We start from the raw sequence: 115,343 nt of genomic DNA, 5'->3' as shown, positions 1-115,343 counted from the left end.
GTTGTTGGCCGCGAGGGCCTCGAGCACGTCGCGGAACGAGAGCCCGTAGCCGACGAGCTTCGCCGGATCGGGCGAGACCTGGTACAGCCGCTCGTGGCCGCCGATCGAGTTGACCTCCGTTACCCCCGGCACGGTCCGGACCTGGGGCCGCACGATCCAGTCCTGGATCGTGCGTAGATCGGTGAGGTCGTACGGCTTGCCGTCGGGCCGCCTGGCGTCCGGCGCGGCCTCGAGGGTCCACATGTAGATCTCGCCGAGGCCGGTCGCGATGGGGCCCAGCTGCGGCTCGCCGAGCCCTGGCGGCAGGCTCTCCTTCGCGGCGCCCAGGCGCTCGGCCACGAGCTGCCTCGCCCAGTAGATGTCGGTGCCGTCCTCGAAGATCACCGTCACCTGGGAGAGCCCGTAACGGGACAGCGAGCGCACCTGCTGGACGCCCGGGATCCCGCCCATGGCCCACTCGATGGGGAAGGTGATCTGGCGCTCGACCTCCACGGGAGAGAGCGCCTTCACCGACGTGTTGATCTGCACCTGGACGTTGGTGATGTCCGGGACCGCGTCGATCGGCAGGCGGGTGAAGTTGTAGGCCCCGAGCGCGCCGACCGCGAGGGTGACGGCGACGACGAGGAAGCGATGGCGGATCGAGACGGACAGGAGCCGCGAGAGCAAGGTGAGCATGGGGTCCTCGCGCTCCTCAGTGCTGGTGTCCGGCCTCGGATTTGCCGAGCTCCGCCTTGAGGATGAAGCTGTTCTTGCCGACGTAGCGCTCGCCTGCGGCGACGCCGGCCTCGATCTCGACGACCGGCGCGCCGCGCCGCGGTTCGGCGGCGGGCCCCCCGCCCGCGCCCTCTGCCGCGAGCGCCACCCCGCTCGTGCCACGGCGCCCGATCTTCACGGGGCGGGCCTCGAAGCCGTCGCCCTCCTCGACGAAGACGACGTCCTTGCCCTCGACCCGCTGGATGGCCTCGTCGGAGACGACAACGGGCGCGGCCGCCTCCTCGACGGCGATGTCGGCGGTCGCGAAGAGCCCGGGGCGCCACGCGGCGCCCGGGCTCTGGAGGACGACGCGGGCCACGGCGGAGCGGCTCTGCTCGTCGACGACCTGCCCCAGGTACGCCAGCGTGCCCCGCGCGCTCTGCTCGATCCCCTCGGCCTTGACCCAGGCCGTCTGGCCGATCCGCGCGCGGCTGAGGTCCTTGGCGTAGACGGTGACGTTGACCCAGATGGTCGACAGGTCGGCGATCACGAAGACCTGGGTGTCTTCCTTGAGCACCTCGCCGATGGCGATGTGCTTCTCGATGATGGTGCCGTCGATGGGGGCGACCAGCGCGTAACCGGTGCCCTTGCCCGCGCCCGAGCCTGCGGCGGCGCTGAGCTTCTGGGCAGCGCTGCGGTGCTCGATCCGCGCCTCGGCGACCGCCTGCCTGGCCGCGAGGTACTCCTTCTCGGCCGAGATGCGCTCCCTCCAGAGCGCCTCGTGGCGCGTGAAGCTCGCCTCGGCGAGGGAGAGGCGCTCCTTGGCCGCCAGGAGCTCGCGCTGGAGCTCGGCGAGCTCGCGGCTGTCGAGCACCGCGAGCACCTCTCCTCGCGTGACCGTGTCGCCCAGCTGCTTCTTCACCTCCCGCGCCGTCCCCGGCACGCGGGGCGTGACGTGCGCGATGGCCTCCGCGTTGAGCGCGACCTCGCCGGGGAGGGTGACCGTCACCGCGACGTTGCCCGGTCCGGCGGTGAGCATCTCCAGCCCGGCGTTCTGGATCATCGCGGGCGACAGCTTGAGCCTGTCGCCGTGGGCGTGCGCTTCCCCGGGCTCGTCCGGCGCGTGCTTCTCCGCGCGGTCGTGGTCGTGGTCGTGATCGCCGTCGTGGCCATCGCCGTGCGCTCCCTCCTTCTCGCCGTGCTGATGCCCGTCGTGCTCCTCGTGGCCGGCCTCGCGGTCGTGCCCGTGGCGTCGATGCTCGACGCGCACCGTGATGGCGACGGCCGCGACGACGAGCGCCAGGACGGCGGCGGCGATCGCGGCGATCACCTTCGGGGAAAGCTCTATCTTTCGCGGGGGAGCGCTCATCGGGGCGCCCTCCCCGCGGCGACCAGGAGCTCGATCTTGGCCGCCGCGTGCGCGTGCTCCGCCTCCAGCAGCGCCGCCTCGGCGTCGATGACCTCACGCCGCACCAGGAGGACGCTCGCGAGATCCTTCTCGCCGAGCTCGTACCCTCGCGCCGAGATCGCGGCCGCCTGTTCCATCAGGGTGGCCGTCGGTGTCAGCGCCTGGAGGGCCTCTTTCGTCGCCTTGTAACGCGCGTAGAGCTGGGCGATGTGGCCCGCGGCGCCGGTCCGCGCGGCCTCGGCGCGGGCCTGGGCGACGTCGATCTCCGCGGCGGCGGTCGCGGCGCCGGCGCGGTTGGCGTTGAGGATCGGCAGCGGGATCGCGAGGCCGAGCATGCCGATGTTCGCGCCGTCGTCGCGCTCGACCTGGGCGACGACGTTGACGGTGGGCCACCCGGCCGCCCGCTCGCGCTCCGCCCTGGCCCGCGCGGCGTCGACCGAAGCCTCGGCGGCCCCGACATCGGGGCGCCGCCCCAGGTCGCCGAGGATCGACGCGAGCGGCGGCGGATCGTCGGGCGGCACGAGGGGCCCCTCCACCGGGGGCAGCTGCTGCGCTGCTCGCAAGGGGAGGCCGAGCAGGCCGAGGAGCGCCGCCTCGTCGGCGTCGCGTGTGCCTTCCGCCGCCTTCGCGGCAGCCTGGTCGCGCCCTCTCTGGAGCGACGCCAGGGCGACATCGACCTCCGGCACCTCGCCTGCCTTGCGCTGGCGCTCCGCGGCGGCGTGGAGCCGCTCTGCGAGCGCGACGCGGGCGCGGGCGAGCTGCACCTGCCGCTCGCCCCGGAGCACGAGGGCGTGCTGGAGCAGGGCGGCGAGCAGGACGCGGCGCCGGCCGTCCTCGGCGTTGATCTCGGCGGCGCGCTGCTCGGCCTTCGCGGCTGCGATGCGCTCGCCTCGCTGGCCGCCGAGCTCGATCGGCCACGCGAGGGACGCCGAAGCGGCCACCGGCTTGCTCCCGTCGGGGTTGAGCCGAACGCCGCCCATGCCGGTCAGCACGGGGTTCTCCAGGGAGAGCGCGCCTGCGGCCGAGGTCGCGGCGCGGGCGACGCCGGCCTCCGCCGTGGCCAGGCGCGCGCTCGGGGCTGCGCGGGCGAGGTCGGCGACGCGGGCGCGGGTGAGGGGCGGCTCTGCGGCGAGGGCCGCCGGTGGCGCGATCGACAGGAGGTGCAGGGCGAGCGAGGAAGCGACGAACAGACGGCGCACAGGGGGACGGAACATGGACGGACAGCCCTCGAGCGCTTGGAGCGCTCGCGCGAAGAACCGCGGTTGTGCCCGGTCAGGATCGCGTGAGAGGGCCGAGCTCACGGCGGCGCGGCGCAGGGGCGCTCAAACGCCTGTGCGCTGCTGCCGTGCTCGCGGGTGCGACACCTGACGAGGGCGCCTCAGGCGCGCGGGCGTCGGGGTGGCCGTTCGAGGCGGTGAGGGAGGCTGCGCCCTGGCATTTCCGGCAGCGTCGACGCGGCGATCTCGTACGCCTCCAGGAGGATGTAGGGCAGCGCGGCGCCGACGGACAGCGTCATGGGGATACGGCCACAAGCGCAGTCGCTGCAGCTGGGCGGACAGTCCTCGTGGGAGCTGTCCGGCGCCGCGTCCTCCTCGTGATGGGCCGACGACGCCTCGAGCATCGGGTGCTCGCAAGCGATCGTCATGCCGAGCGCCTGGAGGGTGTGGCCCTGCGCCAGGAGACCGACGACGAGCAGCACCGGGAGCGCGGCGCGGATCCAGCGAAGGATCGCGCTGCGGTCACGATGGGGTCGCCGGACGCGGAACATCCGATGCGAGCGTGGGGGAGGACCAGACGGGCGTCAAGGAAGGCGTTCGGTCGAGCCCGACCAGGCCGCTCGGCGACCGATGCAAGCCTGTGCACGCCGTCGACGCGCGCCCGAACGGAGGATTGAGCAGGAATGCGCACGACACGGTCATCGCGGCACCCCGGACTCCACGCTGGAACATGCTGAGTGGACCCTCCACGAACAGCATGGGTCCGCCTTCAAAGCCCCCCTGCCGCGGACACCTCGCGCGCACACCCCGATGGATCGATTGGCGTGGACGCCAGTGCGATGGGCACATGAACCATCGTCCGTACCGCGCGAGTCTGCGAGGATCACCTGGACCTGACGGCCAGCGAGGGGCCTCGGGGGCAACCGCCGAAACGACACGTCGGCCAACCGCTCGGAGGAGCCCTGAGGGCTCCCGGGCGCGCTCTCCTGTTCCTCCCCGGCGCGAGCTCGTGTGACATCCGCCCCGAACAGGCGGTCTGTCGCACGCCCCTCCCCGGAGCGCCACTCCCCACGCGGTATGTGCTGCCCGCATGCATCGCCCTGCGTCCAGCTGGGCGCAGACGAGCGCTCAGCGGTGCCAGGGCAAGCCGTCGAGACCCAGACGCGCGCTCCGAAACCGGGCGGCCCCGTCAAGACACAAGGGCAGCGTCACCGGCACCGCACACGAGCCGAGGGAATGCGCTCAGGCGGGTGTGCACAAGGAGTGGAGAACGAGGCGTCGAGAGAGAGACAGGGAGTGCGAAGGGGGGGACTTGAACCCCCACGGTGTTACCCGCTAGCACCTCAAGCTAGTGCGTCTGCCAATTCCGCCACCTTCGCGAGTGCGGTTGCGGGACGGAACCTACCCAGCTGGCCGGGGAAGTCAAGCTAATCCTCACAACGTCGTCACACGGCGCAGCGCCCGCGCTGGTCAGCCGGGCGTGGCGGCCTCGCGGCCTCGGCCGATCGCCGGCTGCCACGGCGACGCGCGCACGATGCGGTGCGCGCGCCAGAGGAGCACGCCCGCACGCACGGAGCGCCGCGCGCACCTCGCCCGCGGGCTCTTCAGCGGACGAGCGCCTCGACGATCTCGCGGATCTCGAACGGCTTGCGCACCCAGGAGACGCCGGAATTCGCGGGGAGAGGATCGGCGCCGGCGCTGCCGGACATGACAACGAGCCGCACGTCCGGGTTGGCCCTGCGCACGGCGGAGACGGTGCCGAGGACGTCCTGCTGGATCGGCGAGATGTCGAGCAGCGCAGCCTGGAACGGCCCGGAGGCGAGGGCCCCCGGGAGCTCGACCGCGCTCTGCACGCTGACGATGCTCGCGCCGCGCGCGGTGAGCGCCGTGTCGAGCAGATCCACCACCGCGTCGTCGTCCTCGACCACCAGGATCCTGACGCCGTCGAGGATCGTCCCGTGCTGCGGCGGCGACGTCGTGGTCCGGGGCACAGGCGGCTTTTCCTTGGCTCCTGCTTCGCCGGGCGGGGCGTCGGCGGGCGGCGTGTCCTCGACGGGCCAGCGCAGCTCGAAGCGAGCGCCCTCCTCCGAAGGCACGAGCGCGAGCGCGCCGCCGGCAGCGCTCGCCAGCGCTGCGGAGTGGCGGAGACCGATGCCCGCTCCGCCAGGCCGCGTCGAGACGCCGGAGCTCAGCAGCGTCGCTCGGCGCGACGGCGGAACGCCGGGCCCCTGGTCCGCGACGCCGATGACGACCGCGGCGCCCTCCAGCCTGGCATCGACACGGACGGACGAGCCGCGGGGCGACAGCGCCACGGCGTTGAGCAGGAGGTTCGTCAAGATCTGCACGACCGCAGCGCCGTTGCTCACGCCGGTGCGCGCGACCGTGGGCTCGATCACCGCGCGGAGCGCGATCGCCGAGCGGCGCGCCTCGGGCTCGAGCCCCATCACGGCGTCGTCGATGACGTCGGCGATCAGGCGCGCCGGCTCCCCCAGCGGCCTCGACGCGACCTCGCCGTCGCCGGCCGGACGCCCCTCGGCGCCGATGGCCCGCCGGATCAGGCGGCGAGCGTCGCGCGCGCGGGACGCGGCGACGCCGAGCGCGCGGCCGAGCTCGGGGCCTTGCTCGCCCTGCGCGCGCTCGATGCAACCCACGATGACCGTGAGCGCGTTGGAGACCTCGTGCAGCGCGATCGCGAGCTCCTGCGCAGACGGAAGCGAGGTCCCGGTCGCGCGCTCCTCGTCGGCGCGCTGGCCCAGGTCGCCGCGCGGAGGAGGCGCGAGGGTCAGGCCATCCTCGGTTGAAGGCTCCGATGTCCCACCGCGCGTCGGCTGCGCCACGGGCGTTAGCCTATCTCGCTCCGCGCTGGGCTGGTACCGCCCTTTTTCGCTCCGACTTCACCGGGACATCGATGGGGGGAGCGGCAGTACATAGGAGCCATCGGCCGCCGACCGGGTCTCGCCGATCTGGATGCCCCTCGTCTCCTGCGCTGTCGCGCCCTGGACCGGCAGCCAGGCCACGACCGTGGCGTCGCCGAGCCGGGCGCCCGAGGCGTCGCGGGCGACGCCCTGGAGCACGGCCGGGAACGAGATGGCGAGCTCGAGGTCGGTGACCGCGGCGTCCATCGCAGAGACCGTTAGGCGCGGCCTGACGAGCCACGGGTAGGTGGAGCCGGGTGCCGGGCGGACCGAGAAGTCGAACTCCCCTGGGTCGATGCCGATCGAGAACGCGCCGTCACGGAGGACCCCGGACGCCTGCCGGGGCAGCAGCGGCCCGGGCGTCAGCACCTGGCCGATGTAGGGCGTGATCTGGCCGCGGGCAGGGACGGCGAACACGCTGGCGCCGTCCATCAACTCGCCCATGGGCCCCTGGACGCGGCCGCGCAGCGTCCCGGCCTCGGGGATGACGACCGACTGGCCGCAGTAGCAGTCGTCGCCGGCGGCGAACTTGAGCGCCTGCTTGACGGCCGCCTTGGTGGTGTCGTTGAGCGGCTGCGCGAAGAGGACGTACTCGCCTGGCGGGAGATCGGCACGGAAGAGGCCGTTCGCGTCCGTCTCGGTGTCCAGCTTGTAGGCGGCGGTGGGCGCCCTGTCGATGATGGCGCTCTGGATACGGACGGCGGAGAGCACCGGGTTGCCGTTCACGTCGAGCGTCTGACCTTCCACGCGGCGCGCCGCCGCGTCGAGCTGGAGGAGCGACAGGTCCAGGTTCCCCGTGGAGCCCTGGAGCGCGAGCGCAGCGAGCTCCCAGTAGACCGTGGGCCTCGGCACTCCGTCCTTCGGACGCAGCCGGATGAGCGGGCTCCTGTCCTTGTCGGTCCAGTAGAACTTCACGCTGAACCCGACCTGCGTCGCGGTCGCCTGCGGGTCGGGCTCGGCCTGTTCGAGGAGACCTACCTGGGAGAGGGCGCTGCCGGTCACCGGGTCGACGAGATCGAGCTTCCACCCGTCGACGCGCACGCCCTCGGGCACCTGCAAGCTGCCCTGGAGCACGGCGGGCGCCTCGGCGTTGATGCCGAGCGTCCACTGCTCGGGGACCACCTGGTTCGGCAGGAAGATCGGCGGGGGGATGTCGGCGAGGCAATCGGCGCGCGCCTGCGGCATCAACGAGATGTGGTAGTCGCCTGCGGGGATAGAGAGCTGGAATCTCTGGCCGTCGATGCCGTCCGGCTCCGAGAGCGTCGAGTAGCTCTGGGTGGGCAGGCCCAGCATCGGCGCGATGCGCCGGAACTCGACCTTCACGGGGAACTGCCCGCCGGTCAGGGGAGGCAGGCCGCCGGTGCGGTTCTCGCAGTAGGAGCCGCCGAGGCGCACCGTGGCCTTCACGCTCGCGGGCATGGGGATCGTGAGATCGACGGAATGCACCTGCCCGCCAGGGTCCTGAGGAGGGAAGCCGCTCGCTGCATCGACGGCGAGGAGATGGGAGACCTCCGCGCCCAGCTCGGGCGAGGCGCGCGGCCGGATCTCGAGGATGAGCCCGTCGAGCTTCGCGCTCGTCGAGACGCACGCGCGTTGCCCGCTGACATCGGCGCAGGTCGCCCCCGGGCCGCACTCGACCGACCCGTCGCAGGCGTTCATGGGGGCGGACTCCGCCATTTCGAGGGGAATGCCGCAGGCCACCGAGGTCGCCAGGCTGGCGAGCAGCGCGGCGCACACGACGTGTCGCGCGCTCACCGCGCCCTCCTCGCCAGGGACGCAGCGCGCGCAGCGCGGAGCAGAGACCGCCCCCGTGGCGGTGCGGCGGGAGAGCGCCGCGGCTCCGCGGAGACGCCGGCGACCGGTGGCCGCCGAGCTGATGAGAGCGACGCGCGGAGCCCGAACGGGTCCGCACCCGAGCAGGCGCAGGGGAAAATCACACCCGAACGAGAAGGCGATGTTCGTGCCAATCGACAGACGGCGTTCCGGGCAGCGTGCGGCGTGCATCCGCTCGACAGGGCGCCGCGCAACCCGCGGCGGCGCTGTGACAGCGCTGTCGCGTCGAGACGGATGCGCCGATGCGGCCACCCCGCACTCATCGCAACCAGACGAAGCACGGACATGCACACGGGAAAGCTCGGGTGAGACGGGACACGACCGGGCTCCGATCGGCGCTGCGGGGGCGCGAGGTCTGCGAGGAACATGACGCCACCGACGTCCGCGCAGCGGGTGCCGCGACGCCTACGTGCCTGCACGGAAGCGCGAGCTTCCCGTGTCGACCCGCCGGAGTGAGGGCACCGTACCGGGCTGCCATCGCGCTTCGGCGTACTCCATCCGCGTCGCGAGGCGTACGAGATCGGCGATCTCGGGGACCGCCGCGCAGGCCGCGGCGAGCCCTTCGGGGTCGGAGAGCGGGACCGCCAGCTCCAGGCCGCGCTCCTTGAGGGTCGCGCGCACGGCCGTGGCGACGTTGCCCGCGGCGAAGAGGCCAGCGCGGCGCATCGCGGTGCGGGTCGTCTTGACGGCCCCCTCGTAGGTGATCTTGTCGGCGCTGTCGCAGATCTCGCGGAGGCGACGCTCTGCGCGCGGGGGGATGAGCTGCCAGAGGTTCTGCTCGAGCCGCACCACGGCCGGGTTGCCGCGGGCGCTGTGCGCGGTGGCCTCCAGGGGCCCGAACGCGGCGACGATGGCGGAGAGCAGCGTGCGGAGCTCGTCCTCCGAGCTGGTGTTCACCAGGACATGCTCGGGCATGGCGCCAGCGAGCTGAGCGCCGAGCAGGTAACGCAGCTCGGGGGTGTCCTCGCGGACCTCGCCCCGCAGCAGCACGGCCGGCGGGTTGACCCGGATGATCTGCCCCTCCGGCGGCGACGGAGCAGGCAAGGGCGCGCGCTGGTGGAAGAGCGCGGTGCGCAGGAGGCCGAGGTGAGCGGCCATGACGCCGTAGATCTCCCCGAGGAGGGTAGGCGATGTCGGCTGGATCCGCTCGGAGGGGACGAGCCCGGACTGGCCTGCGTCGCGGCGGTAGAGGCCCGTCTCCCAGACGATCGCGAGCGCCTCGTTGACCGGCGACTCCAGATCGCGGAAGAGCAGCGCGCTCACGAGCTCCGGCGCGTCGCGCTGCGCGGCGAGGGGCGCCGGCGTGACGACGCCCTCGCCGGGCCGGTCGGACGGCTCGTCACCGTCGAAGGCGCGCAGCACGTGCTCGATGGCGCGGGCGTAGGTCATGTTCTTGTCGGCGATCGCGGCCGCCTGGAGGCGCTCCAGGGTGCCCCGATCGCCGAGGCGCAGGTGGGCCTGCATCCGCCGGACCGCCAGCGCCTCCCGGGAGCGATCGTCGCGCGGAGCGAAGCTCTTGATGAGCCGCTCGCCAGCGTCGTACGAGCCCGCGGCGAGCTCGCGGAAGAGCGCTGCCTCCTCGAAGCTCTCGGCCGCGGACGGCGACCACGCGGCCACGAGCCGCGTCGCGGAGGAGGGCGGCTGGATCGACGCCGGGGCGGAGACCGGGGGCCCGGGCTGCGGCGCGCCGGCGCCGGAGCGGCTCGACGCGGCGCCGCCGCGCGCGGCGGTGCTCTCCGCGGCACCTGACACGGCGCTCGGTGACGGCGCCGGCGAGGCGGCGGTGCTCGCCGCCCCGTCGAGCAGATCGTCGTCCGACACCGCGGGAGAGGTGGATTGCGACGGGTCGTCGGTGATCAACCCCTCGTCGAGCGGGTCATTGAGCTCGACGAGATCGATGTGCGGGTTGCTCGAGGCCGGCGCGCCGCCGCTCGACGGCGCGCGGCTGCTCGCGGGCCCGACCCCGCTCGACGGCGCGCGGCTGCTCGCGGGCCCGACCCCGCTCGACGGCGTACGGCTGCTCGCGGGCCCGACCCCGCTCGACGGCGCGCGGCTGCTCGCGGGCCCGACCCCGCTCGACGGCGCGCGGCTGCTCGCGGGCCCGACCCCGCTCGACGGCGTACGGCTGCTCGCGGGTCCGACCCCGCTCGACGGCGCGCGGCTGCTCGCGGGTCCGGCGCCGCTCGCCGTCGACGCAGCGCTGGGCGGCGCCTCTGGCGCCGCCTGGACCGGCTCCGCCGCGGCCGCCCGGAGCGTCGCAGCCTGGGACACTTCCTCGGGAGGCAGGGTCGCCCGCTCGCTGGCCAGCTCGGCGTTCAGCTCGGCGATCTTCAGCCCCAGCGAGCGATCCGAGCCCGCGAGCGCCGTGGCCTGCGAGAGGATCTTCGTTGCGCGATCCGGGTCGCTCGACACGTGCAGGCGCGCGAGCTGCATCAGCGCGCGCGCGCGATCGATCCCCGAGCTCTGCGCGGCGAGCTCTTCGAGCGCCTTCCGGGCGGCCTCGGGCTCACCTCGCGCAGCCGTGAGCTCCAGCTGGCGGCGCAGCGCCAGCGTGCGCGTCTCCGGCTCCGCCGCGGCCTCCTCGAGCAGGCGCGCGGCCGCCTCGAGATCGCCGGCGTTCTGAGCGGTCTCGGCGGCGGCGAGCGCGACCCGACCGCGCGCGCGCATCCCCTGGAGATCGCCGCCGAGCGCGCGATCGAACAGCGGGAGGGCGGCGGAGAAGTTCCGCTTCAGGGCCAGGCGCTCCGCCATGCCGAGCGCGACCAGCGTGCTCGGGCCGACCTCGGCGTGGCGCCGGGTCAGCTCGCGCATGCCGGCGCCGTGGCCCTGGATGACGTCGAGCGTCTCGGCGAGCAGGAACGCGTGCAGATCGACGTGCGCCGGGCGCAGGCGCGGCGCGATGCGGCCGAGCTCCTCCACCGCGGCCTGCGCGTCGCGCGGCGTCCCGGTCCCGCGCAGGCGATACTCGATGCGGCGCGCCTCGAGGACGGCGTCGGGCGAGTCCGGCGCGAGCTTCACGGCGCGGCGAGCGCGCTCGAGCGCCGTCGCGTCGTCCCCCAGCATCGACGTGGCGCGCGCCGCCTCGACCAGCAGCTGCGCGCGCCGCTCGGGGGCGTCGCGCGACGCGCTGGCGAGCTGATCGAGCGCCGCGGCGAGCGCGTGGCCGTCCCCCTCCCGGCGGGCGATCTCGACGCGGAGCTCGATCACGGCCTCGCGCGGCGCGATGCGAGCGACGCTCTCCAGCGTGTCCTTCGCGGACTCGACGTCCCCGCCGCCGAGGTAGCTGCTGCACGCGCGGAGGCTGTACTCGGCCCGCTCGTCGGTGGTCGTCGCGAGATCGCCCAGCCTGCACCAGAGCGGGGCGGCGCGGAGCGGCGTCCCGAGCCGCTCGTGGATGTCCGCGAGGAACCTCAGCGCGCTCACGTCGTCCGGCGACGCCGCGAGAAGGGCCTCCAGCTCGGCGCACGCCTCGTCGAGGAGGCCGAGGCGCTGCTCGAGCAGGGCGGCGCGCCGGAGCCGCAGCGCGCGCCGCGTGTCCGGCAGCGGGGCCGCCTCGATGCGGCGCGCGAGGAGGGCGGCGACCGCGGCGTGATCGCCGCGGTCGCTCGCGTCCTGCTCGACGACCTCGACGGCGTGCATGTCGGTGAGATCCAGCCGGGCGATCGCCTCGTAGAGCGCCACCGCGGCGCCGCGATCGCCGAGCTCCTGGGCCAGCGGCGCGAGCTCGCGGAGCACGACCAGCCGCTCCTCGTCGCCGCTCAGGATGCCCTGGAGGCGCGTGAGCACGTCGAAGAGCCGCTGGCGATCGTCGGTGCTCCGCGCGAGCCGGATGAGCTCGTCGATGTGCGCCGTGTCGAACGGCGTCCTCTGGGCCGCCTCCAGGAGGAGCTCCACCGCGCCATGGAGATCGCCGCCGGCGGCGAGGATGCCGGCGTGCTCGCGCGTCAACGCGAGGCGGACGGCATCCGGCAGGTCGATGCGCGCGAGCTCGGACTGGACGAGCGTCTCGAGATCGGCGCTGCGACGCTCGGCCGCGTACAGCCGGCGCAGCCGGGTGACGACCTCGTCGCGCGTGTCGCCCACGAGCTGCCCGCCGGCGAGCGCCCGCTCCAGGGCGACGGTGGCCTCGGCGCGCTGGCCCTCGCGCTCGTGTTTGTCGGCGAGGTGCAGCAGCGCCTCGAGGCGCCGCGCGACCGGCAAGGCGTCGTCCAGCGAGCGCTTCAGCGCCTCGTCCCCGCTGACCTCGACGGCCCCCTCCGCCTCGTACGCGAGCGCGTCGTCCTCCGGCGCGCGCCGGGCGGCCTCCACGAGCAGCGCCGCGGCGACCGGCGGCACGTTCAGGGCGCCAGCGAGCTTGCTCGCCCACCTGAGCAGGCCGGGACCGACGCTCGAGTGCGGCCTCATCGCCGCGGCGTACACCGCCGCGACGAGGTGCGACGCCGGCTCGGTCTGCCGCGCGAGCTCGCCGACGATGTCGAGGAGCGTCTGGAACTCGTCGACGTCGCCGTCGGCGAGCATCGCGCGCTCGATCGCGGCGAGCGCGAGCGCGGGCGCGTCGAGGACGGCGACGGCGATGCGCGCCATCGCGAGCCCCGCGCGGGCCCCGTCGGGGCCGTCGAGCTTCGCGATGCTCGCCTTGACCGCGCGGTCGAAGCGGATGGCCTCGACCTCCGGCTGCCCCGTGCACGCGATGAGATCGCGGATGGCGGCGCCGACGTCCTCGACGAGCGCCGCGTCCGGGCGCACGACCATCGCGCGGAGCAGGATGTCGAGGCGCAGCCGGAGGCCCTCCTCCGTGCGGCCGGTGAGGGCCGCGGCGCGCTTCAACCACGCGTTGCGCGACGCCGGATCGGCCGTCGTCGCGACCCGCTCGAGCGCGCGCACGGCGTCCGACGGCTCGCCGACGTGCTCGGCGAGCCGAGCGAGCAGCACGTACGAGGTGCCCTCGGTCGGGACCGCCTCGAAGCTGGCCACGGCGTGCGCGAGCGCGAGCTCGAACGCGCCGCGCCTCTCCAGCTGCCGCGCCGCGCGGTAATGGGCGGCGCGGCGGCCGTAGCAGCCCAGGGCCGCGTCGGCGAGCAGCCGGTAGGTCTTGTCGAGGACGACGATGCCGCCATCGGCGTCCGCCGATTTCTCGACCAGCGCCACGGCGTCCGCGCGGAGGGGATCGAGCTCGATCGCGCTCGCCGCCGCGGAGAGCGCGCGCTCGGGCAGGCCGTGCTCGTGCGCCAGGTTGGCGGCCTCGATCAGCAGGGTGGCGCGCCTGCGCCGCTCGGGCCCGACGTCGCCCGACCACCTGTTCTCGTCCGCGCCGGGCTGCGCCCCCGTCTCGCTCCGCGCCTCCGCGGCGCGCGCGACGATCGCCTCGATCGCCGCCTCGACGCCCGCGAACTCGCACATGTCCCGCGCGTAACGCTCGGTGCCGCCGCTCGGCGCGAGCTCGCTCGCGCGGAAGAACGCCTCCTCGGCGCCCCGGTGATCCTCCGCCAGGTCCCAGCGCAGGCTGCCGAGCTCACGCCACGCGGCCGCGGCCTCCGCCGCCGCGCCGGCGCCCTGCGCGGTGAACGCCCGGGCCTTCGCCTCGGCCAGCGCGATGGCGCCGTCGGAGCTGAGCCCCTTCACGTCGAGCAGCGACGACTCGAGGCGCTGGACCCGCGCGAGGATCTCGTGAGGATCGGCCTGCACCGCGGCTGCGCGCGCGAGCTCCTGCGCTGCCCCGTCCGGATCGCCGCCGTCGAGCCGGCAATCGGTGAGCATGAACATCAGCTCGGGGGCGTGCGCCGCCGTGATCTCGACGGCCAGCCACCGCTCGAGCACGGTCACCGCGAGGTGAGGGTCGCCCGCCCGGCGCGCGAGCTCCAGCAGCCGCTCGCGCAAGAGCGGGTTCTGCGGGCCGAAGACGTCGAGCGAGCGCCTCGCGAGCGCCGTGCCGCGCTCGGGATCGAGGTCGTAGAGGGCGTGCAGCGCGCTCGCCAGCGCCGCCGCCATCTCGCCGAGCGGCTTGGGCTGCGCCAGGATCCACGCGAGCGCGTCCGAGAGCCGGGCCGCGTCGCCGGCGGCCGCGGCGCGGCGGATGAGCTCCGCGGTCGCCTGGGGGCACCCTGGCCGCAGCGCGAGCCAGCGCTGGGTCCACGCGAGCGCGAGCGGCAGCTCGCCCAGCGCCTCCAGCGCCCTCGCGAGGCCGTCGCAGAGCGCGCCGCGCGGGAACACCGTGGTGATGGAGCGCTCGATCGCGGCCGCCACAGCCCGGTCGACCTCGAACGGAGGCGCCTCGCCGGCCTCCGCGGCGGCGGCGAGATCTGCCGTGAGGATGGAGGCGAGCGTGGCCACGGCGCGCGCGGACGACGGATCGGCCTCGCAGGCGAGCAGCGCGACCTCGCGCGAGAGCGCCGCCTCGCGCGCCCGCTGCGTCCGGTGGTAGAGCGCCGCGGCGATCGAGAGCAGCACCGCGCGCAGCGCCGGCCAGACCGGCGCGGCGAGCTGCACGAGCGCGTCGGCGCGCTCCCGCAGGCGCCCGGTCCGCGTGGCCAGCACGAGCGCGGCGCTCGCCGCGCCGCGGTGCCCCGGGGCCTCGCCGAGCAGCGGCAACACCTCGTCGAGGGCGCGGGCGTCCTGGCCTTGCCGCCGGGCGATCGCCGACAGGAGGAGCCTTGCGCGCACCAGCTCGACCCGCGTCAGCGAGGCCGCGCGGATCGCCTCGGACCTCGCGGAGCGCGCGCCCTCGGCCTCCGAGGGCGCCCGCGTCGCCTCGGCCAGCCGCGCGCGGAGCAGGGCGTCGAGCGCGGCGCCTCCCCCGGTCCGCCGGCTCAGCCGATCGAGCGCCAGCAGGCAGCCGCGGTCGGCCGGCAGCGCCCGCGAGAGCCCCACGAGCGCCTCCTCGTAGGCCGCGCGCTCCTTCGGGCGGCCGCGGTAGATCACGACGAGCCGGCGGAGCGCGTCGATCCGCCCCTCGGCGGTGTCCGCGCCGCGGAGCGCGCGCTGCGCCGCGGCGAGCGCCTCGTCCTGCCCCTTGAGCCGATCGGCGATCCGCTGGAGCCCTGCCTCGGCGTGCGTCGGGTCGCCGCCGACGTCTCTCAGCGCCTCGAGCGCCCAGCGCGCGAGGCCGGGGTCGCCGATCTTCTCTTCCGCGAGGCGCGCGAGCTCCGAGAGCGCGTCGATCCGCCCCGCCGCGTCCTCCGTCGCCCTCGCGTCCGAGCCCTCGCCGATGCGGATGAGCGCCTCGACGAGGGGCGCCATGTCGTGCAGCGTGGCCGCGTGGTCGCGCAGCGCTGAGCGCGCGGCGGCGCTGCCGGAGTCGCTCGCCGCGGCCTCGATCCAGGCCTCCACGGCGCGGTCGGGGCTCGCGAGCGGGCCAGCGTGGAGCCGCGCGAGCGCCACGTACGCCTCCGCCCTCGGCGCCCCGACCCGCTGCTCCGCCCTGAGCTCGATCCGCGCGGCGACGAGCTCGTAGAGCCCCGCCTGCTCGAGCACCTCGTCGATCGCGCGGGCGGCGTCGCCGTCGATCGCCCCGTCGAGGCCCGCGTCGAGCACGCACCCGACGGCGCGCGCCCAGTCGCCCTCGTTCGTCGCGCCCTGGAGCCGGTGGCCGTGCACCTCCATCGCGCGCCGCAGGGCGGAGGGGCCAGGGGCCTCGCCCTCGCCGCGAGGCGCCCGCGCCGCGAGCGCGTCGGCGTGCGTCCGGAGCACCTCGTCGGCCGCGCCCTGCCGGCTGCGCAGGAACAGCGCGGCCGCCATGGCCTTGGCGGCCATGTCGTCGTGAGGCGCGATCTCGAAGGCGCGCAGGCGATCCTCGAACGCCGCCTCCCGCTCCCGCGCGGCTTCGCGCCGCTTGGCCGCCTCCAGGTATGCCTTCGCCGCGGCCGCGGGGAACACCTCGTCCGACGCCCAGGCCGCGATCGTGCCGAGCAGCTCGCTCGCCATCGCGTCGTCCGGGGCGAGCTCGCTCGCCTCTTCGAGCGCGTCGACCGCGCCCGCGACGTCGCTGGCGCGCGCGAGGAGCACGGCGATCTTCACCAGCATCCGCGCCGTCGCGCCGGGCGGCTGCGCGTCGTCGCGGAGGCCGCGCAGCGCCGCGGCGGCCAGGGCTGGCTCGCCCAGCCCGGCCAGCCAGCCGGCGAGCTCGCTCCTCATCGCCGGATCGTCGCCCAGCGAGAGCGCCCGGCGCGCCAACGTCGTCGCCTGGTCCAGCTCGACGCCGCGCGCGGCGAGGATCCTCGCGAGGGCGAGCGCCGCCTCGCGCTCCCCTTGCGCGTCGCCGGCGGCGCGGCGCTCGTCCACCCGCGCGCGCCAGTAGGCCTCTTCAGCCCGCGGGCCGCGGTGGCGCGACACCGGCGCGATCGCCCGGGCCCCTGCGAGGACCAGCTGCCCCGCAGAGGCGGGTCCTGCAGGATCCATCAGCTCCGGCGAATGCAGCGACCTCCTCGCGCCCGACGCTGATGCTGCCCGATCCGGAGGTGAAGAGCTCATTTCGGCGACCCGCTTCGGGTATGCTGAACCCGCTCAGCCTACCAGAACGACCGAGGTACAAGGCCAATCTTCCGGTGCAATCTCGCGCTTTACCGGAGCGTCACCGCGAACGGTAACACCGTGAGCGCCCTCTCTCCGGCCAGGAGAGGCGCCATGGAGGCGGCGAAGGTCCCGACCTCCGGCGCGACGCCGAGCCACTCCGGCAGGAGGACGGAAGCCATCGCCTCCCGCGCGCGCTCCTTGAGCGCTGCGCGGTCGGGAGCCCGAGCGCTGCCCTCGTTGGCTTCGTCGCCGGTCGCGAGGAGCTCCAGCAGCCCGCCGTCGTCCTGCTCGATCTCGACCGGCGCGTCCGCCGGCAGCTCCGCCAGCTCGCGCGCGATCGCGATCGCTCGCTCCAGGCCGCCGAGCTCATCGACGAGCGAGCGCCCTGCGGCCTCGACCCCGCCGAAGATCCGTCCCTCCGCCGACGGCGCGATCGTCTCCAACGGGAGGTTCCGTCCCGCCGTGATGCGCTTCAGGAACAGATCGTAAACCGCCTCCATGGAGGCGAGCACACGGGCGCGTGTGGGGTCGTCCCAGGGTGTGAGCGCCGACATGTACGCGGCGCGCGCTGCCCGCTGAGGATCCGGGTTGGCCGCGACCGTCTCCGCGTTGATCCCGACGTCTGCAAGCGCCTTCCCGACGGCGAACTTGCCGCCCACGACGCCGATCGAGCCGATGATGCTCGTCCGCTCGGCGACGATCTTGGTGCCAGCGCAGGCGAGGTAGTAGCCGCCGCTCGCGGCCATCCCGCCGATCGAGACGACCAGCGGCTTCTGCTGCCGCAGCCGCATCAGCTTCTGCCAGAGCAGATCCGAGGCCAGCGCCGAGCCGCCGGGCGAGTCGATCCGGAGCACGACCGCCTTCGCGCTCTTGTCCTCGATGAGGCGGGTGATCGTTTGCCCGAGCTCGCGCTCGCCGATCCCGTCCGACGAGCCGATGGGCATCCCCTTGGCGCTCATGGTGATGCCGCCGATCGCCGGGACGACCGCCACGTGCGGCGTCCCCAGCGAGCTCGCCCCGGAGACCGAGCGGAACACGTCCACGAGGCTCCGGGAGAAGCTCGCATCGCGCGGAGCGCCGCCGAACCGCGGCACGGAGCGCTCGGTGCCAGCGAGCTTCTTCGCGTCCTCGGTCGCGGACTCGAGATCGCCGATCTCGTCCACGAGCGCCCTCGCCTTCGCCTCCTCAGGCGCGAACGGGCCGTCCTCGAGGGCCTCCCGGAGCCCCTCCTTGCCGCGCCCGTCCACGATGGCCGACAGCCACGCCTCGCGGACCCCGCCGAGCGCGGACTCGAGCGATCGACGCGCCTCGGGGCTCGCCCCTTCCCGCGTGAACGGCTCGCTCGCGCCCTTGAACTTCCCCACCTGGAGGAAGTCGACGTCCACGTTGAGCTTGTCGAGGAGCCCCTTCGCGAACACGAGCTGCGCCGCGATCCCCACCGTATCGACCTGCCCGGCAGGGCTGAGCCAGAGCTTGCTGCAGGCGATGGACGCCAGCAGCATGGTCGCGTTGTTGTACTCGTCCGCGTGACACACGACCGGTCGCCCCGCCGCGCGGACATCGCCGAGGATCCGGCCGATCTCGTGGGCCCGCGCGAACGCGAGGCGCGCGCTCCCGAGCCGCACGAGGAACCCCTTCGCGCTCGCGGACTCGGACAGCGCTCGCAGCGACTGCACGAGCTGCGCGTGGGTCCTGCCGCTCGGCGGGCCGAAGAGCGACGCGGACGCGCTCTCGGGGAGCCCGCGCGAGAGATCGATCTCGACGACCGCCGGCTCGTCGAGGCCCGCCGCGGCGGGCGCCGGCAGCGCCGCCGCCCGCTCTCTCCCGGTGCAGCCAGCCATCGATGCCGCCACGGCGAGGGCGCCGACGCCCGTCCACCGCGCCCCGCGAGCTCGGCGCTTACTCATGCTTCATTCCAGGCAGATCCGAGGTGTCGATCGGCGGCGCCGTCGCCCCAGGCGCGGCGGTCGGCGGCGGGTGCACGCCGGGCAGATCGCTCGTATCGATGGTGCCGCCCGGGGCGACGTAGTCGTCGGGCACGCGGCCGTCGTCCGGCTCCGACTCCGGCGCGCGGCGAACGCGCCCCGGCGCGGCCGGCGGGCTCGCGGGAGGAGCGCTCGCCGAGGTCGACGGGCTCGGCGGAGGAGCGCCCGCCTGCGGGCTCCCCGCGCGCCCGCTCGACGCCGGCTCGGCGATGCTTCCTGGCTCGCCCTGCGCCTTCTCGAGCCGGTCGATGAAGGCCCGGAGCGGGCGCGCGAGCGGGTGCGGCCGGCTCGTCGCCAGCAGGCGCTCGTTCTCGGCGCGCGCGGCCGCGAGATCACCGGACCTCGCGAGCGCATAGACGAGGAGCGCCCGCGCTCGCGCGGGGCTCTGCTCGATGCTCGCCGCCGTCCGGAGCCGCTCGACGACGGCGGCCCAGCTCGGATGAGCCTCCGCGAGATCGAGCGCGGCCAGCGTCAGCGCGCTCTCCGGCTGCGCGCTCTCGGCCGAGATCGCGCCGACGAGCTTCCGCGCGGAGGCGAGGTCGCCCTGCATGCGGAGCAGATCGATCGCCGCGCGGGTCACCTCGGCGTTCGCCGGCGCGACGCGCCGCGCGTGCTCGACCGCCTTGCGGGCGCGCTCGATCGCGATGTCGAGCTCGTGCCGCGCCGTGTCCAGATCCGCGTCCCCTGCGACGAGCAGCTGCAGCCGCAGCCACCGCACGTCCGCGTTCACCGTCTCGACCCGGGCCAGCGCCGCCGCGACGCGCGGGTCGTCCTCGGCGAGCGCGCTCGCCTTGACGAGCTTGTCCCTCGCCGTCTCCGGATCCCCTTCGGCCAGGCTCTTCTCGCCCTCGGCGAGCAGCGCCGAGACGCGATCGTCGCTCACCGCAGGCCGGGCCTGTACGGCCGGCTTGAGGTACTTCGGCCCGAGGGTCGCCGCGCTCACCACCATGAGGCCGACGACGATGAGGCCGACGACCCACCGCGCGATCCCCGTCCTCCTCGAGGGCAGCGACGTGATCCCCGCGTCGCCGTCCCCCTCGTCGACATAGGAGGGACGCCCCTCGGGCTCCGCGGGTGCGGTCGGCGACCCCGACGTCGCTGCCCGCCGCGACGCGTGGTCCTCGCTCGCCGCGCGCGGCGCCCCGCGCCTCGCCACGGGGGCGTCTTCTCCTCCCGGGCTGTCGGCGCGCTCGATGCGCGGCGGTGGGACGCTGTTCGGCATCCGCAGCGGAACGACGCCTGCGGCGCGCCCCTCGGCGTCCGCGGGCCTGACGCTGCCCTGGCGCGCCTCGGCGACCCCCGCGCCGCGGAGGGTCCGCGGCTCCTGCCGGCGCGCGGGGTGCCCGTCCGGCAGCGGCGGCGCCTCTTCCGGCGGCACCACGACCCCGGGCAGCGCGCCCGGCTTCGTCATCGCCCGCGCGGGGGCGCTGGCCTCGGAATCGTAGGTCGCGGTCTGCGCCCCGCGGCGCGGCGACGGGCGCTCCCTGCCCGACTGGACCTCCCGCACGTCCCGAACGATCGTCTCTGCGTCGTGGATGGACTCGGGGGCGACGTCCGCGTCGCTCTCCGCCCGCGGGAGCGGGATCGCGACCGAGTGCTCGGTCTGCGCCGGCGCCGGGCCGCCGAGCCCTGGAGGCGTCAGCGACCTCGAGCGGCCAGGGAACGGCGAGGGCCCGCCGATGCCCAGCGCGGTCCCGGCCATCACGATGCTGCCCGGCCCCTTGAAGAACGGCTCCAGCTCCGCGATCGACCCGAGCCGCCGCGGCCTCGCGTTGCCGCGCGAGATCACGTCGTCGCGGGTGATCTGGCCCTGGGTGATCGCCGCCTGGAGCTCCCGGAGCATCTTGAACTCGAGCTCCCGGCCGCCGAGCGTGCGCACCACCCACTTCTCGGGGAGCGCGCCGTCGGTGCGGCGGACCTTGAACTGGAAGCCGCAGTTCGTGCACTTGACCGTCGTGCCGCGCTCCGACACGAGCGCGTCGTCGAACTCGTACTCGGTGCTGCAACGCTCGCAGGTGACATCCATCTGCTCGACCGGTCCCCGTGTCCTCGCGAACGGCTGGCCCCCCAGGCGCGAGCCTGCCGGGGTTCCTCGTTCGGAGGCAGCCGCCCGGAACTCGGCGGAACGGTAGCACGGGTTCCCCTGCGCGCCCCAAAGCGTCGCGCCGCACCGCGCCGTCCTCCGCTTTCCTCCGCGGTTCAGGGTTCACGGTCCCCTGCGGTCCCCCCTCCCCTGCGGTCCCCCCTCCCCTGCGGTCCCCCTCCCCTGCGGTCCCCCCTGCCCCCCGATGTCGCGTCCGCCGCCGCGTGACCTGCGCGAGGCACGGCACATCGGGGCGGCGCCTCGCCACGCGCGCGCCACATGCCGACGTGAACGCGGCTTCACGGCGAGCGCGCGATCGGCCGAAATACGCCGCGACTTGCCGGGCTTGTGTGGGGCATGTCGCTTGCTACGCTCGTCCGGTCGCGACCGTCACGCGCGAGGGCGCGGCTCCTCGACGCCGGGCGGCCGAATGCTTTCGGGAGACGGTGAATGAAGCGACTTACTCTGCTGGGTCTCGCGAGCGTGCTGGCGCCCCTCCTCGCGGGTTGCCCCATCTACGACGACGACGCCGACAGCCCCTTCTGTGATGCAGTCGTCGAGGACTGCACGCCCGGCATCCCGAGCGGCTGTGGCGGGCCAGCCGACTGCTGGATCAACGAGACCTGTGGCGAGGACAACCGATGCCACATCGGCGACTGCACGACCTGGGGGTGTAGCCGGGGCTTCGAGTGCGTCATCGCCGACGACCACACCGCCGCCTGCGTCCCGAGCGGCTCCTCCGGGGAAGGGGGCAGCGGCGGGGCCCCCGGCGACGTCGTGTACTGCGGCAACCCGGACGACTGCGCCGATGGCGAGACCTGCGCGCCGGATGGCACGTGTCAGCCCGGCAGCTGCGATCAGGTCCTCCCGAGCGGCGAGCCGATCGGGTGCGTCCACGGCTACGTCTGCGAGGGCGACGAGGCCGACGCGACCTGCGTGCCGGCGACCCCGGCCGCGTGCGGCGCCGACGCCGACTGCGCCCGCCTCGGCGCGGACTACCTCTGCGTCAGCGGCATCTGCACCGCGCCTCAGGACCAGTGCTTCGATCAGACGCAGTGTCCGGTCAACGACAAGTGCGTCGAGGGCAAATGCACGCCCGCCTGCGGCGAGGACGCGGACTGCCCCAGCAGCTACCGTTGCGACGCGACCCTCGGTATCTGCTCCCGCCCTGCGCAGCCCTGCGTCATCACCGACGACTGCGGCGGCCCCTCCGCCGTCTGCGTCGACGGCGCCTGTGTTCCGAGGAGCGACGGCGCCGCCTGCCCCGAGGGCGACGTCTGGGTCGAGAACGGCTGCATCCCGAATCAGTCGAGCAACTTCGTGTGCGGCGAGGATGGAGCGCAGGACGTCTGCGCGCCGGGGTCGATCTGTCTGCACCACAGCTGCTACATCTCGTGCGACCAGCCGAACCCGAACGCCTGCGACAACCAGTCGCCCTCGCTGAGCGAGTGCAGGACCGTGGCGACGTTCTCCGGCGAGCACCAGGTCTGCGGGTCGAGCGACAACCTCGGCGGTGACTGCGATCCCGAGACGCCCTGCAGCGAAGGCAAGATCTGCATCGACGGCTTCTGCCGGTAACGCCGCGGCGCTCCTCCACCGCGATCGCCCGCGATCGCTCCTCGGGGCAGGGCAGCCCCCTGCCCTGCCCCCTCCGTGCGCAATATGCCCTTGGCATGCGCGCTGCCTCACGTCCCGCCGGTCACTGTTCCATCCACGTGAATCCACGCTGAGGGATACGCGCTACGCGCCCCCACGCGATACGAACCGACGGAGCCACAATGAAGGCAGACGATCTCGTCAGTTACATGGCCGACATGTTCCCCTACAAGAGAAGGAGCTCACTCGATTGGATCGTTCCCTTGTCGGTCGGGCTCGGCCTCGGCGTCGCCATGGGCGTCGGGGTTGGCGTCCTGGTCGCGCCGACGTCAGGTGACGAGGCTCGCCGCCGGCTGCGCGACAGCACGAGCCGGCTGCGCGAGCGCGCGGAGAGGGCCAAGGAGCGCGCCCTGGGCGCTGCGCAGCGGACCCAGGACCAGATCCAGGAGAAGCTCCAGGAGAGCACCGGCTCGTACTCCAACGAGCTCGGCGCCCGCTGAGCGAGCTCCAGGGGGGCGCGAAGGCGCCGCACCGCCCACGCGCGGAGCGGCGCCTTCCATCATTTCCCGGGATGTGCTCCAGCAGCCGAGCGACATCTGCGCAGCCGGAGCGGCACAAGCGATGCTTTTCCGAGAGCAGATGGATTGAACGAGACACCTCGCGAACCGCGGCACAGGGGCACTCGTCGAATGATGTATTACCGGACGCTCACTGCATTCTTCCCAGGTCGCACGGAAGCCGCGGGCGCACTTGGCCGCCTCCTCGCCCTGGGCGTCGCGGCCGAGGACATCAGCATGGTGCCCAGGCAGCACTCCCGTCTGGACGAGATCGAGCTCACGATCCACAGCAAGGCGTCCGAAGGGGCCGCCCTGGGCGCTGTGATCGGAGGGCTCGTCGGGGGTACGCTCGCGGCGATCACGGCAGGAGGCGCGCTGATCATTCCGCGGCTCGACGCGTTCCTGGCGGGGCCCATCGTCGCGTGCCTCGCGGGAGCGGGCGCCGCCGGCGCGGCCGGCACCCTGCTCGGCGCCGTCCTCGGCGCGCGCCTGCCCGAGTACGAGGCGCGCCGGCTCGACGACGGCAGCGCCGGCGGCGGCGCGTTGCTCTCCGTGCGGTGCTTGCCCGACGTTTCCCACAGCGTTGAAGAGGTGCTGAGCGAGAGCGGCGGTCGCCGCATCCGCAAGACCTGCAGCCGCAGGGCCTGAAGGACGGCCTGCGCCCGGCGTGGCCCAGCGATCTTGCGAACGAGCGACGGCGAGCCGCGATCCACGTGTGGACCCGCCCGTGATGAAGCCTCCAATCCGCCAAGGGCGCGGAGAAAACCTCAAAGAGACTTGGCGTCCTTGAGGGCTTGGCGGTTCAAACGACCCCACCTTCAGCCAAGGTGACGCGCAGCAGGTGCCTGCTGGATCAGGGCGACGAGCCGAGATGGCTCTGGGACCGCGTCTGCTCATCGAGGACGAGCTCGACCGCCTGGGCCAACGCGCTCTTGACGTAGCTGCGCGTCGCGAGCGACCCGAGCCTGCTGAGCACGCGCGGCGTCAGGCCCCCGCCGAGCAGGAACCCCAGCCCAGCCGCCGCTGCGATCGCCACGTGCGGGTTGTCCCGCGCGAACGCCGAGACCGCCCGCTTGACCTCCGCCGCGTCGAGCCGGCTGAGCGCGTCGTTCACCACCTCTCGCGCGTCGCGCTCCCCTTCGGCCTCGACCTCACGTGCCGTCATGATGACCTCCTCAACTCAACCGTGTAACGACCCGCCCGATCAGGTAGCCCACGGCGGCCACCGCGAGGAGCGTGGCCACGGGGCGCTCTTGCACGAGCGAGACGAGCCGCTCGTCCGCGCGGCGGACCTCGCCGAAGAGGCGAGGGACGGCGGCGGGAACGTTCGCTCGCCGCTCCCGACGTCCGGACTCTTGTTCGATGTCTGCATCGTTGGCGATCATCGTGAACCGGTCTCCAGCAATGCCCGAACCACCGCGCGACGTGCATCGGCTGCACGATCCGGAGACCGACCCACCGGCGCGGGGCAGCAGGACGAGGAGCGCCAGCGGAGAAGCGCGCGCGACGAGCGCGGGGCGGAGCGCCTTCCGGGACGTTCGTGCTCACGGACGGAAGGGCGAGCGCGCGACGCGCGTGTGGAGCTCGCGACCTCGCGCGCGCGAGCGCCGCGTTTGCGGGCCGCGCTCGCCAGGTGACGGGCTCCTGGAGATCGCTGGCCGCACGACCGCGCGCAGCGCAGCGCGCGCTAGAAGCGAACGCCGAACGCCCGGAGCGCGCCGCGCAGCGCCTCCGCGCCGTCGCACACCGCCACCCGCTCGGCCTGGGACACCTCCGCGGCCCTCGTCGGGTCCCCCTTGAACCAGACGGCCCGCATCCCTGCCGCGAGGGCGCCGCCGACGTCGGCGGCGAAGGAATCGCCGACGTGGACCACCGCGGCGAGCGGCGCACCGAGGCGCTCGGCCGTCCACGCGAAGATCTCCCTGCCCGGCTTCTCGAACCCGAGCCGCCCCGAGTCCGCCACCGCCACGAAGTGCGCCGACCAGCCGAGCTCTTCGATCAGCTCCTCGAGCCGGCCCTCCGAGTTCGACAGCACCGCGACCGGCACGCCGGCCTGCCGGAGCTCGATCACGACGTCGATCATCCCCGCGATCGGCCGGCGCCAGAGGTTCTTCCGGGGCTGCTCCGTCCAGAGCCAGTCTACCGCCGCGTCGAGCGCGCTGGCCTCGACGCCGCCCGCCTCGAGCAGGCGGCGCATCATGATCTTCCACGGGTGGCCGCCGAGCCCGCGCTGGATCGCCTCGTTGTACGCGCGCCAGCCCTCGTCCACCGCCCCGTCCAGCCGCTCCCGAGGCGCGGCGATGCCCCGCTCGGCGAGGCGGGCGGAGAGCAGCCCCGTGTCGAGCTCCACCAGGGTCTGGCCGAAGTCGAAGGAGACGGCTGTAGCAGGCTCGTTGCGCATGAATTACTCGGCGTACATCGCCTCGATCTCGCGCGCAAAATTCTGGCTCACATTGCGCCGCTTGATCTTGAGCGTCGGCGTCAGCTCGCCGTCCTCGATGGTGAAGCCGCGCGGCAGGATCGAGAACTTCTTGATCGTCTCGACCTGCGCGAGCTCGCCGTTCACCTCGTCGACGGCCCGCTGCACGGCCTCCCTGATCTCGGGCGACGCGTGCGAGAGATCGCGGCCGAGCCCGCGCTCGGCCGAGAGGCGCTTCACCGCGTCGGGGGCCAGCACGAGCAGGGCCGTGAGGAACTTGCGCCCATCGCCGACGACCACCGCCTCGGCGATGAGGTCGTGGCGCTTGAGCGCCTCCTCGATGTTCTTGGGCGAGATGTTCTTTCCGCCGGCCGTGATGAGGATCTCCTTCTTCCGCCCGGTGATGTGGAGGAACCCTTCCTCGTCGAATCGGCCGAGATCCCCCGAGTGGAGCCAGCCGTCGACCAGGGCCTGCGCGGTCGCCTCTGGCTCCTTGTAGTAGCCGAGGAACACGGTCGGCCCCTTGACGAGGATCTCGCCGTCGTCCGCGATCTTCACGTCCATGCCTGGCACCGACGGCCCCACGGAGCCGAGCTTCGTCCGGCCCGGCATGTTGTAGCTCGTCGCGCCGGTCACCTCGGACTGGCCGTAGACCTCGGTGATCAGGATGTCGAGCGACGCGAAGAACTCGAGGACCTCCTTCGCGATGGGGGCCGCGCCGCTGCTGAACGCGTGCGCCCGGCCGAGCCCCACCGCCGCCTTCACCTTCGCGTAGACCAGCGTGTCGAAGGCGCGGTGCTGAAGCGCGAGCAGCGGCCCCGGCGGCTCGCCTCGGGCGCGGAGCTCGCTGTGCTGGAGCCCTACGCGCCTCGCCTGATCGAGCATGATCTTCTGCAACCCCTTCGCGCCGGAGAGCTTGGCGTCGATCCCGTCCCTCAGCTTCTCCCAGACGCGCGGGACCCCGAAGAAGGCGGTAGGCCGCACCTCCTTGAGGTTGTCGGCGAGCGCCGCCATCGACTCGGCGAAGTACACGGCCGCGCCGACCGAGGCCGGGATGTGGATCGTGAACATCTGCTCGGCGACGTGCGAAAGAGGCAGGTAAGAGAGCGTGATGTCCCGGGACGAGCACGGGATGAGGCGCGCCCCCATGTCCGCCGAGCGCGTGAGGTTCTCATGGCTCAGCATGACCCCCTTCGGCGGCCCCACCGTCCCGGAGGTGTAGAGCAGCGTGGCGAGGCCGTTCGGCTCGAGCGCGTCGAGCCGCTGATCGAGCAGCTCGTCCGAGACGCGGTCGCCCCGCGCGAGGAACTCATCCCAGGCCAGGATCCGCGGATCGCGCGGATCGCGCGCGAACTCCGCGCCCCGCATCAGCACCACCCACGAGAGCTGCGGCAGCCGATCCCACTGGCACAGCACCTTCTCCAGCTGCGCCCTGTCCTCGACCAGCACCACCTGCGACCCCGCATGGCGCACGACGTGGCGCACCTCCTCGGGCGAGCACGTCGTGTAGATGCCCGCGGGAGCGCCCCCGATCGCCATGCAGGCCACGTGGAGCACCACCCACTCGGGCCGGTTGAAGCCGAGGAGGCTGACCGTGGCGCCTGGATCGAGGCCGAGCGCGAGGAGCGCCTTGCCGGCGCGCCGCACCTCGCCCGCGTACTCCCGGAAGCTGGTCATCCTCCAGAAGCCCCCCTCCTTGACGTAGTGGGCAGGAGCCTCGGGACGCGCCTTCGCCTGGCCTAGCAGGCGCCGCGGTATCGAGTCACAGGGCATCGGGCTACCTCGTTCACGGGCAAGGGTCCGCAATCACAGGCGAATTTTCCTGCACCCTCCCGGGATCTGGGAGCGCCTGGGGGAGCGACGCCCCGCACAGTAGCAGCAGACGTCGCGGCGTTGCTGGCCCACGCTGTCGTCAGCTTGACGGCACGTCTTTGGATCAGGACCATTCGGCGGTGGGCGAGCGCAAAGGGACGATCGAAGAGGCTGACTGGGCGGCGGACTCCGCCCGCAGCAACGAGCTCGCCGCCTCGGGCCCGCCGGAGCGCGTGCGGGCAGCGCTCGACGGCGGGACCCTGGTCTCCAGGCAGGGGCTCGTCCCCGCGCCCGAGCCCCCGCCCACCGTCCAGGTGCGGCGCGCGGATCGCGACGCGCCGACCACGGTCGGCCGGGATGCGCCGCCGGACGCGCCGCCGTCGCCCTCGGATCGGCACGCGCGGAGCTTCGGGAAATACCGGTTCATCGCGACGCTCGGGCACGGGGGCATGGCGGACGTGCACCTGGCGGTCGCGGTGGGGCCGGCGGGCTTCAGCAAGCTGCAGGTCATCAAGCGCCTCCGGCCCAACATCGCCGACGAGCCCGAGTTCCGGGACATGCTGCTCGACGAGGCCCGCCTCGCCGCCCGCCTGAACCACCGCAACGTGGTGCAGACCAACGAGGTCGGCCTCGCGGACGGCGAGTACTTCATCGCCATGGAGTACCTCGACGGGCAGCCGCTGAGCCGTGTGATCTCCCGCGCGCGAGAGCAAGCGCGGGCGATCCCGTTCGCCGTCCAGTTCTGGATCCTCAGCGAGGTGCTGGCCGGCCTCCACTACGCCCACGAGCTCGTCGACTACGACGGGGCGCCGCTCAACGTCGTTCACCGCGACATCAGCCCCCACAACATCTTCGTCACCTACGACGGGCAGGTGAAGATCGTCGATTTCGGGATCGCGCTCGCCGCGCACCGCCTCGTCGAGACGCAGACCGGCACGATGAAGGGCAAGGTCGCGTACATGGCGCCGGAGCAGGCGTTCTCGCACTCTTCCCAGATCGATCGGCGCGCGGACGTCTTCTCGGCCGGCGTCATCCTCTGGGAGATGCTCGCCGGCCGCCGCCTCTGGCGTGGGCTGTCCGATCCGCAGATCATCTCGCGCCTGATGCGGGACATCCCGGACCTGCGGTCCGCGCGCCCCGAGGTGCCCGTCGAGCTCGCGCGCATCTGCGCCAAGGCGCTCGCGCACTCGCCCGACCAGCGCTATTCGACGGCCGCCGCCTTCCGCGCGGAGCTCGCTCGCTACACGGAACGCCTGGAAGAGCAGGTGACGGCCGAGCAGCTCGGCGCGCTGATGCGCGAGCTGTTCGCCGGCGAGCGGTCCGAGATCCGGGCGATCATCGATCGCCAGCTCAAGCAGCTGCAGGAGCACGGCGCGGAGGCGGGGGGCGCGGGGCTCGCCGGCCGCGCGCCGAGGCTGCCGTCGCTGCCAGGGCGCGAGCCCCTCGACTCGGATCCTCCCGCGCAGGAGGACGGCGCGACCACGGGCTCTTCGCCGTCGGCGCCCACGCGCCCCCTCCACCGCTCGAGCCCTCCGCAAGCGACGCTCCACGCCGTCGTGCGGACCGAGCCGGCCACGGCCGTTCAGCCCGCGCCGGCGCCGCGGCGCTCCCGGTTGCCGCTCGTCGCGTTCGCGGCGGTCATCGCGCTCGTCGGCGCCGCGACGCTGTACCTGAAGCTGCGCGATCCGGTCCAGCAGAGCTTCCGCGTGGCCCCGCCGCCGGCCCAGAGCGCGCTGCCCGCGCCGGAGTCCTCGCCGCCATCCGCCGCGAGCAGCGCTCCACGCGAGCAGACCGACGCGTCGCTCCTCCGCGCATCGATCAAGGCGAGCCCCGCCAGCGCGAAGATCTTCGTCGACGGGGTGGAGCTCCCCTCGAACCCGTTCGACGGCAAGCTCATCAAGGACGGCGCGGCGCACCGGATCGAGGTCTCCGCGCCAGGCCACGCCGCGCAACGACGGATGCTCGTGTTCGACCGGGACATCGAGCTCGAGGTGACGCTCTCCCACGCGCAGAGAGGGCCGGCCCCCGCGACCACGGCGACCCCGAAGGTCGTCAAGCCCCCCGTCGAGGCGGATCCCACCGTCCCGCCGCCGAAGCCCGATCCCTACTGACGCGCGGGGCCCGCGGGCGGCCGTTACAGATCCTGGTAACCGATCGGCGGCTCGACGAGCTTCGCCGCCTTGGCGACGCCGCGGAACACGTAGTCGGAGTAGCTGTAAGGCCCGTCCGACCACACGAGGAAGTCGTCCGCGAGCACCCCGTTGGGCGCTCCCTCGCAGAGCTCCGGCGCCGCCATGACGGGCCCTTCGTTGTAGATCGGCGCCGACGCGTTGACCGCCTCCTCGGCCTCTTCCATGGCGGCCAGCGCGCCGGCGTGCCGGTCGGCGTCGAGCTCGTCGACGGGGTAGAGCTCCCAGTCGAGCATCACGAGCTCCGGGTGCGGGGGCTCGTTCGGGGCCGACGCGAAGGGCGCGTGCGTGGCCTCGGGGAGGCCCGTCCGCGCGAGCGCCTCGATCAGGCGGCTCCGGTAGCGCAGCGCCGCGTCATCCGGGGTCCAGAACGCCGTGAGGGCCGCGATCACGTCCTCGGTCTTCGCCTCGCGCCACAGCGAGGGGTCGCGCGAGCCGAGATCGAGCGCGCGCTCCTTCCGGAGGCGCGCCTGGAAGGCCGACGCGTGCGGCGCGAACTCCGGCAGCTCGGCCAGGGCGTGATCGACGGACCAGTGGAGCCGATGATCGACCTCGCGCACGTACCGGTGCTTGCCGAGGGCGCGGAGGAGTCGGGCGATTTCGTCGGGTGTGCGCGCTGCGAACGACCAGGCAAGCATCATGGGGCAAGGCTCATCGATCCGTGCTGGGGATGGCACGCCGAGCTGGCTCGCCGATGCCGATCGGGCGGCGGGCACCTCGGCACGACGTGAATTCCCATCGCTCGGCCGCGGTGTCGATCACTTCTTGCCGGGGAGGTGCCACACGCCGGCGAACCACACAAGGGATCCGTCTGCGCGGCGCACGGTGGTGGCAGGCGCGAAGTACGCGCCCGGCGGGACGGGCTCCCATCGTCCCTGCTGCCACGCCCAGCGGCGGCTCCGCCACTGCCACTCGCCGTCGATCCACACATCGCCCGGCCGCTCGGACGGCGAGATGATCTCGACCCGCGCAGGCGGCGGAGGGTACGGCACGACCACCATCGTCTCGCTCGGCAGGTGAGGGCCGGTCGGCGGCAGCGGGAGCGAGCCGCCGCAGCCCGCGAGCACGAGGAGCGACGCGAGCGGGATCCCGAGCGCGCGGCGCAGAGCGGCGTTCATCCTGCGTCGATCCAGGAGAGGTACGCGTCCAGGACGTCGCGGCCGACGAGCAAGCACTCCAGCGTCGCGAGCGCGAGGAACGGGCCGAACGCCATGCGGGCCTGACCGAACCCTTCGCGAGGCTCCTCCGCGAGCGGATCTTGCGCCAGCTCTTCCTCGGCGGCGGCCCGCTCCTCGGGGGACATGGCCGCGAGCTCGGCGCGGATCTGCTCCCGCTCGAGGCGCACCGCCTCGGGCTCCTCGATGCTCCCGCGCAGGAGCAGCATGGCGATCGCGACGATCGATCCCTGGATGGCGCCGGCGCCGAGCACGAACAGGGCGCCCCCCCAGCCGAACCACGCGCCTGCCAGCATGAGGAGCTTGGCGTCGCCGAGGCCCATGCCGACGCGGCCGCCGCGGATCCGCGGGTAGAGCACGACGAACGGGAGCCAGACGATGCCGAAGCCGACCGCGGCGCCGACGAGGGCGTCGACGAAGCCCATCGACCGCAGCGACGCGGTCGCGACGCCGAGCACCGCGCCGCCGATGGTGATCGAGTCGGGGATGAACATGTGCTCGAGGTCGATGAACGTCGCCGCGAGCAGCCCGAGCGCGAGCGCCAGGCCGGCGGTGTACGTGGCGAGCGCGTGGAGGGCCGGCGTCGTCCCGGGGAGCCGGAGGATGATGACCTCGATGATCGCGAGCGAGAGCAAGCCGCCCGCCGCCTCCACCAGGGGATACCGCGGCGACACGGGCGCACCGCAGCAGCGAGCGCGGCCGCGCAGCAGCAGGTAGCTGAGGACGGGGATGTTGTCGTAGGCGCGGATCGGCGCGCCGCACGCCGGGCAGCACGAGCCCGGACGGACGACGCTGAGCTCGCGCGGGACGCGGTGGATGACGACGTTGAGGAAGCTCCCCCAGAGCAGGCCGAAGCAGAGCCCGAAGGCGCGCAGGAACCACGGGGGAAAATCGGCGAGCATCACCTGGGGCTCACGTCCTCGGGCTCGACGCGGCGAGCCGGAGCATCATCGTGAGCGCCTGCTCGAGCTCCGCGATCGTCGGTTGCACGGGGTTCTCGGCGAGCGCCGCCTTGAGATCGACGAGGCGGCCGCCGAGCTCCTGGTAGTGACGGCGCACACCCTCGGTCGGCGCCTCGGCGACCCACCGCTTCACGATCTCGCGCAGCTCGTCGAGATCGCTGCCAGCGAGGAGCTGCGCCATCTGCGAGGCCATCGGATCCGGTGCGCCGCTCACGCCCTGCCCCATCCCGGCCAGCATAGCGCGGGCACTTTGACGGGCGAGGGGTCCTGCGACATAAGGCGAGGCGCTCACGAGGAACCGTGCCGACGAGGACGCCTGCCGTTGCCCTGATCCTGCTGGCCGCCGGCATCGCCGGGGGGGCCGGCTGCAGCCGCGCCGAGCAGCGAGAGCCCGGGGAGAAGCGCGCGGACGGAGGCGCCCCGCAGGCGCCCGCGCCCCAGGGGAAGGTGCTCGAGGCGGCCGAGAACGAGTCGCCCGCCGCGAGCGCGACGCCGCGGGCCGGCGCCGCGGCGGCCGGGCCCGCGCGGATCGAGATCCCTGCTGGAAAGCTCGTCGCGGGCAGCACGCCCGGGGACAAGGGGCGCGATCCGACGCTCGAGCCGGCGTTGCTCGACGTCGAGCTGGGCGGCTTCACCGTCGATCGCCACCTGTACCCGAACGATCCTGCGCAGGCTCCGCTCACCGGGGTGACGCGGGCGCGCGCCTCGGAGCTCTGCCAGCAGGCCGGCGGGAGGCTGTGCACCGAGCTCGAGTGGGAGCGCGCGTGCAAGGGCCCCGAGGGGACGCCCTACGCGGGCGGCGCGGCGTGGGACCCGGCGTGCGCCAAGGCGCCCGCGTCGTGCGCGTCCGGGTTCGGCGTCGTCGGGATGGGCGCTGCGCTGCGCGAGTGGACCGCGAGCGACATCGCGCCGATCGAGAACCTCCAGCCCAGGGCCGCCGCCGTGCGCGGGGCCACGGCGAGCGCGAGCGCCGTGGATCACCGGTGCGCGCGCCGCGCCGCGGTCGATCCGGCGGTGTCGGGCGACGACATCGGCTTCCGGTGCTGCCACGGCGCGCCGAACGCGGCGTCGATCCCGTCGCCGCAGTGGCAGCAGACGTTCCGGCGCGCGGAGATCGGGCCGCAGCAGGTCGCAGAGCTGCTCGCGTCGGTGCCGCAGCTGCGCGACCTCGGCGGGCAGATCTCCTTCTTCAAGGAGCCCGACGACGCGAACGCCGTGCTCAGCCGGGGCCGGACGCGGCTCTCGCCGAGCGGCGCTCCGGCGAGCCAGCCCGCGCCGGGCCCGCCCCCGAACACCACGCTCACGACGTCTCCGCTGCTCTGGAACCCGGTCCCGGGCGAGGAGGTGCTCGTCGTGACGGGAAAGGCCGACGACGACGCGTTCATCGTCGCGTTCCTGAAGCTCCCTGGAGATCGCTATCGCATCGCGTCGTCGCTGCTGCTCAAGGACGACCCGGGGCCGCTCGCGCTCGGGTTCAACGGCTACGTGCGGCGACGGCTCGCGTGGGCGACCTGCTGGGACTGCCGCGGCGAGTCCGGCAACATCACCTACCGGGACGACAGCCGCGTGGTGATCACGCAGAAGTGACCCCGCGGCGGCGCGGACCGGACACCGGCGCGCCCCGGCGCCTCAGGTGTCGGCGCCGAGCAGGGTGTGCTGGTAGGTCGTGCCGTATTCGATGATCCGCTCGACCGCGTCGACGAACTCCGAGCGGTCGAGCGACTCGGTGGGCAGCTCGGCGCACAGCAGGATCTCGTTCCGATCGTCGAGGGCGAACTTGGCGACGCGCATGTCGCGGTTGGCCTCGAGCAGATGACGGAGCAAGCCGAGCACCTGGCCGGTGTCCTCGGCCAGGGGCGGCATCGCAGCGCCGCCCTCAGCGTCGCATTGCGCGTCGAGCAGATCGAGCACGCCGAACATCGAGAGCACGACCCAGTTCTCGGTGCACTGGACGTAGAACGGAGGGAGCTCGACGACCCCTTCCTCGCGCGGACGGATGCGCAGGGTCGACGGCTTCGTCAGCTCGGCGCTGTAGCCGATCTCCTCCGTCCAGCGCTGCAGGGTCGCCACGTCGATCACGGGTGACGTGATCGCCCTGCCGCCGCCGGAGATCAAGATGCGGCGCGCTGGAAGCCCCCTCGCAGGGGCAAGCGACGGAGGCGAGGGGCGCTAGAGGCTGAGGACGGCGTCCTCTCCCCGGTCGGCGAGCTTCGCCGCGATCAGGCTGAGCAGCGCTTGCCTCCGCTCCTCGAGCTCGACGAGCGCGCGCGGCGGCACCAGCTCCTCCTCGATGCCGCCGGGGCGCAGCGCCGCGGCGGCCTCCTCGGGGCCGAAGCGCGCGAGCGCATCGCGAAGGGCCCGGGGGAACCGCACCGCTTCCACGAGGCGCTCGAGCTGCCGATCGAGCTCGTGCGCCTTCACGTGCAGCGGGAAGGCGCTCGCGTTGGCCTCCAGGCTGAGCGCTCCCGCGTGCACGTCGATGACGATCTCCTTCCGGAGCCCGTTCCCCGCCAGGTAATCGAGCGCCAGCACCTCCAGGTAGTCGCGGAGGATGACCGTGCGCTCGCCGCGCACAGGCGACGGCGACCGAGCCCAGCGCGCCCACACGTCGAGCTCGGGCGCGTCGTCGAAGCGTACGGACCGCCGGCGAGGCGAGAGCCAGCGCGGGCCGGGCGGACCGGGAGCCGGCGCGAGGACCAGCGCGTCGACCGTCCCGTCGTTCATGACGGCGAGGCGACGCAGCAGCTTGCGCGCGTTCGGCTCCCGGCCGATGAGCGCCGCGAGCTCGCCGATGCCGATGCGTCGCGCCGCTGCGGCGGGCACGACATGCGCGCCGAGCGCCCTCGCCATGCGGTAGAACGCGAGCGGGCGCCGGAACGCGAGCGGGGCCTTCTTCTGGGCCGGCGCGAGCTTCACCTTCACCTCGCGCGGGGCCGCTCCTTCCGCGGGCCCGCCCAGCGAGAGCGTCGCCTCGAACCGGCCGTCCGCCACCTTGCCCGTGAGCCGCAGCGCGCGCAGGGGAGAGCGCTGGAGGGCGCGCGCGACGCGCGATTCCCCCGCGGCCCAGGCGCTCGACGCGGGAGGCGAGCGCTGCTCGGCCGGCGGGCGCGCATCGCCTGCCGGGCGCGCATCGCCTGCCGGGCGCGCATCGGCCGGCGAGCCCGCCGTGGGCGCGCCGATCGCGGGCGCGCTCTCCTCGTCGACGAGCGCAGCGATCGCGCCGACGGACCCGTCGCTGCGTTCGGACGATGGTCGCGCGCACGAGACCGCGAGCAGCGCCGCCGCGACGAGCATGCGCTGCGCCCCGACGCCGCCGAGGCGCCGCAGCGGTCCGCGCGCCGATCCGGGGGCGCGCAGGTCGCGCGCGCACCGGCTCATCCGTCCTTCGAGAGCCCGCGCGGATGGTCCGGCGAGGACCCGCCCTCGGCTAGACGTTGCGACGACGCCTCTTCGGCCAGCGACCGGGAGCGCCCGTCATCCGTCGCAGCCTGCGAGCCTGACGCCCGCGCGCTCGCCCCGAGCGACGCGCCGCCGATGACGCGCTCCAGGAGGAACTGCTCCACGCGCTCGATGACCATCTTCTTGCGCTCCAGCGGGACGACGTGCGTGCCGCCGCTCACCATCATCAGCTCTCCGCGCGGCAGCGCCGCCGCCATCTCCTCTGCGAGCCGAGGCGGGGTGAACGTGTCGCGATCGCCCGCGATCACGAGCGCGGGCACGTCGATCTGCGGGAGCAGCTCGAGCGTCGAGTGCTCGCCGGCGCTGCGCAGCATGTGGAGGAACATCGAGAAATCGATGTCGACCATGTGCCGCATGTACGGCAGCAGATCCGCCGGCGTGACCGCGCTCGCGTCGACCTCCCGCGTGAGCAGCGCGATCCGCAGCGCCATCGGCGCGGGCACGCGGCTCCAGAGCGCGCGCGCGATGTGCGGGTACGCGTCGACCTGCTCGATCAGCCGCGGCAGGAGCTGCGCGAGCACGTCCGTGCCCTTGAAATGGTGCGTGATCCTGCCGGACGAGCCGCAGATCAGCACGAGCCCGCGCACCCCCTCGCGGTGGGTCCGCAGGTGCTCCAGGACGACCTGGCAGCCCATCGAGTGCCCGAAGAGCACCACGGGGCCATCGCCGATCGACGCGCGCACAGCCGCCAGATCGCTGGCGTGATCGCGCAGCTCGACCGCCTGCGGATCACAAGGCAAGCTGCTACGACCGTGGCCGCGATAGTTCCAGTGGGCGACGTTGACCGTACGGGCCAGGTCGTCCCAGAGGTACTTCCAGATGAAGCCGTCGCACGCGATGCCGTCACAGAGCACCGCGGTGAGGCGTCCCGAGCCCGCCCCGACCCCGCTGGCAAAGCTTCCGCTGCCGCCGGGACCTTCCCGGTAGCGGACGTAAATCCGCGTACCGTCCTTCCCGGCGGCGAAAAGCTCTCGGCCCATCGATCCCCGAGCGACGCGGCTTTACGCGAGGCTCGCGGCGATGTTAGTCGCCGCTGTCCTCGTCGTCAGCCACGTCATTGACACTCGGAAGCTTTTTGATGTCTATCCGCGCCAGCTTCCACGCGCGCTGCACAACCCAAGAAAGCGAGCGATCGAGCCGCGCCGCTTCCTCCTTGATTTCCTGCAGCATCGACTCCGGAAAGTAGAGGCTCTGCTTCCGCTTGTCCGTCTTCGAGGCTTCGTTGTTTTTCGCCAGCGTGTCCTTGTCGGTCATACGCTCTAGGGGCTCCTCCCGATCCGCCACAGAAGAGCACCTTAGCGTACGGTGCACTTCCGTGGAAAGCATTCGTTTTTCCATGATGCCGATTGCGGCAACTATGTGTGTATTACCGCGATAGGCGCTCTGCGTCATGATTCCGGGAATGCGATCTTCCCCGCAATCGCGCTCGCCGCGACGATGAGGGGACTGGCCAGGTAGACCTGGCCGGGCCCGCTTCGCCCCGGGAAGTTCCGGTTGATGGCCGAGACCGTGACCTGTTCCTTGCGGTCGGATACACCGGGACCGGCCTTGATGCACGCGCCGCAGGAGGGGTCGACGAGCTCGGCGCCGGCTTTCTCGAAGATCTCGAGGTAGCCCTTGGCCTCGGCGTAGCGGCGGATGTCCTGCGAGCCGAACTGGATGTAGAGGTGCACGCCGTCAGCGACGCGCTTGCCCCGCTCGACCGCCTGGCGCAGCACGGACGCGTACATGTCCATGTCGGCCTTCTTGCCGCCCGTGCACGAGCCTCCGTACGCGATGTCGATCTTCACCGGACCGCCGGCGGCCTCATCGAGCGACCGCAGGGGCACGCCGTTCCTCGGATCGCCCGGCGTCGCGACCATCGGCTCGACCGACGCGAGATCGACGTCGAACGTCGCCATGTACTCCGCGCCGGGATCCGCGCGCACGATGCGCGCGCGCACGTCCTCCGCGGCGAGCCCGCGCTGCTCGACGAGGTAGCGCACGATCTCCTCGTCGGCCTCGATGATCCCCGTGAAGCCGCCCGCCTCGACCGCCATGTTGGTGAGCGTCGCCCGCTCGTCGAGCCCCATCGCGCGGACGCCATCCCCCGCGAACTCGAGCACCTTGCCGATGCCCTGGCCCGTCTTCCAGAACGGCTGCGAGAGCAGGAACAGCATCACGTCCTTCGCCGTGACCCCCGGCCCGAGACGCCCCGTCAGGTTGAAGCGCACCGACTGCGGCACCGCGACGCGGACGTCGCGCGTGAGCCACGCGTTCGCCATGTCCGTCGAGCCGACGCCGAACGCGAAGCACCCGAGCGCCCCCGCCATGCAGGTGTGCGAGTCGGTCCCCGCCACGATCTGCCCTGGCAGCGCGAGCTCCTCGATCACCTTGTTGTGGCAGATGGCCTCCGAGCCCACGGTCCTGCCGTCGCGCTCGACCTCGCCGTACAGCTTGATCCCGTGCCGCTCGGTGAAGGCCTGCTGCACCGTCGCGAGCGACGCCGCCTGCTCCCGCAAGCCGAGCCTGAGGTGCGCCTCCGGCATCACGCGATCGAGGAACGTCAGGTGATCCCGGAAGGCGAAGACGCTCTCCGGCTCGGTCACGACCGCGTCCGGCCCGACGCCCGCCCGGAAGAGCGACTCGGCCATCGGCGTGACGTACTCGTGCGAGAAGCGCACGTCGATGCGGGCGAAGAGCGCGTCTCCAGGCTTCACCGCGGGGACGCCGACCTTCCCTGCCCGCGCGTCCACGATCGCGTGCGCCGCGATGATCTTCTCGCACAGCGTCATCGGCCGAGGCGGCGTGGCCAGGGTGGGCGGCGAGACCTCGCCGGCCATTCGCGCCTTGTTGTAGGCGAAGAGGCCACCGTACTCGACAACGTCGGCGCTGATCGGGTCGAGCCCGCGGGTGAACTCGCCGATCGGGATCTCGTCGCCCCGCGCGATCCGGTCGAGGAGCGAGAAATCGGTCGTCGTGAGCAGCCCGATGTTCTGGCAGTTCTGGCCGTAGATCTTCTCGATGCTGCGCGCGACGACGATCTGGATCCCCGCCTCGCGCTCCGAGTACGGCGCCGTCTCGCGCGAGCTGCCGCACCCCTTCGAGCGCCCGCTGACGATGACGCCGAAGCCGCCGTTCTTGATGGCGTCGCGCTCGATGTGCCCGCCGCGCAGACCGACCAGGCAGTAACGGGCGAGCGTCTCGTCGTAGTAGTAACAGACCCAGCCCGGCGTGAGCTCGTCGGTCGAGATGTTGTCGATCAGCGCGTGCTGCTCGGGCTCGAAGCGAAGCTCGCCGCCCGCCAGCTGCTGCTTCAGGAGCGCCGGGTCCTCGGTCAGGTAGAGGGTCCTCCCGGTGACTTGAACGGACTTCCGGCGCGGGATCGGCATCTGCACCTCGGACGCCCCGGGACGCGCGGCGCGCGCTGGGACCTCTCCACACCTAGTCGCTCTGGGCGGAGGCGCCAACGGCGGTCTTTGCCGGCGCGCGCGGAGCTCCGCGCGGCTTACGTCGAATTACGTCGAAGGCAGGAAATCCAGCATGAGCCGAGGAGCGCCTGGACGGCAGCGTGCCTTGACGACGCACCGGGGAGATGGTGTCTTCGCGGCCGCGGCCGGGCCGCGAGCGATGACCCGACCCACGATCTCCAGCGTTCCCGTCGCGATCCTCGGCGCCGGCCTGACGGGCATGGCAGCGGCGTATCACCTGGGACGGGCCGGCGTGCCGCACCGGGTGTTCGAGCGCCTGCCGCGCCCGGGCGGCCACGCGATCACGCTCGAGGACGCCGGCTTCCGCTTCGATCGGACAGGGCACCTCCTCCACCTGCGCGACCCCGCGACCCGTGAGCTCGCGCTGGGCTGGCTGGGCCCCGACCCGCTCGAGATCGAGCGACGTTCGATGATCTGGTCGAACGGCACGTACACCCGCTATCCGTTCCAGGCGAACACCTTCGGCCTGCCGCCCGCGGTGGCCTACGACTGCCTCCGCGGCTTCATCGAGGCGCACTTCGCCAAGGACCGACCTCTGCCAAGGAACTTCGAGGAGTTCTGTCTGGCGCACTTCGGCGAGGGGATCAGCCGCCACTTCATGCTCCCCTACAACAGCCGCCTCTGGGGCGTGCACCCGAGCGAGATCACCGCCGACTGGTGCTCCCGCTTCGTCCCGATACCGAAGCTGGAGGACGTGCTCGCCGGGGCGGTCGGGCTGAACGACCGGGAGCTCGGCTACAACGCGAGGTTCCTCTACCCGCGGCTCGGCATCGGGCAGCTGACGCACGGGCTCGCGCGAGCGCTCGCCGAGCAGCGGCCGCGGGACGCTGGAACGCCGGCGATCGAGCTCAGCCGCTCTCCCAGGTCCATCGACTGGCGCGCGCGAGAGCTCGTGTTCGACGACGAGATCGTCCGGTACGACGTGCTCGTCTCGTCCGCGCCGCTGCCCGCGCTCGTCAGGCTCCTCTCGGACGCGCCTCGCGCCGTCGGCGAGGCGGCCTCGCGGCTGCGCTGCACGCACCTCTACTACCTCGATGTGGCGCTGGACACCCCGTGCGGGCAGCCGCTGCACTGGGTGTACGTCCCGGAGGCGAAGTACCCGTTCTACCGCGTGGGCTGCTACTCCCACTTCTCCGCCGCCATGGCCCCGCCGGGCAAGGCCGGCCTCTACGTCGAGCTCGCCGATCGCGCCGAGCCCGATCTCGCGGCGCTGCTCCCCCGCGTCGCCGAAGGCCTCGTCGAGATGGGCCTCATCCCCGCCCCCAGCGCCATCCGCTTCGCCCGCCTGCGCCGCATCGACCACGCGTACGTCGTGTTCGATCACAGCTACTTCGGCTCGCTGGAGGCGGTTCGGCCGTTCCTCGAGGGCCAGCGCATCCTCTCGTGCGGGCGCTACGGCGGCTGGAACTACTCCTCGATGGAGGACGCGCTCCACTTCGGGCGCGACGCGGCCCACCGCGCGCAGGCGCTCCTCGGAGGCGCGCCGTGAGCACAGCCGAGCCTGATCGCGAGGATGCGGCCGGATCGCCGGAGATCTCCATCGTCATCCCCGTTTACAACGAGGAGGCGATCCTCCACGCCGCCGTCGTGGATCTGCGCGAGCGGCTCTCGTCGTTCGGCTGGCGCTGGGAGCTCGTGCTCGCCGAGAACGGCTCGCGCGACGGGACCCTCGCCATCGCCGGCGAGCTCGCGCGCAAGTACCCGGAAGTGCGCCATTTCTCGATCGGCGAGCCCAACTACGGGGCCGCGCTCCGCGCGGGCATCGAGCGGGCGCGCGGGCGCTTCGTGCTCTGCGACGAGATCGACCTCTGCGACGTGGATTTCCACCGCCGCGCCATCGCGATGCTGCGGGCAGGCGGCGTCGACATGGTGATCGGGTCCAAGCTCATCCAGGGGGCGCGCGACGATCGCCCGTGGGCGCGGCACGCGGCGAGCCAGATGTACAACGGGCTCCTCCGCGCCACGCTCGGCTTCCGTGGGACGGACACGCACGGGCTCAAGGCGTTCCTGCGCGAGCCGCTCCTCGGGATCGCGCGCGACTGCGTCGTGGACAAGGACGTGTTCGCCAGCGAGCTCGTCATCCGCGCCTACCGCGCTGGCCTGCGGATCGAGGAGATCCCCGTCCGCGTGCTGGAGAAGCGGCGCCCCTCGATCAACCTTACCCGCCGCGTCCCGAACGTGCTGCGCAGCCTCGCGAAGCTGACCTGGGCCATCCGGGTCCGCGGCTGACGGCCGGCTCTTCCAACCTTCGCGCAGCATTCGCAGCGCCGCGCGCGAGGCCGGGCCCGCTCGTGGAAAAATTCTGGCATGCTATACGCCGCAGGTGACGATCCTCCTCTCGAGCGCCGCAAGACCGGCTCGCCGCGCGGACACCGACGTGGACGTCGTGGTCATCGGCGGCGGCGTGAACGGCGTGGGGGTCGCGCGGGATGCTTCGCAGCGGGGCCTGAGGGTCGCCCTCTTCGAGCGCAACGATCTCGCGTTCGGCGCGAGCGGCAACTCGAGCGGCATGATCCACGGCGGGCTCAGGTACCTGACCAGCGATCCGCAGGTGACCGAGAAATCGTGCCGCGACTCGGGCCACATCCAGGCGATCGCGCCGCACCTGCTCTTCCGGATCCCCTTCCTCGTGCCGTTCGAGAACGCGCGGCACGGGCGCCTCCTCTACCCGCTCGCGGACGCCTTCTTCGAGGCGTACGACAACTACCAGCCGCTCAAGCGCGGCAAGCCGCACGCGCGCCTCACGCCCGACGAGCTCCGCCGGCTCGAGCCGGGGCTGCACGGTAACCTGGTCGGCGGCTTCAGCTTCGACGAGTGGGGGATCGACGGCGCGCGGCTCTGCGTCGCCAACGCGGTCGACGCGATCGAGCGCGGGGCCAAGGTCTACGTGGGGCACACGGTCGAGCGGATCGAGCGCCGCGAGGACACCGGCGAGGTCGTCGCCGTCCGTTACCGGGACCGCACGACGGGGGAAGGCGGGCGGCTCCGCACGAGCACGGTCGTGAACGCGACGGGCGCGTGGTCGCCGGTCACGTCGTCCCTCGCCGGCCTCCCCGCCGCGAGCTCGCGCGTGCGGCCCGGCAAGGGCGTGCACGTCGTGTTCGACCGGCGCCTCACCAATTACGCCATCATGGCGAGGACGATCGACGGCCGTCAGATCTTCCTCGAGCCGTGGGAGAACATGAGCGTCATCGGCACGACCGACGACGATTTCTACGGCGATCTCGATCAGGTCCGCGCGACGAGCGAGGAGGTCAGGTACCTGGTCCAGGGCATCGCCCGCGTGTTCCCGCAGATCCACGAGGCGCGCGCGATCGGCACGTTCGCGGGCGTGCGGCCCACGCTCTACGCGTTCGGGCCCACCGAGGACGCGCTCTCGCGCGAGCACCAGATCGTCGATCACGCGGCGCACGGCGCGCCGGGCCTCTACTCGATGATCGGCGGCAAGCTGGCCAGCTTCCGGCTCTTCGCCGAGGAGATGACCGACGTGCTCTCGCGGCGCTTCGACCTCGGCGCCCGCTGCGTGACGCACACGACCGCGCTGCCCGGCGGCGATCGCACGGTGGACGCGCTGGCGCTCTCGCGGCGGATGGAGATCGACGCGGTGGCCGCCCGGCGGCTCGTGTACCGGCACGGCTCGCGCGCGCTCCGGATCGAGGAGCGCGTGCGGCAGCGGCCGCGCGAGGCCGCGACGGTGTGCCCCTGCGAGCCCGTGATCGAGGCCGAGGTGCGTTATGTCCTCCGGCACGAGCTCGCCCGGAGCGTGGCCGACGTCGCGCGCCGGACGCGCCTCGGCCTGGGCGCGTGCGGCGGCATGCGCTGCGCGGCGCGGTGCGGGCAGATCGTGGCGCAGGAGCTCTCGCTCCCGCCGCGCGACGGGATGCGGCAGGCGGCGGCGTTCCTCTCGCGGCAGGCGGTGACCCGCGCGGTCGCGCTCGGCCCGGAGCAGGCGCGGCAGGAGGCCCTCGCGATCGCCAGCGTCCGGTCGGAGCTCGGCGCGCCCGCGGACGACGAGGCGGCGGCGGCGTGCGAGGACGCCGATCGTCGCGGGCAGCGCGCCGCGAGGGAGCCGGAGGAGAGGGCGTGGCGCGATCGATCCTCGTGATCGGCGCCGGCGTCGCCGGGCTCGCCGCCGCGTGGAGCGCGCGGCGGCGCGGGGCCCGGGTCATGGTGATCTCCGCGGGCGTCGGCGAGACGGCGCTCGGGGGCGGCGCGGTGGACGACGTGCCGTGGGAGCAGATCGAGCGGGCGTCGCGGCTGCTCGGCGGCGACCTGCCCGCGAGCGATCTCGCGCCGGCGGTGAGGCAGTTCGCGGCGGAGCTCGGCCTGTGGGAGCTGCCGCAGGCGGCGGGCGTGCGCCTCGCGACCGTCGCGGGGCGGATCCGCCCCGCCCGCGGCAGGGATCGCGCGCTGCTCGACCTCGGCCCGCTCCGCCGCACGCGCGTCCTCGTCCCGCGCGCGGCGCGCGCCGCATGGGACGCGGACGCTCTCGCGGAGGCGCTCACGGACGAGCCGTTCGCCCGGGCGCGTGGGCTCCGCTTCCTGCCGGTCGACGCGCCGGTCCTGCGCTTCGACGACGAGCGGCACATCGCCGACGGCGATCTCGCGGCCCGGCACGACGACCCGGCGCGGCTCTCCTGGCTCCTCGATCGGCTCCGCCAGGCGCTCGAGGGCGCGGGCGGCGCGGGGGCGATCCTGCTCGGGCCGTGGCTCGGCGCGAGCGCTCCGCGGGCCGAGGCGCTCGCGGCCCGCCTCGGCGTCCCGGTGGGCGAGGCGCTGATGGGAGCCGGCTCGCCGGCGGGGCTGCGCTTCGAGGCGGCGCGCGACGCGCTGCTCGCGGCGATCGGGGCTACTCAGCGCCACGGTCGCGTGCGCGCGGTGGGCGGCGGGCACCCGGGACCAGGGGCGCCCGACGAAGGCGTCACGATCCACGTCGAGGGGGAGGACGTGCCGCTCGCGGCGGACGGGGTGATCCTGGCGATCGGCGGTCTCGCCGGCGGCGGGATCGCGTACACGCCGCCCGAGAGCGGCGCCGGCGCCGATTTTCCGGCGCGCGGCGCCGCGCCGTTCGCGCTCTCGATCGCCGCGCCCGTCACGATGGGCGACGATCGCGGCGCGTTCGGCGTGGTGAGCTCCATGCAAGGCCCGGAGCTCGACGTCGTCGCGTGGCCCCGCGGCGAGCGCCCGGGCGCGCTGGAGGCGGTGGGGGTGCGGTGCGAGGGCGTCCGCGCCGCACCCGGGCTCCTGGCGGCCGGGGCGACCATCGCGGGGAGGGCGCGCACCGTGCTCGACGCGGTGACGACCGGGCTCCGCGCCGGCGCCGAGGCCTGACGCGCGTCGAGCGGCGCCCGGCGCAGGTCGCTCGACGCGCGATCCTCAGCGCTGGCGGATCGCCGGGATGGCGCGGAGGAGCTGCTGGTACCCGACGGCGAGCGCGAAGTCGGTCCCGCGGGTGGGATCCGAGGGCATGTCGCCCTCGGGGCCGGCCGCCGCGGCCGTCTCGGCGCGCTTCTCCACGAGCACGGCCCTCGGCGAACGGTCGCCGATCGCCCCTTCGGCGGGGAGGTGGCCCTCGAGGTCCTGCTCGCGGAGGATGGCGGCGGGGACCTGCTGCGCCGCGCTCTCGATGACGACATCCGGCCGGATGCCCTGGGCCTGGATCGAGCGCCCGTTCGGCGTGTAGTAGCGCATCGTCGTGAGCCTGACCCCGGCGCCGCCGGGCAGCTCGTAGATGGTCTGCACCGATCCCTTGCCGAAGGTCCTCGCGCCGACGAGCACGGCGCGCCCGCTGTCCTGCAGGGCGCCCGCGACGAGCTCGGCGGCGCTCGCGGAGTACTCGTTCACGAGCGCGACGACGGGCAGCGAGGCGAACGCGCCGCCATCGTGCGCCTTCGCCTCGTCGACGACCTGGTTGCGCTGGCGCGTCGAGTAGATCGTCCCCGAGGAGAGGAGCTCGTCGGCCACGGCCTCCGCCTCGTTGACGAGGCCTCCGGGGTTGTTGCGCAGGTCCAGGATGACGCCGGCCAGCGGCGCCTTCGATGCGGCGCGCAGCTTCGCCGCGGCGCGGAGCATCTCTTCGTGGGTGCCGTCCTGGAACTGCTTCACGCGGACGTACGCGATGTCCCGATCGAGGCGCTTCGCCGCGATGCTCGTGACGTGGATCTGCTCCCGCGTGAGGTCGAACGAGAGGGGCTCCGGCACGCCCTGCCGGCGGATCGTGAGCTTCACCCGGGAGCCGGGCGCCCCGCGCATGATCTTCACGAGCTTGTCGAGGCGCTCTCCGCGGACGGGGCGGCCGTCGATCGCGAGGATCTGATCGCCGGAGCGGATGCCCGCCCGCGCCGCCGGCGAGCCCTCGATCGGCGCGATGACGGTGATGTTGTCGTCCTTGGCGTCGACCTCGATGCCGACGCCGCCGAACGTCCCCCCCGTCTCTTCCTGGAACTGGGCGAACTCCGAGGAGTTCATGTACGCCGAGTGCGGGTCGAGCTCCGCGACCATCCCCTTGATGGCGCCGTCGAGGATCTTGCTGCGCTGCGCCGGCTCGACGTAGTTGTTCTCCACGAGCACGAGCACCCGCGCGAGCTGCTCGAGCGGAGCGTAGGGGCTCTGCGCCTGTGTGCTCGCGCCCGCGAGGTGGGAAGTCGCCGCTCCTCCTGCGAAGGCCGCAGCGATGAGCCCCAGGGTGCGCATCCAGCTCGAGAAGCGTTGCATCCGCCGACCATAGCAGCGGCGCGGGCGGCGGCGCGGTGCGCCGGCGACGGCCGCGCTCGTTCACACGTCTGCGCGGCGCGCGGTGGCACACGCCTGCGCGGGGCGCGGTGGCACACGCCTGCGCGGCGCGCGGTGGGCCGGGCGGCGGGGCGCAGCGCAGGCTTTTCGATGTGCCAGCGCGGGCGTATCGCCCGCCAGTCGACGAGATCACCAGGGCGCCCAAGCTCCGGGCGCATGGTTTGTCCTAAGAGGAGTGTTCGGCTATCTTCGCGCGCCTGAACGTGGAACTTGCCTCTTCATCGCCCGGCTTCGCGCTCGCGAAGCGGGGCTCGCCGCGAGGGGCTTCTCTCGCCGAGACGGTCGGGGGCCGTCGCGAGGAGGTGTCCGCGGCTGCGCTGTCGTCCGTGCGCGGGAGACAACTCGCACCCCGAGGCGGCTAGGATGGCCAAACCCACCGATCGTGAGCTCGTCGATCAAGCCCGGAGCGGAGATGCCCAGGCGTTCGGGGTGCTGGTTCGTCGATATCAGAAGCGCATCTTCCGGCTGGCGTTCCACCTTGTCCGCTCGGGCGCGGAGGCAGAGGACGTGACGCAGGAGACCTTCGTCCGGGCCTACCAGGCGCTCGACCGGTTCGACGGCCGGAGCGAACCGTTCACCTGGCTCTACCGGATCGCCGTGAACCTCTCGCTCAACATGATCCGGGCCCGCAAGCCGAGCAAGAACTCGACCCCCGCGGACGATCCGAGGATCGAGGCGCTGCTGCTCGAGACGCGCCCGAGCCACGGCGTCGATCCGGCCGCGTCGACCCAGCGGCGCGAGCTCGCGGCCGCGCTCTGTGACGGCATCGACGCGCTCTCGGACACGCTGCGAACGACGCTCATCCTCGTGTGCATCGACGGCGTGCCCCACGAAGACGCCTCCAGGATCCTGGGTTGTCCGGAAGGAACAGTCGCCTGGCGCGTCCACGAGGCGCGCCGCAAGCTCCGTGCATACCTCGCGGAGCGCGGTTTCGGAGGGGACGCCGAATGAACGTCACCAGCAAGCTCGACCTCGACGGGATGCTCAACGATTGGCCTGCCCCCGCGCCCTCGACGAACGACGAGGAGGCGTGGGAGACGCGGGCCGCTCACATCGTCGAGGCCGCCATCTCCCGGCGCTCGGAGGACACCACGGCGGCAGCCGATCTCCTCGCCCCCCCCGACCTCACTGCAGCGCCAGGCGAGGAGCAGACGGAGGACCCTTCGCGCGAAGCACGCGCATCAGGAGAACGCAGCACCATGGGGGACGGATCACAAGCAGCCAGGGCCTCGAAGCCTGAGAGCCTGTCGGGTGGCACCTTGTCGCGGCCGCCGGAGAAGAGACGCCAGTCGCTGAAGGAGATCGCCGAGCGGGTCAGCCAGGCGCCGGGGCGCGCGAGCGGTATACCCGCGATGAGCGGCTCTGCCCTCTCGACGCCGCTGCCGGCTTCGGGACGCAGCTCGGCGCCGCCAGGGCGTGTGTCCCCGCTGCCGGGGCGCGGCTCGCTCTCCGGCGGCGCCCGCACGTCGTCGCCGTCGCTGCGGCCGGCGGAGGGGGTGCCCGAGGACTCCGGGGTCATCGATCTGAACCGGCTCAACGCGTCGGCGCCCTCGCAGGTGGAGGCCTCCGAAACGGCGCGGCCCGGCGCGGCGGATCGGTTCGGGGACGCGAAGGAGGCAGCGGTCATGCCGGTGGCGGCGCGCCGCGCCCCGTCCGCGCCCGTGGCCTCGGCTCCAGCGAAGAAGCGATCCGGCGGGATGATCGCCGGCGCGGTCGTCGCGGCCCTGGGGCTGGCCGCGGCGGTCACCGTCATGGTGAAGACGACGGCTCCGCCGCAGCCGGAGATCGCGGCGACCACGGCGCCCGCGCCGACCACCGTCGCGGCGCCCGCCGCGCCGCGCGGCGACACGCGGGTGGAGCCGGCTGCTCCGGTCGCCGCGGCGCCGGAGGAGCGCGCCGTGGTCGAGCAGCCCGTGCAAGCGGAGGAGAAGCTCGCCGCGGCGCCCAGGGCGCCAGCCGCCCCCGCCGGCACGCCTGCGCCGGCGGCCGTCGAGGCGCCGGCCACGCCTGTCGTGTCGCCGAAGCCCGAGCAGGGAAAGACGGCGGCTGCGCCGGCGGCGGCTGGCAAGCCTGGGGACCTCCCCACGGCCATGCAGGCGGCCGTGGGCGACAGCGGGGAGCGACAGCCGTCGGTCGTCTCGGAGGCGCCGGTGCCGGCGTCGGGCCCGCTCCGGCAGCAGAACATCCCCGAGCAGCCGTCGCAGGGCTCGGTGCAGGCCGCGCTCGGCTCGGTCATGGGCGGCGCCAAGGCGTGCGTCGCGGGCGCGAACGACGTGTCGCGCGCGCAGATCACGTTCTCGTCGACGGGCCAGGTGAGCAAGGTCAGCGTCAGCGGGTGGGCGGCGTCGAACGGCCAGTCGAGCTGCGTGCAGTCCGCGCTCAAGGGCGCGAACGTGGGTCCTTTCTCCAAGCCGTCCTTCTCGGTCAGCGCGACGATCCGGCCCTAGCCCTGACCACGCGCCCACACGGCAGCGCGCCCTCGCGGAGGGCAGAAAACCTCCCGGTTGACACAGCCCCCCCCGTGGGTAGAATGCGCGCCCCCATGGTTTCCGCGACTCAGCAAACCCAGCGCATCCGCCGGCGCAAGGCGCGCACGGCGGGTACCCGCCGCAAGCGCTTCGAGCGCGCACACGGCACCCCCGCGTTCCCGATCCACCCGGCGGGTTACGACCAGAACGCGCCGGACGCCCAGCGCGCTGCCACGCCCGCCGAGGCGCAGGCGAAGAAGTAGGAGAGCTTTTCTCATGGCCAATCACGCATCTGCCGACAAGCGCAACCGCCAGCGCATCACGAGGACCGCGCGCAATCGCGCCATCAAGTCGGAGCTCCGCACGACCGTCAAGAAGGCGCGCACCGCGCTGAAGGGCGTCGCGCAAGAGTCCGCTGCGCCGGTGACCGCCGCGGTGAGCGCGCTCGATCGTGCCGCGTCGAAGGGGACGATCCCCGCCAAGCGCGCGTCGCGCGTGAAGAGCCGCCTCGCCCTCGCCCTTCACAAGGCGAGCGTCGCTGCCAAGACCGCCGCGAGCTGAGAACAACCTTCCGCACGTACGCCCCGCTCACCGCAAGGTGGAGCGGGCGTCGTCGTTTTGTCTCCCCGCAACACCGCCCCCCCCGTTGCCGTAGACCTTCGCTGCCGCCGTCACAGCCCCGGAGCTCGCGTCTCTTCTTCGCCCCTCTTTCAACCCATGACGCCGGCGGCGGGCACCCGCACAGGAGACGGGTCCAGCTCGGCGTTTTCGGCGCGGAAGCGTACTCCGGTACGCTGAGCACCGAAAACGCCGAGATGGGCCCGTATCCGAAGCGGGCGCCCGCCCCTTCAATGGGCGTCGGCCCAGGTGGGTCCGTGACCTACGTCGACGACGAGCGGGACGTCGAGCGGGAAGACCGACTCCATGGCCTCCCGCACCTTCGCCTTGGCCTCGTCCACGGCCTCGGCCGGCACCTCGAACGCGAGCTCGTCGTGGACCGTGAGCACCATGCGCGCGCCGGGGACGACGGGGCGCGGGACGCGCACCATCGCGAGCTTCAGGAGATCCGCCGCCGTCCCCTGGATGGGGGTGTTCTGCGCGATGCGCTCCGCCTGAGCGCGGCGCATACGGTCGCTGCTGCGCAGATCCGGGAGCAAGCGGCGCCGGCCGAGCAGCGTCCGCACCGACTCGGAGCGCTTCGCCTCGGCCATCGTCCCCTCCATGAACTCGTGCACGCCCCGGTAGCGCGCGAAGTAGGCGTCGATGAAGCGCGCCGCCTCCGCCCGCGAGATGTCGAGCCGCTTGGCGAGCGCCGACTCGCCCATGCCGTAGATCACGCCGAAGTTGATCGTCTTGCTCCGGCGGCGCATCTCGGCGGTGACCCCTGCCTGGTCCACGCCGAAGATCTCCATGGCCGTGCGCACGTGCACGTCCTGCCCGGTGCGGAAGGCGTCGACGAGCACCGGGTCCTTCGAGAGGTGCGCGAGGACGCGCAGCTCGATCTGGGAGTAGTCGGCGCTCACGATCACGCTCCCGGGCGGCGCCACGAACGCGCGCCGGATCATCCGGCCGAGCTCCGTGCGGATCGGGATGTTCTGCAGGTTCGGGTCCTGCGACGAGAGCCGCCCGGTCGCGGCCACGGCCTGGCCCCAGCGCGTGTGGATCCGGCCCGTGCCCGGGTGCACGAGGCGCGGCAGCGCGTCGACGTACGTGCCCTTGAGCTTGGCGATGGCGCGGTGCTCGAGGACCACCCCGGGGAACGGGTGCTCCTCCGAGAGCGCCTCGAGCACGTCGGCGTCGGTCGAGCGGCCGGTCTTCGTCTTGCGCTGGGAGCGCAGCTTGAGCTCGTCGAACAGGACCGCCTCGAGCTGCTTCGGCGACGCCAGGTTGATGTCGTGCCCCACGAGCTCGCGCGCCTTCTCCTCCAGCGCGGCGAGCTCCGTCGTCATCTGCGCGCCGAGCTGCGCGAGCGCCTTCGGATCGACGAGGACACCCGTGAGCTCCATCTCGGCGAGCACGGCGGAGAGGGGCAGCTCGATCTGCACGAGCAGATCCTCGAGCTTCTCGGCGCGGAGCCGCGGGCGCAGCCGGTCGGTGAGCGAGAGCGCGACGTCGGCGAACGCGGCCCCGTAGCTCGACGCCTCGCCGAGCTCGATCTCGTCGAGGGCGCGCTGCGCCTGCCCGCGGCGCTTCGGGGCCACCTCGTCGAGGGTCTGCATCTTGGCGCCGAGCTCGCGCTCGGCGAGCTCGTGGAGCTGGTTCTTCCCCTCGGGATCGAGCAGGTAGCTCGCCAGCATCGTGTCGAAGGAGACGCCCACGAGCCCGATGCGGTGCCGCAGGAGGATCACCTCGCAGAACTTGACGTCGTGGCCGACCTTCGGGAGCTCGGGGTCGGCGAGCAGCGGGCCCATCACCGCGTCGATGTCGCTCATCGAGAGCTGGGCCGGCGCGCCGAGGTAGCGGTGGCCCAGCGGGACGTACACGGCTTGCCCCGGCTCGCAGGCGAGCGCGACGCCGCAGACGTGGGCGCTCATCGGCTCGCGGCTCGTCGCGAGCACGTCGAGGGCGAGGCGGCCGGCCGCGCGCGCCGATCTGGCGAAGGCCTCGAGCTCCTCGCGCGTTGTCAGGACCCGGTAGGTCGCCGTGCGCGCGGTCGGCTCGGGCGCGCGGACCGCCTTCAGGAAGCGCGAGAAGCCGAGCTCGGTGAAGAGCTCGCGGAGCCTGCCGGTGTCCGCGCCGCCGTAGCGCAGCGTCTCGAGGTCGAGCGACACAGGGGCGCCGCCGTCGAGCGTCACGAGCTTCTGCGAGAGGCGCGCGTCGGCCTCGTTCTGCTGGAGCGACTCCCGGATGCGAGGCTTCTTGACCTCGCCGATGCGCTCGTAGATCGCCGAGAGCGAGCCGAACTGCGCGAGCAGCTCGGCGGCCGTCTTGAGGCCCACGCCGGGGACGCCGGGGACGTTGTCCGAGGTGTCGCCGACGAGCGCGAGCAGGTCGCGCACCTGCTCCGGCGGCACCCCGAACTTCGCGACGACCTCGGGGTGCCCGTAGACCTTGTCGCGCATCGCGTCCCAGAGCATCACCTGCTCGCCGTCGACGAGCTGCATCAGATCCTTGTCGCTCGACGCGATGACGACGCGCAGCCCCCGCTCCTTGGCCCGCGCGACGGCGACGGCGACGAGATCGTCCGCCTCGAGCCCCTCCTGGATGAAGATCGGGATGCGGTACGCCTCGACGATCTCCCGGCACCGGTTCATCTGCACCCCGAGGTCGGGCGGCGGCGGCGGCCGGTGCGCCTTGTAGCGGGGGTCGAGCTCGTCGCGGAACGTCTTGCCCGGCGAGTCCATCGCGACGCCCAGGTACGCGGGCTTCCGCTCCTCCACGAGCTTCGTGAGCATCGCGACGGTGCCGTACGTCGCGTGGGTCGGCTCGCCGCTCGGGCTCGAGAGCGGGCTGATCGCGTGGTAGGCGCGGAAGACGTAGCCCGACAGGTCGATGAGGTAGAGGACGTCCGGAGCTCCGGCCGGGGGAAGCGCGGTAGGGCGCGTGGACATGGACCGACCCTTAGCACCTCGGCGCGCGGCCGTTCACCGAACCACGACGTCGCGCCGTATCGTCACGTCGAGGGTGCGCCCTTCCCGCTCCACGCCGACGGAGACGACCGTCCCCGCCGGGCCGCGGAGGAGCTGGATGCAGTCGGCGAGCGGGAGCTCCGTCGTGGGCCGGCCGTCGATGCGGGCGATGACGTCGCCCGCCAGGAGCCCGGCGGACGCCGCAGGCCCTCCCTCGACGACACCTGCGATGATCACGCGCCCCGAGGAGAGCGAGAGCATCGCGCCGATGCCCGTGAGCTCCTCGCGCGCGCCGCCGTCGTCCAGCTGGCGGAGCTCGACGTCGACGCGCGTCGACTGCGCGCCGCGCGCGTCGAGGCCGGACACGATCTTGGCCATGTACTGCTGGTGGCGCACGCGCACCGAGAACGGGCCGCTGGCCGGCACCCCTTCGAGCTCGTAGTCGCCGTTCGCGTCGGTGAGCGCGAGCGAGATCGCGTTCGCGCCCGACGAGGTCGCGGAGTCGAGCTCGACCTGGGCCTCGACGACCGGCGCGCGCGACGCGGCGTCGACGACCCTGCCCCTCAGCGTCGCGCCCTGCGCCAGCACGATGCGCACGCGTTCGGCGGCGCGGCCCGCCGCGACGTCGACGGGCCGGCTCCGGGCAGGCGGGCGTCCGGCCGAGCTCGCCGTCAGCACGTAGCGGCCGGGGGCGAGCGCGTCCCACCGGAAGGCGCCGCCCGGATCCGACACCTTGCGCGCGCGGCCGTTCACGCCCGCGTGCGCGCCGGACGAGGCCGGCGTGAACGACTCGATCGCCAGGAGGTACGCCTCGACGGGCCTGCCCGATGGATCCACGACCTCGCCCACGATCGCGCCCGCGGCGAGCAGGCGAAGGACGTTGTCGCGGCCCGCGGCGACGCGCGTGGGCTCGGCGTCGCCGTACGGCTGCAGCGCGGCGGTGGCGGTACAACCGTCGGCCTCGGGCGGCAGCTCGAAGCGCCCCTCGGCGTCGGCGCTCGCAGAGTTGCCGGGCGGTTCGCGGCAGCTGACCACGGCGCCGGCGCTGGGGTGGCCCTCCGGATCCAGCACGACGCCGCGGACCGGCCCCACGCTCGCGGCCGTGACCTCGCGTGGCGGCGGTGGGGGCGCTGGCGGCGCGGACGGTGCCGGCGGCGCCTCGACCTCGCGCGGCGCCGTGAGCTCCGGCTGCGGTGGAGGGATCAGCGCGGCGGCCGGCTCGCGCCGGACCGGCATCACGGGGCTGGGGCGCGGCAGGAGCAGCCAGACGAGGAGCGGCACGACCAGCAGCGCGACGGAGAGCAGCGCAGCGGAGAGCCAGGCCCTCCGCTGCTCGCCTGCCGTCCGGATGTCCGCCATGCCATCCTCCGCCGCCGGTTCACCGGCCGGCGTCGGCCTCGTCCGCCGAGCCTTCGCCCGCGCCTTGAGGGGCCGCGCTCGAGTTGGCCGGCCCGTCCGGCGACGCCTCGTCCGTGGGACCGAGCGCGGGGCCCCGCGGCTCGGCGGGCCACGGCGTCTCGCTGGAGGAGCCGCCGCACGCCCCGAGGAGCAGCATGAAAGGTAGGAGCAAGGTGCCGGACCGCATCGCCGGCATCCTAGCTCGTTTTTGCAGGGTGGTCATGACGGCCGGGCGCACCGCCTGGCCGTGGAGCGAGCGCGGCAGGCGCCGGCTCAGCGTGTGGACAGGTTCGTCCGGGCGATCCAGAGGCAGGCCGCGGCGTTGACCGCGCACCACACGACGAGGGCCATCCGGCCGAAGGGACCGGCGGCCTCGCCGAGCAGGACGACCGACGTGAGGTAGGCCGCCGTGCCGACGGCGAAGCCCGCGATCGCCGGCCGGAGCCGCTTCACGCCGAAGAAGAGCGCCGTGAGGCCGAGCGGGACGAGCGCGTTGGCGAGCGGCAGCCAGCGGTGGACCGACGCGCCGATCAGCAGGTCGAGGTCGGCGATCGGCCGGGCCAGCACGTCGACGGCGAGCTCCACGCGCGGCAGGAGCCACGGCGCGAAGAAGAACAGCCCCGGCCCCGCCGCGAGCGCCGGGAGGAGGAAGCTCGCCCGCCACGGGCTCGTGGCGGTCGCGTCCTTCTTGCGGGCGCGGCGCGCGACCCAGGTCGCGAGCACCAGCAGCGCGAGCAGCCGCACGACGATGTGGCTCTGCGTCACGCGCACGACCGAGCTCGCGGCGTCGAGGATGCCGGCCCCGTAGAGGAGCTTGCCGCCGTCGGAGTCGTCGACGACGCGCGCGCCTGCGCGGAGCGCGTCCTCGACCGCGCGCGGGTCGGTCACGCCGAGGCTCACGAGCAGCGCCGCCGCGCCGGCCACGTGGGGCGCGGCCATCGAGGTGCCGCTGTACGCGTAGAAATTCTGGCACTTGTCGCGCCCGCGGTTGCAGATGGTCTGCTGGGTGACGTTCACCCCGGGCGCGGCGACGTCGACGCCCTGGCCGCGCGAGGAGAACCGCGCGATCTTGTCGTTCACGTCGGTGGCGCTCACGCCGATGACGCCATCGGAGGCGCCGGGGAACTGCACGCGCCCGCCGGTGTTGCCGGCCGCCGCGACGACGACCGCGCCGCGCGCGACCGCATCGTCGATCGCGCTCTGGAGCACCTTGGAGTTGCGGGGGCCGCCGAGGCTCAGGTTGATGACCTGGGCGCCGTGCTCGGCCGCCCACCGGATGCCGTCGGCCACGTCGGCGGTCGTGCCCCAGCCGCTCTCGTTCAGCACCTTGACCGGCATGAGCCGCGCGTGGAACGCGAGCCCCACGGCGCCGAGGCCGTTGTTGGTCGATTGCGCGATCGTCCCGGCGACGTGCGTGCCGTGCCCCTGGTCGTCGTTGGCGTGGTTCGTCTTGGTGACGAAGTTCCATCCCTCCACGCACTCGGTCGAGGCCAGGTCGGTCCCCTTGGTGAAGGGCCCGTGGTCCTCGCACGCGATGCCCGTATCGACAACGGCGACGGTGACGCCGCGGCCGGAGGCGAAGTCCCACGCGCGCTCGGCGCCCACGCGCGCCATGTGCCACTGGTCCTTCATCAGCGGGTCGTTCGCGACGAACGAGGCGCGCACCCAGGCGAGCGGCTCCGCCGCCTCCACGCGCGGATCGCGCGCGAGCCGCTCCAGCGTCGCGCTGACCGGCCCGTCCACCGTGGCGATCTGGATCCTGGTCTGTGGCGTGAGCGCCGTCGGCAGCACGCGCAGCGAGAAGTCGCGCACGAGGTCCGCGAGCGAGGCGTCGTCGAGGTCGTCGCGCGCGTCGACGACGATCTGCCCTGGGATGTCGTAGCTGGTCTCGTCGAGCTCGGAGGCCATGCCGTGCAGCGGCTCCCCCGCGGTCGCGACCGGTTCGCTCAGGAGGTCCGGGCCGCGCAGCGACGGACCGACGTCGACGGGCAGCGCAGGGTTGACGTATCCAGGGAGGCGGGGCTCGAGCATCCCCGGCGAGCGCGCCGCGAGGGCGGCCCCGGCGCCTTGGCTGTCCGTCCCGTCGTCGGCCCTGACCGCGCCCGACACGGCGACCAGCGCGGTCGCAGCGAGCAGCGACGTCGCGAGCGCGCGTCCGGTTCGGAGATTTGCGGTCCCTGGCCAACGCAGAAGGCGAGACGTGTGCATGCGGGTCTCCTCCTCGCCAGGGTAGCGCCGCCGCCCGCGAGCAGCCATCGCTCCAGCATCCTCGCGCCGCGCTCATTGCGTCCGTGCGCCAGCCCCCCCTCGCCCCCCTCGCCGTGTCCCGATGGCATCCACCGCCAACCGCAACCACGGACTTCCTGGAACCCCCAGACACCGCCCCTCAAGCCCGAGCTCGGCTGCCCAAGCTCCCGGCCACCGCTCCCCACGGCAGAGCCGCCGGTGGAGGGTGGGGCCGCGCGGGAGGGCGGCGGGGGTGGGCCCCACAAACCCGAGCGCCGGCCCGCATCGAAGCGAGTCGCCCCCGACCCCACCCCACCCCCCCTGTGTGGCAGTAGCCCCCCAAAAGGCGCGAGTTTGTGGGGGGACCCCCGCCGCCCTCCCGCGCGGCCCCACCCTCCACCGGCGGCCCCCGCGTCTGGTCGCGCCCGCCTCCTCGTGGACCGTTCCCCCGCCCGCCGTTCAGTTCACTTCGGCGTGGCCCAGAGTCCCGCCATCCACGCTTCCACGTCGCTCACGGACCTAGGGATATCGCTCGACAGGTTCCGATACCCCGTCTCCGTGACGAGGATATCGTCCTCGATGCGCACCCCGATCCCGCGGTACCTGGCCGGGACGGTCTCGTCATCGAGCTGGAAATAGAGCCCCGGCTCGACCGTGAGCACCATGCCCGCCTTGAGCTTGCCGAACTTGTAGACCTGCTGCCGCGCCTGCGCGCAGTCGTGCACGTCGAGGCCCAGCATGTGGCTCACGTTGTGGAGCGAATACCGCCGGTAGAGCTGCCTGTCTTCCTTGAGCGCCTCCTCGGCGGAGACGTGGAGGATGCCGAGCCGCTCGAGCCCCCGGGCGAGCACCCGCATCGCCGCCCGGTTCGGCTCCATGAAGTCGTTGCCCGGCTTCACCTCGCGGATCGCCGCCTCCTGCGCCTCGAGCACGAGCTCGTAGATCTCGCGCTGCTCTTTGGAGAACTTCCCGTTGATCGGCAGCGTCCGGGTGATGTCGGCCGTGTAGAGCGCGTTGCCCTCGACGCCGGCGTCGACCAAGAGGAGCTTGCCCGGCTCCAGCGCGCCGTCGTTCCTCGTCCAGTGCAGGATGCACGCGTGGTGGCCCGACGCGGCGATGGTCCCGTAGCCGACGTCGTTGCCCTCGACCCGGGCGCGCAGGTTGAAGGTGCCCTCCACCTCTCGCTCGCTCCGAGCGCGGGGGAGCGCGCGGATGACGTCCTCGAAGCCCCGCTTCGTCGACGCGACGACCGCCTCGAGCTCCTGCACCTCGAGGGCGTCCTTGAGGAGCCGCATCTCCGAGAGCGCCTCGCCGAGCTGCTTGTCGCGATCGTGCCGGGCGAGGAGCTTGTCGACGCGCTCGGACATGCCGCGGAGCACGCGGTGGGGGCGCGTCACCGTACCGACGAGGCCGCTCAGGTACGCGTCCAGCTCGGGGAGCCCGCGGCACTCGTCGACGCCGAAGTGCGCGCGGCTCTGCTCGACGCCGAGGCGGGGGCCGACCCAGAGCTCGCCCTTGGCGCGATCGGTGAAGAACGTCTTGTCGCTGCGCCCGGGGTTCGGCTCGACGAAAAGGATGTCCCGGTGCCCGCCCCCCTCCTGCGGCTGCAGCACGAGCACGCAGTCAGGCTCGAGGTTGCCCGTCAGGTAGAAGAAGTCCGAGCCCGGGCGAAAGCGGTAGTGCGTGTCGTTGGCGCGCACCTTCTCGTGCCCGGTGGGGATGATGAGCGTCTCCGCCGGGAAGAGCTTCGACAGGGCGCGGCGGCGGGCAGCGAACACGTCCGCGTGCGCGATCGCCTGCGGGAGCTCGCCGGACGCCGGCGTCCAGCGCTCCAGCATGAACGCGACAAGCGCCTCCGGCAGCGTCGAGTCGTGGCTCGCCGGCTTGGCCTCCGCGCCGGGAGCCGCAGCCGCGGGCGCCTCGGCCGGGGCGCCGCCGGCGGGCGCGCTGTGGGCAGGATCTGCCTGGAGGGGGGCGGCGCTGGTCTCGGGCGTGTGGCTCATGAGGCTCGAACTATGGGTCGATCAGGTGAGGTCGTTCAAGCCAAAGCGCGCGCCCGTTCACGCTGGGGCGGATCGACCCGAGCGAGAAGGCGGCGCGTCACGCGACCGAGACGCCGCCGTCGACCGCGAGGATCTGGCCGGTGATGAAGTCGTTTTCAGCAAGGAACACCACGGCGCGGGCGACGTCTTCCGCCTCCCCGATGCGCTGGAGCGGGATGCGCTCGCGGAGGCGAGCGAGCGTGGCCTCGTCGTAGGAGGACGGCGGCAGCACCGTCCCGGGTGAGACGCCGTTCACGCGCACCTCCGGCGCCAGCCCCACGGCGAGGCCGCGGACCAGGTGCGCGAGCGCGGCCTTCGACACGGAATACGGGATGTAATTTTTCCAGGGGCGCTCGGCGCTCACGCACACCATCGCGACGACGCTGCCGCGGCAGGCGCGGAGCGCTGGGGCGAGCTCGAGCGTGAGCAGGTACGGCGCGGTCGCGTTGAGCGCCATGGCGTGATCCCACGCGTCGGCGGAGAGCTCGGCCGGCGGGACCCGATCGAAGTTCGCCGCGTTGTGGACCAGGAGGTCGAGCCGGCCAGACGACCAGTCGAGCACCGCGCGGGCGAGCGCGGCAAGCGCCCCCCGGTCGTGGAGGTCCGCCTGGAACGCGGCGGCGCGGCGGCCGAGGGAGCGCGCCTCGTCGACGACGACCTCCGCGCCGGCGGCGCTCGTGGCGTAGTGGACGGCCAGGTCGGCGCCTGCGGCCACGAGCGCGCGGGCCGTCGCGGCGCCGAGGCGGGTACCGGCGCCGGTCACGAGGGCGATACGGCCGGTCAGGGGAGCATGGGGCATGGGGAGCTGTGTAGTCGATGCGGGGCCCCGCGCGTCGAGTTGGTGGACATCGCGACGTCGCGACGTCGCGACGTCGCGCGCCGCCGTTTTTTTCGCCCGCGCCGCGCGCCATGGCACGCTGGACCGGCTTTGCCGACGCCTCCGACACGCCGAGCAGCCGCACAGGAACGCTCCCTGGAGCCGCCGCGCCGCCTGCGCGCCCTCGCCGCGGCGCTGCTTTGCGCGGCTGGATGCAGGGAGCGGATCGAGTCCATCGATCTGCCCAGCTTCGGCCTGCCTGGCCTCGATCCGCCTGGCACGAGCGCCCCCGCGGCGCCGGCGACCGCCGCGCCGCGGGCCCCGAGCGCGCCGCGCGCCGCAGGGACAGCGAGCGCCGCGCCGCGCGCCGCCGCGCCGGCGACCCGACCCGAGTGCGACGAGCTGCCGTCGGAGGAAGAGGAGCGGCGCGCGCAGCTGCCGCCCCTGACGGCGCTCGGGAAGGCCGTGCCCACGGAGCCGTGGGCCCCGCCGCCGTACGAGGTGCTCCCGGGCGTGACGCTCCCGGCGAAGATCGCCGCGAAGGTCGAGCAGATCGACCAGGGCTACGCGCGACGCACGCGCGAGCACCTCGTGATCACGAGCGGGACACGCGACGCGAACCGCCAGGCCAGGGCGATGTTCACGAAGCTCAGGCTCGGCGAGGACCTGCTCCAGCTCTACCGCAACAAGGCGGCCGTCCAGGAGATCAAGAAGGCTTATCAGGCGAACTCCCGCAAGCCGCCGGAGCAGGTGGTCGCCGCCATGGAAGCCGTGATCCAGGACCAGATCGACCGGGGGATCTACGTCTCCGCGCACCTGCGCAAAGGCGCCGTCGACGTGCGCAACAGGACCATGTCGCCCAAGGAAAAGCGCGCGTTCCTCGAGAGCACCGCGGAGGTCGGGGGCGTCCTGGTGCTCGAGGAGACGACGCCCGCGCACTACCACCTGCAGATCGATTGACGGGCGCGCTCCGCTCCATGGCGCCCCGCCGGGCGTCAGGGCATGCGCAGCGGCGCGACCAGGCTCGGCACGCGGCGCAGGCGCATCGAGAGCCCGATGAGCATCGCCCCCTCGGCGATCGCGAACGCTCCGATGAACCAGACGAGCGCCAGCACGCCGGCCGCCGGGAGCGCCACCATGAGGACGCCGAAGATCAAGAAGGCGGCGCCGCTCAGCCCGAGCCAGATCTCGTCGGCGATCACGTGCCGGAGCTTCACCGCGCTGACGATCTTGAAGATGCCCATCACGACGGCCCACGCGGCGACCACGCCGTAGAGCGTGAGCGCGGTGATCATGGGCCGCCAGAACGTCAGCACCGCGATCCCGACGCCGAAGATGCCCTCGACCACGGAATACACGCCGCCGCGGCCGCTGATCGCGGACGCGAACGCGGCGCAGCCGTCGAACAACGCCCACACGCCGAACAGCAGCACGAGCGTGGCGAGCGATGGGATCGGCCACACGAAGAACAAGATCCCGAACAGGATCCCGACCACGCCCCTCAGGGCCAGCAGCCACCAATACCGTCCCAGCGATTCCATGCCTCACCCCCTTCTCTGGCATCCACGTCGCTCACATCCGGCGGACGCGCGCGGCCTGAGCGCACGGCGCGTCCGCCGCTCGCGCGCGGAGAGCTGTGCCGCTCATGCCCGCACGGCGTCACACTGCCCGGGCTGGATGCACGTCCCCTGCCCGACCGCGGCGAGCGAGCTGCTCAGCAGCCGCGAGCAGGCGGGCCCATCGAAGGTCGAGCGCTGGTAGGTGTCACGCGCAGGCCGCGCGGCGCGCGAGGCTCACAGGCCGGCGATCGGCCCGCTCGCCGGGTCGCCGTACTCCGACAGCTCGACGCCGAAGTAGTTGATGATGGAGCAATGGAGCGCGCCGGTCGGGGGCTTGCTGGCCTTGATGGCGCGGCCTGTCTGGAACCCCCCGACGTGGCCGGCGAGCATGATGGGCATGTTGGTCCGACCGTGGGAGTCCCCGTCGCCGTTCTCTGATGTGTAGAGCACGAGCGACTCGTCGAGCAGGTTGCCTGTCGCCGTCTGGGCGGCCTTCATCGCGTTGAGCAGGTAGGCGAAGCGGCGCACCTTGAACCGCGAGGTCTGGACGACGCGGGCGTTCGCGATGCGCATCGCCTCCGCCTGCGGCAGCCCGTCGAGATCGGTCGCGCGGTCCCGATCGCCGAGCTTGTGCGAGATGAAGTGGTCGCTCCAGTCCCCCACGCCGTCGGGCAGATCGTACCCGGCGAAGTCGAGGCCCCAGCTGTTCGAGTACTGCAGGACGAGCACCCGCGTCAGGTCGCAGGTGAGGGCGAGGAGCCCGAGATCGATCATCTGCTTGAACTTGCCGTGCAGGTTCTGCCCCTTCGTGGGCGCGCCGGGGACGGTGCAGCCCGACGGCGTCGTCGACTGGATCTGCTTCTCCAGCTCGAACACCGACTCGAGGTGCTGCTCCACGCGCGCCCGATCCGCCGCGCCGAGGCGCAGGTTCAGGCGCCTCGCGTCCTCTCGCACCCAGTCGAGGACGCTGGCGCGGCGCCGCCGGATGTCGTCCATCTCCTCGCTGGGGTTGCCCAGGTTGCTGAAGAGCGTGTCGAACACCTTCGCCGGATCGCGGAAGGCATCCTCGACCTGACCGCCGTCCCTGAACGAGATGAAGCCCTGCGTGACCGCCGTGTCGCCCGTGGGAGACAGGTTGAGGCTGCGGAACGGGGTCTCGGCCGCGATGTGGTTGGCGAGGTACTGGTCGAGCGTGGCCTTGCGCGGGACGGCCGTCCCGCCGCCGTCGGTGTGGGCGCAAAGGGCCATGGCCGGGCTGTGGATGTCGGAGCAGATCGCCTGGTGGTCGACGCCGGACACCAGGGTGACGTCGCGCCAGATCGCGTCCCCCGCCGGCCACTCGCGCTCGGCGTCGAAGCCGTTCATGTCCACGAGGCACGGCGGCAGCCCCTCCGCCGAGAGCGGCCCCTCCGTCTTCGGGTGCCACGCCCCGGGATCCGTGCCGTTCGGGACGAAGAACGCCACGAAACGCTTCGGATCCGCCGGCGCAGCGCTGGCGCGCTGGGGCCGCATCACGTCGAGGAACGGCAGGGCGACCGCGACACCCGCCCCGCGGAGCAGAGCTCTTCTCGAGATCTTCACTGGCGACACTCCTCTTCCGTCGGTCGAACCGTCTGCGAGCACGTCACTCTGGCGCCCTCCTCAGCCGGAACTCGGGCGAGCGCACGATGGCGGTCAGGAAGGAGCGGAACCGGTTGCCGTCCTGCGTGAAGCTCCCCGCGGAGGCGTCGATCGCGCAGCGGTCCTCGGCCGCCGGCTCGCGCCCCTGGGTGTAGATGAACAGCTTCTCCGCGACGCAGGCGGCCAGATCGGGGCTCCGCCGCAGCTCCGCCGCCAGGGCAGCGAGCGAGTCGAACGACTCGTTGGCCGCGCCTTCCAGGCGCGGCTCCAGCCCGAACTCGTCGATACCGATGCTCCCATCGTACTTCCCCAGCTTGTCGTACTGGGCGAAGCCGACGCCGATGGGATCGATGAGCGCATGGCAGCCAGCGCACCCTTCCTGGGTGTTGCGCTTCTCGAGGACCTCGAGATAGGTCAGGCCCGAGAGCTCGCTCTCCAGCTGCTCGAGGAGCCCCGCGGGGATCGAGATCTTCTCGCAGAGGAAGGCCGCCCGGAGCCACTGGCCGCGCACGGCGATGAGATCGCCGTCGTTCTTGGCGCTGATGAGGCTCGCGTGCGTGAGCAGCCCCGTGTTCGCCCGGTGGTGGCCGGCCGGGAACTCCACGCGGCTCACGCCGTCCCCCGGCACCTCGAGGCCGTAGAACTTGCCGAGCGCCGGGGTGACATACGTGTGGTTCGCCGTGAGCGCGTCGAAGAAGTCGATGTCTGGAGTGAACGCGTGCTCGCCGAGGACGAGCTCGCTCTCGGCGATCATGTCCTCGAGCAGGGCGGGCGTGAACGAGGCGTCCGGGTTGACCGGCGCGCGGAGCTGCTCGAAGGTCAGCCACTGCTTGAAGAAGGCGTTGAAGAAGACCTGCGTCCGCTCGTCTTCGACCATCTCCTCCGCGACCGCGCGGAGGCCCTCGTCGCTGTCGAGCTCGCCGGACTCCGCCCGCTCGAGCAGCGCTGCGCTCGGGGACCGGCCCCACAGCGTGAACGACAGCCGCGACGCGAGCTCCAGCGGCGTCAAGGTCGACGTCTCCGAGCCGGCCGAGCCGACCTCGATCCTGAACAGGAAGCTGGGCGAGGTCAGCAGCGCCTCGATGACGAAGCGGAACGCGTCCTCCCTGTCCCGCGCGACCTCGCTCGCCCGCGCGACCAGATCGCTCGCCTCCTCGGCCGAGAGCGGCCTTCGATACGCCAGCTTGCCGAAGCGCTGCACGAAGCGATCGAGGCAATCGTCGGCCTCCGGCTCGCAGCCGAGCACCGCTGTCCGGCGCGCCTCGTCCGCCATGAGCTCCTGCCCGAGCGTCTCCGCGATCGCCAGGTAGGCGCGCAGGTGCTGATCCGACACGTTCTGGAGGGCGGCGATCGTCCGGAAGCCGCCCTGGCCGGTGTCCTCCGGGATGCTGTCCACGGCGGGCGGCTCGTCGAGCTGGAACAGGTCCTGAAGCGTCAGCTGGACCTCGACCCTGGACAGACGGCGCAGCACGCCGGGGCTCGTTCGGGCCTCTCTGCAGTCGTACGCGGCCGGCTTCCCGGTGGTCGGATCGATGGGCCTGTCGTCGTTGGAGCTGCCCGAGCTGCCCGGGCTCCCATCGCCGAGCTGCCCGGTGCAGGCAGCCGCCGTCAGGCCGGCGAGCCCCATCGCGAACATGCCCGCCGCGATGGAACGGCGGAGGAACGGTACCGATCGCTCGGTGTCGGGCGGCGCTGTCTTGATCATGGAGTGACCAGCCGTTCGGGTGGAATTCACCTGGCCCATGCCGAGGCGTGCCCCGGCGATAAGCCGCATCGTGGCTAAGGAGAATATTTGAAGCAGAGCGGTACGTGCGCCCGTCACCTCGGGGCTCGGTCTATATTCCCGGCGATCGCTCTTCTGATCAACGCTTACCCTACTTCCTCCCGCCGACCAACCCCTTCGTCGATCGCCGGGAGGCGCTCCTGCGGAGGGATTCAGGACGGCAGAAGCATCCCCTCGAATTTTCCAAATCGGGTGTGGTGATCGTCTTTGACGACCGCATCGCCGGCTGCCTGCGCGAACCGGAGTGACGATGCGGACTGCCGCGCTCGATCGGGCGATGATGCGAACCAGCTCTTGCGCGTCCTGGAAATCCCGTTCTTCGATCCTGTCCACCCTTGATCTCCACCGGAGCGGCGCTGTACCTCGGCGTTCTCGTGTAGGCTCCGGCGCGGGCAGACGCGGGAGCAGAGGAGCAGGGCGTTGAGGATCACATGCGTGGGCGGCGGGCCGGCAGGCCTCTATTTCGCCCTCCTGGCGAAGCAGGCAGACCCCCGGCGCGAGGTCGTCGTGGTGGAGCGGAATCGGCCCGATGACACCTTCGGCTTCGGGGTCGTGTTCTCGGACGCGACGCTCGACGGCCTCGCCGACGCGGATCGCCCGAGCTACGACGCGATCCGGAGCAGCCTCGCCCACTGGGACGAGCTCCACGCGCACTTCGGCGGGCGCGTCCTCGTGTCGAGGGGGCACGGCTTCAGCGGCCTCTCGCGCCGGAAGCTGCTCGCGATCCTGGGGGACCGGGCGCGGGAGCTCGGCGTCGTCCTGCGCTTCGAGGAGGAGGTGACGGACCCGGCGGAGGCCGCCGCCGAGAGCGATCTGGTCGTCGCGGCCGACGGGGTGAACAGCCAGATCCGCGAGCGGTTCGCCGACCGGTTCGGGCCGCGCATCGACGTCCGCCCGAACCGGTTCGTGTGGCTCGGCACGACGTTCCCGTTCGACGCCTTCACCTTCTACTTCGAGGAGAACCGCCACGGCCTCTTCCGGGTCCACGCGTACCGCTACGAGCCGGAGCGCTCGACCTTCATCGTCGAGTGCCGGGAAGAGACCTTCCGGCGCGCGGGCCTCGATCGCGCCGGCGAGGACGAGACGATCGCGTACTTCGAGGAGCTCTTCGCCGAAAAGCTCCAGGGACACCGGCTGCTGAAGAACCGGAGCGTCTGGCGGAGCTTCCCCACGGTGCACAACGAGCGCTGGAGCGCGGGCAACGTGGTGCTGCTCGGCGACGCCGCGCACACGGCGCACTTCTCGATCGGCTCGGGGACGAAGCTCGCGCTCGAGGACGCCATCGCGCTCGTCGACAGCCTCCAGCGGCACCGGGGCGTGCCCGAGGCGCTCGCCGCCTACGAGGCGGAGCGCAAGCCCAAGGTGCTCGCGCTCCAGCGGGCCGCGCAGGTGAGCCTGCTGTGGTTCGAGAACACCGAGCGCTACATGGCGCTCGACCCGGTGGAGTTCATGTTCAGCCTGCTGACGCGGAGCCTGCGGGTGACGCACGAGGGCCTGAAGGCGCGCGACCCGGCGTTCGTGCGCGAGATCGACGCGCACGTGGCGCGCAAGGCGGAAGCGCAGGCGGGGGCGCGCCTCCTCGCCGGGGATGCGACGCCGCCGCCGCCGATGTTCACGCCGTTCCGGCTCCGATCGCTCGTGCTGGAGAACCGGGTCGTCGTGTCGCCCATGTGCCAGTACTCGGCCGAGGACGGGCAGATCGACGACTGGCACCTCGTCCACCTCGGCAGCCGGGCGCTCGGAGGCGCAGGGCTCGTCATCACGGAGATGACCGACGTCAGCCCGGAAGCGCGCATCACGCCGGGCTGCGCGGGGCTCTATCGCCCCGGCCACGTCGAGGGGTGGCGCCGCGTCGTCGATTTCGTCCACGCGCGCTCCCGGGCCAAGATCGGCGTCCAGCTGGCCCACGCCGGGCGCAAGGGCGCGACGAAGCTGCTCTGGGAGGGCATGGATGTGCCGCTCGAGCGCGGCGCCTGGCCGCTGCTCAGCGCCTCCGCCATCCCGTACCTGGCGGAGAGCCAGGTCCCGAAGGCGATGGACCGCGGGGACATGGACCAGGTGACCTCGGACTTCGTGCAGGCCGCGAGGCGGGCGGACGAGGCCGGGTTCGACCTGATCGAGCTGCACTGCGCGCACGGCTACCTGCTCGCGAGCTTCATCTCGCCGCTCACGAACAGGCGCGACGACGCGTACGGCGGTCCTATCGAGAGCCGGATGCGCTACCCGCTGGAGGTGTTCGACGCGGTGCGGGCCGCGTGGCCGGCGGAGAAGCCCATGAGCGTGCGCATCTCCGCCACCGACTGGGCGCCTTCCGGGCTCACGACGGACGATCTGATCACGCTCTCGACGATGCTGCGAGAGCACGGCGCCGACATCATCCACGTCTCGGCAGGACAGACGGACCCGTCCAGCAAACCGGAGCACGGCAGGCTGTTCCAGACGCCGCTCTCGGAGCTCGTGCGGCTGGAAGCCAGCGTGCCGACGATCACGGTGGGCAACATCCAGAGCTACGCGGACGTGAACAGCATCGTCGCGGCCGGGAGAGCCGACCTGTGCGCGCTCGCGCGGGCGCACCTCTACGACCCGTACTGGACCCGGCACGCCGCCGCGGAGCAGGGCTTCGACATCGACTGGCCACCTCAGTACAGGTCGGTCGAGAGATACACGCTCCGCATGCGGTGACCCTGCGCGGGGCGAGGGAGAGGCCTGTCCCGCCCGAGCCGCTCCGCGCAGCGCCCCGGTCGAGCGAAAAAAGTGAAGGCGGGCCCTTGATCCTCACGCTACGTGAGGACCTAGCCTCCGGGGCATGGACGTGCTCACCCGCCCTGGAAACAGGGGTAACGCCATGCGTTCAGCACCGTTGAAAGTCGGCGATCTCGCCCGGCAGACCGGCCTCTCCGTCCGCACGCTCCACTATTACGAGGAGATCGGCCTGCTCGTCCCGTCGCATCGCACCGCGTCGGGGCACCGGATGTACTCGGCGGGCGACGTCGCCCGGCTCCAGCAGATCAAGTCGTTGCGCGAGCTCGGCTTCAGCCTGGAGCAGATCGCCGCGTGCCTGGACCAGCCGGGGTTCTCTCCGCTCCAGACCATCGAGCTCCACCTGTCGCGGCTGCGCGAGCAGATCGCGCTGGAGCAGCGGCTCTGCGCGCGGCTCGAGGGCCTGGCCCACGTCCTGCGGTCGGGAGAGGACGTCTCTGTGGAGCAGCTCCTTCAAACCATCGAGGTGATGACCATGAGCGAGAAATATTACACCCCAGAGCAGCTCGAGGAGCTCAAGCAGCGCGCAGAGGCGATGGGCCCCGAGAAGATGCGTGAGGCCGAGTCGGCGTGGAAGCAGATCTACGACGACATGCGGGCGCAGATGCAGAAGGGCTCCGACCCGAAGAGCGCGCCGGTGCAGCAGATCGTGAAGCGCATGCGGGAGCTCATCGACGCGTTCACGGGGAAGAACCCCGGCATCGAGAGGGCGCTCAACACGATGTACCGGGAGGAGCCCTCGGTGAGAACGCAACACGGGAATGATCCCGAGCTGCACGAGTTCATCGGCAAGGCGATGAGCTAGCTCGCGGCGCAGGCAGGCCGCCGGCGGAGCGCCCGGCCGCGCGGGGCGGAGCGCCCGCGCTGGCGGCGGGGCGCCCGCGCTGGCGGCCGGAGGCCACGGCGCGAGCGCCCGGCCAGGTGGCCTCGGGCGCTCGCGCCGTGGCCGTTCTGCCGTGTGGGGCAATTCGCGCCACGCGCGAGGATCGAGCCGCCTCTGCGCTCGGCCGGGGCCCAGCGCGCGAAAATCGCCGACCTGTCCGGGGAGCTGCAGCCGCGGGCCTGGCACCCGCGTTGCTTTTCATGACAGCGTACAGCGCCTCCGGCGCGAGCCGCCCCAGGAAGAACCCAGCAGCGCTCCATGCGCCCCACGGAAGGTCCATCATGCACCTGCCCGGAAGAGAGATCCCCTGGAAGGATTTCCTGAACGACATCAAGCAGGAATGTATCAAGGACAAGATCGACACCGTCGCTGCTTCGCTCGCGTTCTTCGGTGTCCTCGCGATCTTCCCGTTCCTGCTCTTCGCGGTCGCCCTCGCCGGCCTGGTCATCGATCCTGCCGAGTCCGCGCAGCTGATGGGCGAATTGTACCGGGTGGCCCCGCCCGCCGTGGCCACCATCCTGGGCGAGCGCCTTCAGGCGCTCACTGGAGGCCAGAGCCCGGCGCTCCTGACCGTCGGCGCCCTCGGCGCGGTCTGGGCCGCCTCGGGAGGCGTCACCGCGCTGATGGACTCGCTCAACTCCGCCTACGGCGTCGAGGACAGCCGGTCGTACCTCAAGCGCCGCGGCATCGCCCTGCTGGTCACGATCGGCGGCGCCGTCCTGCTGACGGTCGCCTCGGCGATCGCGGTCGCCACGCCGGCGCTCGCCGCGCACCTCGGCCCCTTCGCGACGCTTGTCCTCTGGCTGCGCATGCCGGTGTCGGCGCTCATCGTGATGGCGGTCCTGGCAACCCTCTATTACTTGCTCCCCGACGTAGAGCAGAAGTTCAAGTTCATCACCCCGGGGTCGGTCGTGGCGGTCGTGATCTGGGTCATCGCGTCGCTCGGCTTCTCCTTTTACGTCAGCCGCTTCGGCAGCTACGAGGTGAGCTACGGCGCTCTGGGCGGCGTCATCATCCTCCTCCTCTGGATGTGGATCTCCTCGCTGGCGGTGCTCCTCGGGGCCGAGATCAACGCCATCATCGAGCACCGCTCGCCCGAGGGGAAGCGCGCGGGCGCCAAGGACGCCAGCGATACGGGGGCCGATCTGCCCAAGACTGCAAAGGAGGAGGCCCAGGGCGCCGCGCTCCCGGCCGGCGCCGCGCGCGCCCCGCGCGACGAGAGCTCGGGCAATGACGCCGCGCTCCCCCACCCCGTCGGCTCGCGCCGGTCGGAGCTCCATCGAGGGAGGGCGTAAGCGACGCGCCTTCACCGCCGAGCCCCGCGGAGCGGGGCTGTCTCTGCCAACGGAGCCACCCTTCATGCCAACTCGACACCTCCTCTCCTCGCCATCGCTGCTCGTGCTGCTCGGCTCGCTCGCCATGGGTTGCCGCGGCGCCCCGAGCGGCGCGCCCGTGGCAGCTCCGCCGGCCGACAGCGCGAAGGGCGCGGAGACGGGGAGCGTGCGGGGCCCGGAGGGCGAGCCGACCGGCGCCGGCGGCGCGCCGGGCGCGAGCAGCCCGCCAGGCTGCGGGACCGACAGCCCGATGCTCAAGTACGTCGGGCAGAGCCATGACGAGTGCGCCCGGATCCGCTTCGTGTGCGAGCCCGGCTGGAGCTACTTCAGCGACGACTGCGGCTGCGGCTGCACGAAGCAGTGACCGCCGCCGAGCGCGCCGGGGCGTCGGCCCGCAGGGCTCTCGACAAAAACACCTCGCCCTGGGCGGCCTGCGGCATCTAGCATCGGTGCCCGCATGCGCCCCCTCCTCATCGTGAACCCCCGGTCCAGCGGCGGAAAGACGGGCAGGCTCTTCGACGAGATGCTGACGCCCATCCGCCGCATCCTCGGCGACGTCGACATCGTGCGCACGGAGCGCCCGCGCCACGCCGTCGATCTCGCGCGCGAAGCCGCGCTCGGCGGGCGCGAGACCGTCGTGGCGGTCGGCGGGGACGGCAGCATCAGCGAGGTGGTGAACGGCCTTATGCAGGCGAGGGACCGGGGCGCCACCGGCACGCGGCTCGGGATCATCGGCGCGGGCACCGGCAGCGATCTCTGCAAGACGCTGAAGCTCACCCGCCGGCTCGACAGCTTTTGCACCGCGATCGCGAGCGGCCACACGCGCCAGCTCGACGTGGGCCGCCTCTCGTACGAGACGCGCGACGGCCAGCGGGCCGACGCGTTCTTCGTCAACGTCCTCTCCGCGGGCATGAGCGGCGTCGTGGTCTCGCTGGTCAACGAGTCGTCGCGGGTGCTCGGCAACACGCTCGCCTACTCGCTCGCCTCGCTCCGGGGCCTCGTCCGCAGCCGCGTCGGCCGGGTGCGCTGCGTGACGACGCTGCGCGGGGAGCGCCGCGAAGAGGAGATCTCGACGCGCATGGTGGGGATCTGCAACGGCCGCTTCTTCGGCGCGGGCATGCAGCTCGCGCCGATGGCGAAGCTCGACGACGGCGTGTTCGACGTCATCGACCTGGGCGCCGCGCCCCACCTCCGCTTCGCGGCCGTGTCGACCGGCATGTACACGGGCTCGCACATCCGCCACCCGGACGTGCGCCACTTCCAGTGCGATAGCATCGAGCTCACGCTCCTGAACCGCGACGTCGAGCAGTCGTTCTTCCTCGACGTGGACGGCGAGCCGCTCGGGAAGCTGCCGATCACGGTCACGCTGGAGCCGAAGGCGATCGAGGTGCTGGCGCCGGTCGATTGAGGGGGACCCCAAGTTACGCGGATCGGGCGGGGCCGTAGGCTGCGCCAGCGGCGGTCGAGGGGGCATGGAGCCCGCTATGTCCTCAGGAAAGGCCCGCCTTTTTCCGCAGCACCTGCCGGAGCTCGACGAACACAGACTGACTACTGCCAGCCTCCCGCATCTTGCGGGCGATCGCCTTGGCCAGGTTCAGGTCTCGCTCGGATGAGTTCGGCTGCGGGGGTCGCGCCGGCGTGCGATCGAGCGCGGAGACATTCGACCGGAGGAAGCGGAAGAGCTCCTTGCCCGAGAACGAACGGATCCACTCGTCACCATCGAGGTGCTTCTGGAGCTCGTCGCAAGCGGCATCAATCCACGGAGAGCGCACGCTGCCCTGGCGCCAGTTCTGCCAGGCAACGCCGTGCTCGGACCAGTAGGCGCTCTTGTCGAGGTATCGCTTCACCTCATCGAGGCTCTGCAGCCCCGTGGGATTCGGCGGACGCTCGGGGAAGCCCTTGCCCAGATCTCGTTGCATGTCCCAGAGCACGCGACAGCAGATCATCCAGAACCGCATCTTCTGCGCGTGGTCGTGTGCGAGCTTCCGGATGCGGGCCGCCGGCTCGCTGCCGGACAGCGATGCCAGGACATCGAAGTCGAGCAGCAGATTCTCGATCTCGTGAGCTGGCAGCCGGAGCACACGGCAGCCCGGCGATGTCCACCTGGCCGCGTTGTCGTCGTCGAAGTCGCGATCCACCACGCCATAGACGTGCAGCCCGGGCGGGCTCGCGTTAACCATGTGCGTCACGCCCGCCTTGCCATCGCCAACGAGCACGTTGATCTGCGGATCGCCCCACACATCGGTGAGCACCGCGTGGGTGACGCGGTCCTCGACCCAGACCGTGAGCGGACCCCGATACAGTTCGCGCAGCGTGGTCTTCATGAGGCCGGGGTCGCCGCGAGCAGCTCTCCTTCCCCGCCATCGTCCAGATGGGCCCGCGGATCCTCGTCCTCGACGAGGATGAAGCGCTCGTAGCTCAAGGCCGAGTCCAGGATGGCCTCCGAGTGCGTCGCGACAAGGATCTGCGTCGTCGGGGAGAGCTCCCTCAACGCGGGTATGAGCAGGCTCTGCCACTGGACGTGCAGGTGCTGCTCGGGCTCGTCGATCAGCAGAACGTCGGTCGGCGCGTCCCGGAAGACAAGCGGACCAGCGAACGCGAGCAAGGATACCTGGCCGGAGCTCAGACGATCCAGCGGCACCATGCGCGGGATATCGGGGCGGGCCGGGGCGAGCCGGCGCGCCATCTCGAGACTGGTCACGTCCTCGGGGACGGGGAGGTCGTCCCGGAGGACCACCTCGTCGCCGGAGCCGGGATCATTGCTCACCGGGATCACGTCGAGCGTCTGCCCGGCGCCGTTGAAGCGCTCCCACAGGCGCTGCAGGCGGGCGAAGGGGCCGTCGTCCTGGGCAGCTCGCGCTCCCCCGTTGGCGGGCGCCTCCGTGACAGGCTTCCCGCGCCGCGCCTGGGCGCGAAGATCGCGATAGTAGGCGCTGATCAGGCGCCTCTTCAGCTCGCGCAGCCGGTGCGCCTCGACGTCGGAGCGCGCGCCGCCCGGATTGACCACTTCGCCGAGCGCCTCGGGCTCACGCCGGGCGGAGAAGTACTCCACGTTCGCGTCGAACCGAGCATCCCTGCTCCAGCCGTAACCCGGGAGGGTCTCCTGAGGCTCGAGGCCGTGAGCTCTGAGGAAATTTCCCGATCGTGCAGGAGTATCGTGCGCGACGCGCAGCTCGGTGTGGAAGTCCACGAGCTCGTCGCGCTCCTGGAAACGAAACTCCCCCCGGAGCTCCAGGGCCTCGGCTCCGAAGCGGATCTGCTCCCGGAGGGGCGCCGCATCGCCCGGCAGCTTGTCCGGCCTGTGCAGCAGCAGGAGGATCGCCTCCAGCAGCGCCGTCTTGCCAGAGCCGTTGGCCCCCGCGAGCACGACGAGATCGATCGCCGCCCCCTGTGCGTCGCGCAGATCGAGGCTGATCTCGTCGATGCCGCGGAAGTTGCGGACGTCCAGCCTCGTGAGCCGCAAGCCGGGCGCTGATCGCTCGGTCGACATGGCGTGTTTGTACGCCGCTCGGCGGGACATCACCAGCGCGAGCGCCGGCAGAGGCGGCACAATTCGACGCGTCCCGTCATCGCGCTCCTCCGGAGCCCCCCGACGGTCGCTCCCGCCGCTTCCGCGGCAGCGCTTCCGACCAGCCTCTCCCTCTGCGGCTACCCCTCGAGCCCGTCGAGCCCGCGCCGCAGCGGTGGTAATGGATCTTTCATGAGCTTCATCGATTCACCTGCCGAGCTTGCCCCGGGTGCCTCCGTGGCCCCCGCGTCTTCCGCCCCCCGGCTGCTCGTCGTCGGCTGCGGCGGGATCGGCGGCATCGTCGCCGCGTACCTGTTCGAGCAGGGCCACGACGTCACCGCCTTCACGACGAACCCGCTCATCGCGGACGCCATCAACGCCGTCGGTTTCCGGGTGCGCGGCGATGCGAGCCCCGGCACGGTCGGGGGCCGCGCGGTGCGGGAGCTCGGCCCGGACACCCGACCCTTCGACTACATCCTCCTGGCGACGCAGCCGCCGCAGGTCGAGGAGGCCGCGCGGAACGCGGTCGCGCACCTCGCCCCGACGGGCGCCATGATCTGCCTCCAGAATGGCCTCTGCGAGGAGCGCATCGCGCGCATCGCCGGCCCGGAGCGCACCTTCGGGGGGATCGTCGCGTGGGGCGCCTCGATGGTGGAGCCCGGCGTGTACGACCGCACCTCGAGCGGCGGCTTCGTCCTCGGGCGGCTCGACGGGGCGAGCGACCCGCGCCTCGACGAGCTCGCGCGCATCCTCGAGGCGATCGGACCGACGACCGTGACGGACAACCTCGCCGGCGCGCGCTGGTCGAAGCTCGCCATCAACTGCGCCATCTCGTCGCTCGGCACCGTCGGCGGCGATCGCCTCGGCGTGCTGCTCAGGCACCGCTTCGTCCGCCGCCTCGCGCTGGAGATCATGACCGAGACCGTGCAGGTCTCGCGCACGATCGGCGTGCGCCTCGAGAAGGTCGCAGGGACGCTCGACCTCGACTGGATCGCGCTCACGGACGCCGAGCGCACCGCCGTGGGCTCGCCGGGGCTCTTCGCGAAGCACGCGCTGCTCCTCGCGGTGGGCGCTCGCTTCCGCCGCATGCGCTCCTCGATGCTCGCCGCCATCGAGCGAGGCCGCCCGCCGGCCGTCGACTTCCTGAACGGCGAGGTCGTCGAGCGCGGCGCGGCGCTCGGCATCGCGACGCCGATCAACGCCGCGATCCGCGAGGAGGTGCTCGCGATCGCGGCGGGCAAGCGCAAGCCGAGCCTCACGCTGCTGCGCGCGTTCTTCGACCGGACGCGCGAGCTCGTGGGAGCGCCGTCGTCCATGCGGCCACCGCCGCCGGCGACGCCGGCCGAGCCGCCCGCGGCCCCGCCGGTTGAGCCGGCCGCGGCCGCGCCGCATGAGCCGCCCGCGACCGTAACGAACGCACAGGCGGACGCGTCGAGCGAGCCGTCCATGCCAGCAGCGAACGTCCAGAGCGATCTCAGGGACGCGTAGACAGGCGCCAAACAGCTCGGCGACAGAAGACCGACAAGCGGACGAGCAGCCGAAGGACACCGACACGTGTCCTGGCGCGCCTGGCGTCGTCGCGGATCGAGCTCACCGCGCCGTCGCGGCACGAACTCTTTGTCGCGCCGCCGCTTCGAAGTTCGGTAGCATCGGGCGTCTCTTCCTGCGGATCTCGAAACGATCCCTCGACGAGGAACCCTCGCATGACGCACTTCTCGCTCGCCCTCTCCTCCCGGCGCGGCGCCGCGCTCCGCGGCGTCTCCCTCGTGCTGCTCGCCGCGCTCGCCGCGTGCGGTGACGACGGAGGAGGCGGCGGCAGCGGGGCCGCGGGCGGCGGGGGGAGCGGCGGCGAGGGCGGCGGAGGCGGCGGCGTGGTCATCGAGGAGCCGAACCGGTTCCGCCTGCGCATCGACGACGCCGAGGTCCCATCGGTCGTGCTGGAGCTCGACAAGCAGAAGGCGCTCCAGGTCTTCGGCGAGGACGGCGCCAAGAAGATCACGATCCTCGACGTGGACACGACCGAACTGCTCCGGAACGCGCTGGAGCAGATCCAAAACGCGTGTGGGCAATCGTGGCGGAATGACAGCGCGAACCCCGGCCACGACTGCTCGCTCACCGAACTCGGCCGGAGCTTCGGGGCAGAGTGGCGAACCTCCCCGGAGTTCGCGCTCGTCCGGCTGCTCAGCATGACGCCCGCCAACGCCGATGTGACGGGGACGTCGCTCGAGGATTTGAACAAATTCTTCGAGGATAACCCCGGCACCTTCGCGTTCGACTTCGCCGATGTCCTCGCCGACGCCGTCAATGTCGATCTGAGCGTCGAGCCGGCTCCGGAGGCCGTGCGCGGCAACCGGACGGCGCCGCTCGTGCCGATGGACAAGCTCATCAGCGCTCTCCAGCAGCAGCTACTCGGCACGCACCCGGCCATCCCCGCGGCGGACGGCGTGAGGATGCCTGTCACGCTCTACGAAGCGCTGTTCGATCTTCAGCCGCTCTCCCAGAAGCTCGGCCCATCCGGAGACCATCCCGGCGTGCTCGTCCCCGATGACGAGGCATTCACCACCAAGAGCGACGTCCTGCTGCCGGATTTCCAGATGCGCGTCGTCGCCGAGTCGGGGCTGCGCAGGGTCGCCGGGGTCGACCTCTCGAAGGGGGGCGGCGACATGTTCTTGCGCGACGGCGACGCGCCGCTGCAGTTCGACTTCAACGATCCCGACAAGCTCCAGATCAGCGGCATCGCACCGGCGCCGATCGTGGACGTGAGGATCTCTCTGCGCGAACTCCCGTCCGCAGTGCCGCCTTGCGACGGCGACCATAACCCGGACTGCAAGACCAACTCCCCGGATGCCCCCGTCGGCACCGACTATATCTGGTCCGTTCCCCCCTACCTGCTTGAGTCGATCGTCGGGACGGCGGGTTACCTCACGTACCGCGACCGCGCACCTTACTCGGGATGTTACTTCCGGGCTGGCGGGAAGTGCGCGCTCGGCGTGAATATCGGCCAAGAAGGCAATCCTCGCGGGTGGTCTGTCTTCCTCGGCAACATCTCATTTCCGCCCGATCCTCCGCCCGACGTACCAGGTCCGCAATTCTTCTGGGAGCTGCTCGCCGATGTGGCTCAGACCGCCATCCACGACCCCACCGGCGACGGCAACCCCGAGATCCAGGAAGGCGCCGCCCAGCCGGTCTTCGCGCTCCACAACGTCGGCATCGGCCTGACCGCCGATGAGATCGTGGCCGACCTCCGCCCGACCCTGCAGAGCCAGGCCAACGAGATCGCCGAGATCATCCTGGGCCGTTACTGGGTCAACAACGACGGGCTCGACTTCTTCTACGGCCGCGGCGCGCCCGACGGCGCGCCCACCTTGTTCTTCGTCGCCGAGGACGACCTCCGGCCTTCGGATCAAAGCTCGGAGGCCCCCCGCGCCTACACCTACGAAAGTCCCGGCTTCTTCACGAGCCCGGACCTCAGCGAGGCGAGCAAGGTCTCCAGCAAGGATCTCGACGGCCTCGACGACACGACGCACGAGAAATACAGGCTGCCGCCGGGCGAGACCACGCTGTACATGCAGGACGACGAGGGCGCCGTCTACGAGGTCCGCTTCTACGTGCCCGAGAGCGACGATCCGGTGGAGATCACCGCCGACGTGGAGAAGCTCTGATCATGGAAGCGCGAGACCGCACCCGCCCCGCCGCCCGCCGGCTCTCCCGGCTCGGCCCCCTGCTCGCCACCGCGCTCTCCACTGCGCTGCCCGGCTGCGTCGATGCCGTCACGGTGGAGCAGGCGCCGCCCCCGCCGGTGCTCGGCGTGCGCCAGAGCCGCACGCTCACGCTCGAGTTCCTGCGGTTCGACGCGAGGGGCTTCGCCAAGACGCTCACGCTCGAGGAGCTCAAGGCCATTCCGCGGCCCACCCTCGAAGGGATATGGCTGCTCGATCTCGACATCTCGACGCTCATCGAGAACGCGCTGCTCAAGGTCATGTACATGCCCCCCGCGGAGATCGCGGCGCTCCCGCCGGCGTCGCGGAACCTCGTCGGGCTCCTGAACATGACGCCGGAGAACGCCGACCTCCGCGGCACGAGCCTCGAGGGCCTGCTCGGGGTCGGCAACGCCGTGGGGCTCCCGACCTCCAAAATCCTCGCGGACCTCACGGGCGCGGCCGCCAACGAGCGGCTCATCCCCGTCCAGATCACCTCGCAGGCCGTCCTGGAGAACCTCGTCAGCACCCACCCGAATACCCAGCACCGGAGAGGGCCGGCGAACGACGAGCACCCGGACGGCGTCTACCCTGTCGCGCCGCACTCCATCCCCGTCACGCTGTACGACGTCGTCACCGATTTCGCCGGTCTCGCCGCGCAGTTCGGCCCGACGCCGCTCGATCCGGACGACCCGGGCGGCGCGGAGCACCCCGGCTTCATCAAGGCCGCGTCGGGGGTGAAGGCGGCCCTCGACGACTTCACGATGACGGTCCGCGTCGACGTCAACGCCCTGCCGTACAAGGGGGTCGACGCCACGATGGCCGATGTCGCGAGCGTCAACAGCACGCCCGGCCAGATAGACACCCTGTTCGATTTCAGCCAGGAGGACTGGCTCGTCCTGGACAACCTCGCCAGGAACCTGAGCATCGGCGAGCTGACGCTGGCCATCCCCGAGAACGCGATGCTCCTGCCGGGCGGCACGAGCCGGGAGCCCGCGCCGCGCGGCAACTCGCCCGTGTGGGAACAGCCGCTCTGGGAGTTCGAGCACATCCTCGCCCGCGCGGGTGAGCTCAGGGCAGCCCAGATCGAGGATCACTGCTCGACCTACGCGCCCGCGGGCACCTCGACGAGCGACTTCGAGGCCGTGAAGGTCTGCATCGACGAGAGCGGGTGGACCGAGATCAGCGTCGACGAGAGCGTCATCCTGGAAGACCCGCCTCCGGCGCCGTCCTACTTCTGGGATATCCTCCTCGACGTGGCCCAGGCGCGGCTCCATGACGGCGGCCTCGCCGAGGGGGAAGCCGACCTCGAGGTGACCCTGCGCGACGTGCCGGTCGGCGTGAAGACCGAGGATCTCGTCGCGAGCATCAAGGAGAACCTCGCGAGCGATCCAGCGGTCCTCAAGGACATGGCGCTCGAGCTCAACAACAACGCCGCCGGCGACGCGGACTTCTACCTCTACCAGCCGAGCACCGAGAGCGGCGTCGCCGGCCAGCGGGATTACCTCTACTTCGTCGCGCCCGACGACATCCGCAAGGACGCGGACGGCGCGCGCGTGCGCGACTATGCCTACGAGAGCCCTGGCTTCTTCTCCGACGCCGGGCTCGAGAAGAAGGTGTCGACGACCGAGGAGATCGACGGCGACGCGCTCCACGAGAAGGTGGAGGTCAAGGCAGGAGATACGCTGTACTTCGCGGACGACGAGGGGCACCGCTACGAGATCAGGATCGGCGACAAGCCGAGCCCCCATCGCCTCTCGCTCACCCTCACCCGGATCCAGTGATCGGCCCCCCCACCGTGAGGACCCGTCTCATGCAAGGAGCTCCGCCGCCCCTGCGGCCCCGCGCCCGTGCCGGTGCCCGCGCCCGTGCGCGTCAACGAACAGGACGTGAACTCGCCGCGCTCTCGCTCGCGACAGGCCTCGCCTGCCTGACGGCGCGGGACGCGCACGCCTCGGGCATCGACGCGCCCTGGGTGACGAGCGGCCTTTCGGGCCCCACGACGGCCGACGCCGCGGCCGTCTACTGGAACCCGGCCGAGCTCGCCGGGGTCCAGCGGCCGGAGCTCGTCCTGGGCGCGGGCCTCATCGTCGGCCACGCGACCTACCAGCGCGAGCGGCTCGGCACGTACCAGACGCCGGACACGCTTCAGTTCAAGCTCCCGCTCGATCCGGCGAACGTCGACCCCAGCAAGCGCGGCCGCGCCGAGGAGGTGTCGACGACGCCGATCGCGCCGACGGGCAACGCCTTCCTGGCGATCCCGGTCCTGCCCAATCGCCTGACCGTGGGCGTCGGCCTGTACGTGCCCTATGCCGCGGCGCTCAGCTTCCAGGACGGCGCGCAGCGCTGGCAGCTCCGGCAGGCGTTCATCGTCTCGACGTCGCTCACGGCGGCCGCCGGGCTCAAGCTGACCGACCAGGTCTCGCTCGGCGCCGGCGTATCCTACGTCAGCGGCCTCGCGGAGCTCTCGAAGGTGCAGGACTTCGGGAGCCTCAAGGAGTTCCACGACGGCCTCGACTACCTCAAGCAGGACAACGACTTCGGCCCGAACACGCCGTCCGAGCTGCGCGAGCTGGACGTCCTCGCGCGCTCCATCTCGATCAAGGAGGCTCTGTCGCACGGCGCGTCCTTCCACATCGGGCTGGCCTTCAATCCCAACAAGGACCTTCGCTTCGGCCTCACGTACCAGCACAGCGCCGCGATGCGGTACAAGGGCAAGTTCGCCATCGACATGGACCACCCGTTCTTCACGCAGGACCTCGCCGAGCAGGGCCTGCAGTACAAGCCGCTGGTCGAGGGCGACGTGGAGCTCTCGTTCACGCTCCCCAAGCGACTCACCGCCGGCGTCGGCTACCGGGTGAACGACAAGCTCAGCCTCGATGGGCTCCTCTCGTACGTGCTCTATTCGGACATCGAGGCGTTCGTCGTCGAGGCCTCGTCTCCGGACCTCGCCCAGCCGAAGCTCGGGATCACCGATCGCGTCACCGTGACGCTGCCGCGCAGGTGGAACGACACGGTGTGGGCGGAGATCGGCGCCAAGTACAAGCTGAGCGAGGCGTTTCTGGCGACGGCGTCGGTCGGGTATCAGTCGGCGGCCTCGCCGGACAGCACGATCGACGTGGCCTCGCCCGACAACCACCGGCTGATCGGGGACGTCGGCGGCGTCTTGAAGCTCAGCGATCGCGTGTCGCTCTCGGGCGACGTCCGCGTGCAGGGCATCCTGCCGCGCACGGTGACCGGCTCGGATTACGACCTCGGCAACGGGAAGTACTCGCTGGTGCTCGCGACTGTCGGCGGACACCTCAAGTTCGTGTTCTGACGGCGATTCGTTGACCACCGGCGGCACGACATCGTTGGGCGACGGCTCTGCGGCGCCGAACCGCTGTCAGGTGCCCGGCGCGAGTACATAGGAAGCGCCATGCACGTGCTGGACCTCGTCGAGGATCGGTTCGAAGTCGAGCGTTTCGCCGCCTCCGGCGGGATGGGGGACGTGTACCGCGCGCGCGATCGGCAGTCGGGAGAGGCGATCGCGCTCAAGGTCCTGCAGGGCGCCAGCGAGCGCGATCTGCGCCGGTTCGCGCGAGAGGCGGAGGCGCTCGTCACGCTGCGATTGCCCGGCGTCGTGCAGTATGTCGCGCACGGCGTGACCGGCGCGGGGCAGCCGTACCTGGCCATGGAGTGGCTCGAAGGCGTCACCCTGGAGGAGCGGCTCACCGAAGGACCGCTGACGTTCGACGAGAGCGTGACGCTGGCCGCGCGCGTGGCGGAAACGCTTGGCGCCGTCCATGGCCTCGGCATCGTTCACCGCGACCTCAAGCCGAGCAACCTGATGCTCGTCGACGGCGACGTCGAGCGCGTCACGCTGCTCGACTTCGGTATCGCGCGCAATCTCCGGCTCGCGCCGAGCCTCACGTCGCCCGGAGCGATCCTCGGAACGCCCGGGTACATCTCCCCCGAGCAGGCGCGCGGCGACCTGGCCGTCGACGCCCGCGCCGACGTGTTCGCGCTCGGATGCGTGCTGTTTCAGTGCCTCGCCGGGCGCCCGCCGTTCCTGGGCGGCAGCGTGCTCGCGCTGCTCGTGAAGGTCGTCCTGGAAGATCCACCGCGGCTCGGGGAGCTCCGCGGCGGCATCCCCGAGCCGTTCGAGCGCCTGGTGACGCGGATGCTGTCGAAGGAGGCAGCGCAGCGGCCGCGCGACGGCGCCGCCGTCGCAGCGGAGCTCGCGGTGCTGGCCGACGGGCGCCACGGCGGAGCGGGCGCCGTCTCGGCGCCGTCCGCGTCGAGCGAGGCGATCACGACGGCCGAGCGCAGGGTCATGTGTGTCATTTTGACCGCCAACGGCACGGACGAGACAGACGCCACGCTCTCGGACGCCGAGGGCGCCGCGCGGACCCAGGCGCTGCGGGACATCGTGGCGCGCCACGGCGGGAGCCTCGATGTGCTCCAATCGCGCTGGCTGCTCGTCGCGCTGTCGGGCGCCGAGTCCCCGACCGACCTCGCGGTGCGAGCGGCCCACTGCGCGCTCGCGCTCCGGACGGTGCTTGGCGGCGCACCGATGGCCGCCGCGACGGGGCTGGCGGAGATCGAGGGGAGGTTGCCTGTCGGCGAGCTCGTCGATCGCGTGGCGCAGCTCATCGCCGGGCGTGACGGCCCGCTGCCCTCGGGCATCCGGCTCGACGAAGCGACGGCGAGCCTGCTCGCGAGCCGCTTCGATACGGCGCGCGAGCCCGAAGGATGCTGGCTTCGCGGCCCCAAGGCGGAGCCGGACACTGTCCCCAGGTTGCTCGGGAAGCCGACGCCCTGTGTGGGGCGCGAGCGCGAGCTCTCTCAGCTCGCGGCCGAGTGGCGCCACTGCGTGGACGAGGGCTCCGCGAGCGCCGTGGTCGTCGTGGGCGCCCCCGGTCTAGGCAAGTCGCGCCTCGCCTGGGAGTTCCTCCGCGCCCTCGAGGAGCAGCGCGAGGCCGCCGAGATCTGGATCGGCAGGGCCGATCCGATGGCGGCCGGCTCGGCGTTTGGCCTGCTGTCCCAGGCGCTCCGCCGCGCCATGCGCATCCTCGACGGCGAGCCGCTGGAGGTGCGGCGGAGCAAGGTGCGCGACCGGGTCGAGCAGCTCGAGAGGCTCGGGGCCAAGCGCCCGCACGTCGCGGCGTTCCTCGGCGAGCTCGTCGGGACGGCGTTCCCCGACGAAGGCGACGTGCAGCTCAGCGCGGCGCGGCAGAACCCGATGCTGATGGGCGATCGCCTCCGCGAGGCGTTCGTGGACTTCGTCAAGGCCGAGTGCCAGCGGCAGCCGGTGCTCGTGGTGCTGGAGGACCTCCACTGGGGCGATCTGCCCACGGTGACCTTGATCGACGCCGCGCTCCGGCACGCCAGGGACCTGCCCTTGTTCGTCCTGGCGCTCGCTCGTCCAGAGGTCGAAGAGCTCTTCCCGGCGCTCTGGAGCGAGCGCCACGGCCTCCGGCTCAGCCTCGCTCCGCTGCCCCGGCGCGCGGGTGAGCGGCTCGTGCGGGAGGTGCTCGGAGAAAGCGTCGGCGCCGAGCAGATCGAGAGGCTCGTCTCCTGCGCCGAGGGCAACGCGTTCATGCTGGAGGAGCAGATCCGCGCGGTCGCCGAGGGCAGGAGCGCGGGCACGCCCGAGACGGCGCTCGCCATGGTGCAGGCGCGGCTCGAGGCGCTGAGTGTCGAAGAGCGGCGCGTCCTGCGCGCGGCGAGCGTCTTCGGTGAGACGTTCTGGGAGGGTGGAATCGCCGCCCTCGTGGGCGGCGCGCCGGTGGCGCCGCGGCTGGGCGAGCTCGCGCGGCGGGAGCTCATCCTGCGGCGCCACGAGGCGCGTGTCGCAGGCGAGGTGGAGTACGGGTTCCACCATGCGCTGGTCCGGGAAGCCGCGTATGGCATGCTCACCGAGCGCGACCGCCGTGTCGGCCACGCGCTCGCGGGCGACTGGCTGGAACGGACCGGCGGCGCAGACGCGATGGCGCTCGCGGAGCACTTCGAGCTCGGCGACGCGCCGGCGCGGGCGGCGGAGGCGTACCTGCGCGCCGCGGAAGAGGCGCTTCGCGGCAACGATCTGCGCACGGCGGTGGAGCGGGCCGACCGCGGCATCGGCTGCGGCGCCGCTGGAGAGACCGCGGGCAGGCTCCGCCGAGTTCAAGCCGAAGCGCATGTATGGAGCGGCGATTCCACGCTCGCCGTGGAGCGAGGCCTGGAGGCGATCGAGCGGGTCGAGCGAGGCTCGACCACATGGTTCTCGGCCATCGAGCAGCTGTGCCTGGCCTCGTCCAAGCAGGGATCGTTCGACGCGCTGGAGCGATGGCTGGCCATGGCGGCGGATGCGCCAGCCGCAGGCAACGCTCAGTGCGTCAAGCTCACGTGTCTCAGCGCCGGTGCGATGATGCTGACCATGAGTGGGCGCTATGCCGAAGGGGACGCTCTGATGGAGACCGTCGAGCGCGTTCTCGCAAAATCAGGGATACAAGACCTGGAGGTGATTGGACGCCTCCACGACGCGCGCGCGTGCTACGCGATGTGCACTGGTGACCTCAGCGCCGGCGCGAACCGCCTGGAGACCGCGCTGTCCGCCTATGACCAGGCTGGCGATCGTCGCAATACCTGCAGCGCCCGAGCAAATCTCGGCTTTTTCTACGCGGAGCTCGGCGACTTCGAGAGGGCGGAGTCGTTGCTGCGCGCATCCAGGGACGAAACCGACCGGTTGCAGCTCTGGGATCTGAAGATCGTCGTGGAGTCGAACCTCGCGCAGATCCTCACGCATCGCGGGCAGCTGGCCGAGGCGCGGAGGCTCGCAGAAGCAGGCGCCACGCCGAGCCGGGAAGCGAGCGGCGCGCGTGTGGAGATGATGTCCCGCTGCTGCCTCGGGAGGATCGCCCTCGCCGCCGGCGATCTCGAGACCGCCGAGCGCGAAGCGCGCGCTGCCATCTCGCTCGCTCCCGGCATACCGACGCTCGGCGTGCAGGCCTTTGCGGTCCTCGCGCGCGTGCAGCTCGGACTCGGCCGCATCGACGACGCAGTCCGGACAGCAGCCGACGCCAACGCCACGCTGGAGTCGTTCGGAACCATCGAAGAGGGCGAGTCGTTCGTCCGCCTGACCTGCGCCGAGGTGCTCTCCGCGAGCGGTAGGCACGACGAGGCCGCCGCCGCGATCAGCGCGGCCAGGACGGCCCTGCTCGCGCGCGCCGAGAAGCTCGGCGACCCGGCCTGGCGCGAGCGCTTTCTCGAGCACGTCCCCGACAACGCCCGCACGCTCGAGCTCGCGCGGCGGTGGCTCGGCGGCTGATCCTCGCCGTGCAAGGCGTCTCTCTCTTGGTGGAGGGAGCGGAGCTCAGGACGCTCTCATCGGATGATGAGTTCACGTCGTGGCTGTTCGCCGCGAGCCGGCGCGCTGTTCGCCGCGAGGAACAGGTGTCTCCTCCAGAGAGACAGGGGGCTCGGCAGCCTCGTGCTCAGCTCCGGAGATCCGGGGAGCGATAGGCCTCGTTTTCGGCGTAAACGCGGGAGCTCGCCGACGGACGCCGGGCCCGTTGGCCGTGGCATGGCACCTGCAAAATCGTATCGCTGTCCACCTGTCAGGTCACCATCGAGGAGAGTCCAATGGTCACTCGCGTCACCCAACGATCCATGTTTGTCCTTTTCGCGTCGCTGCTGGCGAGCTTCACCCTGTTCGGCTGTCAGGTCGAGATCGCCGAGGAGCCGTCCCCCGAAGTCGAGGTGGGCGAGGCGAGCCAGGAGCTGATCAACTGCAAGGGCCAGTGCGCCAGGGTCTTCCTGGCCTGCACCCGGGCGGGCGAAGACTACGAGTTTTGCGCCGCCGACCGGGATGCCTGCATGGCGGACTGCGACGAGCAGACCTGCGAGCCCGGGGAGCCCGGGTGCTGCCAGGGTCAGCCGACCTGCTGGTAGCCGCCTCTCCCCCGCCCTGCCGGGATGATGGAACCGCCAAGGCGCCATAAGACGCCAAGATGATTGGGATTTTCTTGGCGCCCTTGGCGCCTTGGCGGTTCAAGAGACCCACCTTCAGTCAAAGTACCCCACCACCCGAGAGAGGGCGACGCGGGAACCGCAGGCCGCGACGCGGCATGCTACACAGGGTCCTGTGAGCCTGGGCGAGAGCGTGATCATCTGCCCGGGGTGCAGCGCGGAGAACTCACCCTTCAACCCGCGTTGCACCCGCTGCGAGGCGCTGCTCTCGGAGGAGCCGCGGTCGAACTCCGCGACCGCCGAGGAGCACCCGTCGAGGCGGTCGACCTCCCGCGACGAGCACGTGTCCTCGAGCCTCACGATCGATCCGCTCGCAAGCACCGTTGTCGCCCCGGACGGGGGAGCGTCCGGGCCTCCGGCGCCGCCCGGATCCGAGGCGTCGCTCGATCTGCGCCCGGGGACGAAGCTCGGCCGGTTCGAGGTGATCGATCGCCTCGGCGAGGGCGGCATGGGCGTGGTGGTGCGAGCGCGCGATCACGTGCTCGGCCGCGACGTGGCGATCAAGGTGCTGCGGCCCGAGGTGCTGGGGCGCTCGGGCGCGGCGACGGCGCTCGCGCGGCTCGTCCGCGAGGCGCAGGCCATGGCGAGGATCAAGCACCCCAACGTCGTCACCGTGCACGAGGTCGACGCCTCGGGCGGGCAGGTGCGCGTGGTGATGGAGCACGTCGAGGGCCGGACGCTGCGCGCGTTCTGCGCGGAGAAGCGGCGGCCCGCCTCGGAGGTCGTGGCGGCCTTCCTCCAGGCGGGCAAAGGGCTGTCGCAGGTGCACCACGCGGGCCTCGTGCACCGCGATTTCAAGCCCGACAACGTCCTTGTCGGCGCCGACGGCCGCGTGCGCGTCACGGACTTCGGGCTCGCGGGGCTCGCGGAGGGCGACGCCGGCGGCGGCACCGCGGAGGCGGGGCTAGAGGCCGCGCTCACGCGTTCGGGCTCGTTCCTGGGGACGCCGGTCTACATGGCGCCGGAGCAGCACCGGCGAGAGGCCGCGGATGCGCGGGCCGATCAGTACGCGTTCTGCGTGTCGCTGTGGGAGGCGCTCGCGGGCGAGCGTCCGTTCGCCGGCAAGACCTACGACGAGCTGCGCGAGAACGTGGCGCTCGGGCGGGTGCGAGAGCCGCCGCGAGGGGCCGAGATGCCGGCGCGGATCCGCCGCTGTCTCGAGCGCGGGCTCTCCGTCGATCGGGACGCTCGATACCCCGACATGGACGCGCTGCTCGCCGATCTCTCGAAGGATCCGGCGGCGGCGTGGAGGCGCGGGCTCGTCGCGGCGTCGGGGCTCGCGCTCGCGGGCCTGCTCGTGTTCGCGTTCGCGCGGCAGCCTGCGGACAGGCTCTGCAAGGGCGGCGAGGCGAGGCTCGCGGGCGTCTGGGACGAGGCGACGATGGCAAAGGTGCGGGCAGCGTTCGCCGGCACCGGGCGGCCGCACGCGGAGGACACGTACCGGCGCGTCGAGAAGGCGCTCGGCGATCGAGCGCGCGCGTGGGTCGCGATGTACGCCGACTCGTGCGAGGCCACGCATGTGAGGGGCGATCAGTCGGCCGGGCTGCTCGATCTCCGGACGCTGTGCCTGGAGCGCCGCCGCCAGGAGATGGGGGCGCTCACGGCGCTCTTCGCGCAACGAGCGGACGCCGAGGTGCTCGATCGATCGATCGAGGCGTCGCTCGCGCTCCCGGGCCTCGAGCGCTGCGCGGACGCGGGCGCGCTGACCGCGGCGATCCCGCCGCCCGCCGACGCCGCGGCGCGGGCCCGCATCGACGCGCTGCGGGGTCGCCTTGCCGAGGTCAGGGCCCTCGATGAGGCCGGCAAGTTCGGCGAGGCGCTCGCGCTCGCGCGGCCGCTCGCCGACGAGGCCCGTGCGGCGGATCATGCCCCGATCGAGGCGGAGGCGCTCTTGATGCTCGGGCGCGCGGCGCGGGACGCGCACGACGCCCCGGCCGCGGAGGCGGCGCTCCGCGAGGCGCTGCGCGCGGCGGCGCGGGCCAGGGACGACGCCCTCGCGGCGGAGGCATGGCCGCAGCTCATCTACGTTGTCGGCTACCTGGGAGGCCGGCACGCCGACGCGCTCGCGCTGCAGCTGGCCGCCGACGGCGCGGTCGAGCGGACGGGGGGCGACACGCTGGCGAGCGCGCGGCTGCTCGGCACGCTGGGCAGCGTCCTCGACGAGCAGGGGAAGTACGGCGAGGCAGCGCAGCACGTCGAGCGCGCCCTGGCCGGCCTCGAGAAGGCCCTCGGCCCGAAGCATCCCGAGGTCGGGGCGACGTGGAGCCGCCTTGGCACCGTCCTCCTCCACCTCGAGCGGTTCGACGACGCGGAGCGCGCAACCACGCGAGCGCTCGCCGTCCGGGAGGAGACGCTGGGCGCCTCTCATCCGAGCGTCGCGCTCACGCTCAACAGCCTGGGTCGCCTCTTCAACACCCAGGGCAAATACCGAGATGCCTTGCCCCGGATCGAGCGCGCCATCGCCATCCAGGAAAAGGCGCTCGGCCCCGATCACCCGTTCCTGGCGGCCTCCGTCAACAACCTCGGCATTGCGCTCGTCATGCTCGGAGAGACCGACGCGGCCAGGCGTGCTCACGAGCGGGTGCTCGCCATCCGGGAGAAGGCGCTCGGCCCCGATCACGCCGACGTCGCATCATCCCTCAACAACATCGGGGCCGTCCTGGAGATGCAGCAGAAGTTCGCCGAGGCGACGCCCTATTACGAGCGGTCGCTCGCGATCCGCGAGAAGGCGCTCGGCCCCGATCACGCGAGCGTTGCCGCCTCGCTCGCCAACCTGGGGAGCACGCTCGTCGCGCAGAAGAGGTACGCCGAGGGCCTTGTGCGCCTCGAGCGCGCCGCGGCGATCCAGGAGAAGGCCGTGGGCCCGAGCTCGCATGCGGTCGCGTCGATGCTCACCGGGATCGCCAGCGCCTACAACGAGAAGGGCGAGCCGGGAAAGGCGCGCCCGTTCGCCGAGCGGGCGCTCGCCATCTATGCGGCGAAGGGCGAGGGCGTCTCTCCGATCGAGCTCGCCGATACCCGCTTCCACGCGGCCAGGGCGCTCTGGGGCTCGGCGCGGGACCGGGCGCGGGCGGTCGAGCTCGCGACCCAGGCGCGCGACGCCTATGCGGCCGAAGAGGGGGAGTACGCGAAGCGTGCGCTCACGGCGGTGAACGGGTGGCTCGCGGAGCACGGCGGCGCTCGGTGAAAGGGGGGCCGCGCACGCCCTCACCTACCCGCGGCTCTCGAATCTCGAGCTCACGATCGTCATCGACTTTGGCGAGGTGAGGGTGAGGCAGGGTATCCATCGCGTGGTCGCAAGTCGTTATGCCCTTGTTCGAACCATGCACTCAGCGCTTCCACGGAGGAGCCCATTTTTTCTTGACAGCCAGAACATCGAGATTGCTATCGTCGAGCATGCGTTCAGCCTCGTTCTTGCGCCGCTTCGCCCCCGTCCTCCTCGTCGCGCCGCTCGCTGCGGCGCTCGGATGCGATGACGCCGATACCCCGCGAAGCCGCGTGAAGGAGCAAGGCATCGGGGCGGCTGTCGCCGCGCTCACGGCGCCACGCTGGGACATGGCGCCGCCGATGAACGTCGCCCGGAGCAGGCACACGGCGACACGTTTGCTCGACGGGAAGGTCCTCGTGGCCGGCGGAGCGAGCGAGACGGCCGAGGTGTACGACCCCGCCACGAATACATGGGTGCTCGTCGCGCCGATGAGCACGCGGCACACCGGCCACACCGCGACGCTCCTTCCGGACGGCAGGGTCGTCGTGGCCGGCGGCGTGACCGAGGTCGTGGAGATCTACGACCCCGCCGCGGATGCATGGACGCTCGCCGCGCCGCTCGTCACGCCGCGCGAACGCCACACCGCGACGCTCCTGCCCGATGGCCGGATCCTCGTGGCCGCCGGCGAGTTCGAAGAGTGGGTGATGGGCTCGAGCGAGATCTACGATCCCGTCACGAATACGTGGACCGACGCGGGCCCGTTGGCGCGGGTGCGCTCCTCCCACACGGCCACGCTCCTGCCGAACGGCAAGGTCCTCGTGGTGGCCGGGGTGGACGCATCCGGTGACCCCATCGGCAGCGCGGAGATCTACGATCCAATGACGGACACGTGGACCGCCGCGGGCTCGATCCAGAATCGGGAAGGGCACACCGCGACGCTCCTCGCGAATGGCAAGGTGCTCGTCGCCGGCGGCTACACCGATTACGGTGGTGAGGGGTTCTCCTCCACGAACCGCAGCGCGGCGCTCTACGATCCGGCGAGCAATACCTGGACGACGGCGACGCCGATGAACGTCGCCCACCACAACCACACGGCCACGCCGCTCGCCGATGGCCGGGTGCTGGTCGCCGGCGGCGGCGCGCTCACGGAGGTCTACGATCCGGCGAGCGGGAGGTGGTCGCTCGGCAAGTACCTGAACATGGACCGGAGCCGCCACACCGCCACGGAGCTCGCAGGCGGGCGGGTGCTCGTGGCCGGCGGCGGGAGCGCGACCGTCGAGAGGCTCACCCTCGCGGCCCCGGGCGATTCCTGCCTCTTCGCGGGCGAATGCGCGAGCGGCTTCTGCGTCGACGGTGTCTGCTGCGATGCCGCGTGTGACGCGGGCTCGTGTGACGCGTGCGCGGTGAGCGCAGGCGCGTCGGCGAATGGCACCTGCACTCCGCTGAGCGGAGCGGTTTGCGGCAGCGCCGACGGCTGCACGGCGAACGGCGTCTGCCAGGCGGGCGCTTGCGTCGGGGCGTTGCCGGTCGGCTGCCAGTCCGCGTGGACGCCGGCCGGGAACATGCCCGTGCCGCGGCAAGAAGGCACGTGGGCCGAGCTCGCCGATGGCCGCGTGCTCGTGGCCGGCGGGTACGACAACGACTGGAACGATACCTTGTCCGCGGACCTCTACGATCCGGCGACGAACGCCTGGAGCGGCGTCGCGTCGCTCTCGCAGGCGCGCCGCAAGCCCGCGTCGATCCGGGTCTCGACCGGCGAGATCCTCGTCGTGGGTGGTGATTCTCCGTCGACGGCCGAGGCCTACGATCCGGCGAGCAATACATGGACGCTCACCGGCGCCATGGTCGCGCACCACGATCCGAGCGTCGCTCTCTTGCGGCTCCCCGACGATCGTATCCTCGTCGTGGGCGGCGGGACGGCGGTCGCCGAGCTCTACGATCCGACGACGAGATCCTGGGACGCGACGGGCTCGCTCGGCGTCTCGCGCTCGGGGCACTCGGCGGTCCTCTTGCAGAACGGGAAGGTGCTGGTGAGCGGCGGCGCTGGCAATCCGGCGACGGCGGAGCTCTACGACCCGGCCACGGGGACGTTCTCCCCGGCGGGGACGCTGACCTTCGCGCATTCCGGGCACCGGGCGACGAGGCTGCTCGACGGCAGCGTGCTCGTGGTGAGCGGCAGCGGCGCCGATCGGTATGACCCGGCCACGAACACCTGGACGCCGACGCAGGCGTTGCTCATGCCGCCCGCCGATTTCACGGCGACGCTGCTCGGTGATGGTCGGGTGCTGGTCATGGGCGCGCCGCACGTCCCGCACGCGCAGGTCTACGAGCCGGCGACGAATGACTGGACGGTGACCGGGCCCCTGGACGTCGCGCGACGACGTCATACGGCCACGCTGCTCGGAAACGGAATGGTGCTCATCGCGGGCGGCACGGAATGGACGGGCGGCAGCCAGTGCGACCTCCGGAGCGCCGCGGTGTACGACCCCGTGACGAATAACTGGTCGATGGTGCCGAACCTGAGCAGGCTACGCAGCTCTCCGTCGTCCGTGCTGCTCGATGGCAATCGCGTCCTGGTCTTCGGGGGGTTGCTGGGAGGTTGCTCGTCCGGGGACGGCGACCCCGAGGCGCAACCAAGCACGGAGATTTACGAGGGCGGCGTCACCCCGGAGGGCAGCGGCGGAAGCGCAGGCGCGGGCGGGTCCGGCGGAATGGGCGGCTCCGGCAGCTCCGGCGGAAGCGCAGGCGCGGGCGGGTCCGGCGGAATGGGCGGCTCCGGCGGCTCCGGCGGAAGCGCAGGCGAGGGCGGAAGCGCAGGCGGTGCCGGTGGAATGGCCGGCTCCGGCGGCTCCGGCGGAAGCGCAGGCGAGGGCGGAAGCGCAGGCGGTGCCGGTGGAATGGCCGGCTCCGGCGGCTCCGGCGGAAGCGCAGGCGAGGGCGGAAGCGCAGGCGGTGCCGGTGGAATGGCCGGCTCCGGCGGCTCCGGCGGAAGCGCAGGCGAGGGCGGAAGCGCAGGCGGCGCCGGTGGAATGGCCGGCTCCGGCGGTCAGGGCGGTATGGGTGGCGTGAGCGGCACCGGCGGCTCCGGGGACGGCGAAGAGCCGGGCGACGGCTGCCGCGCCGCACGCGGATCCGCGGAGAATAGCGGGAGCGGCTTCGCGGCCCTCGTGGCCCTGGGCGCCCTCTTCACGCGCCGCCGCAGGCCCTGAAACGCGCGAAGGCTCTCGCAGGCTGCTTCGTTCAGGCGGCCCCTTCAATGCATGGGTAAGTGCCTCCTCAGAAGAGGCGGTTCAAAGGCCGGCGGCGTCCGTCACCCATCGAAGGCAGGGCGCCGGCCGCCTGCGCCGGCCACCCGGTGCTTCGCCAGGAGCTTCTGCAGGTAGGTCCGGTTGAACCCGGACTCCCGCGCCGCCTGCGACACGTTCCCTCCGTGCCGATCCATCAGCGCCACAAGGAAGGCACGCTCCAGCTCGGCGACGCCCGCCTCGCGCGCCGCATCGAGCTCGTCGGCGGAGAGCCGCGAGAAGCGCGGCGCCAGCGGCCCGGGGCCTGCTGGCTGAGCCACATCGGACGGGAGCAGATCCACGTCGAGCTCCGGCCCCGTCGCCAGGATGCACGCGCGCTCCACCACGTGGGCGAGCTCGCGCACGTTGCCCGGATAAGCATGCTCGCGGAGCGCCCGCGCGGCGCGCTCCGTGAAGCGGGGCCGCTCGCCGGGGCGCTTCCAGCAGGTACGGAGGAAATGCTCGACGAGGAGCGGGACATCGCTCGCGCGCTCGCGCAGCGGCGGAATCTCGATCTCGATCACCTTGAGCCGGAAGTACAGATCTCGCCGGAACTTCCCTGCCTCGACGAGCGCCGGCAGATCCTGGTGCGTCGCCGCGATCACGCGGACATCGACCTTGTCGGTCCGGTCGGAGCCCACGCGCTGGATCTCTCCGAACTGCAGGAAGCGCAGGAGCTTCGCCTGCACGTCGGGCGCGATCTCCGCGACCTCGTCGAGGAAGAGCGTGCCTCCCTGCGCCGACGCGACCCGCCCGACGCGGTCCCGGTCGGCCCCGGTGAACGCGCCTTTGACGTGCCCGAAGAGCTCCGACTCGAGGATGCTGCCCGGCAGCGCCGAGGTGTGCAGCGTGACGCAGGCCCTGCTGCGCCGCGGGCTGTTCACGTGGAGCGCGCGGGCGATGAGCTCCTTGCCGGTGCCCGTCTCCCCGCGGACGAGCACGGTCGCGTCCGAGTCGGCCACCTGCGCGACCGTCTTGAGGAGCGCGAGCATCCTGGCGTCCTGCGTGACGATGCCCTCGAAATCGTAGCGGGCGAAGAGATCGCGCTCGAGGCGCTGGCTCCGGCGGCGCAGCGCCTCGCGCTCGAGGGCCCGCTTGAGGAAGAGCCCTGCGAGCTCGGCGAACTCGGCGACGAAGCGGAGCGCCTCGTCGCTGGCGGCCCGGGACTTGTACTCCACGTAGACGGCGCCGTAGACATCGGCGCCGTGGACGAGGGGCGCCACGAGCGCGGCGGACGCGCCTGACTCCTCGAGGCTCTTGAGGAGCGAGGAGCGCGGCTCGCCAGCGTCCCTGGAGAGGTGGACGATCTGCCGCGTCTCGATGGCCTGCCGCACGAGGCCGCGGCTGAACTTGCGCTCCTTGTCGGAGATCTTCGCCTTGTCGAAGTGGACCGCGAACTTCTGCTCGTAGGAGCCGTCCTCACGGACGACGATGAAGCCGCGGTCGGCGCCCGTCGCCTCGAGCACGCGGCGGAGCACGAGTTCCGGAGCCTTCGCGTCGTCGTCCTCCGAGAGGAGGATCCTGACGATCTGAAGGAGCGAGGGGTAGAGATCCATGGCCGCAGAGCGCAGGGTACGACGAGGGGGGAAAGGAACACAAAGCGATTCCCCGTGGCGTCCGCGGGGCCGCTGTGATGTCGCCGGGTCGCGTCGCGGCGAATGGTTGGTCGCCCGCGGACGCCCTGGGCTGGCGCGGGTTGCTCGCCGGGGGCGTGGTCCGGGCTGCATCGGGTCGGGAGGGGTCACCTGCGCCGCCTCCGACGTGGGCGCTGCGTTCCGCCACCGTCACGATTCGACGAGGCAGTCCCTGCGCGATTGCTCGTGCTGCAACCAAGCCCCAGAGAACACGGCGGTCAAATGTGCATACCCGGCTCAGCCCATCAAGCCTTTGCGCGCCACGGCGCAGTCGGCATCGGCAGAGACGGACGCCGATTTATCGAACTACGGACCGGCAATATAACAAAACCCCGGTGGGGGCCTCCGAGGCCCGGGTGGGTGGACCCGGCGTCCAGCGCCGCTGCGCCTCGGCCTCGTGAGCCACCCAGGGTGCAGCAGCGCGATCACGAGCGACGATCCGCGCGACCACGACCGTGATCCGGCTGAACGCGATCATGATCCTGGCGATCATGATGTGCTGATCCGAGCGATCACGATGCGGAGATCTCGCCGTTCACGATGGCATGAAATCTGCAAACGTGCAAACGAGAGATCGGCGAGGAGGTGGGCCTCTTCGCCGCCGCCCGATGGGCCCGGGGAGACCGGCGGCGGCAGGCCATTTGAGCGGCGCTACACCGACCGCTCCGAGCCTACGCGCGCGCGGTCTGGCCTACGCGCGCGCGGTCTCCTACGCGCGCGCGGTCTGGGGGAGTGCTCTGGCGAAAATGACGCTGAGCATCGCAATTCGATCCGACTCCCTGTATAAGCGCAAGCAAGGGGGGGACTCATGCCGCAAGCGATCATCATCCGTCTTCATCCCGAGGATCCGGTCAGTGGATTGGGCTTCCGGGATTTCCTTACGGGCCTGGTGATCAGTGCTGTGGATTTGTCGCTCGGAGCGCCCTCGTCCACGAGTGCAGGCGTGCGGCAGCTGGGCCAAGCGTCCTTCACGAACAACGTGGCCACCACGCGCATCGTGCAGCACATCTACGCGCCGATCTTCGGACCGGAGCCGGCCGCGGTGGCCACAGCGGTGATCGAGCTGATCGCGCCCTGGCCGGAGCATGAGGCCCCGGATGTCTTGCTGCGTGTGGAGCGCAATGGCCGCCGGATCGCAAACGTCCGTGTCCACTACAACACAGCTCAAATCACGCTGACGGCGGCCGAGCTAGCGAACAAGGCGAATTATCAGCTGCTTGAGCCGACGAGCCTGTACCTCACGCTGCCGCCGCCCGGACGGGAGATCGACCCCACCGACGCCCACGTGGAGCTGCCCTCGGACGGCTCTCCGCCGAACTTCGCCGACCTGTTGACAGCGGTGCGGCTGGTGCTTCAGCACGAGAACAGTGCGGCCACGCCGAGTCCGGCGATCGAGGATCTCACGGCCGCGCAGTGTCGTCACGTGGCCTTCGAGCTGGCTTACGAGCGCACGCTCTTTCCGTTCTCGGGCCCGGCGACGAGCAATCTGGCGTTTCTGTACACGGAGCCTCAGGCTTCCATCGACGGCAATCGCAATGCCAGGCGTCAGTTCGAGGCCAATCTTCTGTCCTACGAGGCGACCCACGATGCCCGCGCCCAGCTACTGACTGGGTACGTGGTCGCGCTGGCCGCGGCCCTGCGCTGCGAGCAGCACAGCATCCAGGCGGACCCCGTGGGGCTCACGGTACCGGTGCGGCTCGACCCGAGCGTGTCGCCCACCGGCAAGGTGCGCGACGTCGAGGTGCTGCTGGTCAACGGGCCAGACTTCGTAGTTCCCGCGGCGTTTTTCTACGCGCTCACCGCGGAGCTTCCGGCGGCAGTCTCGTTCGAGACACGGTACCGTAGCGTCACCGCCAAGAGCGAGGTGCAGATCGTGAGCCAGCTGGAAGCGGCCTTCGATCGCGGGGTGATCGCCGAGCCCGCGACGCCCACCCTCGTTCCCGCCGTCGGCAGCATCTCCCGCTACCGTGCCGCCCGCCGGCTGCGCTCGCTCGGGATGCGTACGGGATCACGCTATCTGGTGGAGGCGCAGGTCAGCGCGCTGGTGACGGCGTGGCTGACCTTTCCGTCCGCGGGGGCGCCTTCGCGCGACATCCGCGAATTCTGGCAGAACGAGGTGACGGTCCAGCCGCTGTTGCGCGCGCACCTGCGTCTGCTCTCGGCGGTGATCACCGAACAACAGGACCCGTCGGCCCTGGTCGATGCGCTGCGGAACGAGCTCGGCGTCGATACGGTGGAGGAGCTGGTCGCGGTAACGCCCGATCAGTGGTCCGAGCTGTTCGAGAATGATCCGTCGCTGCTCCCAGGCAACACCCTTCCTGGCACTACCCAGGAGCGCGTCCGGGCGTTCGTGCGCCAGCTCGAACGCTTCTTCGACTTGAGCCTGGGCGGGACCAGCCTGGTGCAGGCCCAGCCGTCCGAGGTGCCCACGTTCGATCCGTCCCCGGCCGATCCGTTGGGCAAGCTCCTAGACGCGCTGGGCGGGCTGCCGATCACGCCCTCGGGTGCGGCCTTCGAGCAGGCGTTGCTGGACGTGTTTCCGGCCGACGAGGCGGCGCGCGCCTGGCTGCGCGCGGCGGCAGAGGCCTTGAGCGAGCTCTTCACGCTCACCCAGGGAGTGAACCCGCCGAGCTTACAGTTCTCGGTCATGGAAGCGCTCTACGCGCGTGGCTTCACCAGTCGCGCTCGGATCGCAGCGCTGACGCTGGCCGACTTTCGCGCGAGCCTGGTGGGCACTGTGGCCTATCCGATCGCGGACATGCTCCACGCGGAGGCCGGTGGAAGCGATCGAGACGAGCCGCCGAGCCCCACACCGTTCCGGCCGATCAATCCGGATGGCCAGCTGGTCAACTGCGTGCCGCCTGCACACCGCTCGAGCCTCGGCCCGGTGGCCTATCTGCAGGAGCTCCTGCAGATCTCGGATCGCTCGACCTGCCGGGGCGACGAGGCGTTCGAGACGGGCGAGGCGAGCGAGGTCACGCTGTCGGAGCTGGTCGCGGCGCGCCGGGGGCCCGTGGGCGAGCTCGGCGCCACCTGGGCCAACGCGAACGTGTGTCTCCCCGTCATCGATCTGGTCAACGAGAGTCTGGAGCGCCTGGTGACCGAGGTCGCCACGGGCACCGCCCAGCCCGCGGGCGCCGTCCACGACACGAATGAAACGAGCCTGCACGGTCACCTGCTGGCGACGGCGTCCCACCGGGCCGACCCCGCGGCGCACGATCCCGTGCTCCTCTTCGGCGTGCTGCCCGAGCACTCCTCGCCTGCCACTCCGGTCGCCTCGCCCGCGGCCTACGAGGTGTTGAAGACCGACTTCTCGGCCCCGAGTCTTCCTTACTCGGAGCCGCTGGCCATCGTGCGCGCGTATCTGCGCCGGCTGTGCACGAGTCGCTTCGAGATCATGCGCGCCTTCCGGCGCGACATCACCGAGTTCGTGCTGCGCCCTGGCACCCCGGAGCCCACCGGCTTCCCCGCGCACCAGTGGCGCTATCCGGTGCGCTTCGAGATCGCCTGCGAATACCTCGGCATCTCTCCCGAGGAGGGCACGCTGTTCACGGGCGGGGAGGACGCGCCGTCCACCGCGGAGCTGTACGGGTCGCCCGGGGGCGAGAGCTTTCCGGGCGAGGTGCTACCGCTGCCGAGCTTTCTCTCGCGCCTGGGGCTCGACTACTGCGAGCTGGTGGAGCTCGCCCAGCTCGACTTCGTGGACATCGGCATCGACGGGCCGCTCTCGCCTCCGAGTCCGGATCTGCCCGCTTGCGAGCCGTGCTGTCCCGACGACTACCGGCTGGTCATTCGGTCCGGGCAGGAAGGTCTGAGCGAAAGCCTTCGGCGCATTGCCATCTTCGTGCGTCTGTGGCGCAAGCTCCAGGCGCTCCCGTGCGCCCGCTATTCTCTGGCCGAGTTCGGGGAGATCGCGCGCGAGCTGGGCCTGAGCTCGGCCTCGGGGGAGCTGAACCCGGACTTTCTGCGCCAGCTCGTGGCCTTCCAGATGCTGTGCGACGACCTCGCCCTGCGCTTACGCGATTCGCGCGAGGGATCGGCCGCGGTCTCGGGTCTGCACCTGCATCTGCTCGCGCTGTGGCGGGGGCCAGATCATTCCAAGTGGGCCTGGGCCGTGAGCCATGTGATCGAGCGCATCGGCGAGTGCGCCCGCAAGAAGCACCGCTGCGCCGCCCGCTCGCCTCGGTTCCTCAAGCTGCTGAGCGAGAACCTCGATCCGCTCTCCGCGCTGGCCGGCTTCGATCCCGCCATGAGCGCCCACACCTGGTTCGCCAGGCCGAGCCACACCCTGCGATTCGTCGAGGTCCTGCAGAAGATCTACGCCTCGCGCTTCGGCATCGGCGAGCTGCTGTTCGTCTTGCGCAGCGAGCCGCACCTGGTCGGCGAGGACCCCTTGCCGCTTCAGCCCGACAACGAGGCGCGCGAAGATCCGCTGGCCACGCCGGACGACGCGTGCGAGGGCAGCCTGTGGCATCTGCGCCGCAAGCTGCTCGAGGTGGAGGTCGACGACGAACACGCGCAGAAGCTCGGGTGGACGTACATCGTGCGCTCGCTGCGCGACGATTTCGGGCTTTCGACCGACGCCTCGGGAGAGCCGCTCCTTTCGCTGGCGCGTCACTTCTTCCCGCACGTGCTGCACGGCACCGGCGGAGCGCCTGGGGCCACGGCCGCCAGCAGCTATCGGGTTCCGCTCGCGAACACATCGCCGGGCATGTGGAACAGCCCAGACGGTCCGTTCGACTACGACCCGGTCCGCGAAGAGCTGGGCGTGAGCATCCCGCTCACCGATCAGGCCGTCCTGGAGAAGCTGCAGCGCATCCGGCAGCTTCGCACGGCTGCCGAGGGCTCCGCCGAGCAGGAGGCGGTGCGTACGCTGTACTTCGCTCCGCGCCGCGAGCTCGCGCGCTTCGCCTTTCTGTTCCCCGACTTCGGCGAGGCCGAGCGATCCCTGATCGAAGGGCCGGACGAAGCGGCGCGCTTCGGGTTCTTCCAGTGCGCATTCGCCGTGTTTCAGCGGCGTGCCGTGCTGATCGCGCAGCACCTCTCCGAGCACGTCGCCAGCATCACGGGCGAGCCGCGGGAGGGCGGAGACAAACTCGCGAAGCTCGTGCTCCGGCACCTGTTCGCGGACGAGAACTTCGCGCTGAGCGCCTGGGAGGAGGACTCGGGCGCCCCTCCCGTGCTGACCTGGTCCGACCCTGCCCAGGCGGGCGCGCTTTCCGCGCTGGTCGGTCTGGTGGGCACGGGCCTGCTCGGCGAGTATCGAGCGTTCGGAGCGGGCGCGAGCGCCGACGTGCTGTACCGCGAACTGCGCTCCCCCAGCCGCGCGTTCGGCGAGGCGCGCGACCTCTGGAATGCGCCGGTGCCCACCGTGCTGCCGGCGCTGGACCTCGAGCTGAGCGCGGCGCAGGGCGAGTTCGTGGGCGTGCGCAACGGCTTTGCCCTGCGCAACGACGACGGCACCGCGCTCGGAGGCGCCCAGGGCTTCGCCGTGACCTGGAAGGGCGTGATGTTGATCGAGCAAGGCGGCGACTACACGTTCCACGCGGGCGTTCCGCGTCCCGACGGCGAGACTCCTTTGCCCGAGTGCCCCGGATATCTGCGCTGGCGCGTGAGCCTGAGGCGCGGACAGCGCAGCTGGGTGCTGCTCAGCCATCACTGGGACGGCGACCATGCGCCGAGCTCGTGCAGCGACTCCTTGGCGTTGCGCCGCGGCGCCTACGACCTGACGATCGAGCTCATCGCATGCCCTCCGGCCTTCGAGCGCGCCGAGTCGACGCTGGCGCGCCAGACCGGCTTCGAGCTGGCCTACGAGGGGCCCGACTCCGCAAACCAGGTCGTGGCCATTCCAAGCGACAAGCTGTACGTGGCCACCAAAAATGCCCGTCTGGGGGCCGGTATCGGGTCACCCCAGGACGGCTTCGTCGAGCCCGCAGCGTACTTGAACGAGCGCTACTACAGCACGCTGCGGGACGTCCGGCGCACCTATCAGCGCGCATTCCGGGCGCTCCTGTTCGCCTGGCGCCATGGTCTCCACGCCGAACCCAGCGCGGATGACGGCCAGAGCGAGCTCGGTTACCTGCTGTCCAAGGCCGAGGGCTTCGCCGGCATCACCTTCTATCCGAGTGGCGGAGCCTTCGCGCCGCACCGCGCCTGGTTCGACGTCGACTTGCTGCCGGCCGACGACAACTACCATCCGCCCATTGGCGACCAGCGCCAGCAGCTGTCGCTGCCGCGCACGCAGGCTCTGTTCGACTGGTGGGAGCGTATCTTCGACTACACGATGCTGCGCTCGCGGGCCAACACGGCGCCCGAACGCCCTGCCTGGCTGCTGTTCCACGAGGCGGCCGAGCGGCACCCGGACGACCCTGCCCATCTGTTGCGGCACGTCGGCGTGGACCTGTCCCATGCGCTGCTAGTGCGTCGCTACGACCCAGGCTTCTCCCTGAGCGGCACGGGCTCCGATCTCGAGAACGAGCGCTGGCCGGTGCGCATCTTCCACGCAGATCTGCTGCTGGAAAGGGTGCGCCGCAAGTTCACCGTGGAGGACATTCGCATCGCGCAGCCCGATCGCTGGGCCGCGGATAACCCGGCCGCCTCGGGCGGCGCTGAGAACCTCACGCTGTTCGTGCGCCGTGGTTACCTGGAAAACGGCCAGCCGCGTCGCTACCTCGAGCTGGGCTCCCTGAACGATCCGCTGCGCGAGAGCGCCCGGGCGGCGCTGCTCGCCCATCTGTGCCGGCTCGATCGTGTCGCTCTGCCGTGGGGCGGGTTTGCCCGGAGTCCGCGCGATCTGTCCGACCTGCTGCTGATCGACGTGGAGGCGGGACTGTGCCAACGTGCCAGCCGCATCGAGGAGGCCGTGAGCGCCGTGCAGGCCTTCGTGCAGCGCACCCTGCTCGGGCTCGAGCCCGACTGGCTGGCCCATCCGGAGCTGCCGCTCTTGTGGGAGCGCCGGTTCAAGACCCTGGTGATCTGGCAGGCGTGCAAGCGGCGCGTCTTCTACCGGGAGAACTGGATTGAGTGGGACGAGCTCGCCACGTCGCGCCGCTCGGAGGGCTTCCGGTTGTTCGAGGCTCAGCTGCGCTCGACCAACCTGAGCATTGCGACGCCGGCCAGCCTGACCCAGTTCGAGGCCCCCACCCCTCCGTCCGCGCCGGGGCACGCCCTCGTGCAGGCGCGCGAGCCCTCGGTGACGCGCTTCGTCCATCCGCCGCAGGTCGAGGCGCTCGGCCTCATGGGCACCCGCGATCGGCACGGTCGTCCGACCTGGCTGAGTGACGTCAACCGTCCCGGGTTGCCGTCGGCGGTGAGCCCGCCGAACGATGTCGTGACCGTGCTCCAGTTCGAGCATGGCGAGCGCCTGCCGCTCTGGATCGAGTCTGCCATCCGGCTCGGCGCACGCTTTCTACGCGTGGCGGCGGCTGGCGATCCGCCTGCATCCAACATCTATCGCGCCTACGAGCCGCTTCCGGGCTGCTGCGTGGAGTGCGGTACGATCCACCCGCCCACGCTCGACGAGTACTACTTCTGGCTGACGGACGCGAAGCACTTCGAGCCCGTCACCCAGGAGGCCAACGTCAGCTCCACCGAGGTCGCGCCCGAGGGTAGTGGACCGGCATCCGCGTGGCGCTCCCCTCAGGATTTGCCGACCCTGCTCGACTGGAAGGGACTCCCGATGCTGCACCTGTGCTGGGCGCGGGTGCACAACGGCGAGCTCAAGCAGCCGCGTCGCTCCAGCGAAGGCCTGCGCCTCGCCACGGACGTGACGACGCGCGACCTTACTCTCCAGCTGGTCGGGCGCTTCGCGGACTCGCTCAAGTTCGAGGTGGTGCGCGAGGGCACGCCGCTGAGCGTAGGCGCTCCCGCGGACCCCGGGGCCGAGGTGAATACCACGGGGCTGCACGGCGGGGATGCACCGGGCTTCCGCTACGACTTGGTCACGGACAGCGCCGAAGTCCTGCCCCTCCTGGAAGATCCGGAGGAGCCCGGGCCGTTCTTCAACGAGCTCGCGGCCTACCCGTACTTCTTGCACCACACGCCCGGGGCGCCCTTGTTTCCGACCCTGGCCTTCTCGCTCTCGGTGGTGGCGGCGGACAGCCTGCGCGCGCACTGCCGCTACCAGGCCGCGCTCGGCTGGTACGCTGCGGCGGCCTCTGTGCACGAGGATGCCGCCTGGTGCGCTGACGGCCAGGATGGCGACGAGCGAGGAACCTGCTGCGGTAGCGGTGAAGTCAGCGCGCCGCGTGCCCGGCGGCGGGCGCTGCACCTGAGCTGGCTCGAGACCTCGCTGGCCTGGGCCGACAGCTTGCTGCGTGTGAACACGCCGGAGTCGTTCCAGCAAGCGCGCGTGGTGCTCGACAGTGCGTCACGTCTGCTCGGCCCCGCCCCCAAGACGGTGGCGCGCAGCAGCCAAGGCGAGGACGAGAGCGCGCAGACGGTCACCACCTTCTTCGCCGAGGGCGTGCCGCTCAATCCGCGACTTCTGGCACTGTACGAGCGCGTCGCGGACCGACGTGCGCTGCTCCAGGCCTGCCTCGGTGGGCGTCGCCTGGCGCATGGCAAGCCGCCGCGCGACCTGCCGTACTTCGGGGAGCAGGCGCTGTCCGACGGCCGGCAAGCGAGCGGGACTCCCTGCGACGACGAGGGCCTGTGCTGCCTGCACGGCGGCCTCTACCGCCTGGCCAACCGCCTACCCAAGGCGCTCGAGCTGGCCAACGAGACGCGCAATCTGGGCGCGGCCCTGCTGTCGGCCTTCGAGAAGGGCGACGCGGAGTACCTGAGCTCGCTCCGGGCCACCCACGAGCGTCAGATCCTGAGCCTTGCGCTGGATATCCGCAAGAACCAGTGGCGCGAGACGGACTGGCAGGTGCAGGCCCTCGACTTCGCCAAGCAGATCGCGCAGACCCGCAGGCGCTACACCCAGGGCCTGATCGACGCGGGCCTGAACACCGGCGAGCGCGACTTCCAGGATCTGACAGAGGCTGCCAACGGCGTGCGCACGGCCGGCAACGTGTCGGAGATCGTGGCGGAGATCATGCACTTCATTCCTGACGTGCACGTCGGCACGGTGAACTTCGCCACGCTGCCGCTCGGCAGCAAGATCGCCTACGTGTTCCAGGCGGTGGCCCGCATCGCACGCAGCACGTCCGACATTCTGACCGCCACAGCGGGCCTGCGTCTGACCGAGGGCGGGTGGGTCCGGCGTGAGGACGACTGGCGTCACCAGGTCGAGGTGCTCGATCTCGAGATCGAGCAGATCGAACGGCAGCGCCTCGGCGCCGAGCGCAGGCGCGACATGACCCTGCGCGAGCTCAACAACCAGCAGCGTCAGCTGGAGCAGGTGGGCGAAGTGCAGGACTTCCTGCGCGACAAGTTCACGAGCCACGAGCTGTATCTGTGGCTGCAGAAGGAGACGGTGGCGCTCTACCACCAGCTGTACGAGGTCGCGTTGCACGAGGCTCGCATGGCGCAGCGCGCTTACAACCTGGAGCTCGGCCACGAGAGCGAGCGCTTCATTCCCACCGCGCCATGGGACGATCTGCACGAGGGGCTGCTCGCCGGGGAGAGGCTGGGCGTGGCCCTGCGCCAGATGGAGAGCGCCTACCTGTGCAAGAACCTGCGCGAGTACGAGCTGACCAAGCACATCTCGATGCGGTGCTTCTCACCGGTCTCCTTGCTGCAGCTCAAGACCACGGGCTACACGGAGATCGAGCTTCCGGAGTGGCTGTTCGATCTGGACTATCCCGGGCACTACATGCGGCGGATCCGCAGCGTGTCGTTGACGCTGCCCTGCGTCACCGGACCCTACCAGGGCATCCAGTGCCGCCTGACGCTGCTCTCGAGCCGCACCCGCGTGGATCCTCGCCTGCGTGGGCCTGACGGCAAGTGCTGCGACGAGCCTCCGGTCGTGTCCACGCCGGACCCGTGCGTCTGCCACGACGCTTCTGGCCAGCTCGCGTCCGCACCCATGCCGCTCGCCGACGCCTATGCGGCGCTGCCCGGCGACTCGCGCGTGGTGTGGCGGTACGGCGCGCACAGCGCCATTGCGACCTCCAGCGGGCAGAACGATGCGGGGTTGTTCGAGGTGAGTTTCGCCGATCCGCGCTACCTCCCCTTCGAGTACGAGGGAGCGGTGAGCCGCTGGCGCATCGAGCTGCCGCCCGAGAACAACTACTTCGACCTCGACACGCTCAGCGACTGCGTCATGCACCTGCGCTACACGGCCCGTGAGGGTGGCAGCGTGCTGGCGGCCTCCGCCCGCGCGAGTGCGAACCACGCGCTTCCCGACGGCGGAGTGCGGCTGTTCGAGGTCCGGCGCGAGTGGCCAGACCTGTGGGCGCGCCTCTCCACGCCGCAGAAGCCGAAGGCCGGCGGGCCGCGCACCCTGGAGCTGCGCTGGGGGCGCGACTCGTTCGCATTCCTGCCGGGGCAGCGGGAGCTCCACGTGGTGCGCCTCGAGCTGCTGTTCGAGCTCGAGCAGCCCAGGGCGGTCCGGGGCGAGTGCACGCGCCCGTGCGCCGAGGTCGTCAGCGACGCGCGCGCGAGCCACACGCTGGCGCTGTCCGTGAAGGATCCCCATGGCTGCGGCTGCGGCGAAGCTGACTGCCAGGACTGCGGCTGCCGTCTCCTGCACATCGACTGCGTGGAGAGCGAATCCTGGCCGGGTCTCTACCACGGTGCGCTCACGGTCGAGCTGCCGGTTCCGGCCGAGGAGCGCACGGTCGCGGAGCTCCGCTTCCCGGAGCGCGTACCTCGGATCGCGCGCGCCTACGTGCTGTGCGGCTACCGCGCCGAAACGTCTGCCGTCCTCCACTCGCTGGCGCGAGGCGCCCGATGACTGCGAGCGACGAGCGAAAGCCCAGCACTTCGGTCGCCGGCGCGAAGCCTGCGGCGGGGCCGGAGCGATCCGGCCCGGGCGATGCCGCCGCGCCGCGCGCCGAGAGCAAGGCGCCAGGCCAGGAAAGTCCGATCCAGGGGCTTTTGCCCGCGCTCTCCCTGCCCAAGGGGGGCGGTGCCATCCAGGGCATGGGCGAGAAGTTCAGCACCAATCCGGTCACGGGGACGGGCGGCTTCAGCGTGCCAATCGCCATCTCGCCGGGTCGGCCGGGCTTTCCCCTGGCGCTGGGCATCCGCTACGACTCGGGCGCCGCGAACGGCCCGTTCGGGCTGGGCTGGCAGCTCGGGGTGCTGGCGATCACGCGCAAGACGGACAAGGGCCTGCCTCGCTACGCCGAGAGCGAGGAACACTGCGACGTGTTCCTGCTGGCGGGCGCAGAGGACCTCGTGCCGCTGCGGCTCTCGCCGGAGCACGACGCGCCGGTCGACGAGTTCGAGCGTGGCGAGTTCACGGTGCGGCGCTACCGGCCGCGCACGGAGAGCGGCTTCGCGCGCATCGAGCGCTGGACGTCGCGCGCGAACGGCGACGTTCACTTCCAGGTGACGACTCGCCAAAACCTGCTGCAGGTGTTCGGGCGCACCGCGAAGACGCGCGTGACCGAGCCGGAGCATCCGGACCGGGTGTTCTCCTGGCTGCTCGAGGAAACACGCGACGACCGCGGCAACGTGGCGCACTACGAGTACAAGCAGGAAGACGGCGCGGGCGTGGACCCGTCCGTGGCCAGCGAAGCCCACCGCTTCGAGGCATGCGACGGCCGCGCGCCGCGCTTTCTGGTCACGGCCCAGCGCTACCTCAAGCGGCTGCGCTACGGCAATCGCACGCCCGTCTCCGGCTTCGATGGGCCGCTGCCTCCCGCGGACGATTTTCTGTTCGAGGTGGTGTTCGACTACGGGGAGCACGACCCGGAGCGGCCCACTCCGCACGAGGAGCGGCCGTGGCGGCTGCGGGCCGACCCGTTCTCCAGCTACCGGGCAGGCTTCGAGGTGCGCAGCTACCGGCTGTGCCAGCGCGTATTGATGTTCCACCGCTTCGCGGAGCTCGGCCCCGAGCCCTACCTGGTGCGCTCGACCGACTTCACGTACGACGAGGGGCCGGTTTTCAGCTACCTGCGCGCGGCCACCCAGGTCGCCTACGAGCGCGCGCCCGGCGCCGATGCCTACACGCGCGCGACGCTGCCAGCGCTCGAGTTTGCCTACTCCAGGCCTGAGCTGCACGACGAGCTGAAGACGCTGAGCAAGGCTGCTCTCGAGGGCATGCCGTTCGGTCCGGAGAGCGTGGGCGGCCAGTGGGTCGATCTCGACGGAGAGGGCTTGCCCGGGGTGTTGATTCCGGGCGAGCGCGCTTGGTTCTACAAGGCGAACCAGGGCGGCGGCATGCTGGCGCCCCCGGTGCTCGAGCGCACGCTGCCGGCTCCGGCCGAGCTGCGTCAGGGGGTGCAGCAGCTCACCGACCTCGACCATGACGGACGCCTCGACCTGGTCCAGTACGCGCGCCCGCTCGCCGGGTACTTCGAGCGCGAGGCCGAGCACCGCTGGGCGCCGTTTGCTGCGCTCCCCCAGGTCCCCAACATCGACTGGCACGATCCCAACCTGCGCTTTCTGGATCTCGATGGCGACGGTCTCCCGGACGTGCTGATCACCGAGCACGACGCCCTGGTCTGGTACCGCTCGCGTGCGAAGCAAGGGTTCGAGCCGGCGCAGCGCGTGAACAAGCCCCACGACGAGTCGCGCGGGCCGGCCCTGGTGTTCGCCGACGCGAGCGAGGCCATCCAGTTCGCCGACATGAGCGGCGACGGTCTCAGCGACTTGGTACGCGTGCGAGCCGGCGAGGTGTGTTACTGGCCCAACCTCGGTTACGGCCGCTTCGGGCGCAAGATCACGCTCGCACAGGGGGCGCGGCTCGATGCTCCCGAGCAGTTCGACCCGCGCCGGGTGCGCCTGTTCGACGTCGACGGCTCTGGCACCAGTGACATCGTCTATCTCGGTCGCGACGGTGTGCGCATCCACTTCAACCAGGCCGGCAACTCGCTCAGCGCGCCCCGGGTGCTCAGCGCGCTGCCCCCGGTGGACCATCCGGCGAGCTTTCATGTCGTCGACCTGCTGGGCCAAGGAACGGCTTGCCTGGTGTGGTCGAGTCCGCTGTCCACGAACGTCCATCCCGTGCGCTACGTGGACATCCTGGGTGGCAAGAAGCCGCACCTGCTGATCGCGGCCATCAATAACCTCGGCGCCGAGACGCGCATCGGCTACGCATCGTCGACACAGTTCTATCTGGCGGACAAGGCCGCTGGTCGCCCCTGGATCACGCGGCTCCCCTTTCCTGTGCACGTGGTGCAGCGCGTGGAGCACCTTGACCGGGTTTCCGGGACGGCGCTCGTCCGTCGCTTTGCCTATCGCCACGGGTTCTATGATGGGCACGAGCGCGAGTTCGCGGGCTTCGCGTGCACCGAGCAGTGGGACGCAGAGTCGTTCTCCGGGGACAAGGGCAAGGGTCTGTTCGCGGACCTGCCTTACGACCGGACGCCCGACGACGACCGACTGGACTTGCCCCCCGTGCGCACCGTCAGCTGGTTTCACACCGGCGCTTGGCTCGCGCGCGAGCGACTCGAGACCGCGCTCGCGCGCGAGTTCTACGCGGCCGACCCGCTGGCGCCGCCGCTCGACAGTCCGCTCCTTCCACGGGGGCTCAGCACGCGGGAGGAGCGCGAGGCGGCGCGCGCGCTGCGCGGTCTCCTGCTGCGTCAGGAGATCTACGCCGAGGATGGGACCGCGCGAGCGGCTCACCCCTACACGGTGTCTACGACCAGCTACGAAGTGCGCCTGGTCCAGCGCGCGGCGCAGCACGCCCACGCGGCGTTCTTCGTCCATCCGCAGAGCAGCCTCAGCCTGCACTACGAGCGCAACCCGCACGATCCCCGCATGCAACAGGAGCTCGTCCTGTCCGTGGACGCCTTCGGGAATGTCACGGAGTCCGTCACCATCAGCTATCCGCGCCGTGAGCCGGCCTTTCCCGAGCAGGCGCGGACGTGGTCCACGCTGCGCCGGAGTCGCGTCGCGAACGTCACGGAAGAGCGCAGCTACCGACTCGGGGTCCCGCACGAAGCGGAGACCTTCGAGCTCACGGGGCTGCCTGCGCCGGAACGCGTGCACCAGGTTCTGTCGCGGGAGGCAGCTCGCATCTTTCTGGCCGAAACGCGAGTGCTCCCGTTCGAGGCGCTGCCCGATCCCGAAGTCCCCGCGGCGCGCCTGATCCAGCGCGACCGATACACCTACTACCGCGACGACCTTTCGGGCGCGCTCCCACTCGGCAGCATCGGCGTGCGCGCGCTGCCCTTCCAGAGCGCCAAGCAGGCCTTCACTCCCGGACTGCTAGCGGACGCCTATGGCCTCCGCGTCGACTCCGAACTCCTGGAGGCCGACGGAGGATACCTGTTCGAGGATGGAGCATGGTGGGCGGTCTCGGGGCACGCAGTGTTCGATCGAGAGCGCTTCTACCTGCCGGTGGAGGCCTTCGATCGCTTCGGCAACCGCTACCGCACCGTCTACGACGCGTACGCGCTCTTGCCGATGGAGTCGATCGATCCGCTCGGCAACCGCATCAGCGTGGGCGAGCGCGACGCGCAGGGGACGCTCACGAAATCCGGGCTGGACTACCGCGTGCTCGCACCCGTGTTGATCACGGACCCCAACCAGAACCGCACGGCGGTGCGTCTCGACACGCTCGGCATGCCGATCGCGACAGCCTGGATGGGCAAGGCCGGCGCTGGCGAGGGCGACACCCTCGACGACCCCACCATCCGCTTCGAATACGACCTGCATCGCTACGTGCGCACCGGCGGACGGCAGCCGGTGTTCGCGCGAGAGCTCGCGCGCGAGGAGCACGGCGCCGGCAATGCTCGCTGGCAGGAGACGTACAGCTACTCCGACGGCTCCGGGCGAAACGTGCTGCGCAAGATGCGCGCGGAAGCCGGCCGCGTGCCCGTGCTCTCCGCCGACGGCAGCCTCTCGCGCTTGCCGGACGGTCGCCTTGCGCTGCAGCGAGTCGAGCAGCGCTGGCTGGGCACGGGCCGTACGGTCTTCGACAACAAGGGCAATCCGCTCAAGCAATACGAGCCCTTCTTCTCCGCCACGTCCGATTTCGAGACGGAGCGCGCGCTGGTGGAGTGGGGGGTGACGGCGATCCTGCGCTACGACCCGCTCGGCCGCCTGGTCCGCAGCGATCTTCCCGATGGAACCCACGTCGATACCGTGTTCGACGCCTGGCACAAGCAGCTCTGGGATCAGAACGACGGCATCCAGGGCACGCCTTGGCTGTCTCGGTTCCAGGCCGGCAGCGCCGATCAGAAGCGCTGCGCGGCGCTCGTGCTGGCTCACGCGGCGACGCCCGCGCGGCAGTACCTCGACGGGCTCGGGCGTCCGTTCCTGACCGTCGCGGACAACGGGCCGGCCGGCGAGCAGCCCACCCGCCTCGAGCTCGACATACAGGGTATGCAGCGCTCGCTCACCGATGCGCGCGGCAACCTGATCGTACGCCAGGTGTTCGACATGCTGGGGCGGGCCGTAAGGGTGGTGCGAGCGGACGCCGGCGAGGCGAGCGCCGACGACGGGCGGCGGGCCGTGGCCATCGCGGACGACGCGGAGGGGGGACGCAGCCTGTTCGACTGTCACGGCGCGCCGCTGAGGATCTGGACCGAACGCGGTTTTCGCCTGCGCACCGAGTACGACGCGCTGCGGCGCACCACGAGCGTGTGGCTGGACGACGGCCGGGGCGAGAAGCGCAGCCAGCTCCGACGCTATGGAGAGGCGCATCCGCGGGCGGAGGAGCTGAACCTGCGCGGCAGGCTCCATCTGGCTTTCGACGGCGCCGGGCTGGTGATCAACGAGCGCTTCGACTTCAAGGGAAACCTGACGGAATGCGCGCGCAGGCTCGCCAGGGAATACCGGGACGTGCCGGACTGGAGCTCGGTCGAGCCGCGCCCTGGCGCGGAGCTGGACAGCGCCGAGGCGCTGATCGAGCCAGAACGTTTTGCGGAGCAGACGCGCCACGACGCGCTCAACCGCGTCACTTCGCACGTCACGCCGGACCACAGCGAGCACAGGCCCACGTACAACGAGCGCAGTCTCTTGCTGCGCGTGGATGTGCGGCTGCGCGGCGCAGAAGAGTGGATCACGCTCGTCGAGCGGGTCGCCTACAACGCCCGCGGGCAGCGCGAGTGCGTGCGCTATGGCAACGGCAGCCAGACCCGCTACGAGTACGACCCGTTCACCTTTCGCCTGGTACGCCAGCACACGCGGCGTGACGCGGACGATGTCCTCCTTCAGGACCTGAGCTACGTGCTCGATCCGGTCGGCAACATCGCGTCCATTCGCGATGCGGTCTCCTACGGAAATTCCGGTGTGTCGGGGGATTCGCTCTACGAGTACGATGCCGTCTACCAGCTGACGCGCGCCGAAGGACGCGAGCACGGGGGGCAGCTGTCTTCGCCCAAGGACTCGTCCGAGCTGGGATTGCCGCAGGCGGCCCATGCCCGCGACTGGGGCGGGCTACGCCGCTACCGCGAGACCTACGCCTACGATCCTGCGGGCAACCTCGTTCAGATGGCGCATCGTCCGCTCGCGCCGGGCGCGGGCGGCTGGACGCGGCGCTATCGCTACGCCGCGGACTGCAATCGCCTCCTGGCCACCAGCGTCCCAGGCGACACGCACGACGAAGCCAGCGCGCGGTACACGTACGACGTCGCGGGCAACATGGCGAGCATGCCTCACCTTCCGCAGCTCCGCTGGGACTACGCGGAGCGGCTGCAGAGGGTGCGCAAACAGGCCGGCACGGACGCGAGTGCTCCGAACGAGGTCTACTTCACTTATGGCGATGGCGGTCAGCGCGTGCGCAAGGTGTACGAGCATGGCGCGTTCGTGGAAGAGCGCATCTACCTGGGCAGCTTCGAGCTGTACCGGAAGCGCCACCGCGCGAGCGGCGAGCTCGAGCTCGAGCGTGAGTCCCTCCATGTGATGGACGATCGCCGACGCGTGGCCTTGATCGAGACGAAGACCGTCGACACGAGCGCCTCACGCGTCGAGCCGACGCCGCGCCAGCGTTTCCAGCTGGAGAGCAACCTGGGCTCGGCGACGCTGGAGCTCGACGAACGCGGAAAGATCATCAGCTACGAGGAGTACGTGCCGTTCGGCTCGACCGCGTTTCGTGCGGCCGACGGCTGCGCCGAGGTCGCCGCCAAGCGCTATCGCTACACGGGCAAGGAGCGGGACGAGGAGACCGGGCTCTATGCCTTCGGGGCAAGGTATTACGCGCCCTGGCTGGGGCGCTGGACCTCCCCGGACCCTGCCGGGGTGTACGACGGCCCCAATATCTACATGTACGTGGGCAACAACCCCATCAACCGGGTCGACTCGACGGGCTTGTGGCAAATCGACTGGGGCGAGGTGGCGATCGGGGCGGTGGCAGCCATCGCCATCGTGGCGGTGGTGGCGGTCACCGCAGGGGCGGCCGCTCCGGTGATCGCGGGCGGACTGACCACGGCGCTCACCACGGCGGGGCTCAGCACCGCCGCGGCCACGACCACCGTTTCGGCGCTCGGCACGGCCGTCGTGGCGACGGGAACGGTCTATGGCGCCGTGGGAGTGGCCGAGACCGTCCACGACCTGTCCACGGGCGTAAACTCCCGCACCGGTCAGCCGCTCACGGACGTCGAGGGCTCTCGTCGGCTCGGCGCCTTGCCCGTGGAGATCGTTGCCACCGCCTTGGGGGCGCGCACCCTTGGCGGTGGGCCTCCGCCCAGCGTGAGCTTGCCGCGTCCTGTCCTCAGCTTCGAGCCGACGTTCCAGGGCACCGCGCAGATGTCCTGGGCCGCGGAGGCGGTGCCCGTCGTGACGCAGCCCGGCGTCGCGGCAGCTGCGCCACCTCTGCTCATGATGATGAGCGGCGGGGGCGGAGGCGGCGGAAGCGAACCGCCGCCGTCCAGCGAGTCGAGCGCTCCGCCGCCCGCGCCCGAACCGGAGATCACGCCGCCATCCCACCAGTTGCCGCCACCCTCGCTGGGAGACGTGATTGCGCGCAACTACCAGCGCTACTACAATGATGCCTGGCTCAGGGTCGTGGCGAAGTTCAATCGCGGGGAAATTCAGATTCCACCCGAGCTCAACTGGCGCACCGTGCTCGGTCAAAGAACGGATGCTTATGCCCGCGCACGCCTGCGAAATTTCCTGGCGCGCGAGGGTATCCCGGAGGGACCCGGAGAGGACGTGCTCGTGAACCGCTTCCTGCGTGACCCCAGTGGCTCCGGTGCGTACCGCATTCCTGACGTCCGGATCAACAGCGAGCAGCTGATTCTGGACGGCACGATCGGAGTCAAGACACCGACGACTCCTCAAATTGTAGACTTCGTGAACTTTTCCGGCGGCTTCGGGGTGCGGGTCATCAGACCGCAGGTCGGGCCCTTGTCCGGAAGTGGCACCTCGGGGAGCACGCCATGAATCGCAGCAACGCCTATCTCCGGCTCATGGACCAGTTGGTCTACAATTCGACCTCTGCGCCGGACGAGTACCCGGACGAAGATCAGACGAACCTGGAAGCCGAGCTCAGGAAGCTCCGCACCTGGACGGAAGAGTTGCTGCGGGGAACCACTCACGAAGTGGAGGTGCAGTACCTGGGCCGGGCCTTGCAGCAATTCGAGGAGGCGCGTGCGCATGCGCTGCGGGGTGATGGCAAGGCGTGCCGCGCCTCCTTCAGGGAGGCCGAGGAGTTGCTCAAGCGCGCCAAGGCACGGAAGGCCCCGAAGGTGACCTTCGTGGTGGGCCCTGGGGGCGAGGCGCGTCAGGTCACGCCGAGCGACGGGGACGATCAGGACAAGCGCTCGAAGAACTGAGCAGCGCCGGGCGCTCGTCTCGATCCGGCTCGGATCAAGCGCTCCTCCGCCCGGTCGCGCCAGGCACGCGCCCGCCTCTCAGGCGCACCATCAGCGCCTCGAACAAGTCCATGCCCACTTCCGCCCCGCGGCTCGCGAGAGGCGTGGGACGCGCGTTGAACTCGATGGCCACCGGTCCGTGTTCGGGACCGCGGATGAAGTCGATACTGCCGATGCCGGTGAACCCTGCCTCGCGCGCGAACCGCCGGGTCATCTCGACCATGCGTCCATCCTCCACGAACGTGGTCACCCGCGAGGGACCGAGCGGGCCGTGGGTCTCGGTCTTCTCCGCGGTCAGCACGCCGAGCAAGTGACCTTCGAAGGCGGCGAACGTGGCCATCGCAGGCATGCCCGCGACGTGGCGCTGCAGCACGGCATTGCCCTGGTCGCTCGTGAAGAGCTCGCACCAGGCGCGCTGCAGCCCGTCCGGGCCGCTCACCACCCGCACGCCCGCTCCAGCCGACGAGCCGTCGTCGCGCTTGAGCACCACGGGCCCTCCGAGCAGCGCGGCCGCGACCTCCGCTTCGGCGCGCGCACGCACGTCGCGCTGATCCGGCAGGCGGACGCCCGCCCGGCGCGCGATGCGCGCGAAGCCGGCGCGCGTCACCCGCTCGAGATAGGGCCCGGTGCCGAGCGAGCGGCGCAGCAGGCTGCGCAGGCGCGGGTCCAGGCGCCGTTTGCCGGCCAGTGCGTCCGTGAGCAGCTGGGCCAGGAGATGAGCGGATCGATCGTCGCACGGGAGGATCAGCTCGGGACGCAAGGCATGGCAGGCCGCGAGCAGCGCGCTGCGACATGCCTCGGGGCGCGCCGCGTAGCTGCGCTGGGCGGCGAGCTCGGAGGCTGCGAGCAGCGCGCTCCCTTCCGGCGCCAGGGCGCAGGGACTCGCTCCCGCGCCGGCCAGCGCCCTGGGCAGGCGCAGCGTGCCCACCCAGTCTCGCTCCCAGACGAGCAAGAGCACGCGTGCTGGCTCGTCGGGGGCGACCGACGGCGTCGCGCGGCGCAAGGGAGCCCCTTCACGCGGAGGGCTCTTCCACCACGGGCTTCGGGCGTGGCGCTCGACGGTGGCGAGGTACTGCGCGGGCTCGAAGCGCGCGGCCGTGGAGGGCGCAGCTGCCTCGATGATCAGCGAATCGTGACCGGAGCCATGGATCAGGGAGGGATGGGCGCACAAGACGCGCAAGCCGCGCTCGGACTGTTCCCGCAGCACCTCGTCGAACGGCTGGTCGATCGGGCCCGAGCACAGGCGCTGAAGCAGCCGCCGCGCCCCGTCGCGCGTCACCAGATAGGCGCGTGCGCCAGGACACCCGCGGGCGGAGACACCGAGCTGGAAGAACCCGCCGGGCAGCAGGCTTCGTGGCGCGCGGGGAGCCCAGCTTCCGCGGCCTTCGTAACAGTCGAGCATCAGCGCTTGATAGCCGCTTCCGGCCTGACGCAGCGCCGCGAGCCGCTCGCTCAGCGCTCGCGGAAAGTCCGGCACGAGGCACACGTCGTCCTCGAGCACGAGACCGCAGTCGAGGTCGCGCGCGACCAGCGTCTGCAGCGCCTCTAGGTGCGACAGCCAGCAGCCTACCTCGCCCGGCCGCAGCTCCCGACGCAGCCAGCTCGCCTCGCGCAGCCAGGCGGCCTCGCGAAAGGCGGCGAGATCGAGCGTGCGCCCGTCGACCGCTTCGAGCAGCTCTCCGCGCAGCCCATCACCCAGGGCCGCGAGCTGCGCTTGCATGTGCGCGCGTCTGGCACTGCTACGGGCGAGACTGACGACCAGCGCCGTGTCGGGAAACGGAGCGCTGGCGCGGCTGGCCGGGGGCGTCCGCCTGTCGAGCGGACGCGGCAGCGCGAGCGCCGCATGCAGACGCTCGTAGTGTGACCAGTCCGGCGAGAGCGCGGCGAGATCCTCCGGAGCTGCCTCGACCAGCGCGTCTCCCCAGTCGCGCCCAGCATCCCAGGTGTTGGCCGCGTGACGCACGACGATGAACTGTCGCTCGTCGCGCAGGCGCTCGATGCGCGCTCCGGTGCGCGCGAGCTGGCGGATGAACGACACGTCCTCGGCGACCTGCACTGCCGGGTAGCGCGCCTTGCCCCAGAGCGCACGCCTGAACGCCAGCGTGCCCGGACAGCCGCCATGCCCGTGGAGCTGGGTGTGCAGCGCGGGCGTGCAGCGCGCGAGCTGCGCGTCGCGCAGGCTCAACACGAGCTGCATGTCCAGATACGTCGCGTCAGCCTGGCCTGTCAGGATCGGTGCGACCTGGGTCGCTACGCGCGTCGGCGCGTGCCAGTCGTCGTCGTCCCAGTGCACGATGATCTGTCCGCGAGCCTTCTGCACGGCCAGGTTGCGTTTGGCCCCGATCGACCAGCGCGTGGGTAAGCGCAGGTAGCGAACGCGCGGATCGGCGGGCATCAGGTCGCGTACGCTCGGGCCGTCGTCCACCACGATCAGCTCGAGGTTCGGATAGGTCTGGCGCTGGAAGTACGTGATGGCGAGCGGGACGAAGGGGCGTCGCTGGAACGTGGGCATGATGCAGGACACGAGCGGTACGCTCGCGGTGCTGTCGGACCGGACGGCCTCCGGCGCGCTCTCCTGCACCCCCACGATGCGCCGGACCTCCTCGACTTCGGCGCGTTGCCAGGTCGGGCTCACAGTGCGCTTGGGACTCACGTTGTCGCGGTGGATGCGGGCGACCAGAAAGTCCGCACGCGTCAGGACGACCTGCTTCGCATCGGCCGAGGCGCGCACAAACCGTACGTCCTCGCCGACCTGCACCGGTGCGAAGCGTCGCCGCGACCAGTGCGCGCGCGTGTAACACAGCGTGTTACCGGCGAGAAGACGCGGGGTGCTCGCGTTGCTGTACCACCAGGCCCGGTCATGCTCTTCGTCCCAGTACAGAATGCGCGCAGCTCCGCACAGGTCTGCCTGATCACCGATCAGCTCCGCGAGCTGGTAGCTGATTCGAAAGGGAGCGCTCCAGTCATCATCATCCCAGTGCACGATGATCTCGCCGCGCGCTTCGGCGCAGGCCAGGTTGCGCTTCTGGCCCACGTTCAGGCGTCGCGAGAGGCGCCGGTAGCGAATCCGCGCGTCGGAGGGCACCAGATCGGCCACCGGGTCGCTGCCGTCGTCCAGGATGATCAGCTCTCTCGGTTCGTAGTCCTGGGCCAGAAAGCAAGCGATGGCCTGCGGCACGAAGGCACGCCGGTTGAAGGTCGGCATGATGCACGAGACCAGCCCGGCTCCTGCCGGCGCGCCCCGCGAGGGGACCGTCGTCGTGCCTTCCCCACGGGCTCTCGTCGCAGCATTCATGGCATCCGGACCCACTCGTTTCGCCGGTCTGACGCAGTAGCGCCAGCGCTCACGAACACCAGGTCGACACCGACCTCGGCCCCCTTGCAAACCCGCCCGATCGCATCAACCCGCTCCCCCTGGAAAAGCGACGCCATCACCACCTCATCCCTGCAAAGGCCCCGCCTTCACTCCAAGCCCTGCGGGGCTCCCCTCCCCGCGGGGTTCACCCCCTGATGGTCGCCCCGTGGATATGCGCCGCGAGATCCGCGTACTTCATGCGAAAGCGCCCGCACGCCTCCGGCAGCGGCACGCGGGGCGGGACACCCTGGCAGCTGTCCGACCCCCCAGGATTGCGCAGGATCACCGAGACAGGCGCGCCGTCCGCCCCACGCTCGATCTTCTCGGCCGCAACCCAGTGGTAGCCACCTTCCCACTTCAGGAGAACGGGCACCTTCTCCCCGCGTCCCAAGGCTCCGGCGACATCCTCAGCGACAGACGCCCCGCTGCGCAGCAGCGCCGAGACGCTCGTGTAGCTGCCGCCCATGATGTCCTGGAACAGGCTCGTGAAGTTGCCGAGCGGGACGCGCGAGTCGCCCCCCAGCGCAGCCCAGAACGAGTCGTTGTCCTCGGGGTTGTCGTAATCGAAGATCCAGCTCATCAGGGTCGCGTGGTTCATGAGCGCGGACTGGAACAGCCGGTCGATGTCGATGCGGCCCGAGGCGTCGCGCTGGACCGCGTTGCGCGGCATCCTGAGCACGCGGCCGGAGCGGAGCGTCACCTCGCCCGCCTCCCGCGTGATCCCGTCGAGGAGCCGCGTGAACTCGGCCGGATCGGCGCGCAGCAGGACGTACTCCATCGTCCCCGCGCCGCACGTGCCGTGGCGCGCCCCCTGCTTGACGCGCAGCGGGTTGTCCACGTGCCGGATCGTCTGCGCGAGCACGAGGTGCGGATCGATGCCGCCCTCGAGCACGAGCCTGCCATCGCGCTGCACACCCGCCATGGTCGCGAGGTTCGGCAGCAGCGCCCCCGCGTGCAGCCGGCCCGCGGCGAGCAGCCTGTCGAGCGCGGCCAGCGCGCGCGCGTCGCCCCGGAGCGCACGCCGGACCTCGTCGAGGCGCGCGCTCCGATCGGCGGCGAGCGCGCCGGCGGCGGTGGTCGTAGGCCTGTCGCCGACGGAGTCCACAGAGGGCGGCGGCGAGTCCGGGTCCGGCGCGGCCCCGGGCACGACCCGCGGGAGCCCCTTCGCGTCCGTGAAATAGCCCTGATCGTGGCGCGAAGCCGCGGCGGACGCCTGAACCGCTGTCGCCTTGCGGCCGAGCGCCGCCACCTCCTCCGGGCTGAGCCCCGCGGCCCTGGCCATGGCCTCCTCGAGCGGCTGCGCACGCCGGGCCCCTAGGCGCCTGTCGAGGGCGGCGATCGTCGCGGCGTCCACGACACCCGTCTGCGGCAGGCCCTCCCCGCCTTGCAGCGCGACGATGGCGGCGTGCGTCTTCGGCCCGAACGAGCCGTCGGCCTTCATCGCCTCGCCGATCGCGCCGAGCGCCTCTTGCAAGGCGCGCACGCCGTCGCCGTGCGCCCCCTGCGCGAGCGTCGCCGTGCCCGCCGCGACCGCTCTCAACACCTCGTTCGACGCGAGCTCGGGGGCGCCGAGCCGTGTGTTCCCGCTGTCCCCCATGGGTCCCCTCCTGCGATCACCAGGCGCGCTGGGTTCGTCCCAGGATACCACGCCGCGCCCGCCGGTGCGCGCGTCAGGCGGAGCTGCGTTGCGCGGCCCCTCGGCACCGCGAATTCGTCCTTCGGACAGATCGTGGGACTGCTTTCCTTTCTATCATCGGGTCGGGACGATTGCCGCGGCGCGAAGAGCCGTCAGCTCTTGCCGAGCGTCTGCTGGAGCTGGTCCACAAGCGCAACAGCCTCCCTCTGTTCGACGGGCGAGGCGTCCAGCGCCCGCAGCGCATCCATGATCCGGTCTCTCGTGAAGACCTGATATTGACCACTGAACGGATTCAGCTCCGGCGTGTCCATACCATGGACCACTCCACGAACGAATGTCGAGCCTGTCACCAGGCAGATCTTGCTCGGCATGCGAAACAAGGATGAACATGGGTGGCTCATCATGCGCTGCCACTGGGCCGGAGACGGCGCGCTGCCGTCCGTCACGATCAGCGTGCGCGTACGGGTACGCCCCTGAAAATGAGCCACAATCGCGTCGAGGTACAGGTTCCACTCCTCGTCGGACGGCGCCATCTTTCCCTGTAGAAGCACGAAGATCTCGCCCACCGCTCCGAACGCCATCGTCTTCATGCACCGAAGAATACCACGACGCGCTGACGGGCAGAGGGAGTGCATTCCGTCCGGGCAGGAGCGTGCGCCCGAGCCTACAGAGAACGTC

The 115,343-nt window shown here is 71.8% G+C and carries 69 protein-coding genes and 1 tRNA gene (1 of these 70 only partly in view); 31 read left to right on the top strand and 39 right to left on the bottom strand.

All coding sequences use genetic code 11. The annotated features are described in order from the left end of the window. From WMF11_RS48480 to WMF11_RS48435, 10 genes are all read right to left on the bottom strand, one after another. On the bottom strand, positions 1-675 hold the 5' portion of the coding sequence (locus WMF11_RS48480) for an efflux RND transporter permease subunit (RefSeq protein WP_437905801.1). The gene continues 2,520 nt to the left of window position 1, outside the view; 675 of the gene's 3,195 nt are visible here — the first part of the coding sequence; the start codon lies at positions 673-675; its stop codon lies beyond the left edge, outside the window. Positions 676-691: 16 nt separating this feature from the next. Further along, the gene (locus WMF11_RS48475; RefSeq protein ID WP_437975599.1) at positions 692-2,062 is read right to left on the bottom strand and encodes an efflux RND transporter periplasmic adaptor subunit; all 1,371 of its coding nucleotides are present in this window, start codon (positions 2,060-2,062) and stop codon (positions 692-694) included. Next, positions 2,059-3,315 carry a TolC family protein gene (locus WMF11_RS48470; RefSeq protein WP_437975598.1) on the bottom strand — a complete coding sequence of 419 codons (1,257 nt, stop codon included), beginning with the start codon at positions 3,313-3,315 and terminating at the stop codon, positions 2,059-2,061. The genes WMF11_RS48475 and WMF11_RS48470 overlap by 4 nt, the downstream gene beginning before the upstream one ends. Positions 3,316-3,479: 164 nt before the next feature. Continuing rightward, positions 3,480-3,869: a hypothetical protein gene (locus tag WMF11_RS48465; RefSeq protein ID WP_437905799.1), complete on the bottom strand. Its 390-nt coding sequence runs from the start codon at positions 3,867-3,869 to the stop codon at positions 3,480-3,482. Between the two features lie 746 nt (positions 3,870-4,615). Continuing rightward, positions 4,616-4,697 (bottom strand) — tRNA-Leu (locus WMF11_RS48460). 225 nt (positions 4,698-4,922) lie between these two features. Continuing rightward, a complete protein-coding gene (locus tag WMF11_RS48455; RefSeq protein WP_437905798.1) occupies positions 4,923-6,155 on the bottom strand; it encodes an ATP-binding protein in 1,233 nt (410 codons plus the stop codon). A gap of 57 nt (positions 6,156-6,212) precedes the next feature. Further along, on the bottom strand, positions 6,213-7,988 hold the full coding sequence (locus WMF11_RS48450) for a carboxypeptidase-like regulatory domain-containing protein (RefSeq protein WP_437975597.1): 1,776 nt from the start codon (positions 7,986-7,988) through the stop codon (positions 6,213-6,215). A 483-nt stretch (positions 7,989-8,471) separates the two neighbouring features. Next, complete coding sequence (locus WMF11_RS48445) at positions 8,472-16,460, bottom strand: hypothetical protein (protein WP_437975596.1); 7,989 nt, start codon at positions 16,458-16,460, stop codon at positions 8,472-8,474. A 161-nt stretch (positions 16,461-16,621) separates the two neighbouring features. Continuing rightward, complete coding sequence (locus tag WMF11_RS48440) at positions 16,622-18,481, bottom strand: S49 family peptidase (RefSeq protein WP_437975595.1); 1,860 nt, start codon at positions 18,479-18,481, stop codon at positions 16,622-16,624. Continuing rightward, positions 18,474-20,585, bottom strand: coding sequence for a zinc-ribbon domain-containing protein (locus tag WMF11_RS48435; protein WP_437975594.1), 2,112 nt, complete (start codon positions 20,583-20,585; stop codon positions 18,474-18,476). Before WMF11_RS48435 ends, WMF11_RS48440 begins: the two co-directional genes overlap by 8 nt. 507 nt (positions 20,586-21,092) lie before the next feature. Here WMF11_RS48435 and WMF11_RS48430 point away from each other — a divergent pair. From WMF11_RS48430 to WMF11_RS48420, 3 genes are all read left to right on the top strand, one after another. After that, on the top strand, positions 21,093-22,220 hold the full coding sequence (locus tag WMF11_RS48430) for a hypothetical protein (RefSeq protein WP_437975593.1): 1,128 nt from the start codon (positions 21,093-21,095) through the stop codon (positions 22,218-22,220). Between the two features lie 200 nt (positions 22,221-22,420). Continuing rightward, positions 22,421-22,738, top strand: a complete 318-nt coding sequence (locus WMF11_RS48425; RefSeq protein WP_437547567.1) for a YtxH domain-containing protein — start codon at positions 22,421-22,423, stop codon at positions 22,736-22,738. A 189-nt stretch (positions 22,739-22,927) separates the two neighbouring features. After that, entirely contained in the window at positions 22,928-23,443 is a 516-nt protein-coding gene (locus WMF11_RS48420) for a hypothetical protein (protein ID WP_437547566.1), read from the top strand. Positions 23,444-23,648: 205 nt separating this feature from the next. Here WMF11_RS48420 and WMF11_RS48415 read toward each other — a convergent pair whose 3' ends face one another. The 4 genes from WMF11_RS48415 to WMF11_RS48400 form a co-directional block, all read right to left on the bottom strand. Further along, positions 23,649-23,960: a hypothetical protein gene (locus tag WMF11_RS48415; protein WP_437547565.1), complete on the bottom strand. Its 312-nt coding sequence runs from the start codon at positions 23,958-23,960 to the stop codon at positions 23,649-23,651. 10 nt (positions 23,961-23,970) lie between these two features. Continuing rightward, positions 23,971-24,180: a hypothetical protein gene (locus WMF11_RS48410; protein WP_012241308.1), complete on the bottom strand. Its 210-nt coding sequence runs from the start codon at positions 24,178-24,180 to the stop codon at positions 23,971-23,973. A gap of 302 nt (positions 24,181-24,482) precedes the next feature. After that, a complete protein-coding gene (locus WMF11_RS48405) occupies positions 24,483-25,196 on the bottom strand; it encodes an HAD family hydrolase (RefSeq protein WP_437905791.1) in 714 nt (237 codons plus the stop codon). A gap of 3 nt (positions 25,197-25,199) precedes the next feature. After that, positions 25,200-26,987 carry an AMP-dependent synthetase/ligase gene (locus WMF11_RS48400; RefSeq protein WP_437975592.1) on the bottom strand — a complete coding sequence of 596 codons (1,788 nt, stop codon included), beginning with the start codon at positions 26,985-26,987 and terminating at the stop codon, positions 25,200-25,202. A 179-nt stretch (positions 26,988-27,166) separates the two neighbouring features. Between WMF11_RS48400 and WMF11_RS48395 the strand changes: the two genes are divergently transcribed. Continuing rightward, positions 27,167-29,137: a serine/threonine protein kinase gene (locus WMF11_RS48395; RefSeq protein WP_437975591.1), complete on the top strand. Its 1,971-nt coding sequence runs from the start codon at positions 27,167-27,169 to the stop codon at positions 29,135-29,137. Positions 29,138-29,160: 23 nt separating this feature from the next. Here WMF11_RS48395 and WMF11_RS48390 read toward each other — a convergent pair whose 3' ends face one another. The 4 genes from WMF11_RS48390 to WMF11_RS48375 all read right to left on the bottom strand — a co-directional run bounded on the left by WMF11_RS48390 (position 29,161) and on the right by WMF11_RS48375 (position 31,590). After that, entirely contained in the window at positions 29,161-29,856 is a 696-nt protein-coding gene (locus WMF11_RS48390) for a hypothetical protein (RefSeq protein ID WP_437905788.1), read from the bottom strand. Between the two features lie 117 nt (positions 29,857-29,973). Then, positions 29,974-30,333, bottom strand: coding sequence for a YXWGXW repeat-containing protein (locus tag WMF11_RS48385; protein ID WP_437905787.1), 360 nt, complete (start codon positions 30,331-30,333; stop codon positions 29,974-29,976). Continuing rightward, positions 30,330-31,292, bottom strand: a complete 963-nt coding sequence (locus tag WMF11_RS48380; protein WP_437979403.1) for a prepilin peptidase — start codon at positions 31,290-31,292, stop codon at positions 30,330-30,332. The genes WMF11_RS48385 and WMF11_RS48380 overlap by 4 nt, the downstream gene beginning before the upstream one ends. A 10-nt stretch (positions 31,293-31,302) precedes the next feature. Continuing rightward, on the bottom strand, positions 31,303-31,590 hold the full coding sequence (locus WMF11_RS48375) for a hypothetical protein (RefSeq protein ID WP_437547559.1): 288 nt from the start codon (positions 31,588-31,590) through the stop codon (positions 31,303-31,305). Between the two features lie 62 nt (positions 31,591-31,652). Here WMF11_RS48375 and WMF11_RS48370 point away from each other — a divergent pair, with 62 nt between their 5' ends. Further along, entirely contained in the window at positions 31,653-32,939 is a 1,287-nt protein-coding gene (locus tag WMF11_RS48370; protein WP_437975590.1) for a formylglycine-generating enzyme family protein, read from the top strand. 42 nt (positions 32,940-32,981) lie between these two features. On the opposite strand, the gene WMF11_RS48365 is transcribed toward WMF11_RS48370, so the two are convergent. The 5 genes from WMF11_RS48365 to WMF11_RS48345 all read right to left on the bottom strand — a co-directional run bounded on the left by WMF11_RS48365 (position 32,982) and on the right by WMF11_RS48345 (position 38,182). Beyond that, positions 32,982-33,467, bottom strand: coding sequence for a YbjN domain-containing protein (locus WMF11_RS48365; protein WP_437547557.1), 486 nt, complete (start codon positions 33,465-33,467; stop codon positions 32,982-32,984). Between the two features lie 54 nt (positions 33,468-33,521). Beyond that, on the bottom strand, positions 33,522-34,730 hold the full coding sequence (locus tag WMF11_RS48360) for a hypothetical protein (protein WP_437975589.1): 1,209 nt from the start codon (positions 34,728-34,730) through the stop codon (positions 33,522-33,524). Next, on the bottom strand, positions 34,727-35,791 hold the full coding sequence (locus WMF11_RS48355; protein WP_437975588.1) for an alpha/beta fold hydrolase: 1,065 nt from the start codon (positions 35,789-35,791) through the stop codon (positions 34,727-34,729). The genes WMF11_RS48360 and WMF11_RS48355 overlap by 4 nt, the downstream gene beginning before the upstream one ends. Before the next feature lie 43 nt (positions 35,792-35,834). Then, positions 35,835-36,065 carry a TIGR04563 family protein gene (locus WMF11_RS48350; RefSeq protein ID WP_012241296.1) on the bottom strand — a complete coding sequence of 77 codons (231 nt, stop codon included), beginning with the start codon at positions 36,063-36,065 and terminating at the stop codon, positions 35,835-35,837. Positions 36,066-36,199: 134 nt separating this feature from the next. Then, the gene (locus WMF11_RS48345; protein ID WP_437905781.1) at positions 36,200-38,182 is read right to left on the bottom strand and encodes an aconitase family protein; all 1,983 of its coding nucleotides are present in this window, start codon (positions 38,180-38,182) and stop codon (positions 36,200-36,202) included. 238 nt (positions 38,183-38,420) lie between these two features. On the opposite strand from WMF11_RS48345, the gene WMF11_RS48340 reads away from it, so the two are divergent. The 4 genes from WMF11_RS48340 to WMF11_RS48325 all read left to right on the top strand — a co-directional run bounded on the left by WMF11_RS48340 (position 38,421) and on the right by WMF11_RS48325 (position 43,612). Beyond that, a complete protein-coding gene (locus tag WMF11_RS48340; RefSeq protein WP_437547553.1) occupies positions 38,421-39,770 on the top strand; it encodes a protoporphyrinogen/coproporphyrinogen oxidase in 1,350 nt (449 codons plus the stop codon). Beyond that, positions 39,767-40,510, top strand: coding sequence for a glycosyltransferase (locus tag WMF11_RS48335; protein WP_437975587.1), 744 nt, complete (start codon positions 39,767-39,769; stop codon positions 40,508-40,510). Before WMF11_RS48340 ends, WMF11_RS48335 begins: the two co-directional genes overlap by 4 nt. A gap of 94 nt (positions 40,511-40,604) precedes the next feature. Beyond that, positions 40,605-42,386 carry a glycerol-3-phosphate dehydrogenase/oxidase gene (locus WMF11_RS48330; RefSeq protein WP_437975586.1) on the top strand — a complete coding sequence of 594 codons (1,782 nt, stop codon included), beginning with the start codon at positions 40,605-40,607 and terminating at the stop codon, positions 42,384-42,386. Further along, the gene (locus tag WMF11_RS48325) at positions 42,365-43,612 is read left to right on the top strand and encodes an FAD-binding protein (RefSeq protein ID WP_437975585.1); all 1,248 of its coding nucleotides are present in this window, start codon (positions 42,365-42,367) and stop codon (positions 43,610-43,612) included. Before WMF11_RS48330 ends, WMF11_RS48325 begins: the two co-directional genes overlap by 22 nt. Before the next feature lie 45 nt (positions 43,613-43,657). Here the strand turns inward: WMF11_RS48325 and WMF11_RS48320 are convergent, their stop codons facing one another. Next, positions 43,658-44,995 (bottom strand): S41 family peptidase, encoded by a 1,338-nt coding sequence (locus WMF11_RS48320; protein WP_437975584.1) that lies wholly within the window; start codon positions 44,993-44,995, stop codon positions 43,658-43,660. Between the two features lie 441 nt (positions 44,996-45,436). Between WMF11_RS48320 and WMF11_RS48315 the strand changes: the two genes are divergently transcribed. The 4 genes from WMF11_RS48315 (at position 45,437) to rpsT (ending at position 48,102) form a co-directional block, all read left to right on the top strand. Next, positions 45,437-46,024, top strand: coding sequence for an RNA polymerase sigma factor (locus tag WMF11_RS48315; RefSeq protein ID WP_012241290.1), 588 nt, complete (start codon positions 45,437-45,439; stop codon positions 46,022-46,024). Then, positions 46,021-47,520 (top strand): hypothetical protein, encoded by a 1,500-nt coding sequence (locus tag WMF11_RS48310; RefSeq protein WP_437975583.1) that lies wholly within the window; start codon positions 46,021-46,023, stop codon positions 47,518-47,520. The genes WMF11_RS48315 and WMF11_RS48310 overlap by 4 nt, the downstream gene beginning before the upstream one ends. Positions 47,521-47,615: 95 nt before the next feature. Then, complete coding sequence (locus WMF11_RS48305) at positions 47,616-47,804, top strand: hypothetical protein (RefSeq protein WP_437547547.1); 189 nt, start codon at positions 47,616-47,618, stop codon at positions 47,802-47,804. A gap of 13 nt (positions 47,805-47,817) precedes the next feature. After that, positions 47,818-48,102: a 30S ribosomal protein S20 gene (gene rpsT, locus WMF11_RS48300; protein ID WP_437547546.1), complete on the top strand. Its 285-nt coding sequence runs from the start codon at positions 47,818-47,820 to the stop codon at positions 48,100-48,102. A gap of 287 nt (positions 48,103-48,389) precedes the next feature. On the opposite strand, the gene polA is transcribed toward rpsT, so the two are convergent. The 6 genes from polA to WMF11_RS48270 form a co-directional block, all read right to left on the bottom strand. Then, positions 48,390-51,092 (bottom strand): DNA polymerase I, encoded by a 2,703-nt coding sequence (gene polA, locus WMF11_RS48295; RefSeq protein ID WP_437975582.1) that lies wholly within the window; start codon positions 51,090-51,092, stop codon positions 48,390-48,392. Positions 51,093-51,125: 33 nt separating this feature from the next. Then, positions 51,126-52,469 (bottom strand): carboxypeptidase regulatory-like domain-containing protein, encoded by a 1,344-nt coding sequence (locus WMF11_RS48290; protein ID WP_437975581.1) that lies wholly within the window; start codon positions 52,467-52,469, stop codon positions 51,126-51,128. 19 nt (positions 52,470-52,488) lie between these two features. Beyond that, positions 52,489-52,695, bottom strand: a complete 207-nt coding sequence (locus tag WMF11_RS48285) for a hypothetical protein (protein WP_437713825.1) — start codon at positions 52,693-52,695, stop codon at positions 52,489-52,491. Positions 52,696-52,781: 86 nt separating this feature from the next. After that, positions 52,782-54,716 (bottom strand): S8 family serine peptidase, encoded by a 1,935-nt coding sequence (locus tag WMF11_RS48280; RefSeq protein WP_437905773.1) that lies wholly within the window; start codon positions 54,714-54,716, stop codon positions 52,782-52,784. A gap of 482 nt (positions 54,717-55,198) precedes the next feature. Then, positions 55,199-56,737, bottom strand: coding sequence for an aminopeptidase P family protein (locus WMF11_RS48275; RefSeq protein ID WP_437975580.1), 1,539 nt, complete (start codon positions 56,735-56,737; stop codon positions 55,199-55,201). 97 nt (positions 56,738-56,834) lie between these two features. After that, positions 56,835-57,575, bottom strand: a complete 741-nt coding sequence (locus WMF11_RS48270) for an SDR family oxidoreductase (RefSeq protein ID WP_437905771.1) — start codon at positions 57,573-57,575, stop codon at positions 56,835-56,837. Between the two features lie 129 nt (positions 57,576-57,704). Here WMF11_RS48270 and WMF11_RS48265 point away from each other — a divergent pair, with 129 nt between their 5' ends. After that, entirely contained in the window at positions 57,705-58,553 is an 849-nt protein-coding gene (locus WMF11_RS48265; protein ID WP_437975579.1) for a hypothetical protein, read from the top strand. Positions 58,554-58,588: 35 nt separating this feature from the next. Here WMF11_RS48265 and WMF11_RS48260 read toward each other — a convergent pair whose 3' ends face one another. The 3 genes from WMF11_RS48260 to WMF11_RS48250 all read right to left on the bottom strand — a co-directional run bounded on the left by WMF11_RS48260 (position 58,589) and on the right by WMF11_RS48250 (position 62,477). Then, positions 58,589-59,134 (bottom strand): HdeD family acid-resistance protein, encoded by a 546-nt coding sequence (locus WMF11_RS48260; RefSeq protein ID WP_437975578.1) that lies wholly within the window; start codon positions 59,132-59,134, stop codon positions 58,589-58,591. A 252-nt stretch (positions 59,135-59,386) separates the two neighbouring features. Next, a complete protein-coding gene (locus tag WMF11_RS48255) occupies positions 59,387-60,733 on the bottom strand; it encodes a DUF1552 domain-containing protein (RefSeq protein ID WP_437905768.1) in 1,347 nt (448 codons plus the stop codon). 43 nt (positions 60,734-60,776) lie between these two features. Continuing rightward, positions 60,777-62,477: a DUF1592 domain-containing protein gene (locus tag WMF11_RS48250; RefSeq protein ID WP_437975577.1), complete on the bottom strand. Its 1,701-nt coding sequence runs from the start codon at positions 62,475-62,477 to the stop codon at positions 60,777-60,779. A 104-nt stretch (positions 62,478-62,581) separates the two neighbouring features. On the opposite strand from WMF11_RS48250, the gene WMF11_RS48245 reads away from it, so the two are divergent. The 6 genes from WMF11_RS48245 (at position 62,582) to WMF11_RS48220 (ending at position 68,940) form a co-directional block, all read left to right on the top strand. Further along, positions 62,582-62,803, top strand: coding sequence for a hypothetical protein (locus WMF11_RS48245; RefSeq protein ID WP_437975576.1), 222 nt, complete (start codon positions 62,582-62,584; stop codon positions 62,801-62,803). A 172-nt stretch (positions 62,804-62,975) separates the two neighbouring features. Further along, entirely contained in the window at positions 62,976-65,237 is a 2,262-nt protein-coding gene (locus WMF11_RS48240; protein WP_437975575.1) for a bifunctional salicylyl-CoA 5-hydroxylase/oxidoreductase, read from the top strand. Positions 65,238-65,400: 163 nt separating this feature from the next. Beyond that, a complete protein-coding gene (locus WMF11_RS48235) occupies positions 65,401-66,120 on the top strand; it encodes a MerR family transcriptional regulator (protein WP_437975574.1) in 720 nt (239 codons plus the stop codon). A 359-nt stretch (positions 66,121-66,479) separates the two neighbouring features. Further along, positions 66,480-67,493 (top strand): YihY/virulence factor BrkB family protein, encoded by a 1,014-nt coding sequence (locus WMF11_RS48230; RefSeq protein WP_437975573.1) that lies wholly within the window; start codon positions 66,480-66,482, stop codon positions 67,491-67,493. A 64-nt stretch (positions 67,494-67,557) separates the two neighbouring features. After that, positions 67,558-67,896, top strand: a complete 339-nt coding sequence (locus WMF11_RS48225) for a hypothetical protein (RefSeq protein WP_437547532.1) — start codon at positions 67,558-67,560, stop codon at positions 67,894-67,896. A 93-nt stretch (positions 67,897-67,989) separates the two neighbouring features. Then, complete coding sequence (locus tag WMF11_RS48220) at positions 67,990-68,940, top strand: diacylglycerol/lipid kinase family protein (protein ID WP_437975572.1); 951 nt, start codon at positions 67,990-67,992, stop codon at positions 68,938-68,940. Positions 68,941-69,022: 82 nt separating this feature from the next. Here WMF11_RS48220 and WMF11_RS48215 read toward each other — a convergent pair whose 3' ends face one another. Together WMF11_RS48215 and WMF11_RS48210 are read right to left on the bottom strand one after the other, a co-directional pair. Further along, positions 69,023-69,856, bottom strand: coding sequence for a hypothetical protein (locus tag WMF11_RS48215; protein ID WP_437975571.1), 834 nt, complete (start codon positions 69,854-69,856; stop codon positions 69,023-69,025). After that, on the bottom strand, positions 69,853-71,022 hold the full coding sequence (locus tag WMF11_RS48210) for an AAA family ATPase (RefSeq protein WP_437975570.1): 1,170 nt from the start codon (positions 71,020-71,022) through the stop codon (positions 69,853-69,855). The genes WMF11_RS48215 and WMF11_RS48210 overlap by 4 nt, the downstream gene beginning before the upstream one ends. A gap of 210 nt (positions 71,023-71,232) precedes the next feature. Here WMF11_RS48210 and WMF11_RS48205 point away from each other — a divergent pair, with 210 nt between their 5' ends. From WMF11_RS48205 to WMF11_RS48170, 8 genes are all read left to right on the top strand, one after another. Next, the gene (locus WMF11_RS48205; protein WP_437975569.1) at positions 71,233-72,528 is read left to right on the top strand and encodes a ketopantoate reductase family protein; all 1,296 of its coding nucleotides are present in this window, start codon (positions 71,233-71,235) and stop codon (positions 72,526-72,528) included. A 215-nt stretch (positions 72,529-72,743) separates the two neighbouring features. Continuing rightward, entirely contained in the window at positions 72,744-74,702 is a 1,959-nt protein-coding gene (locus WMF11_RS48200) for a hypothetical protein (protein WP_437975568.1), read from the top strand. Between the two features lie 2 nt (positions 74,703-74,704). Then, the gene (locus WMF11_RS48195; protein WP_437975567.1) at positions 74,705-76,522 is read left to right on the top strand and encodes an acetyltransferase; all 1,818 of its coding nucleotides are present in this window, start codon (positions 74,705-74,707) and stop codon (positions 76,520-76,522) included. 191 nt (positions 76,523-76,713) lie between these two features. Then, on the top strand, positions 76,714-78,057 hold the full coding sequence (locus tag WMF11_RS48190) for an OmpP1/FadL family transporter (RefSeq protein WP_437975566.1): 1,344 nt from the start codon (positions 76,714-76,716) through the stop codon (positions 78,055-78,057). Positions 78,058-78,156: 99 nt separating this feature from the next. After that, positions 78,157-82,029: a protein kinase domain-containing protein gene (locus WMF11_RS48185; RefSeq protein WP_437975565.1), complete on the top strand. Its 3,873-nt coding sequence runs from the start codon at positions 78,157-78,159 to the stop codon at positions 82,027-82,029. A gap of 341 nt (positions 82,030-82,370) precedes the next feature. Further along, positions 82,371-82,652, top strand: a complete 282-nt coding sequence (locus tag WMF11_RS48180) for a hypothetical protein (protein ID WP_437975564.1) — start codon at positions 82,371-82,373, stop codon at positions 82,650-82,652. 193 nt (positions 82,653-82,845) lie between these two features. Then, positions 82,846-85,917, top strand: coding sequence for a tetratricopeptide repeat protein (locus tag WMF11_RS48175; protein WP_437975563.1), 3,072 nt, complete (start codon positions 82,846-82,848; stop codon positions 85,915-85,917). A gap of 209 nt (positions 85,918-86,126) precedes the next feature. Then, positions 86,127-89,147, top strand: coding sequence for a kelch repeat-containing protein (locus WMF11_RS48170; RefSeq protein ID WP_437975562.1), 3,021 nt, complete (start codon positions 86,127-86,129; stop codon positions 89,145-89,147). Between the two features lie 101 nt (positions 89,148-89,248). On the opposite strand, the gene WMF11_RS48165 is transcribed toward WMF11_RS48170, so the two are convergent. Beyond that, a complete protein-coding gene (locus WMF11_RS48165; RefSeq protein WP_437975561.1) occupies positions 89,249-90,778 on the bottom strand; it encodes a sigma-54-dependent Fis family transcriptional regulator in 1,530 nt (509 codons plus the stop codon). Positions 90,779-91,664: 886 nt separating this feature from the next. On the opposite strand from WMF11_RS48165, the gene WMF11_RS48160 reads away from it, so the two are divergent. Genes WMF11_RS48160 through WMF11_RS48150 form a run of 3 tightly spaced genes read left to right on the top strand, consistent with a single transcriptional unit; the run spans position 91,665 to position 109,635 of the window. Further along, a complete protein-coding gene (locus WMF11_RS48160; protein ID WP_437975560.1) occupies positions 91,665-101,696 on the top strand; it encodes a neuraminidase-like domain-containing protein in 10,032 nt (3,343 codons plus the stop codon). Continuing rightward, positions 101,693-109,243 carry a SpvB/TcaC N-terminal domain-containing protein gene (locus tag WMF11_RS48155; RefSeq protein ID WP_437975559.1) on the top strand — a complete coding sequence of 2,517 codons (7,551 nt, stop codon included), beginning with the start codon at positions 101,693-101,695 and terminating at the stop codon, positions 109,241-109,243. The genes WMF11_RS48160 and WMF11_RS48155 overlap by 4 nt, the downstream gene beginning before the upstream one ends. Next, entirely contained in the window at positions 109,240-109,635 is a 396-nt protein-coding gene (locus tag WMF11_RS48150) for a hypothetical protein (RefSeq protein WP_437975558.1), read from the top strand. The genes WMF11_RS48155 and WMF11_RS48150 overlap by 4 nt, the downstream gene beginning before the upstream one ends. Positions 109,636-109,669: 34 nt before the next feature. On the opposite strand, the gene WMF11_RS48145 is transcribed toward WMF11_RS48150, so the two are convergent. The 3 genes from WMF11_RS48145 to WMF11_RS48135 all read right to left on the bottom strand — a co-directional run bounded on the left by WMF11_RS48145 (position 109,670) and on the right by WMF11_RS48135 (position 115,255). After that, positions 109,670-112,879, bottom strand: coding sequence for a glycosyltransferase (locus WMF11_RS48145; RefSeq protein ID WP_437975557.1), 3,210 nt, complete (start codon positions 112,877-112,879; stop codon positions 109,670-109,672). 295 nt (positions 112,880-113,174) lie between these two features. Continuing rightward, positions 113,175-114,626: a peptidoglycan-binding domain-containing protein gene (locus WMF11_RS48140; protein WP_437975556.1), complete on the bottom strand. Its 1,452-nt coding sequence runs from the start codon at positions 114,624-114,626 to the stop codon at positions 113,175-113,177. 191 nt (positions 114,627-114,817) lie between these two features. Further along, positions 114,818-115,255 (bottom strand): hypothetical protein, encoded by a 438-nt coding sequence (locus tag WMF11_RS48135; RefSeq protein ID WP_437905739.1) that lies wholly within the window; start codon positions 115,253-115,255, stop codon positions 114,818-114,820. Between the last annotated feature and the right edge of the window lie 88 nt (positions 115,256-115,343).

The organism is Sorangium sp. So ce295, from assembly GCF_051527405.1.
GTDB lineage: Bacteria > Myxococcota_A > Polyangia > Polyangiales > Polyangiaceae > Sorangium > Sorangium cellulosum_B.
The sequence above is the reverse complement of the archived record's forward strand: the minus strand, read 5'-3'. Positions and strand labels throughout refer to the sequence as shown.

Coding starts and splice junctions, on each gene's coding strand:
- WMF11_RS48475 (WP_437975599.1), bottom strand. CDS start 2,062: ATGAGCGCTCCCCCGCGAAAGATAGAGCTTTCCCCGAAGGTGATCGCC.
- WMF11_RS48470 (WP_437975598.1), bottom strand. CDS start 3,315: ATGTTCCGTCCCCCTGTGCGCCGTCTGTTCGTCGCTTCCTCGCTCGCC.
- WMF11_RS48465 (WP_437905799.1), bottom strand. CDS start 3,869: ATGTTCCGCGTCCGGCGACCCCATCGTGACCGCAGCGCGATCCTTCGC.
- WMF11_RS48445 (WP_437975596.1), bottom strand. CDS start 16,460: ATGGATCCTGCAGGACCCGCCTCTGCGGGGCAGCTGGTCCTCGCAGGG.
- WMF11_RS48440 (WP_437975595.1), bottom strand. CDS start 18,481: ATGAGTAAGCGCCGAGCTCGCGGGGCGCGGTGGACGGGCGTCGGCGCC.
- WMF11_RS48435 (WP_437975594.1), bottom strand. CDS start 20,585: ATGGATGTCACCTGCGAGCGTTGCAGCACCGAGTACGAGTTCGACGAC.
- WMF11_RS48430 (WP_437975593.1), top strand. CDS start 21,093: ATGAAGCGACTTACTCTGCTGGGTCTCGCGAGCGTGCTGGCGCCCCTC.
- WMF11_RS48425 (WP_437547567.1), top strand. CDS start 22,421: ATGAAGGCAGACGATCTCGTCAGTTACATGGCCGACATGTTCCCCTAC.
- WMF11_RS48420 (WP_437547566.1), top strand. CDS start 22,928: ATGATGTATTACCGGACGCTCACTGCATTCTTCCCAGGTCGCACGGAA.
- WMF11_RS48415 (WP_437547565.1), bottom strand. CDS start 23,960: ATGACGGCACGTGAGGTCGAGGCCGAAGGGGAGCGCGACGCGCGAGAG.
- WMF11_RS48410 (WP_012241308.1), bottom strand. CDS start 24,180: ATGATCGCCAACGATGCAGACATCGAACAAGAGTCCGGACGTCGGGAG.
- WMF11_RS48405 (WP_437905791.1), bottom strand. CDS start 25,196: ATGCGCAACGAGCCTGCTACAGCCGTCTCCTTCGACTTCGGCCAGACC.
- WMF11_RS48400 (WP_437975592.1), bottom strand. CDS start 26,987: ATGCCCTGTGACTCGATACCGCGGCGCCTGCTAGGCCAGGCGAAGGCG.
- WMF11_RS48390 (WP_437905788.1), bottom strand. CDS start 29,856: ATGATGCTTGCCTGGTCGTTCGCAGCGCGCACACCCGACGAAATCGCC.
- WMF11_RS48385 (WP_437905787.1), bottom strand. CDS start 30,333: ATGAACGCCGCTCTGCGCCGCGCGCTCGGGATCCCGCTCGCGTCGCTC.
- WMF11_RS48380 (WP_437979403.1), bottom strand. CDS start 31,292: ATGCTCGCCGATTTTCCCCCGTGGTTCCTGCGCGCCTTCGGGCTCTGC.
- WMF11_RS48375 (WP_437547559.1), bottom strand. CDS start 31,590: ATGCTGGCCGGGATGGGGCAGGGCGTGAGCGGCGCACCGGATCCGATG.
- WMF11_RS48360 (WP_437975589.1), bottom strand. CDS start 34,730: ATGAGCCGGTGCGCGCGCGACCTGCGCGCCCCCGGATCGGCGCGCGGA.
- WMF11_RS48355 (WP_437975588.1), bottom strand. CDS start 35,791: ATGGGCCGAGAGCTTTTCGCCGCCGGGAAGGACGGTACGCGGATTTAC.
- WMF11_RS48350 (WP_012241296.1), bottom strand. CDS start 36,065: ATGACCGACAAGGACACGCTGGCGAAAAACAACGAAGCCTCGAAGACG.
- WMF11_RS48345 (WP_437905781.1), bottom strand. CDS start 38,182: ATGCCGATCCCGCGCCGGAAGTCCGTTCAAGTCACCGGGAGGACCCTC.
- WMF11_RS48340 (WP_437547553.1), top strand. CDS start 38,421: ATGACCCGACCCACGATCTCCAGCGTTCCCGTCGCGATCCTCGGCGCC.
- WMF11_RS48320 (WP_437975584.1), bottom strand. CDS start 44,995: ATGCAACGCTTCTCGAGCTGGATGCGCACCCTGGGGCTCATCGCTGCG.
- WMF11_RS48315 (WP_012241290.1), top strand. CDS start 45,437: ATGGCCAAACCCACCGATCGTGAGCTCGTCGATCAAGCCCGGAGCGGA.
- WMF11_RS48310 (WP_437975583.1), top strand. CDS start 46,021: ATGAACGTCACCAGCAAGCTCGACCTCGACGGGATGCTCAACGATTGG.
- WMF11_RS48305 (WP_437547547.1), top strand. CDS start 47,616: ATGGTTTCCGCGACTCAGCAAACCCAGCGCATCCGCCGGCGCAAGGCG.
- rpsT (WP_437547546.1), top strand. CDS start 47,818: ATGGCCAATCACGCATCTGCCGACAAGCGCAACCGCCAGCGCATCACG.
- polA (WP_437975582.1), bottom strand. CDS start 51,092: ATGTCCACGCGCCCTACCGCGCTTCCCCCGGCCGGAGCTCCGGACGTC.
- WMF11_RS48290 (WP_437975581.1), bottom strand. CDS start 52,469: ATGGCGGACATCCGGACGGCAGGCGAGCAGCGGAGGGCCTGGCTCTCC.
- WMF11_RS48285 (WP_437713825.1), bottom strand. CDS start 52,695: ATGCGGTCCGGCACCTTGCTCCTACCTTTCATGCTGCTCCTCGGGGCG.
- WMF11_RS48280 (WP_437905773.1), bottom strand. CDS start 54,716: ATGCACACGTCTCGCCTTCTGCGTTGGCCAGGGACCGCAAATCTCCGA.
- WMF11_RS48275 (WP_437975580.1), bottom strand. CDS start 56,737: ATGAGCCACACGCCCGAGACCAGCGCCGCCCCCCTCCAGGCAGATCCT.
- WMF11_RS48270 (WP_437905771.1), bottom strand. CDS start 57,575: ATGCCCCATGCTCCCCTGACCGGCCGTATCGCCCTCGTGACCGGCGCC.
- WMF11_RS48260 (WP_437975578.1), bottom strand. CDS start 59,134: ATGGAATCGCTGGGACGGTATTGGTGGCTGCTGGCCCTGAGGGGCGTG.
- WMF11_RS48250 (WP_437975577.1), bottom strand. CDS start 62,477: ATGATCAAGACAGCGCCGCCCGACACCGAGCGATCGGTACCGTTCCTC.
- WMF11_RS48235 (WP_437975574.1), top strand. CDS start 65,401: ATGCGTTCAGCACCGTTGAAAGTCGGCGATCTCGCCCGGCAGACCGGC.
- WMF11_RS48230 (WP_437975573.1), top strand. CDS start 66,480: ATGCACCTGCCCGGAAGAGAGATCCCCTGGAAGGATTTCCTGAACGAC.
- WMF11_RS48225 (WP_437547532.1), top strand. CDS start 67,558: ATGCCAACTCGACACCTCCTCTCCTCGCCATCGCTGCTCGTGCTGCTC.
- WMF11_RS48220 (WP_437975572.1), top strand. CDS start 67,990: ATGCGCCCCCTCCTCATCGTGAACCCCCGGTCCAGCGGCGGAAAGACG.
- WMF11_RS48215 (WP_437975571.1), bottom strand. CDS start 69,856: ATGAAGACCACGCTGCGCGAACTGTATCGGGGTCCGCTCACGGTCTGG.
- WMF11_RS48210 (WP_437975570.1), bottom strand. CDS start 71,022: ATGTCGACCGAGCGATCAGCGCCCGGCTTGCGGCTCACGAGGCTGGAC.
- WMF11_RS48205 (WP_437975569.1), top strand. CDS start 71,233: ATGAGCTTCATCGATTCACCTGCCGAGCTTGCCCCGGGTGCCTCCGTG.
- WMF11_RS48200 (WP_437975568.1), top strand. CDS start 72,744: ATGACGCACTTCTCGCTCGCCCTCTCCTCCCGGCGCGGCGCCGCGCTC.
- WMF11_RS48195 (WP_437975567.1), top strand. CDS start 74,705: ATGGAAGCGCGAGACCGCACCCGCCCCGCCGCCCGCCGGCTCTCCCGG.
- WMF11_RS48185 (WP_437975565.1), top strand. CDS start 78,157: ATGCACGTGCTGGACCTCGTCGAGGATCGGTTCGAAGTCGAGCGTTTC.
- WMF11_RS48180 (WP_437975564.1), top strand. CDS start 82,371: ATGTTTGTCCTTTTCGCGTCGCTGCTGGCGAGCTTCACCCTGTTCGGC.
- WMF11_RS48170 (WP_437975562.1), top strand. CDS start 86,127: ATGCGTTCAGCCTCGTTCTTGCGCCGCTTCGCCCCCGTCCTCCTCGTC.
- WMF11_RS48165 (WP_437975561.1), bottom strand. CDS start 90,778: ATGGATCTCTACCCCTCGCTCCTTCAGATCGTCAGGATCCTCCTCTCG.
- WMF11_RS48160 (WP_437975560.1), top strand. CDS start 91,665: ATGCCGCAAGCGATCATCATCCGTCTTCATCCCGAGGATCCGGTCAGT.
- WMF11_RS48155 (WP_437975559.1), top strand. CDS start 101,693: ATGACTGCGAGCGACGAGCGAAAGCCCAGCACTTCGGTCGCCGGCGCG.
- WMF11_RS48150 (WP_437975558.1), top strand. CDS start 109,240: ATGAATCGCAGCAACGCCTATCTCCGGCTCATGGACCAGTTGGTCTAC.
- WMF11_RS48145 (WP_437975557.1), bottom strand. CDS start 112,879: ATGCCGACCTTCAACCGGCGTGCCTTCGTGCCGCAGGCCATCGCTTGC.
- WMF11_RS48140 (WP_437975556.1), bottom strand. CDS start 114,626: ATGGGGGACAGCGGGAACACACGGCTCGGCGCCCCCGAGCTCGCGTCG.
- WMF11_RS48135 (WP_437905739.1), bottom strand. CDS start 115,255: ATGAAGACGATGGCGTTCGGAGCGGTGGGCGAGATCTTCGTGCTTCTA.